The sequence below is a fragment of the Micromonospora sp. NPDC023869 genome (assembly GCF_055559695.1).
Genome location: NZ_JBVHKD010000010.1, coordinates 56,945 through 172,287 on the forward strand (window position 1 = coordinate 56,945; position 115,343 = coordinate 172,287).

Below are 115,343 nucleotides of genomic sequence, written 5' to 3' on the forward strand. Positions count from 1 at the left end.
ACCTGGCCTGGATCGACCGGGACGGCGCGGGCGCGTTGCTGGTCGCCACCGACACCGGCCTGTACGAGGTGTCGCTGCTGCCCGGTGCGGTGCCGTTGCAGATCCTGGTCGACCCGGCCGACGCCGACCGGGGCTTCTACGCGGTGCGGGCGTTCGTCTCCGAGCGCGGCGTACCCGGGGTGGCGGTGGCCGCGCAGGCCGGGTTCGGGGTCTATCTGTCCGGCAACGCGGGACGACCCGGCAGCTTCTCCCACGTCGGGTTGGCCAATGTCGACAACCGGCTGCTCGCGGTGCAGTACGACGGCCCGGCCACGCTGCTGTGGAGCGGCGCCGGGGAGCCGGATCCGAAGCGGCCCGGGCAGGGCTGCTTCCGGGCCCGACTGTTCGAGTCCGACGTGAAGTGGCAGGCGATGCAGTCCGGCTGGATCGGCGGCACCTGCCGGGACCTGACCTTCAGCGGCACCCAGGCGCTGGCCGCCACGCAGAGCGGCGGGGTGTTGCGGCTGGACACGGTCGCGGCGCAGCCGCAGTGGTCGTCGGTGTCGGTCAACTGCGGGCTGCCGCTGCGCGACCGCACCCGGTTCGTGCCGGTGGACGCGATCGCCGCCACCGCCGGGACGGACCGGCTGGTGCTCGCCGGTGGGGAACGCGGCGTGCACCGCAGCGGCGACGCGGTCGACTGGTCGGCCAGCGCCAACCAGGCCACCGCCGACGTGGTCACCGTCCCGGACACCTGGCTGCTCTGCTCCGGCGAGCACGACATCGAGGTGGTGCGGCAGGATGCGTCGACCGGCCATTGAGCGGCTGCTGCCCGCCGCCTACCAGCGCGCCTGCGTGCCGGGCAGCGTGCTGTGGGCGCTGCTGGACGTGATGGAGGCGCTGCACGCGCCGGACGAGGCGGTGCTGGCCGACGTCGACGCGCTGTTCGCGCCGTACCGTGCGCCGGACGGCATGGTGGCGTACCTGGCCGGGTGGGTGGCGATGGACCACGTGGTCGCCGCGCCCCGGCGGGACGCCCCGCTGCCGTTGCCGTCCAGCCGGCTGCGTGACCTGGTGGCGCACGGTGCGGCGCTGGCGACCTGGCGGGGCACCCCGGACGGGCTGCGGACCGCCCTGGAACTGGCCACCGGGGTCACCGGTTTCGTCCTCGACGAGCCGACCGACCGGCCGTTCCACCTGGTCGTCCGGGTGCCGCCGACCGCCGCCGACCAGCTCGCCCTGGTCAGCCGGATCGTGGCGGCGGAGAAGCCGGCCGCCGTGACCGCCGAGGTCACCGTCGTGGCGGACGCGCCGGCGGTCGGCCGGGCCAGTGTGCCGTCCCCCTCCCCCGTTCCCACCCCGCCCGATCCCGCTCCGAAGGAGCCGTCATGACCACCGAATGGACCGTCGTCGCCGCAGCCGAGCAGTTCACCCTGGACGTCCGGAACGCCGGGGAGCTGACCTTCACCGTCTCCAATCCGGGACTCGCGCCGGACACGGTGGTGTTCGACGTGGCGCCCGGCGAGGGAACGCAACGTTCCTGGTTCACCGTCACCGAACCGCAGCGGGTGGTGCCCGGGCAGGGCTCGGTGTCGTTCCTAGTGCGGCTGGCCGTGCCGGCGGGGACGCCGCCGCGTCGCTACGACATGACCGGTTTCGCGTACTCGGCGAACACCGCGCCGGAGGAGAGTTCCCGATCCAGCGGCCGGGTCACCTACGAGGTGCGGGCCGTGGCGCCGCCGAAGCGTACGCCCTGGCCGTGGATCGCCGCTGCGGCGGCGTTGGTGCTGGTGGTCTCGGCGGTGGTGGTGTTCCTGGTGGCGCGCGACGACGACCCGCCGCCGCAGGCCCGGGTGGTGACCGTCGAGGCGGAGACGCTGGTGACCGGCGCCCGGGTCGAGTCGCCGACCGGCGCCGCGCCGACGGTGGCGGTGCAGCCGAACTGCTGCGAGGTGACCTGGTCGCAGGACAACCAGCTCTTCTTCCTGGGGCGGGCGATCAGCGACCGGGTGACCGTGACGGTGGAGCTGCCGGCCCAGGCCGTCTGGCAGTTCTCCACGGTGCGGACCACCGCTCCCGACTACGCCAACACGGTGTTCCTGATCGACGGCCGGCAGGTCGGTGACCCTTTCATCGGCTTCTCCCCCACGGTGCGGGTCACCGACTGGGTCGACGTGGCGCAGGTGCCGCTGGCGGCGGGCCCGCACCAGATCACCCTGGTGGTGATCGGCAGGACGCAGAGCACCGACCGCTACTTCGCCGGAGTCGACGCGATCCGCTTCACCGAACTCCCCCCCACCCCCTAACCCCACCCCCACCCCCTAACCCTGACCCTGACCCTGACCCTGGTTGATCAAGAGGTTTGCGTCGGCTCAGCGCCTCTTTTCGACGCAAACCTCTTGATCAACGCGGCGAGACGACGTGCGACGAGAGCGAGGTGCAGTGGTGACGGGACGGCAGAAGGTGCTGGTGGGGGCGCTCGGGGTGCTGCTGGTGGTGTTGTTCGTGGTGGCGGTCGGGGTGGGGGGTGGGGGGCGGGGGGACCTGGCGGCGCGCAGTTCGTTGGTCGACCTGCTGGGGCGGGTTGGCGGCGGGACGTCGGCGGTGGACCCGGGCACCGTCGACGCCGACTGTACCGAGGCCCCGGGTCGACTGGTCGTCACCGGTGACTGCGAGCTGCGGGTGGCCGACCCGGGCGGGTTGCGCACGCTGATCCTGCGCAGCCCGGAGGCGTTCACCGTCGAGGCACCGGCCCCGGGGGACGCCGACTTCACCGTCGAGGACGACGTCGTCCCGGCCGACGACGGCACCGGCGCGGTGACCCGGATCGCCGTGGACCGGGCCACCACGGTACGGGTGAGCTGCTCCGGCGGCTGCCCGGTCACGATCGCGCGGGACTGAGGCGGGGAGGCCGGGATGGGTGCGCTGCGCAAGCCGTTCCTGCTGCTGGCGATGCTGGCGCTGGTGCTGGCGGTGGGCGTCGAGTTGGGTGCCGGGCTGCTGCTGGGTGGCGGTGACGCCGGTGCGGCGCTGGCCGAGAGCGCCGGTGATCTCGGGGTCGAGGTCGGTGACGTGAGCGGGGTCGGCGAGCCGTCCGGCCGGGGCACCGGCTATCTGGCGCTCGTCGACGCGGTGGCGCTCTGGACCACCGGGCTGTTCTGCCTGGGGCTGGTGCTGCCCGAACGGATCCACGGCCGGGTGCAGGGCGTCGCCACGCTGGTCTTCTCGATCATCCTGGTCATCGTGGCGTTCGTGGCGTTGATCGTCGCCTTCGTCGAGTTGATGATCATGGTGTCGTTGTTCCTGGCGCCGCCGTTCGGCACGCTGGCGTACCTGGCGTTGTGGGGGTTCTTCCCGGTCGGCGACGCGGCCGTGCTGCTCGGCCTGGCGCTGCTGCTCAAGCTCGCCTGGGCCGGGCTGCTGGTGCTGGCCCAGCCGAAGTTCCTCCAGAACAAGGGCCTGGTCCTGCTGATCCTGACCAGCCTGCTCTGCACCGTGCTGCTGGAGTTCCTGCACAATCTGGTGCCGGTGATCCTGGTGAGCATCCTCGACGACCTGGGCGCGCTGCTCTTCGCGATCATCGCGATCGTCTGGGCGCTGGTGCTGCTGATCGGCGCGATCCCGGCGATCGTCAAGGCGCTGCGGGCCACCGCCGCGCTGCGCGCCGAGCCCGATCCCGACCGCTAGTGCGGTGTTCACCGGGCCGCGCCGGGTCCAGACGACGACCGGCGGCGTTCCTGGACACGGCCTAGGTGCGCGGGGCGGATATGGTGGTGCCGTGATCGGGCTCGGCATGATCTGGTACCTCGTCGGCGTACTCGCCGACGCCGGTGCCTCCAGCATGCTGTCCGGCACGGCCGCGGCGACCGGTGTGCTGCTGACCGTCGTGCTCGCCGCCGCGAACCTGGTCCATCGGGTGGTCACCGCCCCGGACCTGCGGATCACCCGACGGCTGCTGCGGGAACGGGCCGGGCGTACCGGCGTGCCCCGACACCGCGATCCGGACGCCGCCGGCCGGGCCCGCCCCAGGGCACCGACCGCGACCCTCGCGGTCGCCTGAGCACTCACTCTCGCTCGTTCCACCTGCCGCTCCTCGGCGACCGCTGCTGACTCGTCCCACCCGTCGTCAGTCGTGTCGCGTTCCGAGGGGTACCCACATGTCTAATTCGTCCGCTTTCCGCCACCGGTGCGCCATCGGAGCCCTCCGGTGAGCGCCCTGTTCAGCCCACTGATGGCCGTCGTCTACGGCACCATCTCGGCCATCCTGCTGTTCTGGCACGGCGCCTGGCAGATGCTCTTCGGCGACGCCGCCGCGCTGGGCACCGACTGGGCCTGGGTGCTGGGCATCGTCTTCCTGGTGCTGACCGTCCGGGGTGTGCTGTTCCCGGTCTTCGTCAAGCAGATCAAGTCGCAGCGCGCCATGCAGGCGCTCCAGCCGCGTATCAAGGAGATCCAGGAGAAGCACAAGAACGACCGGGAGACCATGCAGAAGGAGCTGCTGGATCTCTATCGCACGGAGAAGGCCAATCCGCTGATGGGCTTCCTGCCGATGCTGGTGCAGATCCCGGTCTTCCTGGGCCTGTTCCACGTGCTGCGGCATCTCAAGCCGACCATGCCGGAGCACATGAAGACGCTGTACGGCTGGACGGTCACCCAGTTCGACAGCGCCTCGTCGGCGACGTTGTTCGGCGCGCCGATCGCCGCCAGCTTCCGGTCCGGCACGCAGGAGTTGTCGTTGCTCGGCACGGACGGCACGACCGTCCGGATCGTCGCCGCGATCCTGATCGTCACGATGATCGCCACGACCTACCTGAGCAGCCGGCAGATGATCCTGCGAACCGGATGGGCCGAGGACCCGCAGCAGCGGATGGTGCAGCGGCTGATGCTCTACGGCATCCCGTTCTCGCTGCTCGTCTCGGGTCTGATCTTCCCGATCGGCGTGATCATCTACTGGGTGACCACGAACCTGTTCTCCCTCGCCCAGCAGACCTGGGTCCTCCGGAAGTACCCGCCACCGGCCACCGGCACGCCGAAGGCGGGGGCCACGGCCACCCCGACCCGCGCCACACCCCCGGCCCGATCGCTCGCACCCCGGCCGGGCGCGAAGCCGACCACCGCCCGCCGGGGCGCGTCGCGCGGCCGATAGACGCCGAGATCCCGGTACGCCCCCTTGCCGGGCGGCGTACCGGGATCACCGGTGACAGACGTCAGCGCACGTCGGTGGTGGTCCAACGCGGCGAGGCGTTGGTCACCACGGCGGTGTCGCCGACCAGGGCGGTACGCGCCTCGGCGTCCCGGCGCACACTGCTGCCCACCCACACGTCCACGTCGCCGGGCTCCACCACGCGGGTGAGACTGCGGTCGGAGAAGGCCAGGCGGGTGGTGGGCACCGTCAACTCGACCGTGACCGACTGGCCCGGCTCCAGGTGCACCCGGCGATAGCCGAGCAACTGGGCCACCGGCCGGGTCACCGAGCCGACCAGGTCTCGACCGTAGAGCTGGACCACCTCGTCGCCGGCCACCGCACCGGTGTTGGTGAGCCGGACGGTCACCGGCAGCGCCCCGTCGGTCGGCACCGTGGCGGGCACGGTCAGGTCGGCGTACTCGAAGGTGGTGTAGGACAGGCCGTGACCGAACGGAGCCACCGGGATCGCCGGCAGGTTGGTCACCTCGCTGCCCTCGCCGAGAGTGGGGTGCAGGTACGAGAACGGCTGCGCCCCGGCCGAACCGGGCAGGCTGACCGGCAGCCGCCCCGACGGGTTGACCCGGCCGGAGAGTACCCCGGCGATCGCGCCCGCCCCCTCCTCACCGGGGAAGAACGCCTGCACCACGGCCGCGCAGCGGTCCACCGCCCAACCGAGCACGTACGGCCGACCGGTGAGCAGCACCAGCACCACCGGCGTACCGGTCGCCAGCACCGCCTCGGCCAGCTCCCGCTGGACACCGGGCAGCTCCAGGTCCTCCCGGTCGCACCCCTCGCCGACGGTGCCGCGCCCGAACAGTCCCGCGTGGTCGCCGACGACCAGGATCGCCACGTCCGCCGCGGCGGCGGTGGCCACCGCCTCGTCGAAGCCGGACCGGTCCTCGGAGTCCACGTCGCAGCCCCGCGCCCAGCTCACCAGGTCGGCGCCGAACTCGGCACGGGCCGCCGCGAGGACCGTCGGCACCTCGATGCCGGTCTCCACGTCGGGGTGCTGGGCCAGCACGTGGTTGAGGAAGGAGTAGCAGCCGAACAGCGCACCCTCCCGGTCCGCGTTCGGCCCGACCACCGCCACCCGCCGCCCGGCCGGCAGCGGGAGTACGCCCTGGTTGGCGACGAGGACGACGGACTTCTCGGCGAGTCGGCGAGCGATGGACCGGTGCTCCGGCGAGTCCAGGTCGACCGGCTGCGGCTCGTCGTCGAAGGTGGCGTCGAGCAGCCCGAGCGCCTCCTTCTGGCGCAGGACCCGCAGCACCGCCCGGTCCACGATCGCCTCGTCGAGCCGGCCCGACCGCACCGACTCGGCCACCGTCAGGTAGGCGTCGCCGGTCGGCAGTTCGATGTCGACGCCGGCGGTCAGCGCCTGCACCGCCGCGTCGGCGTGGTCGGCCGCGACGTGGTGTAGCAGGTTGAGGAAGGCCACACCGAAGTAGTCGGCGACCACCGTCCCGTCGAAGCCCCACCGGTCCCGCAGGATTCCGGTCAGCATGGTCGGGTCGGCCGCCACCGGCACGCCGTCGATCTCCGCGTACGAGTGCATGACCGACCGCGCGTCGCCGTCCAGGATCGCCATCTCGAACGGCGGCAGCAGCACGTCGGCGAGTTCCCGGGGACCGGCGTGCACCGGGCCGAAGTTGCGCCCGGCGCGGGAGGCGGAGTAGCCGGCGAAGTGCTTGAGCGTGGCCAGCACGCCCTGCGCCTGGAGTCCCCGCACGTACGACGTGCCGAGCGTGCCGACGAGGTAGGGATCCTCGGCGATGCACTCGTCGACCCGCCCCCACCGGGGGTCACGGATCACGTCGAGCACCGGGGAGAGCCCCTGGTGGATGCCGAGTGCCCGCATGGACGCCCCGATCGCCTCGGCCATCTCGGTGACGAGTTCCGGATCGCAGGCGGCGCCCCACGCCAGCGGGGTGGGGTAGGTCGCCGCCTTCCACGCGGAGAGCCCGGTGAGGCACTCCTCGTGGACGATCGCCGGGATGCCGAGCCGGGTGCCGGTCACCAGGTCGGACTGGAACTTCCACAACCAGGACGCGCGGGCCTCGGCGTCGACCGGTCGGGTGCCGTACGCCCGGGTGAGGTGCCCGAGCCCGTGCCGGGAGAAGGTCTCCAGCTTGCCGACGTCGGCGAACTCGCCCTGCAACGGCGCGACCGTCTCGCCGTCCTCCTTCTCCCAGAAGCCGACGAGCTGGGCGACCTTCTCCTCGATGGTCATCCGCCCGAGCAGCTCACGGACCCGTGCCTCGCCGTCCGGCCGGTCGGACCGGTCGTGCCGGTCGTGGCCCGGACCCGGTTGTGCCGGGACCGGTGCGCCGACCACGCCGTGGACCTCAGTCATGCTGTGCTTTCCCCTTTGTGTTGTGCTGGCGCCGCGTCGGCTCTCGTCGGGCCGCGCCGCTCAGCCCTTGACCGCGCCCTGCAGGCCACCGACGATCTGCTTTTCGGCGAACGTGAAGAAGAGAAGTGCCGGCAGCATTGCCAGCGAGGTGAAGGCGAGGATGCCGGCCGTGTCCGAGGTGTACTGGCTGGAGAAGTTCTGCACGCCCAACGGCAGGGTGTGCAGGCTGGCGTCACCGAGGACGAGCAGCGGCAGGAGGAAGGCGTTCCAGCTCGCCACGAACGCGAGGATCCCGACGGTGACGAGGGCGGGACGCGACAGCGGGAGCATGATGCGCCAGAGGAACCCGAGCCGGCCGGTGCCGTCGATCGCGGCGGCGTCCTCCAGTTCGCGCGGAATCGCGGAGAGGAAGGGCCGCAGGATCACGATCGTCAGCGGTAGCGCGAAGGCGATTTGCGGGAGCATCACCGCGAAGTAGGAGTTGATCAGGTTCATGTCCCGCAGCATGAGGTAGAGCGGCAGGATCGCCGCGCCTGCCGGGAAGAGCAGGCCGAGCGTGAAGAAGGTGTAGAGCACCTCACGGCCGCGGAAGGTGTAGCGGGCCAGCACGAACGCGGCGCAGACCCCGAGCAGGACGACCCCGAGCGTGGTGCCCAGCGCGATCACGGCGCTGTTGAACGCCTGCGTCCAGAAGCCGCTCTGGGTCAGCACCCGGGCATAGTTGTCGAAGACCCACGGGTCGGGCAGACCGGCCGGGTTCGCGACGATCTGCGGGGTGGTGCGGAAGCCGCCGATGATGACGTACAGCACCGGGACGATCGACACCGCCGCGACCGCGAGGGCCAGTCCGTAGGTGAGGGGATTGCCCCACGACGCCGGGCGACGCCGGCGGGGCGGGGACAGGGTGGCGTTGGCGGTCACGTCAGTTCGCCCTTCCGGTCGTGGCACCCTGGATGTCACGGCGCAGCAGGAACCGCTGGAACAGCAGTGCCGCGACGAACGAGATGACGAAGAGGATCACCGCCACCGCGTTGCCGTACCCCCACAGCCGGGCGAAGAACCCGTTGTCCACCATGTAGGTGGCCATGGTGGCGGAGGCGCCGAGCGAGCGGACGGCGGGCACCGAGGTCACCCAGATCACGTCGAAGACCTGCAACGAGCCGATCATCGACAGGAACATCCAGATCCGGATGGTGGGGCCGAGCAGCGGCAGGGTGACGTGCCGTTGGATCTGCCACCAGCTCGCGCCGTCGATGGCGGCGGCCTCGTTCAGCTCCTGCGGCACGTTGGACAGGCCGGCGAGCAGCAGGATGATGGCGAAGCCGACGTACTTCCAGGTGAGCACGAACAGCAGCGTCCAGATGACGATGTCCAGGTCGGCCAGCCAGGCCTGCACCAGGCCGCCCAGCCCGATCGACTGGAGCAGCGCGTCCAGGCTGCCGTTCGGGGTCAGGATCAGCTTCCACATGATGCCGACGGTGACCTCGGCCAGCACGTACGGCACGAAGGCCAGCAGGCGGAACAGGGTGCGGCCCCGGAAGTGCCGGTTGAGCAGCAGGGCCACGCCGAGGGCGACCGGGCCCTGCAACAGCAGCGAGCCGAACACGATGATGGCGTTGTTGCGCAACGCGTCGAGGAAGATCGGGTCCTGGAACGCCATGACGTAGTTGTCGAACCCGATGTACTCGGTGGGTGGTCCGACTCCACGCCAGCGGAAGAGGCTGTAGTAGAGCGCGAAGCCCATCGGTACGAGGACGAACGTCACGTAGACGACGATCGCCGGGGTGGTGAGACCGATGATCTCGTACCACTTGCGTCGGGTCTCGGCGGCCCGGTCCTTCGAGGGGCGCCGGACGGGCCGGAGCCCCGCCGGCGGCGCGGAGGCACCGCCGGCAGGGTCCAGTGTGGTGGGGTTGGTGGCGGTCACTTGCGCGCGGCCGCCTTCATCGCCTCGACGACCTGCTCGGGAGTCCCGTTGCCGGCGAAGATGGCGACGATCGCGTCGTTCATCGCGTTACCGACGGTGCTGCCGAACGCGGTGTCCAGCCAGAGCTGCACGTAGGTCGCACCGGTGGTCGCCTCCAGGATGGAGCGCAGGGCCGGGTCCTGGACGCCGTCCTCGGCACCCTTGGCGACGGGCAGGCCGGTGCCGGTCTGCGCGTAGCCCTTCTGCACCTCGGGGCTGACGATGTACTTGAGGAACTCGACGCACTCGCCCGGGGCGTTCTTGGCGCAGGCGAAACCGTCGCCACCGCCGAGCGCCGCCTTCGGGTCACCGGCGGAACCGGAGATCGCCGGCACCGGGAACCACCCGATGAACTTGTCGAGCGCCTCCTTGTCGTTGGTCACCGTCTCCAGCGAGCCCTTGTTCCAGTCGCCCATCAGCTCCATGGCGGCCTTGCCGTTGGCGAGCAGACCGTTGGCGCTGGTCGGGTCGTTCTGACCCGGGGTGGCGATGAAGTTGTCCTGGAACGGCTTGGTGTCGATGAAGGCCTTGAGGTCCTGGCCGGCCTTCACGAAGCACGGGTCGTCGAAGACCGTCTCGGTGCTGGCCTTCTTCAGCGTGTCCACCGAGCAGGCGCGCAGGGCGAAGTTGTACCACCAGTGCGCGGCGGGCCACTTGTCACCGGCGCCCAGCGCGATCGGGATCACGTTGATCGCCTTGAGCTTGGTGACCGCGTCGTTGAGCTCCTCGAACGTGGTCGGCGGGGCGGCGATGCCGGCCCGCTGGAACATGTCCTTGTTGTACCAGACGCCCTCGATGCCCATCCGGTACGGCAGACCGTACTGCTTGCCGTCCACCTGCCAGATCTCGGCGGCGCTACCGATGTTGTCGACCTCGGACTTCGCCTGCTCGGTGATGTCCTTGAGGTAGTCGGCCTCGACCTGCTCGCGGATCTCGCCGCCGCCCCACGCCTGGAAGATGTCCGGCGGGTCGTTGCTCAGCAGCGCGGCGGGCAGCCGGGTGCGTTGGAGCTGGTTGGTCTCGATCCCCTCGATCTCGATCGTGACCGTCGGGTGCAGCGCGGTGAAGTCGGCGGCGACCTTCTCCCAGTAGGTCTTGCCGGGCCCGTCCTGGGAGGCGTTGTGCCACCAGGTCAGGGTCACCGGGTTCTTGAACAGCTCACTCTCCGGAGGAGCTTCGGACTCACCCCCGCCGCCACAACCGGCGGCAAGCAGTGCGGTGGTGATGGACAGCGCTATGGCGGTGGTTACGCGGCGCTTCAAAGCCATCGGTATCTCCTCGACGTATCAGTCGCGGTGCTCGGCCTGCCGGCGAGTTTTACAGCCGTGTAACTCAGTGTCAATCGGTGTCGATAACGTTTTCGACTCGCCGTTCGCGGCGCCCGTCGAGCCCTCTATCATCGTCGGCGTGGCGTTCCCGCAGCGTGTGAACATGTCGGACGTGGCCCGAGCGGCCGGCGTCTCGGTCGCGACCGTATCCAAGGTGGTGAATGGCCGATACGGCGTGGCGCAGGCGACCGTCGAGCGGGTTCAGCAGGTCATCCACCAACTCGGCTACGAGGCCAGCCTCGGCGCGCAGAGCCTGCGCAGCCACCGCACGAACGTGCTCGGCATCCTGGTGGCCGAGTTCGAACCTTTCTCCACCGAACTGCTCAAGGGCGCCTCGTCGGAGGTGACCGGCACCGGCTACCAGTTGCTGGCGTACTCCAGCGGTGACGTGGCCGGTGCCGCCGTCGGCTGGGAACGCCGCTCACTGGCCCGGCTCTCCGGGACGCTCATCGACGGTGCCGTGATCGTCACCCCCACGGTGGTGGAGACCAAGCAGGGCTTCCACGTGGTGGCCGTCGACCCGCACACCGGCCCGTCCGGCCTGCCCACCGTCGACTCCGACAACTTCGCCGGCGCCGTGCTCGCCACCAACTACCTACTCTCGCTCGGCCACCGCCGCATCGGGCACATCTCCGGCCGCGCCGACCTGGAGTCGTCCCGGCTGCGCGAGGCGGGCTTCCGGCAGGCCATGGCCGACGCCGGCGTGACCGTCGACGAACGACTCGTCCGGGTCGGCGGCTTCCGGATCGAGAGCGCCGCGGGCACCGCCGCCGAACTGCTCGCCCTCCCCGACCGGCCGACCGCGGTCTTCGCCGGTAACGACCTCTCCGCCATCTCGACCATCGACGTGGCACGGAGCATGGGCCTGTCGGTACCGGACGACGTCTCCGTGATCGGCTTCGACAACGTCCCGGAGTCGGCGCTGGTCAACCCGCCTCTGACCACCATCATGCAGCCGATCCAGCGGATGGGCGCCGAGGCGTTGCGGCTGCTCGTCGACCTGATCGCGGGGGTCGAGCGCGACATCCACATCCGGCTCCCCACCGAACTCGTGGTCCGCGCCTCCTGCCGCCCGTTCCCCGCCTGACACCGCCGAGCAGGCGGATTCGCCCGTCCTCGCACCATCTGACGACGGGTATCACCGGCGCGATTTCCGGCTCCTGAACTACGTCATCGCGCCGAAACGGTACGGACACCCACCGTGACCGGCGCACGCTCCTTCGATAGGAGAACGTGTCATGAGCAGTGCAGGAAGACGGGTACGCGGTGCCGTGGTGGTCGGAATCACCGCCGCGGTGCTGACCGGTCTGCTGGCCGTCACCGCCGCCGCGGCGGTACCGGTCGAGGCGGTCCCGACCGCCGCCGCAGCGGCTCGTACCGACGTCTACATCAAGGACACCGCCGCCGACGTCGGAGTCGAGCCGCACGCGCTGAACCCGCTCTGGGCCAGCCCCGACATCAAGGTCTGCCCCACCGCCGTCGAGTGCGCCGTCAGCCAGAACCCGATCGTCGGCGTCACCAACTACCTCTTCATCAAGCTGCGCAACCCCGGCCCGTACGGCTCGGGTGGCAGCAGCGGGGTGCTCCGCGTCTATCGGACCACGCCGGGGGGCGGCGCGGTCTGGCCGACCCACTGGACCCAGATCGGCGCGGCCAACGTGGTCTCCTTCGCCGGGGTCACCACGGTCACCATCCCGTGGACCGGTGTCCCCGGGCCGGGTCACTTCTGCCTGCTCGCCCGCTGGGTGTCCGCGACCGACCCGATGACCTTCGAGGGCCCGGACATCAGCACGAACACCCGGTACAACAACAACATCGCGTGGCGCAACGTCGACTCGGTCCGGCTCACCCCGGGCGGACCGTCGGTCGTGCGGCCCTTCGCCATCGGCAACTCGTTGACCGTCCCGTCCCGGAACGAGGTCGTCTTCGCGGCGGCCGAACCGCTCCAGGGGATCGGCGGGCGGGTCGTCGTCGACCTCGGCCCGGACCTGTTCGAGCGCTGGCGGGCCGGGGGCGCGGTCGGCACCGGCGTCCGGGCGGTCGGCCGGACCCAGGTGGAGATCGTCGAACCCACCAAGGCCAGCCTGGGCAACATCACGCTGAACCCCGGTGAGCGGGCGGAGTTCTCGCTGCTCTTCTCCGCTGCGGCGGACAGCCAGCGGGAGATCTCCTTCACCGTGACCCAGTTCGGCCCGGACAGCAGCGGGGCCCGGTCGACCGACCTCGGCGGTGTGCAGTACCTGATCAGCACCGGCAGGCAGGGCTAGCTCGCACCGCGTCGCGGGGGTCGTGGGTCGAGGGGGCCCACGACCCTCGTGACGTCAGCGCAGGCAGACCCAGTCGGTGGCCACCGCGTACTCGCCACTGTAGGCGCGAAGCTGCACCGGGCCGGCCGGCGGCACCCCGAGCGAGAAGAGACCCACCGCGTCGACCGTCGCCTCGTCGTAGATCCCGCTCACGGTCCGGGCGCTGACCCGGCCACGACCGGCCGGCGAGCACTGGCCGACGATGCCGGCGTCGCTCACCTCGATCTCCAGGACGATCCCGTCGCCCCGGAAGCACAGGCTCCGCGCCGATCCGGACGAGCGGGTGAGCCCGGCCGGCTCCGCCTCGAGCGCCGAGTCGAAGGTCAGCTCGGCCAGGGCCAGCCCGGTGTCCGTCGTCCGCTCGGCGAACGCCGCCCGCGCCGCCGCCAGATGGTCCTCCGGCACTCCCGTGGAGTCCCAGAGCGCGGCGACCAGTTCGGCCGTCAACCTGTCGTCATCGACCGGCGGCCACGGCTCCATCGCGTTCACCCCCCTGCCGTTCGGCGTCCGGGCACGGCCCGAGGTACGGCGCCAGCGCCTCGCAGCCCCGCAGCCTCCGCAGGCAGCGGGCCTGGGTCGGGCCGATGCTGCCGACCGGTACGCCCAACCGGTCGGAGACCTGCCGATAGCTCGGCGGCGGCTCGGCGATCAGCAGGGCGAGCAGTTCCTGGCACCGGGGCGGTAGCTGGGCGAAGCCCTCCCGCAGCGCCTGCCGCCGTTCCGCCCGCAGCAGGTCCTCGTCCGGCGGCGCGGCGTCCGCCCAGGTCCCGTGGTAGGCGTCGAGCGCACCGTCGGACGGGTCGACGGGTTGGGTCCGCCGGGAGAGGCGGGACATCCGGTAGCACTCCCGCCGGGTGGTGACGGCCAGCCAGGCCGCCAGCGCCTCCGGTTCGCGGACCTGCTTCAGGTGCTCCACCAGGCGCAGCCACACGGTCTGGTTGACATCCGCCGCGTCGGCGCCGCTCAGGTCGTGCGAGCGGATCACCGAGTACACCAGCGGGGTGTACCGGCGCACCAGCTCGGCCCAGGCCGACTCGTCCCCGTCGGCGGCGGCGGCGACCAGGACGCGTACGCTCCGATCGGCCACCGCGGCATCGCTCGCTGGCTCCGTTGCGCCGCTCACGAGACGAGCACGCCGTAGTCGGGGTGCCAGCGCGGCGACGCGAGCAGGGCCAGCCGGGCCGCGTCGGCGCTCAGGCCACCCGCGCTCATCAGGGCGGCGAGTCGGCCGGCGACATGTGCGGTGGCGAACGACGTTCCGGCCCAGGTGGCGTACCGCTGGAACAGCCGGGTCGGTCGTCCGGGCAACGGCAGCCTCCCCTCGACGTACGTGCTGTCCCGGCGGCCGAGGGCGCAGGCGTCGACCCATGGCCCCCGACCGCTGTAGTCCGTCGGCACCACCGCGCCTGCGGCACCCGTCTCGACGGCCCCGACCGCGAGCACGCGGTCCAGCGCGGCCGGCCAGACCGGACGGTCGACACCGGCGTTGCCCGCCGCCGCCACCACCGCCGTCTGCGGCATCGCCGCCAGCGCGTTGGCCAGCGGCACCGAGGGCCGGTCGTCGAGGGTGAAGCCGCCCAGGGAGAGGTTCACCACCGACACCTCGGCCGAGAGTCGGCTCAGGGCGGCCACCAGCATCGACTCGTCCCCGACCCCGGTGGGCGCCAGCGCCGTCTCGGGGTCGAGGCGTACGCCCGGGGCGGCCTGCCGCACCACCCCGGCGACGAACGTGCCGTGACCGCCCTGCGGGGCGAGCACGTCGGTGTGCACGTAGAGCGGGTCCTCGTCGTCGACCTCCGGCAGGTACGCGCCGCCGAGCCACTGCGGGTGTCGGCTGCCGGCCTGGCGGCAGATGCCGGTGTCGCAGATCCCGACCGTCACCCCCGCGCCCTCGGCGAGCCGGGCCGGGTCCGGCGGCGGCAGTGCGGCAAGTGTCCGGGGCGGCCCGCCCGGGTTGCCCATGATGTTGCCGAGGCCGAGCAGGACGTGGTGCGGTTGGACCACGGGCACCGGCGCTCCGGGCCACTGTCGGGGATCGCGCAGCTTCGTCACGAGCGTGGGGATGTCGGCCTCCGCGGCGAACACCAGCCGGGCGACACCGGCGAAGCCGACGCCGAACGTCACCGGGTTGCCGCTGGCCCTGAGCCAGGCGGCGACCCGCTGAGCGTCGGCGGGAGCGGTGAGCAGTTGCCGGGGCCGGTACAGCATCTCCCGGCCCGGTGCGGTGTACCGCCGCACGGTGCGGTCGGCGTCGAGCATCTCGGTGAACGCGAGCTGGTACGCCTTGTCGTCGGCGGCGGTGTCGTCGCCGAGTGCCGACGCCGGTCGCGCGGTGGCGGCCAGTGGCGCCGCCATCGTGGCCAGTGCGGACACCGCCAGGAGGTGCCGTCGGGACAGCCGGGTGCTGACGGGTGGTGCGACGGGACGGTCGGGCAGCAAGGGTCCTCCCCCAGACGACTCGGGAGGCGGCACGTCACTGGTGGTGGTGCGGCGGATTCCCGGTCTCCGGTCAATTCTTCCCGTCGATCGGCGCATGTCAATGCCAATCGCATACTCACCGTCACCTGTCGACCACCCGGCGGGACATCGACGATACTCAACGGGTGGTGAACTCTCCGCCGGTGCCCGACAGCACCACCGGCGGCGCCGATACCGCCCAGGCGGCACTCGACGCCGTCCAACGCCGCCCCAGTGACGCGATCATGATCGCCGAACGGGTGCTCGCCGCCGGATCCGACGGCGACGAGCGCTCGACCGCCGACCGCGCCATCGGTCTGGCGCTGCGCGAACTCAACGACCTGGCCGGCGCCCGGCGCCACCTCCGTCGGGCGGTGCGCAGCGCGGGCACGGCCCGGACCCGGGCGCTGGCCCGGATGAGTCTCGGGTACGTCCTGGCCAGTTCGGGGCACACCGCGGCGGCGCTGCGGGCCGTCACCGCCGCGCTGCCCGACCTGACCGGAGCCGACGCCGGTCGCGGCCGGATGCAACGGGGGGTGGTGCTGCACTACCGCGGCAGGTACGACGAGGCGGTGCGCGACTACGGCCTCGCCATCGACATCGCCCAACGCGAGGGCGACCTCCTGCTGGAGGCACGCGCCCGCAACAACCGGGGCCTGCTCAACGCCCACCGGGGCACCACCGGCGGCGCCGACGACCTCTCCCGGGCGGCGACCGCCTTCGACCGGCTCGGCCTGGACCTCGCGGCGGCCGACGCCCGCTGGAACAGCGGGATCGCGGCCGGGCGACGCGGCGACATCGCGGCGGCGCTGCGCTGTTTCGCCGCCGTCGGCGAGGAGTACCGACGCCTCGCCGTCCCCCGGCCGGCGCTGCTGCTGGACCGGTTCGAGTTGTTGCTGTCGGTGCCCCTGGTCGACGAGGCGGTGCAGGTCGCCGCCGTGGCGATCCAGGAACTGCGCCGCCGTGGCATGGCCTCCGACCTGGCCGAGGCGCTGCTCGCCCAGGCACGGGCCGCACTGCTCGCCGGTGACCTGGCCACCGCCGCCGAGGCTGCGGCCGCCGCCCGGACCCGGTTCCGGCGGCAGGGCCGCCGCACCTGGGCCGCGTTCGCCCGGCACGTCGAGCTACGCGCCGAGGCCCGCCGGGGCACCCGGACCCCGGCCCTGCTCACGGCGATGACGCGGACCGCCGATCAGCTCGACGGCACGGGGTGGGCCGACCCCGCGCTGGTCACCCGCATCGACGCCGGCCTACTGGCCAGCGCGGTGGGTCGCCCCGACCGTGCCCTGGCCCTGTTCACCGTCGCCGCCCGCGCGCGGACTCGGGGCACGGCCCCGCGACGCGCCCAGGGCTGGTACGCCCTGGCGCTGTCGCGTCGGCTGGGCGGTGACGAGGCGGGTGCGGCCCGCGCGCTCCGCCGTGGTCTGGGCGTGCTCGACCGGCACCGGACCTCGCTCGGCGCCACCGAACTGCGGGCCAGCAGCGGGGCGTACGGGCAGGAACTGGCGGCCGAGGGGTTGGACATCGCGATCCGGGCCGGCGCGCCGGCCCAGGTCCTCGCCTGGGCCGAGCGGTGGCGGGCCAACGCGCTGCGCATGCGGCCCGCCCTGCCGCACGACGATCCCGACCTGGTCGCGGCGCTGGCCGAACTGCGGCTCGTCAGCGGTCTCCTGGAGGACGCGGTCCTGGCCGCACGTCCGGTACGCGCCCTGCGCGGCCGGCAGATGCGACTCGAACAGCGCATCCGGGATCTGGCCCGGCGGGTGCCCGGCGCGGCCGGGGTGACCACCCCGCCCGGCGTACGCCGACTGGCCGACCGGCTCGGCTCCCGCGTCCTGGTCGAACTCGTGGCCCACGGCGACCGGCTCAAGGCGGTGCTGGTCCGCGACGGCCGGGCCAGCCTGCACGACCTCGGGCCGCTCGCCGAGGCGGCGAGGCTGGCCCGATGGCACCGGTTCGGGCTGCGCCGGCTGATCGTCGGCGGGGATCCGACCGCCGCACGGGTCGGGGCCGCCCACGCCGCGGCGGCCCTCGACAGACAGCTCTTCGATCCGTTGCGGCCCCGCCTCGGCGACCGGCCCCTGGTGATCGTCCCGGTCGGTGTCCTGCACTCGGTGGCCTGGGCCGGGTTGCCCACCTGCGCCGGACGCGCCGTCACGGTCGCCCCCTCGGCGACGGCCTGGCTCCAGGCGGACCGGCGGAGCACGTGGGCGGGCCCGCCCGTCCTGGCCAGTGGGCCGCGCCTGGCCGCCGGACGGGCCGAGGTCGAACGGCTCGCCGAGGTGTTGCCGGGCGCCCGGCCGCTCGTCGGGCCGGCCGCGACCGCCGGTGCGCTGACCGCCGCGCTGGACGGCGCCGGGATGGTGCACATCGCAGCCCACGGCACCTTCCGCGCCGACAATCCCCAGTTCTCCACACTGGAGCTGGCCGACGGGCCGCTGTTCGCCTACGAGTGGGAGCAGGTCGCCCGGCCACCCGGCTGCGTGGTGCTCTCCGCCTGCGAGTCGGGGCTGACTGACGTACGCCCCGGCGACGAGATCATGGGTTTCGCCGCGGTGCTGCTGGCCCTGGGTACCCGGTGCCTGATCGCCACCGTCCTGCCGGTGCCCGCGGAGCCCACCACCGCGTTGATGGTGGACCTGCACCGACGGATGTGGGCGGGCGCCCGCCCGGCCTCGGCTCTCGCCGACGCCCAGCAGGCGTTCGTCGCCACCGGCGACAGCACCGCCCGCGCCACCGCGGCCGCGTTCGTCTGCCTGGGCGCCGGCTGACCGGGTGCCCCTAGGGCGCAGCGCCGATCAGCGCGGCGGCGGTGGCGCGGTCCACCGTCCCGTCGGCGACGACGACCCGATAGCGGCCGTGCCGGCTGGTGCCGGCCGGGATCGTCGTGGGCTCCTCGAACGCGAACGCCACGCAGACCCCCGGGTACATGGTGGTCCGCACGAACCACCGGTCGCCCGGCCCGAGACCGCTGAACACCAGGGTGTACGCCGGCCCGCCCGGCGCCCGTGCCCGCATCGCCACCCACGGCTCGTCGCAGCCGTTGACCGTCTCCTCACCGTCCCGCTCGGCGGTGAACACCTCGGGTGGCCCGTCCGCCACGGCCCGCCAGAAGAAGCCGCCGTAGCCGGCCCCGCCGGGGCGGCCGTTGGTGGCCGGGCTACCGAGCGTCACGTGCCGGTCGGCGGGAGCGGTGAGGGTGCTGGTCACCTCCAGCAGCCAGGCACCGTCGCGGCCCGCTCCGGGCGTCGAGCCCGGGTGGTCAGACAGCGCCGAGGCGGTCAGGGTGCGCCGTTCGGTGAGCAGCACCGCGCCGGACGGATCGCACCAGTGCAGGCGGTGGTCGAGCCGGTCGGGTGAGCGGTCCTCCCATCCGGCGTGCGCGATCCGGCCGTGGTCGGCGCGCCAGGTGTAGCCGACGTCGCGGACGTAGGTGCGTCCGCCCCAGAGGTTGGTGCCGTCGACGTCCTGCACGGCCAGCGAGGCGCCGAGGTGCCAGACGTGGTCGGCCGGGAGCGCGTCGGTCACCGGCACGCCGGCCAGCGTGCGTACCGGGTGCAGGTAGGGCCGAGGTCCGTGCTCGGCGTCGAGGTCGGGCGCGAGCACGTACCGGGCGACCGGTGTGCCGGCGACCATCAGGTGCGGATCGCCGTCGGTGGCGGGCGTACCGGCGACCGGGTCGGCGGCGGTCACGACAGCTCCGCCTCGGCGACCGGCCGGCGGCGGGCCACGGCGTGCACCGCGGCCAGCACGTACCCGGCGAGGATCGGCACCGCGACCGGGGTGACCAGCACGCCGAGCAGCGCGGCGACCACGGTGGTGCCGGCCAGCGCGGCCCAGTGCGCAGGGTGGTCGAGGCAGGCCCGGGCGGCCCGGCTGGCGGCCGACCGCCAGCCGGTGCCGCCGGTGGAGCCCACCTCGACCACGACCGCGGCGGCGTAGCCGAGCAGGCCCGCCGCGACGACGGTGGTGACGCTCAACGCCAGCGCCCCGCCGGGCACCCGACCGGTGGCCAGCGCCACCAGGTCGGCGGCGAGCAGGCCGATGGCTACGAGCCCGAGCAGCGCCACCGGCAGGCCCGGCAGCAGTCCCCGGACGAACCGGGAGAACGTCTGCCGGGCCGTCGGCCAACTGCCGGTGGCCAGCCAGTCGTGCACGGCCGCGCTGGCGGTGCCGACCGCGGCCCCGGCGGTCACCACCGGCACCGAGGCGAGCACCGTCAGGATGCCGACCAGCGCCAGGTCGGCGGCGTCGCGGACGGTGTCCCGCCAGTCGCGGCGCGGCGGGCGCCGGTCGTGGCCGTCGTCAGCCCTTGAGTCCACTGGTGTTGATCCCCTCGACGAGCATCCGTTGGAAGGCCACGAAGAACACGAAGACCGGCAGCAGGGACAGCACCGACATGGCGAACATCGGTCCCACCGCGCTCTGGCTGGTGGAGTCGATGAACAGGGTCAGCGCCACCGGCACCGTGTAGTCGCTCAGGCTGGACAGGAAGACCAGTTGCCGGAAGAAGTCGTTCCAGGTCCAGATGAACGAGAAGATCGCGGTGGTGACCAGCGCGGGCCGGCTCAGCGGCAGGATGACGTACCGGAAGATGCCGTACGCGTTGGCGCCGTCGATCCGGGCGGCCTCGTCCAGTTCACGCGGGATGCTCCGCATGAACTGCACCATCAGGAAGACGAAGAACGCCTCGGTGGCCAGGAACTGCGGGATCAGCAGTGGGAGGTACGGCCAGTCGCCGCCGACCAGCCCGAGGCTGCGGAACAGGATGTACTGCGGCACGATCAGCACGTGCCCCGGCAGCAGCAGGGTGCCGATCATGACGGCGAACCACACCCCCCGCAGCCGGAACTTCAGCCGGGCGAAGGCGTACGCGGCCAGCAGGCAGCTCACCGCGTTGCCGACCACGGTCAGCAGGCTGACCATGGCGCTGTTGAAGAAGAACCGGCCGAAGCTGACGTCGAAGTTGCTCCACCCGTTGGTGTAGTTGCCCGGGGTGAACCTCTCCGGCAGCAGCCCGATGTTGTTGACGATCTCCTGCTGCGACTTGAACGACGTGCCGATCATCCAGATCAGCGGGTAGAGCACCACCGCGACGATGGCCAGCAGCACGATCAGTCGCAGCCAGGAGCGGCTGCGTGGGCGTTGCGGGCGGGTCGCCACGGGGGGCGCCACGGTGCTCGCCACCATCAGCGGTCCTCCCCGTCGGAGTAGTGCACCCAGAACCGGCCGGTGCTGAAGAAGACGACCGTGATCAGGGCGATGGCGATCAGGAACACCCAGGCCATCGCGGAGGCGTAGCCCATCTCGAGGTCGGTGAAGCCGGTGATGTAGAGGTTCAGCGTGTACATCAGGGTCGAGTCGACCGGCCCGCCGGTGCCGTTGCTGAGCACGAACGCGGCGGTGAAGCCCTGGAAACCGTTGATGGTCTCCAGCACCAGGTTGAAGAAGATCACCGGGGAGAGCATCGGCAGCGTCACGTTGACGAACTTCCGGAACTTGCCGGCGCCGTCCACCGACGCGGCCTCGTACAGCTCGGTCGGCACCTGCTTGAGCCCGGCCAGGAAGATCACCATCGGTGCGCCGAACTGCCAGATGGCCAGCACCATCAGGGTCTCCAGGGCCCAGTCCGGGTCGTTGACCCAGGGCTTGCCCTCGATGCCGAACAGCGCCAGGAAGGAGTTGAACGCCCCCTCCCGGTTGAACATGTTCACCCAGACGATGGCCAGCGCCACGCTGCCGCCGAGCAGCGACGGCAGGTAGAACAGACCCCGGAACAGCCCGACCCCGCGCCAAGCCCGGTTGAGCAGCAGCGCCACCCCGAGCGCCGCGGCCAGTTTCAGCGGTACGGCGATCAGGGCGAAGCTGAGCGTGACCCGGACCGAGTGCCACCATGACGGATCGCTGGTGAACATCCGTTCATAGTTGGCCAGCCCGACCCACTCCACCTCCGACCAGGGGGTGAGGATGTCGTAGTTGGTGAAGCTGAGGTAGAGCGACAACAGCATGGGCATCGCCGTGATGGCCATCAGACCGATGAGCCAGGGCGACAGGAAGACGTAACCGGCCAGACCTTCCGCGTGCCGGTTCCGTCCGGCCCGACGCCGGGTGGCGTCGGGCCGGACGGAACCGCTACCGCGGCGGGTCGGGTCGGGCGCCGTGGTCAGAGCCACGAACTGCTCCTCTCCGGGGTAGCGCGGCGGGTCAGGATGCGATCGCTGCCTTGCTGGCCTCGACGAACTGCGCCGCGGCCTCGGCGGGGGTGGCCCGCCCGTACTGGGCGTTCTCGGCGGCCTTGGTCAGTTCGGCGCGGAGTTTGCTGTGGCCCTTGATCGGCACCTGCGGCGCCTCACCGAACGTCTCGGCCAGCTTGTTCTCGACCTCGATGGACTGCTTCATCGCCGGGTCGGTGGTGTCGTCGCTGACCACCCGACGCAGGTCCATGTTGGAGGGCAGGCCCCGGTCGGTGCCGAGCAGCTTGACCACCTCCGGGTCGTTGGCCAGGAAGTTGATCACGTCCACCGCGACGTCGGCGTTCTTGCTGCCGCGGAAGACCGACCAGTACATCGAGGCGCGGGCCCACTGCGCGCTCGGGTCACCCGGGTACGCGACGACGCCCAGCTCGTCGGAGGTGTTCTTCTTCAGCTCCGGCATCTGGTTGACCCAGACCCAGGAGGTGCCCGACTTGCCGGTCACCACGAGCTGCTTGGTGATGTCGGTGGCGTTGCCCTCGTGGATGATGTCGGCGGTGGGCGTGGCGCCCCGGTCCCGCGCGCCCTTCCACAGCTCGAACCACTTGGTCACGTCCTCGGCCGTGAAGCCCAGTTCGGTGCCGGAGTAGAGGTCCTTGCCCTGCTGGCGCAGCCAGACCCAGAACGCCTTGTAGTCGGCGCTGGGGTCCTGGGTGCCGGGCACACCGGCCTTCTTGCTGACCTGCTCGGCCCAGGCGATGTGCTCCTCCCAGCTCATCCCGGTGGTCGGCTCGGGCAGCCCGTTCTTGGTCAGCAGCGTCTTGTTGTAGACCAGACCCTGGGTGTTCTCCCCGGCGGCCAGGCCGGCGAGCTTGCCGTCAACCTCGCCGTACTGGAGCAGGCTGGGCGGGAACTTGCTGGTGTCCAGGTCGCCGGAGTCCGCGTACTTCTTCAGGTCCAGGGTCGCGTTGCGGGCGGCGTACTCGGCGAGGAAGTTGTCATCGATCTGGAAGATGTCCGGTGGGTTGCCACCGGCGGTCAGCGTGGCCAGCTTGTCGAAGTAGCCCTGGTTGGCCTGCCAGACCTTCTCGAACGTGACGTCCGGGTTCTTCTTGGTGTAAAGGTCGAGGGCCTGGTTGGTGAGATCGGCCCGGGCCTCGCCGCCCCACCAGAAGATGGAGAGCTTGACCTTGCCGTCGGAGCCGGCGTCGTCACCGCCGCAGGCGGCGGCCGCGCCGACCAGCGGCAGGGCCACGACCGCGGCGAGCATGCCGCGCAGCAAGCGGCGGCGGAGCAGAGGGGTACGGTAGGTGCGCCCGTCGGACGCGTTCGCGGTGGGGTGCGTTGCGGGGTGCATGTGCGCTCACTCCTTGGCGTTAGGAGGCGACGACGTCACCGGCGGCCACGATCGGGTTGCCCGGGTCCGCACGGCGATGCGGGCCCGGGCCTACGGCAGCGGCGCCGGGACGTTCCCGGCCGGCGTATGGTCCCGGCGCGGTGGAGTCGCGGATGACCAACTCGGTCTGGAGCATTACCTGTGCGGTGGTACGACGGACGCCGACTGTCGCCCCGGCACCGCCGCCCCGCCCGGTGCGCGGGAGATCGGTGTCCTGTTGCAGCAACATGTCGACGGCCGTCCGGCCGGCGGCCGCGGTCGGCGTGGCCACCGTCGTCAGCTTGGGGCGGGTGAGTCGGCTCAGGCTGATGTCGTCGACCCCGACGACACTGACCTCCTGCGGCACCCCGACCCCGAGTGCGTCGAGCCCCTCCAGGAGCCCGATCGCGATCAGGTCGTTGTAGGCGAGCACGGCGGTGACGCCGGCCCGGCGGACCTGCTCCGCCTGGGCGAGGCCGCCGTGTTCGGTGGGCGGGTTGGGGCCGAGCACGGTCAGGTCCGCGCCGGCGGTCCGGGCCGCCGCGCTGGCGGCGCGTCGGATCTCCCGGCTGGTCCATGAGCCGCGCGGCCCCCCGAGCAGGGCGATCTGCCGGTGGCCCAGGCCGGCGAGATGCTCGATGGCGGTACGCGCGCCCTGCCCGACGTCCATCAGGACGCAGGGCAGCCCGGCCAGTTGGCGGTTGACCACGACCAGCGGCACCTCGCGGCTGAGCTGCTCGATCAGGCTGTTGCTCATCCGTGGGCTGCACAGCAGCACCCCGTCGACCTGCTTGGCCAGGGCGTGCACCAGTTCCTCCTCCGCGGCGGCGTCCTCGTTCGTGTCGGCGACGAAGACGTGGTAGTCGCGGTGACGGGCCTGGCTCTCCGCCGCCTTGATCAGCGGTGGGAAGAACGGGTTGGCGATGTCGGCGATGATCAGGCCGATGTTGTGCGTCCGGCCGGTGATGAGGGCCCGGGCGGCGCGGTTGGGCCGGTAGCCCAGGTCCTCGGCGCAGGCCAGCACCCGTACCCGGGTCTCCGGGTTGACCAGATGTGGTGCGGAGAAGGTGCGGGAGACGGTGGAGATGTGCACGCCGGAGGCCCGTGCGACGTCCCGGATGGTGACTGGCACTCAGGCCCCCTTCATCGATGTGTCGGCGGTCACGGTGCCGCCAATTAATGCAAACGGTTGCTCCACTGTCAACGGCGCATGATTACAGCTCTGTTTCGGCCGCGCTCCCGCCATGCGCTCTAAGCCCCACGAATGCGGTCAAAAGACGCCGATTCTCGGCCGCTCGTTGACTCTGACCGATCGATCGTGGTTACTTCACTGCAAAGGTTTGCACAAAGATCGAGGAGGATCGGTCTGTGTCACCGCAACCCGGCAAGCGCGCCCGGTACGCCGTGGTCGGCACCGGCGCCCGCGCCGAGATGTTCGTCCGGGCCCTGGTCCGCGACCACGCGGACACCGCCGAACTGGTCGCGTTCGCCGACGTCAACCAGGCCCGGATGGACGCCCACAACCGGTGGCTCGGCGAGCTGGGCCACGCTCGGCTGCCGACCTACCACGCCGACGACTTCGCCACCATGCTGGCCAAGGAACGGGTCGACGTGGTCCTGGTGACCTCGGTCGACGTCACCCACGACGAGTACGTGGTGGCCGCGCTGGACGCCGGCTGCGACGTGGTCACCGAGAAACCGATGACCACCGACGCGCCCCGCTGCCAACGCATCCTCGACGCGGTACGCCGCACCGGCCGGCGGGTGACGGTGGCGTTCAACTACCGCTACAACCCCTTGCACGAACAGATGCGGCGGATGCTCGCCGAGGGCGCGGTCGGCGAGATCGGCTCGGTGCACTTCGAGTGGCTGCTCGACGTGCGCCACGGCGCCGACTACTTCCGGCGCTGGCACCGCGACAAGGCCAGCTCCGGCGGGCTGATGGTGCACAAGGCCAGCCACCACTTCGACCTGGTCAACTGGTGGCTGGACGCCACTCCGGTGCAGGTGTACGCGGCCGGCCGGCTGTTCTTCTACGGCGACGACGGCCGCCGGCACGGCTACGCCCGCGACTACGACCGGGCGCACGCCGCCCCTGCCGCCGCCGACGACCCGTTCGCCCTGCGCCTGGCCGAGCACCCCCGGCTGCGCGAGCTGTACCTCGACGCCGAGGCCTCCGACGGCTACCACCGTGACCGCAACGTCTTCGCCCCCGGCGTGACCATCGAGGACGACATGGCGGTGCTGGCCACCTACTCCAGCGGCGCGACGATGACCTACCACCTCACCGCGTACGCGCCGTGGGAGGGCTACCGGGTGATGGTCAACGGCAGCCGGGGCCGGCTGGAGCTGGAGGTCACCGAGAGCGAGTTCGTCAGCCCGGCCGCCGCCGGTGCGCTCAAGGGCGCCGCCCTGCACGGCACCGAGGCCGCCGCCGAGGGCGGTCAGGCCACGTTGACCCTGCGCCCGTTCTGGTCCCCACCCCAGCGCATCGAGGTCGACGGGTACACCCGGCACGGCCACGGCGGGGCGGACGCCCGGATGACCCAGGTGCTCTTCGGCGGCGTACCCGATCCGTTGGACCGCGCGGCGAGCGCCCGCGACGGCGCGCTGGCCCTGCTCACCGGCCTGGCCGCCAACCGGTCCTTCGACACCGGTGCCCCCGTGCGGGTCGCCGACCTGCTCACCCTCGACTGACCTCGACCCCAGGAGCCGAATTCCGTGCCCACCTCGACCCGTCCCGACCTGCTGTTACCCGCCGAGCCCGGCCAACGCGCCCTGGCCCGGGAGCTGTACGCGCTGGTGGCGCGGCTGCCCGTCATCTCGCCGCACGGGCACGTCGACCCGGGGCTGCTCGCCGACGATGAGCCGTTCCCCGACCCGTCCCGGTTGCTCATCGTGCCCGACCACTACCTGACCCGGATGCTGTTCAGCCAGGGGGTGCTCCCGGCCGAACTGGGCGTGCCCACCCGCGACGGCAGCCCGGTGGAGACCGACGGGCGGCGGATCTGGCGGCGCTTCGCCGAGCACTGGCACCTGTTCCGGGGCACCCCGTCCCGGCTCTGGCTGGAGCAGACCCTCACCGAGGTCTTCGGCCTGGACGCCCGGCTGTCGCCGCAGACCGCCGACGAGGTGTACGACGCACTCGCCGCCCGCCTGGCCGAGCCGGACTTCCGGCCCCGGGCGCTGTTCGAGCGGTTCAACATCGAGGTGCTCGCCACCACCGAGTCGCCCCTGGACGACCTGAGCCGGCACGCCAAGCTCGCCGCCGACGGGTGGGGCGGCCCGGGCGGTCGGGTGGTCACCACCTTCCGGCCGGACAACGTGGTGGACCTGGAGTTCGAGGACTGGTCGGCCAACGTCGACCGGCTCGGCGAGATCACCGGTGAGGACACCGGCACGTACCAGGGTTACCTGGCCGCGCTGCGCGCCCGCCGGGAGGCGTTCATCGCCGCCGGTGCCACCTCGTCGGACCACGGGCACCTCACCGCCCGCACGCTGGACCTCGGCGCGGACGCGGCGGCGCTGTTCGACCGGGCCCGCCGGGGCCGGGCCGAGCCGGGCGACACCGAGGCGTTCCAGGCCCACATGCTGCTGGAGTTCGCCCGGATGTCGCTGGACGACGGGCTGGTCATGCAGTTGCACCCGGGGGCGGTGCGCAACCACAACCGGTGGCTGCACGCCCGGCACGGACGCGACGTGGGTGGCGACGTCCCACAGGCCACCGAGTTCGTGCACGCGCTCGCCCCGCTGCTGGACGCGTACGGCAACGACCCCCGGCTGCGGGTGGTGCTCTACACGCTGGACGAGGACACCTTCACCCGGGAACTGGCACCGCTGGCCGGCGGGTACGCCGCCCTGGTGCTCGGCGCGCCCTGGTGGTTCCTGGACTCCCCCGAGGTGCTGCGCCGGTTCCGCGAGACGGTCACCGAGACCGCCGGCTTCTACAACACCGCCGGGTTCGTCGACGACACCCGCGCGTTCTGTTCCATCCCGGTCCGCCACGACGTGGCCCGCCGCGTCGACGCCGGTTTCCTGGCCCGGCTGGTCGCCGAGCACCGACTGCCGATGGACGAGGCCGCCGAGACCATCGTCGACCTGGCGTACCGGCTGCCGAAGCAGGTCTTCAAGTTCGGGGAGAAGCAAGCATGACCACCATCACCGACGTCACCGTGCACGACGTGCGGTTCCCGACCGCCGCCAGCGGCGACGGCTCCGACGCGATCAACCGGGGCGACTACTCGGCCACCTACGTGGAGCTGCACACCGACGACGGTCCGACCGGCGCCGGGTTCACCTTCACCAACGGGCGCGGCAACGAGATCACCTGCGCCGCCGTGCAGGCCCTCGCCCACCACGTGCGGGGACGCACGATGGAGGAGATCACCGCCGAACCGGTGGCGTTCTGGCGCTCGCTCGTCGCCGACGTGCAGTTGCGCTGGCTCGGCCCGGAGAAGGGGGTCATCCACATGGCCACCGGCGCGCTGGTCAACGCGGTGTGGGACCTGCGCGCCAAGCTCGCCGGCAAGCCGATGTGGCGCTACCTGGCCGAGCTGTCCACCGAGGAGCTGGTGGCCAACGTCGACTTCCGGCACATCACCGACGCGCTCACCCCGGACGACGCCGCCGCCATCCTGGACAAGGGACGCGACGGGCTCGCCGACCGGCTGGCCCTGCTGGAGCGGGACGGCTTCCCCTCGTACACCACGTCGGTGGGCTGGCTGGGCTACCCCGACGACAAGGTCCGGGCGCTGACCCGCGACGCGTACGCGCAGGGGTGGCGGGCGATGAAGATGAAGGTCGGCGGCCCGCCCTCCGACGACCTGCGGCGGGCCCGGATCATCCGGGCCGAGATCGGCCCGGACGCGCTGCTGATGATGGACGCCAACCAGGTGTGGGACGTCGACGAGGCGATCACCAACATGACGGCGCTGGCCGAGGTCGACCCGTACTGGATCGAGGAGCCGACGCACGCCGACGACGTCCTGGGGCACGCCCGCATCGCCCGCGCGATGACCGAGCTGACCGGCGGCCGGTGCCGGGTCGCCACCGGCGAGGTGGCCGCCAACAAGGTCATCTTCAAGCAGTTGTTGCAGGCCGAGGCGATCGGCGTCATGCAGATCGACGCCTGCCGGGTGGCCGGGGTCAACGAGGTGCTCGCCGAGATCCTGCTCGCCGCGAAGTTCGGCGTACCGATCTGCCCGCACGCGGGCGGCGTCGGACTCTGCGAGTACGTCCAGCACCTGGCGATCTTCGACTACCTGCGGGTGGGCACCAGTCTGGAGGGGCGGATGGTGGAGTACGTGGACCACCTGCACGAACACTTCGTCGACCCGGTACGCACCCGCGACGGGCGGTACCTGCTGCCGACCGAACCGGGCTACAGCGCCACCATGCGTCCCGAGTCGATCGCCACCTTCCGCTTCCCGGACGGCCCGACGTGGCGGTGACCGTGGGCGCGTCCCGGCTGGACCTGGGCGCCCTGCGCCGGCTGCCGGCGCAGTCCCGTCCGCTGATCCGCCCGGGCACCGTGGCGGCCGGCGTGGTGCACCTCGGGCTCGGCGCGTTCCACCGCGCCCACCAGGCCGTCTACACCGAGCAGGCGCTCGCGGCGGCCGGCGGCGACTGGGGCATCGTCGGTGTCGCGCCGCGCAACGCCGACCTGGTGCGGACACTGACCGCGCAGGACAACCTGTTCAGCGTGAGCACGCTCTCCGCGGCCGACGAGCACACCCGGGTGATCGGGGCGCTGGCCGACGTCCGGCTGGCCGCCGCCGACCCGGGCGCGATCGTGGCGTTGCTGGCCGACCCGGCGATCCGGGTGGTGACGCTGACGGTGACCGAGAAGGCGTACCAACTGGACCCGGCGGCCGGGACGCTGCGCCCCGATCCCGAGTTGGTCGCCGACCTGACCAGCGACCGGCCACCGGCCACCGTGCCGGGGCTGCTGGTGCGCGGCCTGCTGGCCCGGGCCGCCTCCGACGCCGGACCGATCGCGCTGGTCAGCTGCGACAACCTGCCCGCCAACGGCCGCCGGCTGCGCGGCCTGGTCACCCAGGCCCTGGTGTACGCGGGCGCCGGGCAGACCGCGCTGGACTGGGTCCAGGACCAGGTCGGCTTCCCCGGCACCATGGTCGACCGGATCGTGCCGGCCAGCACCGCGCAGACCCTGGACGCGGCCCGCCGGGCGCTCGGTGTCGAGGACCTGGCGGCGGTGGCGGCCGAGCCGTACACCCAGTGGGTGATCGAGGACGACTTCCCCGGCGGGCGGCCCGCCTGGGACCGCGCCGGTGCGGTGCTCTGCGACGACGCCGGCCCGTGGGAGCGGCTGAAGCTGCGCGGGCTCAACGGCGTGCACTCGGCCGCCGCGTACCTCGGTGCGCTCGCCGGGTGCGAGACGATCGCCGACGCGCTCGCGCTGCCGCACCTGACGACGGTGCTGCGGCGGCTGATCGCCGAGGACGTGGCGGCCAGCTTCACCCCGCCCGACGGCGTCGACGTGGTCGAGTACGGCGAGCAGGTGCTGGCCCGCTTCGGCAACCCGGCCATCCGGCACCGCACCCTCCAGGTGGCGATGGACGGCTCGCAGAAGCTGCCGCAGCGGATCCTGCACACCATCGCCGACCTGCGCGCGTCCGGCCGCTCCGCCCGATGGGCGGCGTTGGTCGTGGCCGCCTGGATCCGGTTCGCCCAGGGCACCGCCGACGACGGTCGCGCGCTGCCGCTGGACGACCCGCTGGCGGAGCGCATCCGCACCGCCCTGGCCGCCGCGCCGCAGACCCCGGCCGGGGCCGTCGACGCGGTCCTCGCCCTCGACGAGGTCGTCCCGCCCGAGGTGGCCGCCGACGCGCAGGTCCGCGCCGACGTCACCGCCTGGCTGACCGACCTGCACCGCCACGGCGTCCCCGCCACCCTGGCCGGCGCCGCATGAGTGAAAGGAAGGGCACCTTCTTAACGCCTGCGGTAGAGCAGGGGTCCCCTGCTAACACCCCGGCACCCGCCGCGCCGACAGCCGCGACGCCCGACGTGCCGACAGCGGTGCCGACAGCCGTGCCGGCGGCCGTGCCACGCGTCGCGCTGATCGGGGCGAACGGGCACGGGCGCTGGCACCGGCGGGTGCTCGGCCCGCTGCACGAGGCCGGACGACTGCGGCTGGTCGCGCTGGTGGACACCCGGCCGCTGGAGGACGAGCCGGCCGCGCCGGTACCCCCCAACGCCCGGGTCTTCACCGACCACCGCGCCATGCTCTCCGCCGTCGGGCCGGACGTGGTGGTGATCTGCACTCCGCCGCACACCCACCTGCCGATCGCCCGGGACGCGCTGACCGCCGGGGCCGACCTGCTGCTGGAGAAGCCGCCGGTGCTCTGCACCGCCGAACACGAGGAGTTGGCCGGTGCGCTGGCCAGCACCGGCCGGGTGGCACAGGTCGGCTTCCAGGCGCTCGGGTCGGTCGCGCTGACCGCGCTGACCGACGCGGTGAGCGCCGGCCGAGTGGGTACGGTCACCGGCATCGCCACCGTCGCCGCCTGGCAGCGTCCGGACGCGTACTACGCCCGCTCCCCGTGGGCCGGTCGACGGACGCTGGACGGACGACCGGTGCTCGACGGCGCGCTGGCCAACCCGCTGGCGCACGCGGTGATGCAGTGCCTGGCGGTGGCCGAGGCGGTCACCGGCGGGCCGGTGGAGCCCGCCGCCGTCGAGGTCGAGCGCTACCGGGTCCGGCCGATCGAGGTCGACGACACCGCCGTGGTGCGGGTACGCCTGCGGCACGGCCCGCCGATCGTGGCCGCGGTGACGCTGGCCGGGGAGGACTTCGTCCCTGGCGAGGTGATCGTGACCGGGGACGCCGGACGGGCCGTGCTGGAATACCCGACCGACCGCCTGCTGCTGCCCGGTGAGGCGCAGGCACGCGAGGTGCCCGGGCGGCGGGGCCTGTTGGAGAACCTGCTCGACCACCGGGCCGATCCCCGGGTGCCGTTGATCGCGCCGCTGGCCCGGACCGCCCCGTTCACCGCGGTGCTGACCGCGCTCCAGGCGGCGCCCGAGCCGACGTTGCTCGGCGGCGGCTGGGTGGAGACGGTCGGTGACGGGCCGCAGCGGGTGCGAGTCATTCCCGGCGTCAACGACGTGCTGCGTCGGGCCGCCGAGAGCGGCGCATTGCCGACCGAGCTGGGTGTGCCGTGGGCGGTCGCTCCATGGCGGACCGATCCGACCGGAGCAAAATAGGAGGACACCGCAACGCCACTGCAACATCGCCGGTCCGATCAGGACCAAGCACTCTGCGATGACCAGCGGTTTCCCGACCGGGACAGGTCGGGACGATGTCGGCCGAAAGCATTTTCTGCAACAAAACTGCACATCATTAATATTGACCCCAATAAAAACACAACCGTAACCTTCGTCACATAGAGAAACAACGACGAGGGAACGGGACGAGCTGATGCGCAGAATTGCCGCCGGTGCGGCATTGATCATTCTCACCCTGACCGCCGCGCCCACCCCGGCGGCGGCACACCCCGGCCCGACGGGCGGCGCGGACACCCTGTCCGCACTGGCCCGGCAGATCGGCCGACAGGCGCTGCCGACGAACGACGGCTGGGCGGCGGCCGGGCCGGGCACCACCGGTGGCTCCACCGCCACCGCCGACCAGGTCCACGTGGTCGACAGTCGCCAGGACCTGGTCGCCGCGCTCGGCGGGAACAACGCCACCAACGCGACCAACACCACCCCGAAGATCATTTACGTCAAGGGCGAGATCGACGGGTTCGAGGACGTCGACGGACGGCTGCTCGACTGCACCGACCTGGCCGACCCCGGGTACTCGCTGGAGGCGTACCTGGCCGCGTACGACCCGGCGGTATGGGGTCGGGTCGCGCCGAGCGGGCCGGTGGAGGAGGCCCGGGTCCGGTCGGTGACCAACCAGACCCGGCAGACCCAGATCAACGTCGGCCCGAACACCACAATCGTCGGGCTGCGCGGGGCACGGCTCACCGGCCTCACCCTGATGATCGACCGGGCGCCCAACGTCATCGTCCGCAACATCACCTTCGACGACGCCCGGGACTGCTTCCCCGCCTGGTCCCCCACCGACGGCGAGACGGGCAACTGGAACTCCCAGTACGACCTGGTCTCGGTCCGCCGCAGCGAGAACGTCTGGATCGACCACAACACGTTCACCGACGGCGACAATCCCGACAGCGGCCAGCCGATCCACTTCGGACGGCCCTACCAGGTTCACGACGGCGCGTTGGACATCACCCACACGGCCAGCCTGGTCACCGCCTCCTGGAACCGGTTCGACGGGCGGGACAAGTTGATGCTGATCGGCTCGTCCAACACCGTCGGCCCGGACGTCGGCCGGCTCAACGTCACCCTGCACCACAACCTGTTCGACGAGGGTCTCCAGCGGCTGCCCCGGGTCCGCTTCGGGCAGGTCGACCTCTACAACAACCAGTACCGGCTGGCCGGCGACGGTTTCGAGTACGCCATCGGAGTCGGCGTGCAGTCCGCCGTGCACGCGGAGAACAACCACTTCACGCTCGGCGCCGGCATCACCGCCGCCGACCTGCTCTACGACTGGAGCGGCTCCGCGATCACCACCCGGGGCAACTGGGTGAAGGCGGCCGGCAAGCTACCCCGCCCGGTGGACCTGGTGGCCGCGTACAACGCCGCGCACGACCCGGACCTGTCGCCCGACGCCGGCTGGACGCCGACGCTGCGGCACGGTCCGGTCCTCCCGGCACCGCTGGTGCCCCTCGTCGTCGGCCCGCTCGCCGGTGCCGACCGCCTGCCGCTCTGACCGTCCCTCAGGCGACCCGGCGACCACACCCGGCTGTAGCAGTACCACCACCGATAGCACGGAAGGTAGGCAAGGAATGAGACGAACAGTCGCACTGCGACTCCTCGCGGGGCTGTCCGCGACGGCCGTGGGCGCCGCGGTCTGCGTGACCCTGGTGACCCCCCAGGCGTCGGCCGCCGTCGGCAGCGCCACCGGTTTCGCCACCCGCAACGGGGGCACCACCGGCGGCGCGGGCGGTCAGACGGTACGCGCCACCACCGGCACCCAGATCCACGCGGCCCTGTGCAACCGGGCCAGCAGCAGCACCCCGATCACCATCCAGGTGGAGGGGACCATCAACCACGGCAACACCACCAAGGTGTCCGGGTCGAGCTGCAACACCGCCGCCGACGTGATCGAGCTCAAGCAGATCAGCAACGTCACCATCCTCGGGGTGGGCAACGGTGCCGTCTTCGACCAGCTCGGCATCCACATCCGCGAGGCCCGCAACATCATCATCCAGAACGTGACGGTGCGGAACGTCAAGAAGTCCGGCTCGCCCACCTCCAACGGCGGTGACGCGATCGGCATGGAGAGCGGCGTCCGCAACGTCTGGGTCGACCACGTCACCCTGGAGGCCTCCGGCGGCGAGTCGGAGGGCTTCGACGGCCTCTTCGACATGAAGAACGACACCCAGTACGTGACGCTGTCGTACAGCATCCTGCGCAACTCGGGTCGTGGCGGCCTGATCGGCTCCAGCGAGAGCGACCGCTCGAACGGCTTCGTCACGTACCACAACAACCTGTACGAGAACATCGACTCGCGGGTGCCCCTGCTGCGCGGCGGGCAGGCCCACATCTACAACAACCACTACCTGCGGATCAACGAGTCCGGCATCAACTCGCGGGCCGGCGGCCAGGCCAAGGTGGAGAACAACTACTTCCAGAACGCCAAGGACGTGCTCGGCACGTTCTACACCAGCGAGGCCGGCTACTGGCAGGTCAGCGGCAACACCTTCGACAACGTCACCTGGTCGGCCCGGAGCGGCGACAACAACCCCGCCGGCCCCAACCCGACGTCCAACACCAGCGTCAGCATCCCCTACTCGTACCGGATGGATGCGGCGAGCTGCGTGCCGAACATCGTCCGGGACACGGCCGGCGCCAACAAGGGCATCCGGACGTCGAACGGCAACTGCACGCCGACGAACCCGACGACCGGACCGACGCCCGGACCGACCACCCCCACCCCGGGACCGACCAACAGCCCCACCCCCGGGCCGACGAATCCGCCGAGCGGCACCAACCTGAGCATCGGTGCCGGCTCCGACGGTTCCAGCAAGGCCAGCGGCACCAGCTACGGCGACGTCCGGGACGGCAACATGAGCACCGCCTGGTCGCCGTCGGGCGCGACGGGTTCCATCTCGATCAAGTGGGACTCCGCCAGGACGATCTCCCGGGTCAACATCCGTGAGGCGTCCGGCTCCGTGGGCAACATCCGGGGCTGGCGTCTGATCAACCACGGCAACGGGGCGGTACTCGCCTCCGGCACCACCGCCGGTGTGATCAGCTTCGCCTCGACCTCGCTCAGCAAGGTCACCTTCGAGATCACCAGTTCCAGCGGTACCCCGAGGGTCGCCGAGTTCGAGACGTACGCCTGACAACCGACCGCCACGTGGGCGGGAGCCGTCGACGGCTCCCGCCCACCGCCGTCTCCACCCGGTGCCCCCACGCAGCGGCCGGACTGGTGCACCGCCGGTCGTCCGCCGCCACCACTCCCCTCGTCGGCCCCCTTTGCTCTGCTTCACCCGACGCAACGGTTTCCGGGTGGAACCAGTGCGTGGGGTGAAGCAGAGCAAAGGGGGCCGAGTGGAATATCCAGGCCTACCCGCCGCGCCCGGCGAACCAGGCCGGGCCTACCCGCCGCGCCCGGCGAACCAGGCCGGGCCGACCCGCCAAGCCCGGCGAAGCAGGCCAGACCGACCAGTCAAGCCCGCAGATCGGGGCACACGGGCGGCCGGTCGGGACGGCGTACGGCAGAATCGGCGGGCGATGCGCGCGGCGACGATCCTCACCGCTCTCGCCGACCTGGCTCCGGCCGGCGCGGAGCGGGTGTTCGACGTGTCCGGGACCGGGCGTCCGCTGATCTGGTTGCCCGAGCCGCACCGGGGTCCGCGTACCGCCCGACTGGATCGGCTGGCGGCGCTGGACGCACTGCACCGCGACGAGCGGATCCTGCGGCTGGGGCTGGCGTTCCTGATCGGCGGCGTCGACGTCGCGGGGACGCGGCGTCGCGTCCGACTGCCGCTGCTGGCTCAACCGGTACGCCTGGAGCGCGGGCGGCGCGCCTACCGGGTGGTTCCCGCCGGTGACCTTGAGTTGACCTCGCTGATCGAGGATCGGGACCTCGCCGCCCGGCTGGAGGCCGCGCCGGGGCTGGCCGGCCCCGGCTGGCTGACCGCGCCCGGCACGGCTGCCTGGGTGACCACGGCGGCCCAGGCCGCCGGTCTGACGGTCGACCGGGTCGTGCCGAGGCCACCGCGCCGCGTCGACGAGACGACCCTGACCGGCGTGGCCTCGGCGGCGTTGTTCGTCACCCGGGACGTGTTCGCCGGTCGGCTGCGGGACACCCTGCTCAACTGGGCGGGCCGCCCCGGATTGGCCGAGACTGCCCTGACCCGGATCTACCTCGGCCCAGCCGGTACGCCGCCCAGCAGCAGCACAGGCACAGGCACAGGCAGCACCGGCACAGGCACCGGCGGAGGTGCGGAGGGGGACGACGTACTGTCGCCGCTGGCGCTGAACGAGGCGCAGCGGGACGTGGTCCGGCGGACCCGGACCGAGGCGGTGGTGGTGGTCTCCGGCGCGCCCGGCAACGGCAAGAGTCATGCTCTGGTCGCCGCCGCCCTCGACACCGTGGGCCGGGGCGGGTCGGTGCTGGTGGCGACGCAGTCCGCGCACGCCGCAGAGGTGCTCGGCGAACTGCTGCGGCGGCATCCCGGCCCGCCCCCGGTCCTCTTCGGCGACGCCGAGCGACGGGAGACCGTCGCCGCCGACCTCGCCGGTGGCATCGCGGTCGGAGTGGACGACGCCCAGTTGCGGGACGACGCCGCCGCCGTGGCCGCCGCCCGGTACCGGGTGAGCGCCGTCCGGTCCGGCATCAGCGCCGCGTTGGAGCAGGAACGGCTCGCCGCCACCCTGCCCGGCTGGCAGCCGCTGCTGCCGGCGCTGGGCCACGACGCTCCGGGGGTCTTCACGCCGGACGCCGACCTCGCCGCGATCCGGAGGGCCTTGGCCGACACGGGCCGGGCGGCTACCGGCTGGTGGTCCCGGCTGCGTCGGGCCCGGGCCGCCCGGCGGCTTCAACGGCTGACCGGCGCCGGTCCCGAGCTACCCGCGCAACGGCTGCGGGCGGCGGTGGAGGCCGCCGAGGCGGTACGGGCGGCGGCGCGACTGCCGGCGGTCGGCGGCACCGACCTGTCGGCCGCCTGGTCGGCGCTGGCCGAGGCGGACGCCGCGCTGGCCGAGGCGGTCGGCACCGCGCTGCGACACCAGGTCACCAGCGCGCGACGGTGGACCGGCGACGCCCGCCGGGCCGCCGGTGCCCTGGGCACCGCCCTGCGGGCCGGTCGCAACCGTCGCCGCGAGATGCTCGCCGGGCTGGACGCTGAGGCACTGGTCCGGGCCCTGCCGCTCTGGGTGGGCACGGTGGCCGACGTGGAGGACCTGCTGCCGCCGGTGTCCGGCATGTTCGATCTGATCGTGCTGGACGAGGCGGCGCACGTCGACCAGTTGCGGGCCGCCCCGGTGCTGGCCCGGGCCCGGCACGCCCTGGTCGCCGGTGACCCGCGCCAGTTACGGTTCGTCTCCTTCGTCTCCGACGAGGACGTGACCGCCACCCTGCACCGGCACGGGCTGGACCGCTTCGCCGACCGGCTCGACGTACGCCGATCAAGCGCCTTCGACCTGGCGGCCGGTGCCGCACCGGTCACCTGGCTCGGCGAGCACTACCGGTCCACGCCGCACCTGATCGGCTTCTCCGCACGGCGGTTCTATGGCGACCGACTCAAGCTGGTCACCCGGCACCCCCGCACCGAGCGCACCGACGCCATCGACGTGCTGACCACCACCGACGCCGCCGTGGTCGACGGCGTCAACCGGGCCGAGGTGGACGCCGTACTCGACCTGATCGGGAAGCTCGCCGCCCAGCCGCCCGGCGGCGGCATCGCGGTGATCAGCCCGTTCCGCGCACAGGCCGACGCGGTGGAGGCGGCGTTGCTCTCGGCGTACGACGTCGACGAGATCGAACGGCTCGGCCTGCGCTCCGGGACGGTGCACGCCTTCCAGGGCAGCGAGGCCGACGTGGTGATCGTCTCGCTGGGGCTGGTCGACGACGACCCGCCGGGCCGGCACCGCTTCCTGGCCGACCCGAACCTGTTCAACGTCATGGTCACCCGCGCCCGGCGGCACCTCACGGTGGTCACCTCGCTGCGCGCCCCCGACGGCATCGTCGCCGACTACCTCCGGTACGCCGCCCAGCCGCCGGTGTCCAGCGCTCCCGACGCACCCGCGTCCGAGCCGTGGGCCCACGCCGTCGCCGTCGAACTCGACCGGATCGGCGTGCCGGTACGCCCCGGCTACCCGGTCGGCCGCTGGCGGATCGACCTCTGCGTCGGCGCCGACGCGGACGCGGTCGCAGTGATCTGCGGCGTGCACCCGGACGGGGTGGCCGCCCACGTGGAGCGGCACCGCACCCTGGCCCGCGCCGGGTGGCGCCTGCACGACGTGTTCGCCAGCCGCTGGTCCGACGACCCGATCCGCGCCGCCCTCGACCTCACCGCCCGGATGGCGAAGGCGCGGTAGATCCTGATCGTGGCGTCAGAGCCGGGCAGGAATGGCAACTCGCTCGTGCCGGTGGATGAAGTCCCGGATCCGCAGGAGACACGTCACCTTTTTTCCTCGAAGATCGGCTGCAGGTGCTTCAGCAGCATCGCGGTATCCACATTGCGCGGCAGGTCGATCCGCATGTCGACACCACGGCCCTTGACCGTCAACACGACGGTCTGCCGGTCGTCGCGCAGCCGCCAGTTGCGGATCGCGACGACCAACGCGCCCAGTTGTGGCTGCACAGCGGCCAGGGTGGCGAGGTTGGCCATCACCGCGACCCCTTCGACGGCCAGCGTGAGGGCGTCCAGGCCACGAATTCCCTCGTACGGCAGGTCTATCTCGTGCAGCACGTCCGGCGGCAACTCCAGCTTGACGACGCTCATCGTTCTCCTTTGACCTGGGCTGCGATCTCTTCCTGGATCTGCCGGTCGAGTGGTTGCAGGCTCGTGGACGCCACCGCCCCGCAGAAGTAACCCTGGACGTGGTGGATGCCGACATCCCAGATCTGCTTCAGGGTGATCGGTGCCTTCTCGTCGTACCCCTCGACGACGACAGCTCGCGGATGGGGAGCATCGCCCTGGTCACGGGCGTAGCGGGCCACTTTCGCCACCAGTTCCAACTCCTCGACGGCCAGTGGGTGGTGCAGGACCGCCCGGTCGACCTTGATCTGGGTGAGCCGCAGCTCGGCCATCCGCGCCAGCGACGCGTGGCCCACACCGAAGTCGTCGACGGCGAAGTTGATGTGCAGATCCCGGGCCAGCGTGGTGAGACGACGGTGGAAGTACTCCAGCGGCTTCTGCGGCCAGTCCTCACCCGGCCCCGGCATGATCGGATCCTGCTCGGAGATCTCCAGGGTGAGGGTCTGCGGGTTGACGTCCGCCTCGACGAGTGCCCGGTTCACCTGATGCAGATACGAGTCCCGCAACAGCGAGCGGACCGCCACGTTCACCGACAGCGGTTTGATGCCCTGCCAGTTGGCGGCGACGGCGGCCTTGGCGTACGAGCGGATGGCCTTCGAGACGAGCAGTGCGTCACGCTCGATGATGAACCGGTCGCCCCACTGGTGCGCCATCTGCAGGACCGCCATCGGTGCTCCGGTGTCGCCCTCCTTACGGCGGGCCAGTGCCTCGAAGCTGTACACCCCCACCCCGGTGGGATGTCGGCTCAACTCCACCACCGGTTGGAAGACCATGGTCAGCGAGTCGACCAGCTTCTGGTAGCTGGTGAAGGCGTATTCGTACACCGGTGTCGGCATCCGGCCGAACGCGGCCCGCAGCGCCGTCATGACGATCATCTCGGACTCGACCGGCTTGTTGATCGGGTCGGAGTCCCAGACCGCCCGCAGGATCACCGCGAGCGGCTCGCCCATCTCCAGTTGCGCGGGGGCCGGGTCGACTACGGCGTAGGCGACCAGTCTGTCGTCCACGGCCTTGACGGGTACGCAGAGTATGCGCCGACGGGCCCCGTCGGCGACCACATGACCCGGCATCGAGGTGCGGTACTGCACGGCCTCGTCGGCGGCGAGTTCCAGCATCGGCCGGAGCATCTCGACATCGAACCTGGAGGTCTTGTCCACCACGCTGATGCCATCCCCGGCGAACTGCACCACCGCCACCGAGTCCGCGTCCACCGCGTACCGGATGAGTTCGACCTGCTGGGCATGGTGACTCGGCCGGTTCGCGCCACGGAACATCCGGCCGAGCAACTGCATGATGGAGTTCGCGTGGTCTTCCAGCGGGTTCTTGCAGGGCCGGATGACGCCGGGATTCGCCGGCGTGTTGAACGTCTGACGATCGTGCCGCGACACCGGCGGCTGAGTCAGCGGGATCGCCGGCCCGTAGGTCTTCACCCACTGGGCCGGCGGCGGGTCGATGCCCTGCTCGGACACGAACGCCGCCATCCGGGCGAACGACACCCGGCGAGCCTCGTCCGCCGCCTCGCCACGCAGTGCCCGCAGGACGTGGTGGGTCAACACGCCGTGCCCGTAGTCGGTGCTCTCCCGGGCCACCCCGCCCTTCGGGCACGCCAGCAGCGCACTGTGCCGGTCGACCTGGGTGCGGTAGGTCTCTATCGCCGCCGCATGTCGCCGGTCGGCGTCCGCATAGATGCCCGCCTGGCAGCAGTCCAACACCAGGAACGAGGTGCCGGCGAACGCCTCGAACACATCCCGCTTGAGGAACGACATCCGCAGGCCGTTGTCCGGCTCCCGGGGCAGCGCGTCCGGATCCAGATCCGCAGTGACCAGGTACGCGTCGAGTTGCTCGTTCCACTCCGGCACCAGCGCATGGCCGGCGAAGTAGACCAGCAGCACATCCGAGGGGCCCGACTCGAAGGCGATCCCGCGCAGATAGGCTTTGATGTCACGCCACCTGGCGTCCGCGCCGATGAACATCTTGACGTCACCGTCATGGAAGGTGCCGTAGTCCTGGTCGAGCAACACGGCCCGGAGATCCTGTGCGTCACTCTCGGCATACCGCAGCGCGGGCAGTTGCACGTCGTAGCCGCACTGGTTGACTCCGATCAGGACGGCCTGTCGCTTGCTCGGCGCCATCGCACACCCCCGGAGGCGATCGGTCACACGGTCACGGCACGAGTTCGCCTGCTTGCCGTGAGCAACCCTATCGGTTTCTCCACATCGGACCGCGCAAGGTCAGATTCCCGTCAACCAACCCCTGAGCCCGGAAACAGGCGTGACCGGGATGACGAGTCCGAGACCACGTCGCACCCTCTTACAGTCCCACGTCGGATTCCTTGGAGGGCCGCATAGTCGGCAGCGGCTGGCCCCCATTCTTGTAAACCACCCGGAACCCGAGGTGCTGCGCCAACGGCGCCCAGCGCGCCGAGCGTGCCAGCAGCTCGGCGCTGTTGACCTTGCCGCCGTTGACGAGCCGGTTGAGGATCACCGTCTCGAACGCCGCCGACTCGATCCAGTCGATGCTCTTGGTGAAGCCGCACACCATCGACGCTTGCGTCTCCTGCAGGTCCGACAAGAGCAGCTTCCGTTCGGCCACGCGACGACTCCACGTCCCGCTCACGGGACGGGGTACCCGTTAGGGCTGTCTCCGCCGCCGAGCCGCTACCTACGGCTCCCGCATCCAGAGCTTGGGGTCGTTGACGAAGACACCCTTACCCTGGTGCCGCCAGATCACCCGAAGTGCTTCCAGCCGCACGTAGACCTGCTTGACCGTTGACGGACTGACCTTGTACTTCGCCGCAAGCTGCGCAATCGAGGGCAGCCTGTCCCCCGGCGTGAGCCGGTTGGCTCTGATGTCGGCAACGATCTCGTCGGCGATCCGGATGTAGTCGGCGGTGATCGGCATGACCTTCCCCTTGCGTGGCACGCCAATTCGATCACGCAACGACACTCCACAACAACTCACCGTTTGACTCAGGTGACTGGGACAGCTAAGTTGAATCACGCCTCTCCCCTTGCGTGGCAACGAGGAGCAGAGGCATTCCCCCTGGTCGGGGCGGGTGCGCGTGCCCGTCCCGGCCCAGTGAGCTGCTCTGTCGTCGTACCGCCGAACGGGCTGCGGCGGCCGAGCGGGCGGGCCGTGCGGACGCCGGCCACGCACGGTCCGCCCTTCCACGCACCACCGCACCGACCCTCCGCGCTCCAGCCTTCCCCAAGGAAAGGACCGTCGTGGCCCAGGTGTATCGAGGTGGCCAGCCCTACGGGACCGGTCGCCCGACCCGACTGACCCCGCACGAGGTACGCAACCACACGTTCGCCCCGCGTCGCCGTGGGGTCGACCCCGATCAGGTACGCGAGTTCCAGGCCACGGTCGGCGACGAGCTGGCCGAGCTGCACCGGCAGGTCCGTACGCTCGCCCAGGAGAACGAGCGGCTCAAGCGGGCCCTGCGCGACTGGCAGTCGATGCACGCCCGGCACTGCCGACCACCGAACCAGGCCCGCTGGTGACCGCGCGCCCGGCCCCCGGCGACCTGCTTCGGATCGACGGTCGCGCGTCGGTGCAGTTCGCCGGAGGCCGGGCACTGACCCTGCGCGTCGTCTCGACCAGTGACCGACAGGCGTACGACGGTTGGATCTGGCTGACCGGGTACGTCATCGACCGGCGCGGCAACGCCACCGCCAAACGCGAGATCTACGTCCAACTCGCCGGTCTCCGCCCCGCCGGCAGCACTCTGCCGCAGTCGGTAAGGCTCGTTCGCCCTTCGGCGCGTCGCCGCAGGGCGGTGGTCGACCGTTGACGGATGAGCACGTGCGGTGCCGGGGATCAGCAAGGTCGACGGCTGGCCAGGATGGCGAGGGTCTCCCGGCGTACGGTCTCCGGCTCACGCACGAGCCGACGATGGGCGAAGCGGACCACCAGGATGCCGAGCGCTGCCAGTTGGGCGTCGCGGCGCAGGTCGATCTCACGCTGTCGTGGGTCACCGTGGGTGGTGGCGCCGTCGAGTTCGATGTTGACGCGTTCCGGTTCGGCGTAGAGGTCGAGGTAGACGGTGCGCCGACCGAGCCGGACGCGCACCTGCCGCTGGAACGTCGGCATTCCCGGGCCGATGAAGACCCGCTCGTGTCCCCAGATCTCCAACGGACTGCGGCAGCCGTCGGCGAGCCTGGTCAGCAGTGTGCTGAGCCCTGCCCGGCCCGGCACCCGCGTCGTGTCATCGAGCGCGGCCCGCAACCGCTCGGGGGTGGTCAGTCGGTCGTTCACCGCCCTGATCATCGGCGTCCGACGTTCCGCCGGGGAGAGCATCGGCCAGGAGTCGACGAGGGCTCGCTCGATGGTGGTCACCGGCAGTCCCTGTCGTACCGCCACCGCCGGTGAGGTGAGGCTGAAGTGGCGTCGTCGGTGCACCCGGACTCCGGGCCAGCTTCGTAGGCCGCTGGGGGCCGGCGTGCTCACGTGTAGCAGGTCCCCGGGCAGTTGTGCACGCAACCCCCAGACGTCGAGGGCGGTGAGGTGACTGAGCGCGCCACGTTCGCGAATCCAGGCAGCGACCGCACGCCGGCCGAGGTCCGGGCCGATGTGGCTGAGCGGTGGGCTGGCCGCGCGATTGTTCCGTTCGTCAAGAAGGTGTGCTGCCGTGAACACCTCGGGCAGTACCCGCACCAGCTCACCGTTGGTGCACGCCCGTTGCAGGATCCACGGCGGCACGACCTGTTCGGCGACGGCCCGGGTCACCAGGCCGTGCCCGCGCTCCACCAGTTCCGCCAAGACCACGTCCACGCCCCTGACCGTGCCACCCAGCCCCCAGCTCGCGCAGCCACAGACCCCGGTACCTGTGGATGGACGGCCCGCTGTGGACAACCCCCACCCCCGGCCCTCCATCTGCTATGGCGGCCGGGGATGTGCCTCCCGGATCGTGGCAGTGTGGCTGCTCGACACGCCGCTGCGGGAACAGCCACACTGCCACGATAAGAGGGCAGCGGCGGCGCGCCGAGTGGTTCGGGGCGCACCGGCCGTCCCCCTACCGGTGGGGGCGATCGGTTATAAGAGACGGATGGAACTGCCACCGTATCTGGCCACCATGCCGATGCACGCGATCACCGAGATGCACGGCGAGGCCGGTCTGCGGGAGCGGTTCCGGCTGGAGATCAAGGTCTTCGACGAGAAGGGTCAGCAGCGCCTCGACGAGGCGTTGGCACTGGCCTCAAGGCTGCACCGGGACGACCGACGATCCCGCGAGCCGTACGTCAACCACCTGCTGCGGGTGGCCATCCGGATGGTGCACTACTACGAGGTACGCGACGTCGACGTGATCGTCGCCGGCCTGCTCCACGACGCGGTCGAGGACCACCCGGCCGAGCTGGCCGGGTGCGAAGAAGCGAGCGGAGCCGACGAACTGAGCGTGTCCGACCAGACCGGGGCGGCGCTGGAGGTGCTCGCGGAGCGGTTCGGGTCCCGGGTGGCGCGGCTGGTGGCGGCGGTGACGAATCCGCCGTGGGATCCGGGGCGGGACCGCAACGAGCAGTACCACGAGCACGTCGCCGCCAGCCTGGAGCGGGAGCCGTGGGCGCGGGTCGTCAAGATCTCCGACTTCACGGACAACGGGGTCGGCGTGATCCACTCGGTCGGGCCGAAGGTCGAGTCGTTGGCGCGGAAGTACCGGCCTCTCGTGCCGGTCTACCGCGATCTCGTCACCCGCACGGACACTCCGCTCTCCCCTGCCGTGCGGCGGCACATCCTCGACCAGCTCGACCTGGCCGAGGAGCGCTTCAGCGCCATCCTCGACCAACCCGCCCATCCCGCCTGACCAGTCCACCCGACCCACCGGCCTGATCGGCCCACCCGACCTGATCGGTCCCATCCGACTGGCCCACCCGACCTGACCGGTCTCACCCCACAGACCGGGCGACCAGAGCCGGTCAGGTGGCGCCGTCGGCCAGGTTTCGGGCCTCGGCGGCCTGGATCTCGGCGGCGCGGCGTTGGTACTCGGCGATCAGCGCCAACTCCTCGGTGCGGTACTCGGCGTTCAGTTGGCCGAGTCGGGTCATCATGCCGATGAACAGGCGGCCGATCCGGGCGATGCCCTCCTCGGTGGCGACGATGGCGACCTTGCGGCCGTCGCGGGGGTGGGGTTCGCGGGTGACGAAGCCCTTGCTCTCCAGCCGGTCGAGCACGTCGCTGATCGAGTTCTTGGCCAGGCCGGTCTGCTCGGCCAACTCGCTCACCGACGGGTGACCGTGCCGCTGGACGAGTTCGAGGACCTTCTCCTCGGTCGGGCCGAGGCCGACCCGCCGGGACAGGTTCGTGTGGAACAGCACCATCGCCGTGCTGAGCAGGCGGCCGGAGTCGGCCAACGCGCCCAGCGCCTCGGTTCGGGCCGGTTCCTCCTGCGTTGACCCGCTCATGGCACCATGCTAACTTCCAATCGTTCGTTCGGTCGAACGAAACATTTTACGGGGGCTTGATCATGAGGATTCTCGTCGTCGGCGGGGGGATCGCCGGTGCGACACTTGCCGTCGCGCTGCGGCAGGCCGGGTTCGACCCACTGGTGGCGGAGGCTCGCCACAGCCGGGCGGCGCTGGGCGGCGCTTTCCTGACGCTGGCGCCCAACGGGGTGAACGCGCTGCGGGCGATCGGGCTCGGCGACGTGCCCAGCGCCGCCGAGGGCTTCGAGGTGTCGGGGCTGGACATGCACAACGCCCGGGGCCGGCGTATCGCGGAGCTGGCCGGGGAGCACGACCTCGACCGGTACGGTGCGCGGGGGGTCGTGCTCCGGCGGGCCCGGCTGCACGCCGAACTCACCCGGCGCGCCCAGGCGGCCGGCGCTCGCTACCGTTTCGGCGCGCGCCTGGTCGACCTGCGCCACCACGCGGCCGGGGTCACCGCCGTCTTCGCCGACGACGAGACCGTCGAGGTCGACGCGGTGATCGGCGCCGACGGGATCTGGTCCACGGTACGGCGGCTCACCTGGCCCGACGCGCCCCGACCGAGATACACCGGCATCGTCGACTGCGGCGGCTGGACGACGGTGGACCTGCCCGACACCAGCCGCCAGCAGATGTACTTCGGTCACCGGGCGTTCTTCGGCTACGTGGTGCGGGACTCGCTCGCCTACTGGTTCACCAACGTGCCCCGGCGCGACGAGCCGGAGCGCACCGAGTTCGACAACCTCGACCACCAGGACTGGATGACGAGGATCCGGGAGCTGCACGCCGATGATCCGGCACCGATCCGGGCTGTGCTCGGCGCGGCGAACCGCTCGCTCGGCGCCTGGCCGCTGTACGACCTGCCCGACCTGCCGGCCTGGCACACGAGCACCGTCTGTCTCGTCGGCGACGCCGCGCACGCGGTCAGCCCGTCCACCGGCCAGGGGGCGAGCCTGGCCATCGAGGACGCGGTGGTGCTGGCCCGCCACCTGGGCACCGGGCGTCGGCCGGAGACCGCCTTCGCCGGCTTCGTGGCCGAGCGCAAGAGCCGCGCCGAGAAGATCGTGCGGTTCGGCCGCCAGATCGGCGACCGCAAGGCCAGCTCCGCCGCCGGCAATCTCTTCCGCGACCTCACCCTGGGCTTCTTCCTCCGGATGGGCGCCAAAGCCGCCCGCGAGCAGTACGCCTATCGCGTCCCGCAGCGGCCGGAGTCCCCGTACGGTCCGGGGGCGACGCGTGCCTGAGCCCTCGACCCGCATCAGGGTGTTCAACCGGATCGTGCGGGTGCTGCTCGTCGTCGGGGTCGTCGGGCACGCCACCCTGGCCTGCCTGCAACCCTTCCTGGCCGGTTGGAGCCTGGACGGGGACGGCACGGCGCTGCTGCTGCACGGCGCGAACGGCGGCGTCATCGTCTCGTTGTCGATGGCGTTGATCCCGCTAGGTGTGCTGTGGTGGCGGCCCGGCGGCGGCACCCTCTGGGCACCGGTGCTGGCGCTGCTGCTCTTCGCCGCCGAGACCTTCCAGCTCGGCATGGGGTACGCCGACATCCTGGTGATCCACGTGCCGCTCGGTGTCGGCATCCTCCTCGGTTCGCTGCTGCTCTGCGGCATCACCCTGTTCCGACGCCCGCGCGCCCCCGGACGCACCGCCTCCGACCGCCCCACCACCTCCGACCGCCCCGCCGCCAGCGGCCACGCGGATGCCCGCGCCGTCGAGTTTCCGCTCGCCGCCACCCGGCCCGCAGACGTCGCGGCAGACCGAAAGGCATGGTCGTGAGCCGCCCCTCCCCCGGCGTGAGCCGCCGGGCACTGTTGCGGCTCGGCGCACTCGGGGCCGGTGCGGGCGCGATCGCCTCGGTCACCGGCTGCGACATCTTCGCGCCACGGGGGCCGATCGACACCTCGGGCACGGTGGACTTCCGCAACCCGCTGCGCATTCCCGAGCTCGCCCGGTCGACCCGCCAGGACGGGGTCACCGTCTTCGACCTCACCGCCCAGTCCGGGCGTACCGCCCTGATGCCCGGTGGCGACGCGGAGACCTGGGGGATCAACGGGCCGCTGCTCGGTCCCACGCTGCGGGCCCGGCGCGGCGAGACGGTGCGGATCGATCTCACCAACCGGCTCAACGAGGCGACCACGCTGCACTGGCACGGTATGCACCTGCCCGCCGCCGCGGACGGTGGACCGCACCAGATGGTGCCGCCCGGTGGTGTCTGGTCACCGTCGTGGCGGGTCGACCAGCCGGCCGCGACGCTCTGGTACCACCCGCATCCGCACGGGAAGACCGAGCGGCACGTCTACCGGGGCATGGGCGGGTTGTTCATCGTGGACGACGACGAGGAGTCCGCGCTCGACCTGCCCCGCGAGTACGGCGTCGACGACATCCCGGTCATCGTCCAGGACAAGACCTTCGACGCGAAGGGTCGCCTCCTGGAGACGTCCCGGCGCGACAACGGCATGGTCGGCGACACGATCCTGGTCAACGGTACGGTCGGGCCGGTGCTCGACGTCACCGCCGAGCGCACCCGGTTGCGGCTGCTCAACGCCTCGACCGCGCGCAGCTACTCGCTCGGGTTCGCCGACGGTCGCGGCTTCGCCGTGATCGCCAGCGACGGCGGACTGCTCCGCGCGCCCGTCGAGATGACGCGTGTGCTGCTCACTCCGGGTGAACGGGTGGAGGTCGTCGTCACGATGGCGGCGGGTGAGACGACGACGCTGCGGTCGTACCCACAGCAGCTCGGTCTGGCGGCGGGCCGGGAGCGCAGCGTCGGCGCGGCCGACACGTTGGACGTCCTGCTGCTGCGGGCGGCGACCCGGCTGACGCCGGCGGGGGCGCTGCCGACGCAGTTGGCGCGCATCGACGCGCTGGATCCGTCCTCGGCTGCCGCGACGAGGCGGTTCGAGCTGCGCAACAACCTGATCAACCGCCAGGCGATGGACATGAACCGGATCGACACCGTGGTCACGGTGGACACCACCGAGGTCTGGGAGGTCTGGAACGGCCACCACCAGCCGCACAACTTCCACGTGCACGACGTGCAGTTCCAGGTGCTCAGCGTGGACGGTCGGGATCCCGCGCCGGAACTCGCCGGATGGAAGGACACCATCTATCTCCCGCCGGAGGTGCGGTTCCGGCTGATCATGCGGTTCACCGAGTACGCGGACCCGACCGTGCCGTACATGTACCACTGTCACCTGTTGTGGCACGAGGACCAGGGAATGATGGGGCAGTTCGTGGTCGTCGAGCCCGGTCAGGCACCGGGCGCGCTCCACCACGACCACGGAGGCTGACCCGGCCGCGTCACCGCGACCCGGCCGGGCGGTCGACGGGGGGTCGGGTCGCGGTGGACGGGAGGTCCCGGTCGCCCAGGCGGCCCTGCAACAGGGTGGCCTGGGCGACCGAACCGCCGCCCACACCGAGGCCGTTCCGGGCCGCGTCGTAGAAGTGGTCGCGGGCCTCGTTGGCCTGGTGCAGCAGCGCCGCCAGGTCGTCGGTGGGCCTGCCCTGGGCGACGCGCTCGATCGCCCAGACCGCGTCGCGCCACGCCCGTGCCGCGGTCACCGTCGGGCCGTCGCCGAGCAGCAGCACGTTCTCCCAGGCCAGGGTGTGGCGGAAGTCGGCCTCGACGAGGTTGGCCAGCTCCCGCTCGCGGTCCACCGGCACCCCTCGCCATCCGGGCAACAGCCGGCCGGAGGTGGCGTGCACCTCCTTGAGCGCGCGGGCGAACTCGGCGTACGCGTCGAGCCGCCGTTCGTCCCAGCGCACCGTCTGGGTACGCCGCCAGCGCGACCGGTCGGCCAGCGAGGTGGCGACGATCGTGCCGACGGTGCCGATCAACACACCGAGCAGGGCAGGCAGTTGCGCCATCAGGCTTCCCACCACCCGAAGACTGTCACCTGCGGGCAAGGTGGAGGGGCATGGGATTCCCGCCCGAGGCGGTATGTTCACCTTCGACAGTGGACGGACCCTGGATACGATGATCCAATCGAGCACAGGTCCGTCACCCGATCCCGTCGACAGGAGCTAGGCATGGCCAGCCCGGATCCCGAACTCGCCGCGAAGCTCCAGCCCGAGGTGCCGCACGCCGCCCGGATCTGGAACTACTGGATGGGCGGAAAGGACAACTTCCAGTCCGACCGCGCCGCCGGTGACGCCGTGGCGGAGGTCTACCCCGAGATCGTGGTGATGGCCCAGCAGTCGCGCAAGTTCCTCATCCAGGCGGTGCGCTACCTGGCCGCCGAGGCGGGCGTCCGACAGTTCCTCGACATCGGCACCGGCCTGCCCACGATGCAGAACACCCACGAGGTCGCCCAGTCCATCGCGCCCGACTCGCGCATCGTCTACGTCGACAACGACCCGATGGTGCTGGTCCACGCCCGCGCGCTGCTGTCCAGCACCACCTCCGAGGGCGTCACCACGTACGTGCCCGCCGACTACCACGACCCCGAGAAGATCCTCGCCGAGGCCGCCAAAACGCTCGACTTCGACCAGCCCGTCGCGGTGATGTACATGGGCGTGATGGGCTACGAGCCGAACCTCGACGTGGTACGCGCCATCGTCGGCCGGACCATGGAGGCCACCGCCTCCGGCAGCCACCTCGTGCTCTGGGACGGCACCGACACCAGTCCCGAGGTCGTCTCCGGCGCGGAACGGTTGGCCCAGAGCGGCGGTGTGCCGTACATCCTGCGCAGCCCCGAGCAGCTCGGCACCTGCTTCGAGGGGCTGACACTGGTCGAGCCGGGCCTGGTGCCGATCCCGCTGTGGCGCCCGGCGGACCCGGACGCGGTGGCGATCGACGCGTACGGTGCGGTGGGCCGCAAGCCCTGAACCTCGCCGGTCGCCATGGCTCGGCGGACCGTCGGGTCACCCTGGCGGGCCGCCAGGGTGACCTTCCGGGCCTCCGGGATGGCCCAGCGGCAACCGGTGCACGGACCGGTCAGGAATCGAGAAGCGCAGGTCAGCGCCTCGCCCATAGCCTGATTTCCGGTCGCGCACCCACCGGCAGAGTGCCGGTGCGGCGGCGCGGTCCGGAGGGAGGCTCCGGTGAGGGGCAACGCATGGATCCGTCAGGTGCACCGGTGGACGTCGATCGTCTTCACGGTGGCCGTCGTCATCGTCACCGTCGTCGCCCTGCGGCAGCAGGAACCGGCCGAGTGGGTGTACTTCCTGCCCCTGCCACCGCTCTTCCTGCTGCTCGTCACCGGCCTGTACCTGTTCGCCCTGCCGTACGCCGCCAGACGTCGCGCCGCCCGCCCGAGCTGACCCGCACCGCCAGGCCACCGGCCAGCAGCGCCAGCGCGGCGACGTGCAACAGCCGGACGCCGGTCGGCGCGAGCAGGTCGGCACCGGGCAGCGCCGCCACGCACGCCGCACCGGCGACGGCGACCGCCCCGGCGACACCCCAGAACAGCGCCGGCCGGCGGGTCGGGACGGCACCGCCGTCCGCCTGCCGTCCGCCGCGCCGACCGATCCGAGCCACGAGTACGACCGCCAGCGCGCTGCCGACGACCGTGCTCGTCAGGTCCGACACGGTCCACCAGGCCACGCCGCTGACCCGGGACCAGTCGACACCGAACAGCACCCGCAGCCAGTCGTCGGTGTGCGTGAGCCAGTCCCAACCGAGGTGGCTCGCCGCGCCGAGCACCGCCGACCCGACCGTGATCCACAGGCGGTGCGGCAGCACCGGTCCCCGCAGCGCGTACCCCCGCCAGCCGAACCACCGGTTCCCGGGCAGGTGGACCGCGACGTCGGGACCGGCGAACCGGACCACCGCCGCGTACGCCACCGCCACGGGCAGGCACCACCAGAACAGGGCGGGCCAGGAGTGGGTGTCGGCGAAGGTGCGACCGTCCGCCCCGGCGGCCAGGTACGCGACGTCCGGGGCCACGGCACCGGTGCTCAGTGCCACCCCGTCGCACCACCGTGGCCGCCAGACCTTGAGCGCCAGCACCGGCGCGAGATGCGCGGGAAAGGTCAACGGCACCGCCGCAGCCTAGTCCTCCCGCCGCCCCGGCCAGCCCATCCCTGATCGTGGCAGTGTGGCTGTACGACACGCCGACGCGCCGACAGCTACACCGCCACGATGAAGCAGGCACCGCAACGGTCAGGCGACGGTGCAGGTGGCGCCGTTGAGCGTGAACGCACCGGGGCGGGCCGTGTTGCCGGTGTGGTTGGCCTGGAACCCGATGCTGACCGACGCGTTGGGGGCGATGGTGCCGTTGTAGGAGACGTTCCTCGCGGTCACCTGCCCGGAGGTCGGCGAGTAGCTGGCGTTCCAGCCCCCGGTGATGGTCTGCCCGGAGGGCAGCGTGAAGACCAGCGACCATCCGTTCACCGCCGAACTGCCAGTGTTGGTGATGGTGAGGTCCTCGGTCAGGCCGTTGTTCCAGGCGTTGATCGTGGCGGTGACCCGGCACGACGCACCACCCGGGGGCGGGGTGGTCGGCGGCGGGGTGGTCGGCGGGGTCGTGGTGGGCGGGGTGGTGGTCGGCGGCGGGGTGGTGCCGCCGAACTGGGTGAAGAAGCGCCAGGTCTCGCCCGGCAGCCAGGTCCGCGAGCCACTGTCACCGGGAGCGCCGTCCTGCGGTGCGGCGATGTGTCCCTCGTCGAACGCCGCCCAGACGACCGGGTAGCCGGCGGCGCATCCGGAGTACGTGGTGGTCCGGTGGGTCAGGCTGCCCTGGCTCGGCTCCGGCGGGTTCTGCGGGGTGCACCCGTTGTTGCCGACGAACCGGTCGCGCAGGGAGCGGCCACCGGCGATGCCGAGGACGTTGTCCCGGATGCCGTGCGCCCCGAAGTAGGCGATCCGGCCGGTGCCGCCGCTGCATCCGCTGATCTGGCCACCGGCGTACACGGCGACCGCGCGGAACACGTTCGGCCGGGCGCAGGCGACCGCGTAGCTCATCCCGCCGCCCCAGCTGAAGCCGAGGGCGAAGCGCTGGGTGGTCTCCACGCAGAGATCCGCCTCGATCACCCGGAGCATGTCGTCGACGAAGGTGATGTCCTCGCCGCCGGAGTTGCCCCATCCGTTGTTCAATCCCTGCGGCGCGACGAAGATGGTGCTGTTGTTCGACAGGGCCAGCAGTCCGTAGTAGGCCCAGGCGTCCCGCTGCACGGTCTGGCCGGTGGCGACGTCGGTGGCCGTCCCGCCGCGCCAGTGGAAACCGAAGACCAGCCGGTACGGGTTGCTGTTCTGGTAGTTGTCGGGCACCCGCAGGATGAAGCTGCGGCTCTTGCCGTTGCTCTGGATGGTGTGCGTACCGCTGCGCAGGGTCGGGGTCTTGCCGCACCCGGCGGTCGCGGCGAGCGTGCCGACCTCGGCTGCGGCGGCGGTGCGACCGAGGTTGCCGGTCACCGCCGTCGCGGCGGCGGCCACCAGGAGAAGGGCTGCGAGCAGCACAGGCCCGAAGAACGATCTACGCCTGGACATCGTGTTACTCCATTCCGCGTCGCGTGGACGCGCGGGCGGCGCGGGGCGCCGTGGTGGTGGGTACGGCCGGGATGCCCGTCGACCGGCCTGGTGCCCTGCGCTCGGCCGCGCCGATTCACGAGCGCGGCCGAGCGCTGGCGCGTGCCCCTCACTCCCGTAGGGACGGTAACCTGTGAGCGATAACATAGCAAGAAGTCGATGAGCTACCCCCGACGACGGAACGGCACCGGAGGCGGGAGACGATGGGGCGTGCTCGACGGGCTTGACGAGATCGAGTGGCGGCGCCTCGGCCACGCCTACGGCGCCGCCGACGATGTGCCCGGATATCTGCGGGACCTGACCTCACTCGACCCGGACGTCCGGATGGAGACGCTCGGCAGCCTCTATACCACCATCGTCCACCAGGGCAATCGCTTCCAGGCGAGCGCGTACGCGGTGCCGTTCCTGCTGGAACTGCTCGCCGATCCGGCCGTCCCGGAACGGGGGGACGTCGTCGGGCTGCTGGCCGCTCTGGCGATCGGCCAGGACGCCACGGCACTGCCGGACGGTGTCCCGGTGGCCGCGTTCCGTCGGGCCGCCGAGGGTGGGCGGGAACTGCTCGCCGCCAAGCCGCCGCCGTCGCGCGGAGGGAATGGGGCACCGAAGGAGTACGTCGAGTACACCTACCTCGAATCCCTCACCGAGGCCGACCGGGATCGACTGTGGGCGTACACGCATCTGGCGGTCTACGACGCGGTACGCGCCGGGGTGCCGCTGCTGCACCGGCTGCTCGACGAGGCCGATCCGGGGCTGCACGTGCCGGCGGCTTACGCGCTGGCCTGGTTTCCGGAGGAGGCCGCCGGCAGCCTGCCCGCGCTGGCCGGCGCGATGGCCGGGGCGGGTCCAGCCGGGAGGGCGTCCATGCTGGTGGCCGGCGGCCTGCTCGGTGCTGCGCCGGACATCGGGCTGCTCGACGACCCGGACCCGAGGGTGCGGTGGGCCGCCGCGGTCGGGCGGGCCCGGGTGCTCGGCGCGCGGGCCGACGAGGTGACCGCCGAGACGCTGCTCGCCTGGGCCGCCGACCCGCCCGACGGAGCGGCGCCGGACGACGGGTGGGTGCCGTTCCTCGACGGCGACCTGGCCGGCTACGCGGCGCTCGCGCTGCGGCATCTCGGCCCCGGGTACGCCGACCGCGCGTTCGACGCGCTGCTGCACCGGTTGCCCGGCGTGGACGGCGAGCGGGCGTTGACCGTGCTGGGCGAGGCGCTGCGGTCCGCGTTCCCGGACGGGCCGCTACCGGCCGGGACCCCGGCCACGGCGTTGACGTCCCAGCAGCGGCGTCTCGCCGAGACGCTGGCCCAGGCGACCGGCCCCTGGCTGCTCGACGGGGTGGAGTTCGGCAACGTCTCGATGCTGGTCGCCGAGCACGGACTGCCGCGCAGCCGCACGGCGCTGCGCGGGTACCTGGACTAGGGCCCGGCGTCTGTCACCCGCGACCTACCTCGGTACCAATCCGTAACATCCACAGACTTATATGTCGGCCCGCACCCCGCTAGCCTCCTGACATCGAAGATCATCCACGACGGATGGTCTGCTTCCAAGGAGGCTCCGTGTCACAAGCACGCCTACCTCGTCGGCGTCGTGTCGTGCTCGCCGCCGGCATCACCGCGACCGCCGTCGTCACCAGCCTGCTCGCGCTGCCGCAACCCGCGATGGCCGCGGGCGGACCGTACCGGGCCGCCGCCGTACCGGTCACCACTCCGCAGGCCGCCGGTGACGTCGCGGTGATCCCCGGCGCGTACGTCGTCACCATGAAGGCCGGCGCCGACGCCACCGTGCCGGCCCGCGCGCTCAAGGCCGCCCCCTCGGCCTACTTCAGCCGCGCGGTGAACGGCTTCGCGGCCCGCCTCACCGCCGCGCAGGTCGCCGAGCTGGCGCACAACGCCAACGTGGTGAGCATCGAGCGGGACGTGCTCCAGTACGACGTCGTCGACGCCACCCAGACCAACCCGCCGGCCTGGGGCATCGACCGGATCGATCAGACCACCCTGCCGCTGTCGCGCAGCTACACCTACAACTCGACCGGCACCGGCGTGCACGCGTACGTGATCGACAGCGGCATCCAGGCCAACCACCCCGACTTCGGCGGCCGCGCCCAGTTCGCCTACAACGCCATCGACACCAACAACACCGACTGCAACGGCCACGGCACGCACGTCGCCGGCACCATCGGCGGCACCAGCCACGGCGTCGCCAAGAACGTCCGGCTGTACGGTGTGAAGTGGCTCAACTGCTCCGGCGGCGGCACGCTGTCGGCCGCCATCGGTGCGGTGGACTGGGTCACCCGCAACGCCAACAAGCCCGCAGTCGCCAACGCCTCCTGGAACTACACCTACAGCGCCAGCCTGGCGACCGCGTTGACGAACATGATGAACAGCGGCGTGTTCCTGGCCGCCTCCGCCGGCAACACCGGCGGCAACTCGTGTGACCGGCTGCCGCGCAACCTCACCGCCGCGCTGGTGGTCGCCGCCACCACCAACACCGACGCGCGGGCCAGCTACTCCTCCGTCGGGTCCTGCGTGGACATCTATGCCCCCGGCTCGGGCATCCTCTCGACGTACCCCACCTCGACCACCGCCTCGCTCAACGGCACGTCGATGGCGACGCCGCACGCCGCCGGGGTGGCCGCCCTCTGGAAGGCGACCAACGGCGACGCGAGCCAGGCGACGGTGCACAACTGGATCGTGGCCAACGGCACCAGCGGTGTGGTGACCGGCAGCCTCTCCGGCACCCCGAACCTGCTGCTGAACAAGAAGAACCTGTAACCGGACACCGGGTGTCCCCGCCGCTCCCCCGGCAGGGACACCCGGCCTCTCCGCACCCGCGCGCTCGGACTCGACGGCCCGCCGCTGTCGGGCCGGGGCCACCGTCCGGCTAGCGGATCTCGGTCACGTGGGCACAGGCGAACGGCAGCGACACCGAGACAGCCCCACCCCGGCTCTCGTCGGCCAGGCCGGCGATCTCGACGCTGCCGGCGGGCCGGTCGGCCGTCCCGTCGCGTACCGTCACCTCGGCCCGGAACGAGTCACCGGCGACGAGTTGACTCAGCCCGGCCGGGCGGCGGCGTGGTTCGGCGTACACGGCCGACATGCTGGTCAGGTAGCGCCCGGAGTGGCGCAGCAGGACCAGGGTGAGCGCGGAGGTGTCGTCGTCCACCTGATACCGGTCGCCGGACCGGGTCAGCACGAACTGGCCCTGACCGCCCACCTTGGCCTCGGTGTCGAAATAGAGGCTCACGGTCAGCGTGCCGTCGGCCTTGGAGCGGTAGCACCGGGTCGTCGCCACCCAGCCCGGTGACGCCCCCGGCAGCCCCCGGCCCTCGATCCCGATCTCTGCCCGGGTCACCTCGGTCACGGTCGCCGTGCAGGCCGGATCGCCCTCCAGACCGGCGAAGACCAGCCGGTCGCCCCGACGCAGCAGGTCACCCGCGACCCCGCCGAAGCCGGCCAGCAGGGCCACCTCGGTGCCGCCCAGGTTGCCGAAGGTGAGCCGGTCGACCCGGTGCCACTGACCGGCCGCGAGCATCGCGGACAGGTCCCGGCACCGACGCCCGCTGGCCAGCGTGATCCGGGTGTCGGACGACTCGACCGGCACCACGTCGGCGGCGAGGTACAGCCCGGGGAAGGCGGCCGGTGGCGCGCCGTCGTCGGTCGCACCGACGCCACCACCCGGGCGGCCCTCGGGGGCGGTGTCCGGGGTGGACCCACCGCCGGTGCAGCCGGTCAGCGCCAGCACCACGGCCAGGCCGAGCGTCACCGCCCCGGTGCGCCACCGGTCACGTCTCGTCATGGAAGTACCTCACCTCGGGGCATCGCGGGTCGGTGGTCACCCGGACCACCGGCCAGGAGAGCCTGCTGAACGGGAACGAACTGCCGGCGAGCAGGATCTCGACGTCGCCGACCGGCCGGCCGACGCGGTAGTCCGCGAGTATCTCGGCCCGGGTGTTCAGGAACGGATAGAACCGCAGGACGCCGTCGAGGAACTGGTTGCCGCCCTCGCCCTTCATGATGAAGAAGGGCTCCGGGCCGCCCTGGTTGTTGGGCGTGACGCTGATCCTGTTGTCCTTGCCGGCGAAGCCCTTCGGGACGTGCACCCCGGTCGCCGCGCCGGCCATCTGCAACAGTTGGCCGCTCTGCGCGCCGCTGTAGCCGGCGGTGCCGGTGAACGGTCCGGCGAGCCCGGCGCAGCTGACCAGGTCGACGTAGACCTTGGGCAGCTTCGCGAGGATCAGGTTGACCTCGCCCGCGCCCTGGGCCAGCACGATGTCGGACCCGTGGTACGTGACCTCGATGGTGATCTGCTGTGCCGGCAGGCCCGCCTTGACCAGGACGTCCCGGAGCAGGTCGAAGTTCTTGCCCACGCCGAAGCCGACCGGGTTGCTGAGCAGTCCGTAGACGTCGCCGAGCTCGAACGGGAGGCTCTCCTTGTCCAGCGAGGCGATGTAGGTGGCCTGGCCGGTCAGCTTCTCGCCCTCGCCGCTCGGATCCTCGACCGGCGGCTTGAGTTCCAGCGTGGCTACGCCGTCGGCACCGGTCTTGACGCCCCGTTGTGACGTCACACTGTCCGCCGAGACCGCCTTCAGCAGTTGGGTGCCGCCCTTCTGGATGGTGCCGACCTGCGGCTGGATGCTGCTGAACCGGACGGTGAAGTCCTTCAGCGGTCCGCTCCTGGGCACCGAGACCCCGGCCAACGCGTAGCAGTCGATCTTTTCGAGCGCCGTCTCCAGGTCGAAGGTCGCGGTCGCGGTCAGCAGGACGTGTTCGGCCCGGCTGCCCGCCGTGTGCTTGAAGTGCGTGCTGGTCTTGTCGGCGCTCAGCGAGAGGCGGGCGCCCAGCAGCAACAGGATCGCGCTCGCCGCCGCCGCCGACTTGCCCCACACCTCGTCGGCCTTGCCCACCCGGTCCTGCGCCTCGTCGGAGAGATTCTTGATCAGGCTGTCCTTGAGGTAACCCTTGATCGAGTCGACGATCCCCTTGGCCACCGGGTCCTGCGGCGACCCGAACCGTCGGGTGAGCGCCTTGCACGGCCCGTCCGAGGCGTACGCGACCCCGCCGCCGACCAACCGGTCGAACGCGCCGGGCCGGGCCGCCGCCCGGGGCTGGGCATCGTCGACCACCTCGACCAGACGGCTGGTGGCGTGCCCGAGCAGCAGGACCGTCTGCAACGGGTCCAGGTACGCCGTGTCCGGATCGGCCCCGGCGAACAGCACCTGCTGCCGGTGCCCCGACAGGGCCCGTACGCCGGCTGCCGCGGTGACGAAGATCGGATGGTGGTCCGGTTCCCGGGCCCAGCCGGCGACGGCGGTGGTGACCTGAGCGAAGGTCATCTTCTTCCGGGTCAGCCCGACCGCGTCCAGCAGCTCGGCGAACTGGTCCACCGTGTACCGGTCCCCCGCCCGGGTGGCGGCGGCCAGCAGCGGCAGCAGCTCGGCGTAGACCGGTGCGTCGTGCAGCGCCACCTGGTCGGGCATCGCCACCACCGGCCCGCGTACCGACACGATCGGGTGGCCGGCGCGGCGCAGCAGTTCGGCGGTGGCCGCCGCCGACCGGGTCGGGTCCCCGGCGTGGATCTCGGTGACCAGACGTTCGGCCGCCTCCACCGGATCGGCCGGCAACGTGGCGGCGACCGCTTCGAGGGCGGGACGGTCGACCCCGCCCGACGGCGGTGGATCCTCCCGGTCGGCGGTGCAGGCGGAGGCGACGAGCGCCAGGCAGAGCAGCGCCACCACAGGTGGTCGCCACCGGTGGCGGGTGACGCCGCGTGGCGCGGGGACACCTCGTGCCCGGCAGGAGGTGCATGTCATCGGTGTGGGTCCTTTCCCGGCTGGGCGGTGGGCACCGGGCAGTGCCACCCCCGGCATCAGACCGGCCGGCCGATCCCGGTCACCAGGGACCGATGTCCCGGCCGGTCGGGAACCTCACGCACCGGTGGACCGCGACGCCCCATGCGGACCGGGTCGGCCCGGCGGCAGGCTGCGAGACGACGAACCGTCCGCCCGAGAAGGAGACCACCATGCGTCCCGCCACGTTGCCGGAGAACCCGCCGAGCGCTCCCCCGCCGGCACCCGTACGCCCGCCGCGCGCCTGGGCCCTGACCGGTGCCCTCGGCGGCCTGGTCGGCCTGGTCGGCATCTTCACCACCGCGAGCCTGACCGCCCCCGCCGAGCAGTACCGCGCCGACAACGCCGACTACGTCGCCGCCCTGGCCGACCGCGCCGGGTACGTCTGGGCGCACCAGGTGGTGACGGTGGTCGCCATCGTCTGCCTGGCGGTCTTCGCGGCCGGGCTGCGGCGCTACCTCGGGGCGCAGGAGCCGGCCGGCAGCCTGGTGCCCGCGCTCGCCGCCGGTGGGGTCGGTCTGGTGCTGGTCGGGCTGCTGATCGGCGGCGGCATCTCCACCGAGCTGTTCTTCTCGCTGAACGCGGCGACGGAGTACGACCCGGACGTGATCGCGCCGCAGCTCACCATCTACGCCACCATGGCCTGGCTCTGGGGCGGGATCGGGCTGACCGCCGCCGCGGTCGCGGTCGGCGGACTCCGGCACGGTTCGGTGAGTCGCTGGTTCGCGGTCTTCAGCGCGGTGGTCGCCGTGCTGATCGCGGCCACGCAGCTCGCGCCGGTGCAGTACATCTCGCTGGTGCCCGGCGGGATCTGGCTGGTCGTCGCCGGGGTGGCGTTGGCGTTGCGTCCGCGTCCGGGCGGGCGGCCCTGACCGTGCGGGGGTCATGGTGCGGCACCGGCGGGGCCACGCGCGGGCACCGGCCCACCGTGGCGACGACGGTGCCGGACCGGTCGCCCGATTCGCCGACCCGGACCCACGGTCTAGTCTCGGCGACGCCATGACCACCGAAGAGACCGCCGTCGCGCCGGTCGCGGTCGCCGACCGGAGGCGAGCCGTACGCGGACCGCGTCCCGCCTGGACGCGCCGCGCCGCGTGGTCGCTGTGCGGTGCGTCGCTGCAACTGGCCGCCGTCGCGGTGGGTCTGGCGGTGCTCAACGGCGGCTCGGTGGGCGACATGTCACACCTGCTGCTGGTGATCTCGTGCGCGGTCGTGGGCGCGGCGATCGCCGCCCACCGTCCGGACAATCCGATCGGTTGGCTGGCCCTGACCAGCGGATTCTGCTTCTCGCTCCAGGAGGCGTGCGGCCAGTACGCCGCGTACGGGCTGGTGGTGGCGCCCGGCCGGGTGCCGTTCGCCGAGGCGCTGGCCTGGCCGCAGAACTGGCTCTGGGTGCCCGGCAACGCGGCCATGGCGCTGATCCTGGTCTTCTTCCCCGACGGTCGACTGCTGTCGCCCCGGTGGCGGCCGGCGGTGTGGACGGTGGTGCTCCTCGGCGTCGTCGCCATGGTCGGCGGGGCACTGCGACCCGGCGCCAACGAACAGATCAGCCCGGTCAGCGTGGTCAACCCGCTCGGCGTGCCGGGCTGGCAGCCCGTCGCCGACCTGACCGCCGTCCTGGCCACCCTGGCCAGCGCGATCATCTATGTGGCCGCCGGCTGCACCATGGTGTGGCAGGCCCGCCGGGCCCGGGGCGTGCGCCGCCAACAGGTCAAGTGGCTCGGGTACGCGGTCGCGGTCGCGGTCGGTATGGTGGTCGCCCGACTCGTCGCCGGTCTGACCGACGCGCATCCGAACATCTGGCCGCACGGCAACCTGTTCTGGGACCTGGCCGGCGGCCTGAGCGGTGCGTTGATCATGGTGGCCGTCGGTATCGCCGTCCTGCGGCACCGGCTCATCGACATCGACCTGCTGATCAGCCGAACCGCCGTGTTCGTCGCCCTGTCGGTGGCGGTCGGCGGCGCGTACGTGCTGGTCGTCGGTCTGCTCGGGGCCGGCTTCGACGCCTCGGCGAGTCTGCCGGTCTCGTTCGTCGCGGCGGCCGTGGCCGCGCTGATCCTGGCGCCGCTGCGCGGCTGGCTGCAACGTCGCGTCAACCTGCTGGTGTACGGCGAACGCGACGACCCGTACGCGGTGCTGGCCCGGCTGGGACAGCGGCTGGACCAGACCCAGGACGCCGCCGCCGTACTCGCCACCAGCACCGCGACGGTCCGCGAGGCGCTGGAGCTGTCCTACGTGGAGATCGAGACGGTCGACGGACGGTCGTACCGGCTGGGTGTCCCGCCACCCGACCCGGTGCGGCTGCCGCTGGCCGCCAACGACACCGTCGGTCACCTGCTGCTCGGCCCCCGGATCGGGGAGACCACACTCGGCGCGTGGGAACTGCGCCTGCTGCGCGACCTGGCCCGGCACATCGGTGTCGCGGTGCAGGCGGTGGGCGCCCTGGACCGGGCCCAGTCGCTCGCCGCCGACCTGCAACGCTCCCGCGAGCAGTTGGTGCTCGCCCGCGAGGAGGAACGGCGGCGGCTGCGTCGCGACCTGCACGACGGCCTCGGGCCGACACTTGCCGGGTTGACCATGCGCGCCGAGGCGGCGCAGGAACTCGGCCCGGGTCCGCAGACCCAGCGGCTGCTGGAGGAGATCGTGGTGGACGCGCAGACCGCCGTCGCCGACGTCCGGCGGCTGGTCAACGGGCTGCGGCCACCGGCGCTGGACACCATGGACGTCATCGCGGCGTTGCGGTCGCACATCGCCGGCTGGCCGGACGACGGGCCCCGGGTGGTCTTCGACGCCCCGCCGGTGCTGCCGGAGCTCTCCGCGGCGGCCGAGGTGGCCGCCTACCGCATCGCGGTGGAGGCGCTGAACAACGCGCGCCGACACGCCCGGGCCACCCAGGTGCAGGTGCGGCTGCGGGTGTCCGGCGGGCGGCTGTGCCTTCAGGTCCACGACGACGGCCAGGGCCGCCGGCCCGACCGGCCGGACGGCGTGGGCATGCACTCGATGCGGGAGCGGGCCGAGGAACTCGGCGGCTCCTGCGTCGTCACCTCGACACCGGGCGCTGGCACGCTGGTGACCGCTACCCTGCTCACCGGCACGGAGGAGACCGATGGACCAGATCCGGACCCTGCTGGTTGACGACCACGCGCCGTTCCGGGCCGGGTTGCGCGCGCTGCTCGCCACCAGTCCCGACATCGAGGTGTGCGGCGAGGCGGCCAGCGGCGAGGAGGCGCTGACCGTACTCGCCCGGCTGCAACCCGACGTGGTGCTGCTCGACCTGACCATGCCGGGGATGGGCGGCATCGCGGCCACCGAGCGGATGGTCCGGATGAGCCCGCACGTCCGGGTGCTGATCCTGTCCATGGCCGACGACGACGATTCGGTCTTCGCCGCGCTGCGGGCCGGTGCCCGGGGGTACGTGCTCAAGGGCGCCCGCCGACTGGAGATCATCCGGTCGGTGCGGGTGGTGGCCGACGGCGAGGCGATCTTCGGCCCGGCCATCGCCACCCGCCTGATGGGCTACTTCGCCGGGCTGGACCGCGCCGAACCGGCGTTCCCCGAACTCACCTCGCGGGAACGGGAGATCCTGACGCTCATCGCCGCGCACCTGACCAACCCGCAGATCGCGACCCGGTTGGGCCTGAGTACGAAGACCGTTCGCAACCACGTCTCCAACATCTTCGCCAAGCTCCAGGTCGCCGACCGGGCCCAGGCCATCAGCGTGGCCCGTCGACAGGGCCTCTGAACCGGGGCGGTTCGATGCCGGGGCGGTCCGATGAGCCGGGGCGGCGCGCTGGTGTGGCGGTGCGCCGGGCGGGCGCGCTGGTGTGGCGGGTCAGCGGGGCGGTGCGCCGGGCGGGTGGGGCGGCAGGGCGGCGAGCCAGTGCTCCAGCGCCTGCGGGGTGTCGAACAGCAGCACCGGCGGCCCGGCGGGGTCGTGCTGCCAGGCACGCATCCGGGCGCGTTCACGGGCGTACCCGGTGAGGTGCCAGACCAGGACGGACTCCGAGGAGAGCACGCTGCCCAGCGACTCGCGGTTGCCGTTGCAGATCTCCTCCCCCGTGCGGAGCCGGTCCACGGTGCGGCGCAGCAGCCGCCGGAAGGAGAGCCCACGCGGGTAGTCCAGCCCGATCACCAGGTCGGCGCGGGCCAGCGGCACGTCCCGCCAGCCGTGGTAGGCCCCGTCGAGGATCCACCGCTCCCGGCGGCAGATCGCCTCGATCCGGCTGCGCTGCACCGCGACCGGCACCTCCACCCAGCCGGGTTCCCAGAGCAGGTCGTCGACCGGGTGCCAGGGCAGCCCGAGCCGGTGGGCCAACTGCTGCGCGAGGGTGGACTTGCCGGAGCCGTGCACCCCGTACACCAGGATGCGAGTCGGGCTGTTCATCGCGCGGCAGCCTACCGAGTGATCTTCACACGGTCGACCGGGCCCAGATCTCGGTACGGATCCGCCCCTGCGGCAGGGGCGCTTTGGCACCAGGATCCTGGTCGGCACGGGATCCGCCGGGCGGCCGGGTCGGGTGACCGGCCGCCCGGTCGGGATTCAGCGCCTGTTGGCGAGGTCGCCGCAGTCCGACTCGTCGGGCAACAGCGGCCGCAGGGTGACCCGCCACTGCTTGCCGTCGGAGGTCCACGGCGTCGCCATGTTGGCGCTCGCCGCCGCACCGAGCAGCGAGCGCACCTCGTCACCGGTGACCGTCACGCAGCCCAACCCGAGGTCCTTGCTGAGGGCCGTGCCGGGCAGAGCCGGCCCCGGCCAGGCCACGTCGGGCTGCTCACCGGCCTCGCTGTCGGCCACCCACGGCTCGGCGACGGCCGCGACGGCGGTCGGCGCGTACGCCGTAGTGTCGCCCAGGGTGTCGCCGAGCGGGCCCGACGGGTCGGTCAACGACTCGGCGAAGGCCCGCAGCTTGTCCCGGGCCGACTGCTGCTCGGCGCTCAGGCCGCTGTCGGCGCCGGTGGCCTCGCCGAGCGCGTAGACCTCGGACTCCTCCACGCCCTTGTCACCCAGGAGGGTGAACCGGGTCGAGGCGGCGTCCGCGACCGGCGGGGTCCCGAGATCGGAGACTCCCCCGACACCGGCCGCCCGGGCCTGCGCCACCAACTTCTCGACCTCGTCGGCACTGATCGTGCGGACCTGGAGGTTGGGCAGGGCCGGGCCGGGATACTGCAGCGTCGTCGGCCCCTCGGTGATCACCCGCCCGTCGCCGTAGACGCTGATCGCGGGCAGCCGGGTGGCCAGCATGGCCGGCGTGACGAACCCGCCGACGTAGTCCATCCGGAACACCACGGAGTCCGCCGAGTAGGAGCGCTCGGGAGAACCGGCGTCGTCCGCGCCGCCGGCCCCCTGCTGGCCGCAGGCCGCCGAGGTCAGCAACAGCAGGGGAAGGACCGCCAGCCGCCCGCTTCGATGAATCTTCATGCCGATCCGACGTATCCGGAGCCCGATCGGTTTCTTCCGCCGTCATCTTTCGCGCGCGTCGGGCTCGGATGTAAGGAGGGGACCCCTTTACCTCACCAGGCGTTAGTAGGGGTCCCCTCCTTACATCTCGTCCTCGGCTGTCAGCACATCAGGCTTGGGCCGGTTCGGCGGCGGTCGGCGACACCTCTGGCCGGGTGTGGCGCAGTCCTCGGGTGAGCAGCAGCGTCGTCGCCAGGGACAGGGCAGCCAGCACGGCCACCGCCCGGTGGGTCGGCATCACGTCGGCGACCGCGCCGGCCAGCGCCGCGCAGACCGCCTGCCCGGTCAGCATGCCGTTCTGTTGCAGGCCGAGCACCTGACCGCGCGCCTGTGGCGGGGAGTGTGCCAGCAGCCGCTCCTGCAACGGCAGCGAGGCCGCGAACCCGATCGAGGCGACCATGGCGGCCAGCACCGCCAGCGGCAGGCCCGGACGGACCAGGAAGACGAGGTACGGCAGCGGCAGCAGCAGCCGCAGTGGCAGCACCCAGCGCTGCCGCGTGGCCGGCCCGAGGAACCGGCCCACCAGCACGTCACCGGTGAGCATGCCGAGGGCGCCGGCGGCGAAGAGGAAACCGGCGCGGTCACCGGCGTACGGGAGGAACAGCGCCTCACAGCCGACGACCAGGCCGTTGGGCACCCACAGGTTGAGGTACAGCGAGCGGCGTCCCGGATCGGCCCACAGTTCCCGGTTGATCCGCATGGTCCGGGCCGTCGAGGTCGGCGCGTCCGCCCGGGCCGGTCGCTCCCGCAGCCCGAACCAGGTCACCGCCACCGCCACGGCCCGCAGCCCGGTGGCGACCAGGAAAACCTGGTACGGACTCAGCCAGATCAGCAGCACGCCACCCGCCCCGAAACCGGCGATCTGCATGACGCCGACGCTCACGTTCAGCGTGGACCGGCCGAGCACGTACGCGCCGGGCGGCAGGATGTCGTTGAGCAGCGCCCACCGAGCGCCGCCGGTGACCGACCCGACGTACGCGACCGTCAGGATCAGGGCGAACCTGGCCCACAACGGCAGCCCCGGCAGTGCCTGGAGGGCCGCGCCGGCGAGCGCGACGAGCGCGGCGATGGTCAACGCCCGGCGAGGCGGCAGGCTGTCCGCGGCGGAGAGCAGGGTCAGGCTGCCGAGCACGCTGGCCAGCGGCGCGCCGAACATGCTGAGCGCGGTGAGCAGGGCCGACCCGGTCGCGACGTAGGTGAGCGAGCCGAGCGCCAGCGCCGAGGTGGTGTGCGCGGCGATGCCGGCGCAGTTGGCCACGAAGAGGTTGCGGAACTCGTGGACGGCGAACAGCTCCGAGTAGGTTCTCACTCCGACGATCCTCGGCGCGGGTCGCCGCGCGCCCTACAGTTACGGCTGGAGACGAAACATGTCCGTCTGGCAGGTACCGGTGGATCTGTTGGCGCACAGCCGGTTCGTCATCTCGCCGATAACCGACACCGTCGCCGCGTTGCGGGCGTTACACAGCCCACGTCGACCGTGGCAGCATGCCTGGCGCCGCCCGCACCTCGACGCGTACCAGCGGATGCTGGCGGCCCGGCCGCTGCTGCCGGCGTTGCTGGCGGCGGCGTTCCAGCCGCGCTGGACCGCCGACTTCCTCACCCTGGCCCCTGCCACGGCCGCACCGACGTTCGCCGAGGAACTGACGGTCGTCGCTGCACGCGGCGACGACCGGATCCGGGCCGATCTGCGGGCGGCCCGGCCAGGGCCACTCGCCGAGCCGCTGCGCGGCGACGGGCTGACCGAGCACGTGGTGGCCCTGCTCGACTGGGTGTGGACGCAGACCGTGCGACCGGAGTGGCCGGCGCGGGAACGCCGCCTGCGGGCCGACGTGGTGGCCCGCACCGCCCGGCTCAGCACCCAGGGCTGGGCGGGCGTACTCGCCGACTTCAAGCCCGCCGTGCGGTGGCTCGGCGACGGCCATCTCCAGGTCAACGAGTATCCCGCACCGCCGCTGCCGCTCGATCGGGCCGAGCAGTTGGTGTTCGTCCCGGCGCACTGCGCGCGTGGCTGGGTGCTGTGGGACCCACCGACCCGCTTCGGCATGGTCTATCCGGCCAGCGGCATCCTCGCCGACGACACCCCACCGATGCCGGACGGGCTGGACCGGCTCATCGGTCCGCACCGCGCGGACATCCTCGTTCGGCTGGCGAACCCGCTGAGCACGTCGCACCTGGCGGCGGTCACCGGGCTGTCCCTGGGCGCGGTCGGTGACCATCTGCGGGTGCTCCGCGACGCCGGCATGGTGACCCGGCGCAGGTCGGGCCGGGAGGTGTTGTACTGGCACACCCCGCGCGGCGCCGCCCTGGCCGGGGTCGGCGCGGCGGCCGTACCGGTCATTCCACGGTGACGGTGTACGCCGCGGTGTGCACCTCGCCGTCGGCCTGGAAGTCGAAGAAGGCTCGGTACCGGCCGGGGCTGGGCGGGGTCAGCCAGAACGTCACCGCGCCGTCGACCAGTTCCTGCTCGGGGTGGACGTGCACGAGACCCAGGTCCCCCTCCCGGATCAGCACCAGGTGCCCGTACGCGCCCAGGTAGCGTTCGAGTCGGGCCGGCTCGGTGCCACCGGTGCGGGTGACCCGCAGTGCCAGTGGCGTGGTCACGCCCACTGTGGGCGTGCCCTCCAGCGCGACCGCGTACGGCCCGGTGGTCGTCTCGCGCTGCGGCGGCGGCAGCCCCGCCGGGGTGTACGCCCCGGGGACGTGGTGGTCGACGCCGAGCACCAACGGCAGTTGTCGACCGTCGGTGGTGGTGACGGAGAAGTCGGCGTAGACGCGGTGGTCGCCGGCCCTGTCCAGGGTCAGCGGGACGCTCCAGGTGCCGTCCGGCGCCATCGTCGGGTGCAGGTGCTGGTAGCCGCCGAGGTCGTTGCCGACCACGATCAGGTGCAGCGGCTTCTCGTGCACCACCGCGAACCGGGTGGCCGGCTGCCCGTCGGGGCCGAGGATCCGGAACCGGTAGTCGAGGACCTTGCCGGCCTGTTGCGTCCGCAGCACCGGCTGGAGGGTGTAGCCGCTCACGCTGACCTGGGTGCCGGTCGCCTGGCCGGTGCCGTCGCCGGGGTGCGTGTGCGGTCCGGTGCCCGACGGGTGCTGGTGTCCGTCGCCCGCCCCCGCTCCGGCGACCGGGGACCCGACGGTGGCCGCCTGCTGGCCGCCGGTGCTGGTCCGTGGCTCGCCGGTGTCGAGGCGGCCCAGCCCGAATCCGGCCAGCAGCGCCACCACCAGCCCACCGACCAGCAGCACCAGTCGGGTGTCACCACGCCGGTTCTCCGGGCCGGTGCGGGCCGGTGCCGAGCCGTCCGGTGGGTCGACGACCGGCGTTTCGCGCTCGGTGGTGGCGAGCGCACCGACCGGGACGCCCGCCGGGGACTCTCCACCGGCCGCCGACGTCGCGCTTCCGCGCGCCGAGGACTCCGCCACCACCGTCGAGGTCGTGGCTGCGGCGGTGGCGGCCTTCCGCCCTGACGCCGGCTTCTTCGCGGTGGTCGCCGGGACGGCGTTCGCGCCGGATCGACGTCCGGTGCCGGATCGGCGGGTGTCGCCCCGGGGCCGGGCGGGTCTGCGGTTGGGGCGGGACCGGCCGGCGGGGACACCGCTGGGGCGGCGACGCAGGACGAGCAGGGCCGCGACCGCCGCGCCGAGCGCCACCGCGCCGGTGAGCCAGGCGAGCCATCCTGCACCGCCCCCGCCCCCGCCGTCGCCGGAAGAGGAGGGGGGCGCGGTCATCGCCGGTGCGGGGGCCGCCTCGGGTGAGGCGGCGGGTGTCGCGCCGGAACCGGACGTCCCGTGCTGCTCGGCGGCGGCGAGCAGTGCCGGGGCGGGCTGGTCCGTGGGCGCCTGCCAGCCGGCGGGTGCCTTGGTGACCGGTCCGGTGTAGCGGAAGCTCATGGTGCCGCGTACGGTCTCGCCGTCGGAGGCCACGGAGAGGTAGCTGACCGAGTAGCGGCCGGTCGCGGGCAGGTGTGCGAGGGTCAGCACCGCGGGGAAGCCGGTGGCGTACTCGCGTGGCTCGAAGACGCCGTCCACCAGGAAGTACTCCCGGACCGGGCGGTCCAGCGGCGTGGGCGTCCCGTGCGTCCAGCCGTTGTCGACCCGGGCGCCGCCCGGCGCGGTGACGGTGAAGTACGCGTCGTCCCGGACCTGCTCGGTGAAGTACAGCTCCACCGTGGTCAGCGCGGTGTCGACGGTGGCGCCGTCCGCCGGTGTGGACGTCGCCAGGGTGCCGTGGGCGGCGGCCGGTGGAGTGGACGCGAGGAGGACGGCGGCCGAGGCGAGGACGAGCGCGAGGAGGCCCGAGACCACGCGTCGGGGTGCCGCTGGGAGTCGACGCATCAGGTCATCGTTGCGACGGCCGGGCTTCCATCAATAGCCCGTCATCTTTTTATTCAGATAGCAAAAGTTATGCCCTCCCCGACTCAACCTGTTGGCGTCGGCGACGAAACGGCACGGGTCAGTGTCGGTCGCACGGGTGGAAAAGCACCGCGTGCCACCGTTTCACCAGGTCCTGATGCCCGGTCAGGGGCGGGGTGAAGCAAAGCCGGTAGCAGGCGGTCCCGCCGCTGGGGGTGGGTATCGACACCAGCAGGCCGTAGCGGTCCAGCCGCAGCGGGCACGGCAGGCAGTCCGCGGGCAGGTCGACACCGGCGGCGACCAACTGCCGCCGCAGGAAGGGATAGAACTGCGTGCCGTGGTGGTCCACCAGGTCGACCAGGAGCGGTCGCTCCATCGCGGAGATCGGGTCGGGCGCGGCGGCCCGGTAGTCGGTGAGGCGTACCGGCAGGTCCCGGTCGCGGCCGGTGAGCGTGACGCGCTTGGGCACCACCTCCACGATGACCGTGTCCGTACCGACGTCGAGCAGGTCCGGGTCGGGCAGGGTGGCCGCCACCGCGTCGGCGGCGGCGCGGGCGGCGACCCCGGCCAGCGGGGCGGCCCGGCCGCCGACCCGCAACCGGCCCCAGGTCGGCGAGAACGGCAGCGGCGGTACGTCCACGACATCCACGAGCACCGAGCCGGTGATGCCGGCGAGCGGGTCGTCCCGGCGGCACAGCAGCAGGATGCGGCCGTCGGCGGCGGCACCGTGCCGCACGTCGGTCACGGTCGGCCCGCGGTACGCCACCACCGTGGCGAGCGTCGCGCTGCTGGCCAGCGTACGGGCGATCTCGGCGCTACTCGGTTGCATGGGCGGGCTCCGTTCGGGCGGGCGGCCGGGGTGCGGTCACGGGTGCGGGTGGACGCAGGTCGGGCAGCCGGGCTCGCCGCCGAGCAGGCCGGCCAGCCCCGCGCCGACGTCCTCCGGCCCGGTGAGCGGCGCGGCGAAGGCGAGTCGGACGTCGCGGTGACCCTCGGGCACCTCCAGGCGCAGCACGATCCCGTGCCGGTCCAGCCGCAGCGGGTGGATCCGGCCGGCACCGTCCCGCCGGTCGGCCGGCACCAGGGGGATCAGCCCACCGAGCACCTCGGAGTGCGCGGCGTACAGGTGGCGCAGCAGCTCGGCCTCGTACGGGGCGAGCGGGTCGGGATCGGCGGCGGCCAGGTCGTCCGGGTCCACGGTGGCGTCGCCGTCGGCGTCGACGAGGTCGGCGGTGGCGAGCGCGAGGTAGGCGGTCACGTCACCGCCGTCGAGGTCGTCCAGGGTGAGCCAGCCGGTGAGCGTGGCCCGGGCCCGGACCCGGTGGCGGGCCGGGAGCGGCGCCAGGTCGGTGATCTCGACCAGGGCCGGCACCTCGCCCGTGTCGAGCAGGTGTCGGGCCATCTCGGCGTGGGCGGGCAGCGCCACCCGGAGCAGCCCGTCGGCGTCGAGGGTGTGCCGTCCGATCAGGTCCGCGCGGTGGCGGGTGGTCCGCAGGCGCAGCGAGTCCGCAGCAGCGAGCAGCGTACGCAGTCGCTCGGCCGGTGTGGCGGTGGTCGCCGCCAGGGGTGCCTTGCTCAATGCCCCACCTCCCATTAGGTTAGCCTTACCTTACTAGAGAGGTGATGATGAATCAGTCCCGCCCGAAGATCAAGCGCTCCCGCCGCCTCGGCATCCCGCTCACCCCCAAGTGCGTGCGGTACTTCGAACGCCGGCCCTACCCACCCGGTGTGCACGGTCGGGCGCGGACCAAGGAGAGCGACTACAAGGTCCGGCTGCTCGAGAAGCAGCGCCTCAAGGCGCAGTACGACCTGCGGGAGAAGCAGCTCCGGTTGGCCTTCGAACGCGCCGTGGGCCGTCCGGGCAAGACCGGCGAGGAACTGGTGATCGACCTCGAGACGCGCCTGGACGCCCTGGTCCTGCGCGCCGGTCTCGCCCGCACCATCTACCAGGCACGCCAGGCCGTCACCCACGGTCACGTCAACGTCAACGGACGGCGGGTGGACCGCCCCTCGGCCCGGTTGCGCCCCGACGACGTGATCGCGGTCCGCGAGGGCAGCCGCGCCAAGACGCCGTTCGTGGTGGCCGCCGCCGGCGCGCACGCCCCCGAGCGGACCGCCCCCTATCTCGACGTCGACCTGGCCGGGTTGACCGCACGGCTGATCCGGTTGCCGCAGCGGGCCGAGGTGCCGGTGCGCTGCGACGAGCAACTGGTCGTCGAGTACTACTCCCGCTGACCGCAGCGGTCCGGCCGGCACCCCTCGTGGGCCCGGCCGGACCACCCGGCACCAGGGGTGGCCTGCGACGAGCTGGCACCGGTGCGCTAGACAGGTAGCCGTACCGACCCCCTCGGATGGCGGGAGCACATGTCACCATCCCTGTTCACCTGGCTCTCCGGCGGCGTGCTGCTGCTGGGCGCCGGAGTCCTCACCACCCTGCTGCCACGCCTGCGTACGCGCCGGCAGGACCGCCTGGTGGCCTGGTCGACCGCGCGGGCCGCGATCGACAGCGCCACGGTCAGCCGCGACGCGACGAGCGCCCGCGTACCCGAGGCGGACGGCCTGCTGACCCAGGCCGAGCTGCTCGCCGCCGACCACGGCGGCGTCACGGCCGCCCGCGCCGCGGCCGACCTCGCCCGCCGCGCCGACGAGCTGTGGCAGGCGCAGCGGTGACCGCGCCCCGGGGCATCCGACGCCTCGAACCGCTGCGCTGGGGGCTGCTCGCCGTCGCGGCGGTCGTGCTGGCGGTCTTCCTACTCGCCCAACAGCAGAGCATCGACGTCAGCTACGGCCAGTCCCCGGCGGTGTCGAGGCAGGTCGAGGAGGGCTCCGCCGGTGAGCTGAGCGACGCGACAGTGCCGTCCACCGAGGAGATGACCGCCCTGGTCGACGCCGACCCGGTGGTCCGCCTGCCGGGTGCCGTCGCCCGCTGGGACGAGCAGCGGGTGCGGGAGGCGATCGGCGACGAGGACACCCGCATCCTGGTCGCACCGCCCGGCCTGGACGAGGAGGAACGCAAGCGGGTACGGGACGTCAAGAGCGCCACCGTCCGGGTGATCGGCACCCAGGTCAGCGGCGGCATGTTCCAGGCCACCCCGGACACCCTGCCCGGTTGGCGGGCCCAGTTCGCCACCGGTGACGTCACCGGCCAGTTGGTCGCGCTGATCAGCGCGCTGCGCAAGGTGCCGCGACCGGCCGATCAGGACACGCTGCGCTGGCGTGACCCGAGCGGGGCGGAACTCGACACCGTCACCGCCGACCTGCGCGCCGACGGGCTGCACGTGGCGGAGGGCGCCACGCTGCGCCAGGTGCCGCAGGACGCGCCCACCGCCTTCCCCGACGGCGCCTGGTACGTCGCCCTGCCCGCCCAGCCGTACGGCGAGGCGCTCCCGGCGTACGGTCCGGCGCTGCACCGGATCTTCCCGGACCAGCCGCTGGTGGTGATGTACGGCAGTTGGATCGAGTACCACGGTCCGGGCGCGGCGGACTTCGCCGAGCTGGCCGCGACCAGCTTCTACGCCCACTTCGGCGACCGGCTCAGCCGCTACGACTACCCGCAGCAGAACGTGCTCGGCGTCTACCTGGGCCGGGTGACCGACATCCGGTACGCGGGCCTGTTCGACCGCCCATTGCCCTACCGCCCGCTGGACCCGCTACGGGTGGCGCTGCCCGCCCTGCCCTGGATCTTCGCGGCCTGCGTGGCGGGCTTCCTGGTGCTGTCGATCCGGTCGCTGCGCCGCTCCGGCACCCGCCCCGGTGACCCGCAACGCGGTGGTGTGCGGGCCCGGCTGGCCGGGCTCACCGCGCTCGCGGTCGAGGCGTCGCTGCTCACCGACGCGCGCAGCAACCCCGCGTTGACCCGGGGCATCGGCAGGCTCGAAGCGGCCCGGAAGGCGCTCGACGAGGGACTGCCGGACCGGCACGTCCGCAGGTTGCTCGACGACGCGACGGCGGAGTTGGAGGACACCGCCCGCCTGACCGGCATCCCCGGTTACCGCCCCGACCTCTATCTCCAGGGGAGGCTGTCGTGACCGGCACGCTGCGACGCGGCCTGGCCGCCCTGGTCGGCAGCACCTTCGGCTGGGCGGTGCTGGCCTGCCTGGTGCTGGCCGGGTGGGCGCTGTGGTCGGGCGGGATCCTGGACGGCCCGATCGCCCGCGAGGTCCGCGCCTCGTCGACGTACGTCGCGCCCGGGGTGGACCTGGACCGGCCCGCCGCCGAGCGGGTCATCGGCAACCGTCGGCTGGTGGTGCTGGTGATGGCGCCCGGCGACGACCTGCGGGACGCCTGCGACCAGACCCGGCAGGCCGCGAAGGGCACGCTGGTGCTGGCGATGAGCCGCGACGGCGACGACTGGGACACCTACGGCTGCTCGCGCATCCGCCAGCGCGACAGCAAGGACTTCGGCCGTGCGATGGTCGCGGAGACGGTCATCAGTCGGGGCGTGGACTCGTTCGTGGACCAGCCGGTGGAGGCGCTCAAGGTCGTCGTGGTCAACTACGACCTGCTGGTACGGGCCGGCACGGTCCCCGACGGGGCACGCACGATCAGCCCGTCGCTGCCCCGGTACCTGCTGGCGGGCGCGGCGGTCGGCGGCGTGGTCGCCGGTGCCGCGTCGCTCTGGATCGCCGGGCGGCGGGCCGGGCGGCTGGCGTCCCAGCGGCGACGCCGACGCGACGAGCAGGCCGACGAGCGCAGCGCGCTCAGTGCCGCGGCGGCCGGGCTGGCGCAGCAGATCGTCGACCTCGACCAGCGGTACGGCCAGCTCTCCGCCCGCAGCACCGGCCGGGGATACGCGCGGCTGGTCAGCGACTACACCCGGCTGCTCGGCGAGCTCTCCGACGCCGGTGCGGGCGACGTCACCGTGCGGCGGCTGCGGGAGCGGGTGGACGAGCTCGCCACGCGGGCGACCATGCTCGCGCGGGAGGCGGAGGCCCGGACCGGGAACGGTGCGGGATCCGACGACCGGTCCTCCACGGCCCAGCGGTCGGCGTCACGGCGTGGCGGTCGGCGGGGGCGTCGGCGCGACCGGCCCGGTTCCACCACCGGCTGACGGCGGGGCGTCGGGGGCGGGGGCGACCGTGCCCGTAGTGTGCCGGGAGCGGCCGTGCCCGACCACGGACAGCGCGACCACCCGCCGGGACCAGGGCCGCACCCGCAGGGTCACCACGTCGCCGTCACGGCAGCGGGTCGCCCACTCGCTGGGCAGTCCCCACGCGGTCGTGCGGTCGGCGGTGCCGTCGTCCACGGCCAGGTAGTGCAGCCAGGGTCGGGGCGGGCGGTTCTCGCCCTGGGCGGCGCTGCGCCACACCTCGATCCAGAGCACCTCGCCGGTGACGGTGCGTTCGGTGGCGAGGTCCACCAGGGTGCGGACCACGGTGTGCAGGCCGGCCAGCAGCACCAGGACCACCACCACGGTGACGCCGTTGCGCACCAGGTCGAAGATCCGTGCGGCCTGGTTCGCCGTGGACGGGGTGAGGGTGAACGTGGGACCGACGACGGTGAGCAGGTAACCGCCGACGGCGACGCCGATCGTGCCACCGGCAAGCAGGCGCGGCACCGACCGGCCGTAGCGGGGCAGCAGCCGGGGGTAGCGGACGCGTATCCGGTGCCACCTGCCGCCGTACGACGACCAGACCGACGTGCGGTCGCCCAGGCCGAGGTCGAGCACCGCACTGGCCAGGTGGGTGGCGCCGACGGCGGCCCCGTAACCCAGGTAGCGGTCCCAGATCGCCACCGCGGCCGGGGGCAGCTCGTCGAACTGCTCGTGCCCGCGCAGCCAGGCCCGGACCCCGAGCCACCGTGCCGCGGCTTGGCGGCCGAGCGCCGTGTCGCGTTCACCGGGCGACGCCCCGGCGAGTGTGGAGAGCAGGACGAAGACGGCGATCCCGGCGATGAACGGGTAGTTGCCCGACGTCGGATGCCAGCTCGCGTGGTGCAGCGCGGCCAGTCCGACCACCACGGCGGCGGCCAGCGCCGTGCCGACCAGCAGACCGGTCACGCGCGGGCCGAAGCGCCGCCGGGACAGGCCTGCGGCGCGGGCGTCGGCGATCACCTGCCCGCGCAGTCGCCTGTTCCACGCCCGGGCCCGGGCCTGGTCGCGGAAGGTCAGCGCGGTCAGTGGCAGGACGCCGTCCACCGCGAGCCCGCGCACCCGGTCCAGCACCAGTCGCTCGTACGGACGCAGCCCGGCCTCGTCGGGCGGGGACGCCGGCAGGTGCACCGTGCTCTCCATCGGGTCGGCACCGGGTTGGCGTACCTCGAAGAAGCCCCGGGCGGCCAGGTCGAGCAGGGTCGCCTCGGCCGCGTCCTCGGTCAGCGACCAGCGGTTGACCAGCAGGTTGACCACGGCGGGCGATTCCGCGCCGAGATCCGGGGTGGCCGGCGCGGGCGACACGGCGGCGGGCCGGGTGACCCACCGGACGACACCGTAGAGCAGGAGCCAGCCGACGATGGCGCCCAGGCCCATCGTCAGGTCGAGCAGGAGACGGGGGTCCATCACGAGCCGCCGCCCGGGAAGCGGACTCCGACGGCACCGCGCTCGCCCGTCCCGGCCTCGAAGTAGTCCCGCGTGCGGAAGCCAGCCGCACCGGCGATCAGGTTGGTGGGCACGGACTGCACGGTGGTGTTGTACGTCTGCACCGCGCTGTTGTAGAACTGCCGGGCGTAGGCGATCCGGTCCTCGGTGCGGGACAGTTCGGCCTGCAACGCCGCGAAGTTCTGGTCGGCGCGCAGGTCCGGGTACGCCTCGGCGAGCGCGAGCAGCCGACCGACCGCCTCGGTCAGCACGGTCTCGGCACCGGCCCGACCGGTGGGGCCGGGCGTGGTGGCGGCGGCCAGCGCACCGCTGCGGGCGGCGGACACCGCCGTCAACGCGTCGCGCTCGTGCGCCGCGTACCCCTTGACGGTCTCGACCAGATTCGGGATCAGGTCGTGCCGGCGGCTGAGCTGCACGTCGATCTGGGCCCAGGAGGCCTGCACCTGGTTGCGGCGGCGGACCAGACGGTTGTAGGCGATCATCGCCCACCCGAGCACGGCGGCCGTCAGCAGGCAGAGCAGCCCGCCGACGAGACTCGCCACGACGTCACTGCCCATGCCTGACCCTCCGGTGCCGCACCTGCGCGCCGCGACCTGCGGTGACCGGCGCGAACGGGCCGGACCCCGGTGTCGGCGGTCCGGCCGGTCCGATCATGGGGATCGGACCCGGAGGGCACAATCAGGCGAACGGCTTGGTGACCGGCCCGGACGCGTCGCCTGCGTCACAGCGGCCGGGTCGGTGAGCGGCAGCGTCGGGTCCCGGCTGGAGCCGGGACGGGTTCGGCGATGATGGTGCGGTGAACTTCCGCTCCGTCTACCAGCACGGGTTCGTCCGGGTCGCCGCCTGCACCGGGCGTACCCGTATCGCCGAGCCCACCGCCAACGCCGAGGCCGTCCTGCGGCAGGCCCGCCGGTGCGCCGCCGAGGGGGTGGCCGTGGCGGTCTTCCCGGAACTGGGCCTGTGCGGCTACTCGATCGAGGATCTCCTGCTCCAGGACGCGGTGCTGGACGAGGTGGAGACGGCGCTGGCGCACCTGGTGGCGGAGTCGGCGGAGCTGCTGCCGGTGCTCGTCGTCGGTGCCCCGCTGCGGCACCGGGGCCGGGTCTACAACTGCGCGGTGCTGGTCCACCGGGGGCGGGTGCTGGGCGTGGCGCCGAAGTCGTACGTCCCGAACTACCGGGAGTTCTACGAGGCCCGGCAGATCGGCGCGGGGGTCGACGAGCGCGGCGGGACGATCCGGCTCGGCGGCGTCGAGGTGCCGTTCGGGGTGGACCTGCTGTTCACCGCCGAGGACGTGCCCGGCCTGGTGCTCTACGCCGAGGTCTGCGAGGACCTGTGGGTGCCGGTGCCGCCGAGCGCCGAGGCGGCGTTGGCGGGCGCGACCGTCCTGGTCAACCTCTCCGGCAGCCCGATCACGGTGGGGCGGGCCGAGGACCGTCGGCTGCTGTGCCGGTCGGCGTCGGCCCGTTGCCTGGCCGCGTACGTCTACGCGGCGGCGGGCCTGGGCGAGTCCACCACGGACCTGTCCTGGGACGGCCAGACGATGATCTACGAGAACGGTGTCCTGCTCGCCGAGACCGACCGGTTCCCGGCCGACGAGCGGCATGCGGTGGCCGACGTCGACCTGGACCTGCTGCGGCAGGAACGGCTCCGGATGGGCACCTTCGACGACAACCGGCGGGCGCACGCCGAACGCACCGGCGGCTTCCGCGAGGTGCGGTTCCGGTTGGACCCGCCGACCCGGGACCTCGGGCTGCGGCGTCGGGTCGAGCGGTACCCGTTCGTGCCGTCCGACGCCGCGCGCCTGGCGCAGGACTGCTACGAGGCGTACCACATCCAGGTCGCCGGCCTGCACCAGCGGCTGGCGGCGACCGGCGACCCGAAGGTCGTCATCGGGGTCTCCGGCGGCCTGGACTCGACCCACGCGTTGATCGTCGCGGCGCGGGCGATGGACCGGGCGGGCCGCCCGCGCAGCGACATCCTCGGGTTCACCATGCCGGGCTTCGCGACCAGCGCGCACACCCGGGACAACGCGCACAAGCTGATGCGCTCGCTCGGGATCACCGCGGCCGAGCTGGACATCACCGCCACCGCGCGGCTGATGCTCCAGGAACTCGGCCATCCGTTCGGTGCCGGCGAGCCGGTCTACGACGTGACGTTCGAGAACGTGCAGGCCGGGCTGCGCACCGACTATCTGTTCCGGCTGGCCAACCAGCGCGGTGGCATCGTGCTCGGCACCGGTGACCTGTCCGAGTTGGCGCTGGGTTGGTGCACGTACGGCGTCGGCGACCAGATGAGCCACTACAACGTCAACGCCGGCCTGCCGAAGACCCTCATCCAGCACCTGATCCGGTGGGTGATCGGCAGCGGCCAGTTCGACGAGGAGGTGGCCGAGACGCTGCGCGCGGTGCTGGACACCGAGATCAGCCCGGAACTGGTGCCGGGCGCGGAGCTCCAGTCCACCGAGAGCACCATCGGCCCGTACGCGTTGCAGGACTTCACCCTCTTTCACGTGCTGCGCTACGGCTTCCGGCCGTCGAAGATCGCCTTCCTGGCCTGGCACGCGTGGCACGACCCGGCGGCGGGGAGTTGGCCACCCCACTTTCCCGAGCACAAGCGGGTCGGCTACGACCTGCCGGAGATCCGCCGCTGGCTGGAGGTCTTCTGCCGCCGGTTCTTCGGCTTCGCCCAGTTCAAGCGCTCCGCGATGCCGAACGGCCCGAAAGTCGTCGCCGGTGGTTCGCTGTCTCCGCGCGGTGACTGGCGGGCGCCGTCGGACAGTTCGGCGCAGGTGTGGCTGCGCGATCTCGCCCGCTGGGACGCGCACTGAGTGGACGGTGTGGACCCGGCCCGGACGATGGTTCGGACCGGCCGCCGGACGTAGGCTGCACTCACCGAGGGCTTCCGCTCCACCGCCGCCGGTGAGCGGCGGCGGGACGGCACGGGGCGGGGCGCGGGGTACGACGGCGGGTGGCGGTTCAGCGGAGGGAAAGTGCTGTGGCGATAGGGCGCGTGGTGCGGTTCGACGAGGTGAAGGGGTACGGCTTCATCGCCCCGGAGGAGGGCGGCGAGGACGTCTTCGTCCACGCCAACGACCTGATGGAGGGCAAGCAGGCCATCACACCGGGCACCCGGGTGGAGTTCCAGATCAAGGAGGGCGAGCGGGGCCTCAAGGGCTACGACGTCCGGGTCGTCGCGTCGGAGCGTCGTCCGGTCGCCGCCCCGGTCGCGACCGCCGGCACCGAGGAGTACGACGAGGACGCCACCTGTGACGTGCTCTCCGCCGCGGCGCTGCGCGCCGAGGTGACGGAGGCGTTCATCCAGGCCGCCCCGGATCTCACCGCGGGTCAGATCGTCCGGCTGCGGGACCAGGTGATCCGGATCGCCACCCGGCACGGGTGGACCGAAGGCTGAGGGTCAGCCGGCAGGCCCGCTGCCGACGTCCGGCGTACGGGTCGTGGGCGCGCCGCCGAACACCACCGTGCGCGGCAACTCGGGTCGGCCGCCCCGTGGCTGCCACTCGCGCGGGTAGCCCAGCGACACCTCCTGGAACGGCACCTCGTCGTGCCAGGTCGTCCGGGGGATGTGCAGGTGACCGTAGACCACCGCCGCCGCCCGGTAGCGGACGTGCCAGTCGGCAGTCAGCTCCGTCCCGCACCACTGGGCGAACTCCGGGTGGCGCAGCACGTCGGTCGGCTCGCGGACCAGCGGATAGTGGTTGACCAGGACGGTCGGCAGGCTCGGGTCGCAGGCGTCCAGCCGCTGCCGGGTGTACTCCACCCGCGCCCGGCACCACGCGTCGCGGCTCGGGTGCGGATCCGGGTGCAGCATGAACTCGTCGGTGCAGACGATCCCGGTGGCGTACGCCCGTGCCAGCGACTCCTCCTTGGTGGTGGTGCCGGGCGCTCGGAACGAGTAGTCGTAGCCGACGAACAGCGGGGCGACGACCACCGGCCCGCCGGCGCCCCGCCAGAGGGGGTACTCGTCCTCCGGGGTGTGCACGCCGAGCGTGCGGCACAGCTCGACGAGGTGGTGGTACCGCTGCTCGCCGCGCAGGTCCACCGGGTCGTGCCGGGGGGTCCACAGTTCGTGGTTGCCCGGTGCCCAGAGCACGGTGTGAAAGCGTTCGGTGAGTGTCCGCAGTGTCCACTCCACATCGGCGTACGCGTCGCCGACGTCCCCGGCGACAAGCAGCCAGTCCTGGTCGGAGCGCGGTCGCAGCTCCGCCGCGATCTGCCGGTTCTCGGCATAGCCCACGTGCAGGTCGCTGACCGCGAGAAGCGTGCCGGCACCCATGTCCTCGTCCACCCCCGGTCTGCGGCCCGTCGCCGCCCGCAACGGTAGTCGTCTCGGCGGTGGGCGCACAGCCCGTCAGCCGCCGGTGCCCTCCGCGGCGCCGTCGGGCGTGAGGGCGCCGTCGGCCTCCCCGGCGTCGAGGTGCACGTGCTGGTGGCCGTTGCCGGCGTCGATGTTGATCTGGTCGAGTTGGGTCGCGGCCACCGACCAGGTGGTGGCGGCGAGCGTGGCCTGCCGGGCGGCCAGCGCCAGGTGGTCGGGCCGCAGGGCGTCGGGGGCGGACACCGCCAGGGCCACCGCGTCGACCGCGACGGTGGCCTGGGCCACCGCGCTGCGCAGGCCGCCCCGGGCGACGTTGGTGGCCGTGGTGCCCGAGGGCGGGTCGGCGTACTGCTCGGTGAGTTGGCGCATGGTCTGCCGCCACTGGTCGAGCTGCGCCGCTTCGGGAGCCCGGCCGGACTCTCCGTTCTCCCGCACGGCGACCAGGATCGGGGCCATCTCCTGGCCGGTCCGGCGCGCCAGGTCGGTCAGTTCGACGATCTGGCGCGCGTCCCGTTCGACCTCCGCCGCGCGCATCTCGGCGATCCGCGAGTCGGTTTCGTTCGGCCGTCCCAGGGTGTACCCGACCAGCCCGCCCACCAGGGCCACCACCAGCACTGCCGTGACGGCACCGAGGATGGACCAGCCGGAGGTCCGGGCGGCCGAGGCCGGCGGGGTCGCCAGGTAGGAGGGCCTTCCGGTACGACGGGACATGGCCACCCCTCGGGATCGACGACGATTCGCTCGGAGCGTAGCCCGTATATCACAAGCCGTCGATACTTCTGTGCATTGTGGCGTGGACTTTCACTCGGCGGACACGAAAGCCTGCCGACGGCGTTCGGCGCGCCGCCGTAGTGTGACGGCGACCAGCAGGGCCGTACCCGCCATCAGCACGGCGCTGGCCACGGCGGCCAGGCGGAACCCGTGCACGAACGCCTCCCGCGCGGCGGCGAGGAGCCGCTCACCGACCTCGGCGGGCAGGCGGTCGCCAGCGGCCAGGGCGGCGGTGAGGTTGTCCCGCGCGGCGGTCGTCGCCTCCGGACCGGCCTCGGCGGGGACCGCCGTGGCCATGTCGTGCCGGTAGACCGCGGTGATCAGGCTGCCGAGCAGCGCGATGCCGAAGGCACCACCGAGTTGCGGCGCCGTGGCGGAGATCGCCGCCGCCGCGCCGGCCCGCTGCGGTGGTGCGGCTCCGACGACCATGTCGGTGGCGAGCGCCATCATCGGCCCCAGTCCGGCGGAGACGACGACCGCCCCGGTCACCAGGATCGCCAGTCCGCCGACCTCGACCTGGGTGAGCAGGCCGTAACCGACCGCGGCGAGCGCCAGACCGGTCGCGGTGACCGTGGCCGGGTCGACCCGGCGGGCGATCCGTGGGGCCAGCGTGGACCCGACGATCACGCCGACGGCCGAGGGCGCGGTCCACATGCCCGCCGCCAGCGGGGACAGGCCCTGCACCAGTTGCAGGTACTGCGCGATGGCGAGATTGGATCCCCAGAGGACGAAGATGCCGAGCGCCAGCGTGGCGGCGGCGACGGTGAGTCGGCGGTCGGCGAAGAGCCAGAGGTCCAGGAACGGGTCGGTGCGGCCGCGCTGCCGCCGGACGAACAGCACGGCGGCGGCCAGGCCCGCCACGACCGCCAGCAGCGACGTCGGGTGCACGCCGTCGGCGGCGATCCGCTTGAGCCCGTACACCACCGGCAGCACCGCACCGAGCGAGAGCAGCGCGCTGACCAGGTCCAACCGGCCGGTGGCGGCGCGCCGCTCGGGCAGCAGCGCCGGCCCCACCACCAGCAGCACCAGCATCACCGGTACGCCGAGCAGGAACACCGAGCCCCACCAGAACCGCTCCAGCAGCCACCCGCCGACCAGTGGCCCGACCGCCGTACCGCCGGAGACGCTGGCGATCACCACCCCGATGGCCACCGCCCGCTGTCGTGCGTCGACGAACATGATCGTCACCAGGGAGAGGATGGCCGGCATCAGCGTCGAGCCGGCGACCCCCATCAACGCCCGGGCGACGATCAGCAGTTCCACGGTGGGGGCGTACGCCGCGGCCACCGAGGCGACGCCGTAGCCGGCGGCGCCGAGCAGCAGCATGCGGCGTCGTCCGATGCGGTCACCCCACACGCCCATGGTGATGAGGGAGCCGGCGAGCAGGAAGGCGTAGACGTCGACGATCCACAGCAGCTCGGTGCTGCTGGCCGAGAGGTCCCGGCCGATCGTCGGTAACGCCAGGTGCGTCACGGTCAGTTCCAGCGAGGCGAGCAGGGCCGGCAGGGCGAGCACCGCGAGCCCGTACCACTCCCGCCGTCCCGCCACACGGCGCGGCGGCGCCACATCCATCGGGGTCGTCATGGAGCCGAGCTTCCGACCTCAACCGAACTTCAGGTCAAGCGGATTCGCGGCGTGCCCCGAGCCACGCCGCGAATCCGCCGGGTCGCTGACGACTATTCGCTGCGTAGCCCCTCGGCCCGGGTCAACCGCCACAGCAGTGGCAGGCTGGCGGCGGTGACCACGAGCACCAGCACCGCAGCGGTGCCGGACACTCCGGCAATGGCCGCCCAGTTGACGCCGACGGAGATCCCGGCGACCGACTGGAGCAGGGCCGCCACCGCGCTTCCGGTCACCACCGCCAGCAGCATGCCCAGCGTCACCGGGATCGCCACCTGGTAGAGCACGGATCCGGAGAGGCTGCGGCGGCGGGCACCGAATGCGCTGAGCACCGCCAACGGCCGCCGCCGCTCGCGCAACTGTTCGAGGATGTTGACCAGCATGCTCGCGCCGATGACCAGCAGCAGGACGACCGCGCCGATCTGGAGCGCCTGCTGGTAACCGGCCAGTACCGAGGAGGTGCGGCGTTCCTCGAACGTCTGCACGACCGCCGTCGGGTCCACCTGCGCGACGGTGTTGCGCAACCGCTCCACCGTGTCCCGGTCGGCCGGGTCGTACGCGACGAGCACGCTGCTCGGATTGACCGGCGGGACCTCCAACGCTCCCGGGGTGAGCAGGAAGTCCGCCACGACCAGCGTGGAGTACTGCCGCACCGTGGGGACCTCGGCCGGCACCGTCCAGCGGATCGGCGTGCCGTCGTCGTCGAAGGTGAGCGTGGTGCCCGCCTGCGTCGACGCGCCACCCGGGCCGGCGAAGCTGTCACCCTCGGCACAGGAGGGCAGCTCGGCGTACTGACGCAGGGCCGCGCAGTCGGCGATGTAGACCCGGTGGACCTGCGCCGCGTCCGGGGCGGTGCCCAGATCCGCCAGCCCGCTGGTGGCCCGGACCCCGACCGTGTCGGCCAGCGCCTCGGCCCAGGTCCGCGCGGGACCGTCGGGCGCGCCCTGCTCGTACACGTAGACGACGGCCTGGAAGTCGTCGTCGGGGCTCAGGTCGCTCGCACTGTACGTCTGCGCCGCGCCGAGCACTCCCTGCACGGCGATCACGCCGGCCACCGACACCGCGATGCCGGAGACGGCCCGGACGGCGGTGTCGCTGTCCAGTTGCAACCGGCGTACCGCGAGCTGCCACGCGACGCCGCCGCCACCCAGCCGCCGTACCGTCGCCTGCACCAACCATGGCAGCAGCAGCGCCACCCCGACCAGGAGCAGCGTCGCCCCGGCGGCGAGTTGCAGCTCCACCAGCAGGCCGCCGGCCTGCTCGGTGAAACCGCCGAGCAGCGGGTAGAGCAGAAGGAGTCCGACCAGTGACGGCAGCGGCCGCCACCAGAATCGACGATGACGCTCGCCGCCGCGCCGGACCACGCCGAGCGGCTCGATCACCACCCGCCGCAGCGCGGAGAGGGTGACCAGGACCGCGACGGTCGGCACCAGCACCACGACCAGCAGCGCCAGCACGGGTACCGGACGCATGTCGGCGGCGAAGAAGCTGAACCCGGGCGGCAGCAGGTCGCCGGCCACCCCACGGACGCCGAGGAATGCGAGCGCCCCGAGAGCCAACCCGAGCACCGCGCCGACCAGGCTCTCCCCCGCCGCCACCCGCCGGGTCATCGCGCTGTCCGCGCCGACCAGCCGGATCGCGGCGAGTTGGCGGTCCCGGGCCTCACTGCCGAACCGCACCGCCGTGGTCACGAAGATCATCACCGGCAGCAGCAGGACCACCAGGCCCAGCACGCCCAGCACCAGCAGCACCGGCGACACTCCCCCGGCCTCCTGCGGGCCGTCGCCGCCGTACGCGTCGATCCGCCGGGCGCCGAGGCTCTCCTCGTCCACCTGCTCCGAGTTGAGGTAGAAGAGTCGTTCGTCCGGACCGGCCAACCCGTCGGGGCCGATCGTGCCGACCACCCGGCCGCCCCACCGCTCCCGCAGCAACGCACCCTCGGGCGAGTCGAGCAGCTCGGCCAGGGCCGGCGAGACGACCATCTCCCCCGGGGCCAACCGGCGGTCGACACCGGGTGGCAGCGGCGGCCGCTCCCCCTCGGGCCGCACCAGCCAGCCGTTGACGTCGGCGCCCCGGTAACGGGACTCCACGTCCACGGTCAGCAGGGTGTCCGGACCGGGTGCGGACACCACCGGGCCCGGCAGGCGTGCCGCCTCCCGGTCGCCGCGCGCGGCGGCCAGCGTGGGCAGGGCGGCGGCGGTCAGCAGCAGCACCACCCCGAGGCCCACACCGACCGAGATCAGGGCCAGTCGGGCCCAGCCGGACCGACCGCCCGCCACGCTGAGCCGTACGCCCAGCGCCAGGTCGTCGAGCCAGCCCACCGCGCCGCGCCGCGTCCCGGCGCTCATCGGACGTGCGCCGGGGTACGGACCTTGCCGTCGCGCACCACGACCTCCCGGTCGGAGTACGCGGCCACCCGCACCTCGTGCGTGACGAGCACGACCGCGGCGCCGGTCTGCCGGGCCGCCTCGACGAAGAGCCGCATCACCCGCTCGCCGTTGAGCGAGTCGAGCGCGCCGGTCGGCTCGTCGGCGAAGATCACCCGAGGGCCGGTGATCAGCGCGCGGGCCACCGCCACCCGTTGGCCCTGGCCGCCGGAGACCTCGCCGGGGCGCTTGCCCGCCACGTCGTCGACCTCCAGCCGGGCCAGTGCGTCGCTCGCCCGACGTGCCGCCTCCCGCCGCCGTACGCCGGACAGCCGCAACGGCAGCGCGACGTTCTCCAGGCAGGTCAGCTCCGGGACGAGCTGCCCGAACTGGAACACGAACCCGAACTCGGTCCGGCGCAGCGCGCTGCGACGCTGGTCGGACAGGGCGACCAGGTCCTGCCCGGCGTAGCGGACCCGGCCGGAGTCCGGCGCGACGATTCCGGCCAGGCAGTGCAGCAGGGTGGACTTGCCGGAGCCGGAGGGGCCCATCAGGGCGAGCACCTCACCGGCGTGTACCCGCAGCGACGCGCCGTCCAGCGCCGGGGTGGCGCCGTACGTCTTGACCAGGTCCTCCGCCTCCAGCAGCGGGGTGTCCGTTGCGGCGTTCATCGCGTCTCCTCTCGCACCTGCGCGCGGAGCTGGTCCAGCCGTGCGGCGGTCAGCTCCAGCCAGCGCAGGTCGGCTTCCAGGTGGAACAGGGCGTGGTCACAGACGAGCTGGTCGGCCAGGTCACCGGCGAGCTTGCGCTGGGTCAGCTCCCGCATCTGCGCCAGGTGCGCGGCGCGCTGCACGTCGAGCAGGTCGACCGCGTCACGGTCGGTCAGCAGCGCCAGCACGACCTTGGTGTAGAGCTTGCTCTGGAGATAGACCTCGGGCTGCTCCGGTCGGGCCAGCCACTGCTCGACGTCGGTGACGCCGGCCTCGGTGATCGCGTACCGCTTGCGGTCCGGGCCCTCGCCGGGCTCGGACTGGACCTCGACGAGACCGTTCTTGAGCAGGCGCGCGAGCGTGGCGTAGACCTGCCCGTAGTGCAGCGACCGACCGCGACCGAACTGGTCGTCGTAGGAGCGCTTGAGGTCGTAACCGTGGCGCGGGCCCTGCTCCAGCAGACCCAGTAGGGCGTAACCGACAGACATGAACGCCACTATACACACGGGCTATACACGCAGTGTCTACGCCCGGAACGGCATGACCGCCGGCACGTCGCCGAGGTCGGCGGGCGGACCCGACAGACGCAGGAGTCATATATCGAAATCTTTGAACACCCGTCGGATGACCCGTCATGAGCTGGGCCGTAGCGTCGACGTGATCCACCTCGCACGGAGACGGACACGCACCGTCACCGGCCGCGAGCGTCACGCCCCCGTGACGGGCCGCCACGTCGGTAGTGGATCGGCGCTCCGTGCTGTCCTTTCCACCCCCGAAGGAGCAGAAGTGCCCCGAAACCCCCGCTCGTCACGCGCTCGCCGCAGCGGCGCGTTGCTGTTGTCCACCGCCCTCGTCGCCTCGTTGACCTCGGTCGCCGCGAAACCCGCCTCGGCGGCGCCGGAGGAACCCCTCAAGTCCAACGAGATCTTCCTGACCGGCCCGAACCAGGGCACCCCGGAGGACATCGCCGCCGCCTACCTGCGCGCCAACCCGGCCCGGCACGGCGTGACCGCCGCCGATCTCGGCGACCTGGCCGTGCTCTCCAGCTACACCAGCCGACACACCGGCGTCACCCACGTCAACCTCGCCCAACGCCACGAGAAGTTGGAGATCTTCGGGGCCACCGCGACGGTCAACGTCGCCCGCGACGGCAGCGTCATCTTCGTCGGCGACACCCTCGTGGCCGACCTGACCGGCGACGCCACCGCCCCCGACCTGGACGCCGTGGACGCCGTCGAGGCCGCGGCCGACGCCCTCGACCTGCCCACGCCCACGAACACCCGCGTCATGAGCCGCGCCGGCGGCCCGGCCCAGCGCACCGTCGTCAGCGGCAGCGGCGTCTCCGCCGAGCCCATCCCGGCCAAGCTCGGCTGGCAACCCACCGACAGCGGGCTCCGTCTCGCCTGGCAGCTCGTCATCGACGACGCCACCGACGCCCACCTCTGGAACGCCACCGTCGATGCGGAGAGCGGCGACCTGCTCGGCGCCGACGACTGGACCACCCACGAGCACACGGACGACCTCGCCGAGACCCTGCACCCGGTCTCCGGCCGGACGTTGCCGGCTCGGCGCTCCGCACCACTCGGCACGCCCGACCCCGTGCAGGACGGGTCGAGCTACCACGTCTACGGCTACCCGACGGAGAGCCCGAACGACGGCCCCCGCAGCGTGGTGACCAACCCGGCGGACGCGTTGGCCTCGCCGCACGGCTGGCACGACACCGACGGCGTGCCCGGCCCCGAGTTCACCACCACCCAGGGCAACAACGTCCACGCGTACCAGGACCAGGACAACAACAACGCGCCGGACTTCGGCAGCAGCCCGGACGGCGGTCCGAACCTGACCTTCAACTTCCCGCTCGACCTGAACGAGAACCCGCAGAGCTACCGGGACGCGGCCACCGCCAACCTGTTCTACTGGAACAACATCATCCACGACGTCTCGTACCGCTACGGCTTCGACGAGGCGTCCGGGAACTTCCAGGCGAACAACTACGGTCGCGGCGGTGTCGGCGGCGACTACGTCCGCGCCGAGGCCGCCGACGGCGGCGGCTCGAACAACGCCAACTTCTCCACCCCGGCGGTGGACGGCGTCGGCGTACCCCGGATGCAGATGTACCTGTGGCCGGGCAACCAGTTCGGCGCCCAGAACCAGGTCGTCGTCGACGGGGTCGGGTCGTTCGACGCCACCTGGTCGCGCTACAGCCCGGCACCGACCAGCGCCGGTCTGTCCGCCCGCCCGTTCGTGCACGGCGGCACCGGCTGCGCCGCCTCGTCGTACCCGGCCACGCTGCCCGACGGCGGCTGGGTCGCGGTGGTCGACGGCGGCACCACCGCCTGCACCTACCTGCTGCGCACCCAGATCGCCGAGTCGCTCGGCGCCGACGCGGTGGTGGTCGCGCACAACGCGGCCGGAGCCGCCCCGGTGCTCACCGGTGCCATGACGTCCGCGCCGGTCACCATCCCCGCGGTGGCGGTCACCCAGGCCGACGGCACCACCATCAAGGCCGCGATCGCCGAGGGCACCGTCACCGGGTCGGTCCGCAAGCACCCCAGCCACCCGGGTATGCGCGACGGCGACCTCGACGCCGGCATCATCATCCACGAGTACGGGCACGGCATCTCGCTGCGACTGACCGGCGGCCCGGGAATCAACTGCCTGACCGGCAACGAGCAGATGGGCGAGGGCTGGAGCGACTTCTTCGCGATCACCACGCTGCTGGACCCGGCCCTCGACACCGCCGACGGCTCGCGGGGCCTGGTGCCGTACGTGCTCTATCAGTCCGACCGCACCGGCAACGGGCTGCGCCCCCGGCCGTACTCGCGGAACATGGAGACGCAGCCGTTCACCTACGACAGCATCAAGACCGGCGGCTGGCTGAACGGCACCTCGCTGGCCGCGCCGCACGGCATCGGACACGGCTGGGCCGCCGTCCTCTGGGACGTCACCTGGGACCTCATCGACCGGCACGGTCTTAACCCGAACGTGTACGGCGACTGGAACACCGGCGGCAACAACCTCGCCATGCAGCTCGTCATGGACGGGTTGAAGATGCAGGGCTGCGGGCCGGGCTTCGTGGTCGGCCGCAACGCCATCATCGCCGCCGACGCGGCGCTGACCGGCGGCGACAACGCCTGCACCCTCTGGGCCTCGTTCGCCCGCCGGGGTCTCGGCTACAGCGCGGTGCAGGGCACCACCAACCGGGACGACAACACCGAGGCGTTCGACACGCACCCGTCCTGCCGGGGCGACTTCGTCGGCCGCACCGGGGCGCCCGGGCTGAACACGCTGCCCGCCGGGGACGCGGCACCGATGAAGTTCCAGCTCGCGAGCAACCGGGGGCTGGACATCCTGGCCAGCAACTCGCCGTACTCCCGCCTGGTCGACTGCGACACCCTGCGGACGGTCAACCCGGACGGTTCGATCACGCCGCGACCGGTCCCGGTGGCGGCCGTCAACCCCGGCAACTCCCGCATGTCGGCCAACGCCAGGGGCCAGTACCAGTACGTCTGGAAGACCGACCCCGCCTGGGCCGGCACCTGCCGTGAGTTCGTGCTGACCCTCGACAACGGATACCAGTACCGCACGTACTTCAGGTTCACCGGCTGATCCGGTAGCCACCACCGGGGGAGGGTTCCGCACCACGGGACCCTCCCCCGTCCATGCCCGCAGGTGTACCCAGGCGGTGAAGGGGTAGGAACCGCCGACCGACGACCCCGCGCTGCACGCGGAGTCCAGCGCAGGCCGGGGGGAACGGGATGAGCCGGGTCCGCAATCTGCGCGTCCGCCCCGACCTGCTCTATCTGGCCAGCGGCTGGAGCACCCTGGTCACCGACGTCCGGGGCCGGATCGTCGGCACCGGTCCGCAGGGGTTCTTCGCCCGCAACACCCGGGTGCTGCACACCGAGCGGATCACCGTCGACGGGCGGGAGCCGGTGCCGTTCAGCACGGCCACCGTCGGAGGGTACGCCCAACTGTCGTACGCCGAGCTGGGTGCCGGTGACGAGCTGCCCTCGCGGGCGGCGTACCTGACCATGGCCCGGTTCGTGGGGGCCGGGCTGCGGACCCGGCTGACCGTGCTCAGCTACGCGGACGTACCGCTGGAACTGCGGCTGCGGATCGAGCTGAGCGCCGACTTCGCGGACACCGGCGAGGCCGAGCGGGGTCGGCGGGTGCAGTCCGGCACGGTCGAGCGCCGGTGGGATCCGGCGGAGCGGGAGCTACGGCTGACGTACCGCTGCGACGGCCTGGACCGGGCGGTGGCGATCCGGGTCCGCACCGACCAGCCGATCCGGTACGCCGACGACGGCTTCGAGGTGGACCTGGCGCTGCCGACCCGCGAACGCCGACAGGTGGAGATCCTCGTCGAGCCCGTCTTCGACGGCGAACGTCTCGTCGCGCCACCGCCGAGCTTCACCGACTCCGGTGACCTGGCCGGCGCGGCACGTGGCCGGCTGGAACGCGAGTTCACCCGGTTGACCAGCACCAACTTCGACGTCACGGCAGCCTGGCGATGCGCGACGGAGGACCTGGCCGGGCTGCCTCTGGGCGAGCCGGCCGGCCCGACCGCACCCATCGCCGGTCTGCCGATCTATCAGGAGATCTTCGGGCGGGACACGATGACCGCCTCGTGGCAGGCGTTGCTCGCCGGTCCGACGATGCTGGCCGACAGTCTCCGGCTCAACGCCGCGCACCTCGGGCGGCGCATCGACGACTGGCGCGACGAGGAGCCCGGCAAGCCGCTGCACGAGGCGCGTCAGGGGCCGGTGTCCGCGCTCGGCCTCGATCCGCTGTCGCACTACCACGGCGACTGGTCCACCGCGCCGGACTTCCTCGTCTTCCTCGGCCAGTACTACGCCTGGACCGGGGACCTCGACACGGTCCGCGAGTTGCTGCCGGCGACGCGTCGCGCGCTGGACTGGCTCGACCGGTTCGGCGACGTGGACCACGACGGTTTCCTGGAGTACCACTGCCGCTCGCGGGCCGGTGTGAAGAACCAGGGCTGGAAGGACTCCGACGACGCGGTGGTCGACGAGCACGGCCGGCTGGTGCCGAACCCGATCGCGAGCAGCGAGTTGCAGGCCTACTGGTACGCCGCCCTGCGGCACGCGGCCGTGACGTTCACGGTGACCGGCCATCCCGCGACCGGCGTGGCCCTGCTGCGTCGGGCGAGGGCGCTGCGTCGCCGGTTCCACCGCGCCTTCTGGATGCCGGACCGGGGCTGCTACGCGATGGCCCTCGGCCCGGACGGGCAGCAGGTCCGCTCGGTCAACTCCAACGACGGGCACCTGCTCACCAGCGGGATCGTGCCGGCGCGGATCGCGCCCGTGGTGGCCGACCGGCTGCTCGCGCCGGACATGTTCAGCGGGTGGGGCATCCGGACGCTCTCCGCCACGCACCCGGCGTACAACCCGTTCAGCTACCACCGGGGCAGTGTCTGGCCGGTCGAGGCGGGCACCATCGGCCTCGGGCTCGCCCGGTACGGCTGTTGGGACCACCTGCACCGACTCGCCGAGGGGACGTTCGCGGCGTCGGCCCTCTTCGCCGAGCACCGCCTCCCCGAGGTGCTCAGCGGCCTGCCCCGCGACACCTTCCCGCACCCCGGGGTCTATCCGAACTCGTGTTCCCCGCAGGCGTGGTCGGCCAGCGCCATCGTCGCGCTGGTGCAGGCGTTGCTCGCGCTGCGCCCGGCCGCGCCGCTGCGGGCGATCCTCGTCGACCCGCACCTGCCGCCATGGCTGCCGGACCTCACGCTGGAGGGGGTACGGGTCGGCGGGCACACCTTCGACCTGACGGTGCGACGTCGACCGGGCGGGCGGACGTCGGTGCGTACCCGGGGTGACCGGATCGCCGTGCTGCGCCGCCCCACCCGTCAGGCGTCGGCCACCCGGCGGCACCGCCCCTGACGACCGTGCCGGTGGTGGTGCTCAGGAGAAGCGGTCCGGGTCACCGGCGCCGACCCGGACGATCTCCGGCTCGCCGTCCGAGAAGTCGATCACCGTGGTCGGCTCGGTGCCGCACTCCCCCGCGTCGACCACCGCGTCCACCGCGTGGTCGAGGCGTTCCTTGATCTCCCAGCCCTGGGTCATCGGCTCCTCGTCACCGGGCAGCAGCAGGGTGCTCGACAGCAACGGCTCGCCCCACTCGTCGAGCAGCGCACGGGTGACCGGATGCGCGGGGATGCGGACGCCCACGGTCTTCTTGCGCGGGTGCAGCAGCCGACGCGGGACCTCGCGGGTGGCCGGCAGGATGAAGGTGTAGCCGCCCGGGGTGGCCGCCTTCACCGCCCGGAACACCGCGTTGTCGAGCTGCACGAACTGGCCGAGCTGGGCGAAGTCCCGGCAGACCAGGGTGAAGTGGTGACCGCTGTCGAGCTGGCGGATCTCCCGGATCCGGTCCATGCCGTCCTTGTTGCCGAGCCGGCTGCCCAGCGCGAAGCAGGAGTCGGTCGGATAGGCGATCAGGCCGTCGCGCCGGACGATGTCGATCACCTGACCGATGAGGCGCGGCTGCGGGTTGTCCGGATGCACGTCGAAGTACCTGGCCATGGCCCGAAGCTTAGGCCGCCGGGAAGTGTCGCATTGGCGACAGTGGCGGCCTGCGGTCACGCGTCGACGCCCATCGTTGTCGGTATGGTCGGACGAGCCCACGACGGCGGCTACCGCGACACCTTCCGACACCCCGCGACACCCACACCCGTCCGGATCACCGTGCTCGTCTTCGGCGTACTGGCGCTGCTGTTCGCGCTGGCGACCGCCCACCGCGCGGTGGTCGACGGCGGTTCGCTCGGCGCCGCCGTCTTCTTCGCCGTGATGGCCGTGTCGTGCACGCTGGTCGCGGTCAGCCTGGCCGCCCGCCGCCAGTGGGCGCCCTATCCGGCGTACGCGCTGACCGGTCTGCTGGCCGCCGCCTCACTCGGCCTGTGGGGCGCGATCACCTGCGTCGGTGCGATCCTGCTGTTCTGGGTGCTGTGGGCGCTGAACACCCGGGTCTCGCGGGACTGGTTCGGTCGGCGCGGACGGCTGCGGTGAGCACGACGCACCGACCGGTGCCATCGGCGAGGGCGCGCCGCGTCACCGGACAGGCGGGTCGTCCCGCCCACGCCGGTCACGGCGGCCCTCCCCGAACGGGATCGGCGCGCCGCTAGTCGGTCGTCGAGGACTCCGTCTCCGGCTCCTCGTCCGCCTCGGTCGCCGCCGCCTTCTCGGCGTCGGTCTTCTCCGCGTCGGCCTTCGGCTTCTCCGCCTCGGCCGCCGGGTTCTTCCAGGAGAACTCGATCTCGATCGAGTACTCGTCCTTGCCCTCCTGCTCGATCTCCAGCTCGCAGTGCACCTGGTCGGCGACGGCGATGGTGCCGGCGGCGCCGTAGAAGACCTGCCCGCTCTCCACCTGGCTCGCCACCTGCCGCAGCCACGCGGCCAGGTCCGCCCGCGACACCGTCCGCTCGTCCTCGTAGATATCCATGCCGTCATGCTGGCATTGCGGTGTCGACCGATCACGCTCAGGGTTACCCGGTCGGCGGGGTCGCAGGTGGGGTCGCCGGACCGTGCGTCGGGCGGGGTTCAGGCGGCCGGACCGGCCGCCCGCGCGTCCGTCGCGGCGGCGATCTCCCGGCGGCGGACCGCCGCGATCATCGCCGTACCGGCCGCCATCACCACACCCGCCATCAGCAACGCCCAGGACCCGCCGACCCGCAGCGTCAGCAGCGCCGCGACCAGGGCGCCGAGGCCCATCGCGACGATCGCGGCGAGCCGCCGGGCCCATGCCGCGCCCACGCCACCGGCAGCCCGGCTGTCCGCCGAGAGGTTGACCATCGTCATCGTCACCACCACCGTGGAGAGGTCCCGGATGCCGATGTGGCGGACGGCCGCCGCCTGGGCACCGAGCACCAGCGCCAACAGCCCGGTGACGACCAGCAGCGCTATCCCGTCCGGCGAACCGGTGCCGAGCCAGAGCACGGCCAGCGCCAGCGTCGACGCGCTTCCGGCGACCAGGACGAGCAGACCGGAACGGGGCAGCTTCGCCGGGCCCGTCGCGCCCCGGGTCAGCCGGGCGGCGAGTACCGCGCCGAGCATGAAGGCCAGCAGCGCCACCAGGTTGTTGAGCACCGGCAGCCCGGAGACCCCGGCCAGGCCGAAGCCGATGAAGAGCACGTTGCCGGTCATGTTGCCGGTGAAGACCCGGTCCAGCGCGAGGAAACTGACGCCGTCGATCGCCCCGGTCGCCACGGTCAGCACCAGCAGCGGTACGTCGTAGGTCTTGGTCATGAGCCTCTTCCGCAGCTCGCCGGCACCGCCGTGTGGCGCGTCGAGAGCGGCCGTGAGCAGGGCGATCGTCCGGATCGGAGTCTACGCACCGCGCCCGGCCGCGTCCCGGCGCTGCCGCGTCACGGCCCGGCGGCGGCCTCCAGCAGGTCGTCGTAGTGCTGCAACCCGTGGTCCGGCGACACGTCCGCGATGGACCAGCTCTGGTAGCCGGTCTTCGTCCTGGGCAGCTCCACGGCGTTCGCCCCGTAGGTGAGGGCGAGTTCGAGCGTCTGGTTCCAGGTCGACGCCGGGCACGGGTCCTGGTTGGCGCAGACCAGGTCGGCGGTCGCCGTCTGGTAGCTGATCGGGCCGCCCTTGCCCGCGATGTACGCCCACATCGCGTAGTAGTTGTTCGGACGGTCCGGGTACATCGAGTTGTTGCCCAGCACGCACCGAGCGCCCAGCGAGGTGCGGCAGTAGTCGATCATCTGCCGGGTGTACGGCATGTCCACCGACCCGGTCCAGGTCACCTCGTTGATCCGCTGGTACGGGTTGAACGCCAGGTAGGAGCGGGTCTGCTCCCACACGTCGTGCGCGTCGATCTCGTCGCGGTGGCACTGGTCGTCGGCCGCCCCGGTGTAGCCGGCCGCCTCCAGGCCGGGCCGGTTCAGGCTGAGCTGCCCGGTCTGCCGGATGTACGGCTCGGCGAACTCGGTGGTGCAGCGGGCGATCACCACGTCCCGGATCCGGGGCTCGTCGTCGTAGCGGGCGGCCAGCCGGTCCTGGAGGTTCTGGTAGGCCGTCCCGTACTCGCTGGTCCAGAACGCACCGATCGTGCCGGTCAGGCTGCCGCTGGTGTACCACGGGATCGGGCTGGCACCGCCCAGCGTCTTCGCCCAGTCCGGCGCGTGGATGCCGCCGACCACCCGCAGCCGGGCGTGCATGCCGGCCGCGTTCGCGGCGGTCACCGCCTGGTCGATCGCCGTGGTGTCGAGCGCGCCGCCGTGGTCGGTGCCGGCCTGCTGCTGCGGTTGCAGGTCGCTCCAGTTGACCCGGATGACGAAACTGTCCACCACCGGGGCGTACGCGCCGGTGGCCGGCTCGGCCCGGTCGACCAGGCCGCTCAGCGGCGGCTTGAGGGTGACCGCCGTCGGGGTCGACGTCGAGCGCGCCTGGGCCGGTACGGCGACCGCCGTGGCCGCCATCACCGCGGTGACGAGTACCGCGAACCTTCTCACCCGGGAACCTCCTCGTGACAGGTGGAGCCCACATGTCCGGAGGGACCCGCCTCGGGCGGCACCGCCCGGACACCCGGACACGAAGCGCCAGGATAGGGCCCGAACCGCCGGCCGTCACCGGCCAAGATCGTCGGCGGAATCCGGTGCGGCGAGGTCCGGCCGCTGGTCACCGTGCCGCTGTGTGGCCCGACCCGATACGGTGTACCGACCGATCTTCACCTGGGGGTTTCGTTGAGCCGGTTCGAGCAGATGCGGCAACGACTGCGCCGGGCGTACGACGGGGGACGCGCGTCGGTGCGCGCGGCCCGGGACCGGGACCGCACCCGGCGGGCCGACCGCGCGGAGGAACTCGCTCGGCCCATCCCCGAACCCCGCTCCGGCAACGGCGACGGCGAGGACGCCCATCCCTCGACGATCAGCCGCGACGACGCCGGGGTGCCGCACTCGTTGCGGATCGCCGCCGCCTGGTCGTGGCGGATCATCGTCATCGGTATCGTCGGCTGGGCGATGCTGCGGTTCATGGGCACCATCCGCGTCGTGATCGTGCCGCTGCTGGTGGCGCTGCTGCTCTCCGCGCTGCTGGCACCCGCCGTCGGCTGGCTGCTGCGGGCCCGCTTCCCGCGGACGCTGGCCACCGCCGTGGTGCTGATCGGTGGACTGGCCGCCGTGGTCGGCACGCTGACGATGGTGGTCAACGAGTTCATCACCGGTCTGCCCGACCTCAGCCGCAACGCGGCCGACGGCATCGGGCAGATCCAGAACTGGCTGCGCGACGGGCCGCTGAACCTCTCCGACGGCACGTTGGACCAGTACATCCAGGCCGGACAGAACTGGATCAACGAGAACACCCAGGCGCTGACGACCGGCGCGCTCTCCACCGCCGGCACGGTGGTCGAGATATTCACCGGCGCGCTGCTGGTCCTCTTCGCCATGTTCTTCTTCCTCCGCGACGGGCAGCGCATCTGGCGGTTCATCGTCGGGATGTTCCCGGTCGCCGCCCGTTGGCGGCTCGACGACGCCGGCAGGGCCTCGTGGCAGACCCTGGTCGCCTACGTACGGGCCACCGTGCTGGTGGCGTTCATCGACGCGGTGGGCATCGGCATCGCGCTGGTGCTGTTCGACGTGCCGTTCGCCTTCGCCCTAGCCGCGCTGGTCTTCCTCGGCGCGTTCATCCCGATCGTCGGTGCCACGCTCTCCGGCGCGGTGGCGGTGCTGGTCGCGCTGGTGGACGGCGGCTGGGTCACCGCGCTGTGCATCCTCGGCGCGGTGATCGTGGTGCAGCAGGTCGAGGGGAACGTCCTCCAACCGTGGATCATGGGCAAGGCGGTGGCGCTGCACCCGCTGCCGGTGGTGCTGGCGGTCACCGCCGGTGTGGTGCTCGACGGCATCTTCGGCGCGCTCATCGCGGTACCGCTGATCGCCGTGCTCAACACCGCGGTCCGGCGGCTGGCCCGACGCCTCCCACCGGCCGAGCAACCGCCGGCCCCGGAAGCGGTCGTGGTCAAGGCCAGCGCACCCTGACCCTTCCGGTCCGGGAGGACTGTCTCGGGTGTGCGGTCCGTCGGCGGTGCCCGCCGGTGGGAGGCCCCCACCGGCGGACGCCACCGGGTCAGGAGTCGCTCGTCGGCCCGCCCTCGGCGGCCAGTTCGGCGCGGACCGAGGCGGCGGCCCGGACCAGCGCGGTCAGGGCGGGACGGACCTCGTGGTAGCCCCGGGTCTTGAGCCCGCAGTCCGGGTTGACCCAGAGCCGCTGCGGGTCGACGACCGCCGCCGCCCGGCGCAGCGCGGTCACCACCTCGGCCGCATCCGGCACCCGGGGCGAGTGGATGTCGTAGACACCCGGTCCGATCCCCCGGGTGTAGCCGACGGTGGCCAGGTCGTCGAGGATCTCCATCCGGGAACGGGACGCCTCGATGCTGGTCACGTCGGCGTCCAGGGCGTCGATGGCGGGCAGCACCTCACCGAACTCCGAGTAGCACAGGTGGGTGTGGATCGCCGTGGCGTCGGCGACGCCGCTGGTCGCCAGCCGGAAGGCGGCCACCGCCCAGTCCAGGTAGGCGGTGTGGTCCCGGCGGCGCGGTGGCAGCAGTTCCCGCAGCGCGGGCTCGTCGACCTGGATGATCCGGATGCCCGCCGTCTCCAGGTCCCGCGCCTCGTCGCGCAGGGCCAGCGCGACCTGTCGGGCGGTCTCCGCCAGCGGTTGGTCCACCCGCACGAACGACCAGGCCAGGATGGTCACCGGGCCGGTGAGCATGCCCTTGACCGGCCGGTCGGTGAGCGACTGGGCGTAGCGGGACCAGGTCACCGTGATCGGTACGCTCCGGGTCACGTCGCCGTACAGGATCGGCGGGCGTACGCACCGGGAGCCGTACGACTGGACCCAGCCGTGGGCGGTGGCGGCGAAGCCGTCGAGGTGTTCGGCGAAGTACTGCACCATGTCGTTGCGCTCCGGCTCGCCGTGCACCAGCACGTCCAGCCCGAGGCGTTCCTGTTCGGCCACCACCTCGGCGATCTCGGCCCGCATCCGCTCGGCGTAGCCGGCCGCGTCCAGGCGACCGGCCCGGTGCTCGGCCCGGGCCCGGCGCAGCGCGTCGGTCTGCGGGAACGACCCGATGGTGGTGGTCGCCAGCGCGGGCAGCCCGAGGCGTCGACGCTGGGCCTCGGCACGGTGCGGGTACGGGCCGCGTCGGGTGTGCTCGGGCCGCAGCGCCTCCAGGCGGGCGCGGGCCGCGTCGTCACGCCACTGCGCCGGCGGAGGCGGAGGCGCGGCGGGCAGCTCGCCCACCCCGTCGCGCAGCACCCGACCGAGCGCGACCACCTCGTCCACCTTCTGCCGGGCGAACGCCAACCGTTCGCGCAGCCGAGGGTCGAGGTCGGTCTCGGCGGCCAGGTCCACCGGCACGTGCAGCAGCGAGCAGGAGGTGGACACCGCGACGGTGTCGGCGAGCCCGGTGAGGGTGGCGCCGACGGCCGCGGCGGCCCGCAGGTCGGTCCGCCACACGTTGCGGCCGTCGACCAGCCCGGCGACCACGGTCCGGCCCGGCAGCGCGCCGTGGCCGGCGAGCCGGTCCAGGTCGCCGGGTCCGGCGACCAGGTCCAGACCGATCGCCTCGATCGGCGTGTCCAGCAGCGCGGGCAGCGCGTCGCCGAGTTCGCCGAAGTAGGCGGCGACGAACAGGCGGGGCCGGTGGGTCAGCGCGCCGAGGCGGGCGTAGACGGCACCGAGGTCGCGGATCTCTGCGTCGGACCGGTCGCCGACGTACGCCGGTTCGTCGAGCTGCACCCACGGCACCCCGGCGTCGGCGAGCGCGGACAGCAGGTCGGCGTAGACGTCGGCCAGGTCGTCCAGCCGGTCGAACGGGCGGAACCCGTCCGGCGCGTCGGCGGTGGGCTTGGACAGCAGCAGCAGGGTCGCCGGGCCGACCAGGACCGGACGCGTGGTGATGCCGAGCTCCCGGGCCCGCCCGTACTCGGCGAGCGGCTTGTCGGCCCGGGCGGCGAAGGCGGTGTCCGGGCCGATCTCAGGCACCAGGTAGTGGTAGTTGGTGTCGAACCACTTCGTCATCTCCAGCGGCGGCTCCTGCGCGGTGCCGCGTGCCATGGCGAAGTAGGTGTCCAGCTCACCGAGGCCCCGCCGGCGGAACCGGTCGGGTACGGCGTCGACCGTGACGGCCGCGTCGAGCACGTGGTCGTAGAGCGAGAACGTGTTGGACGGTACGGCGGACAGGCCGGCGTCGTGCAACGTGCGCCAGGTCTGTTCGCGTACCTGTGCGGCGGTGGCCCGCAGGGTCGGCTCGTCGACGCGGCCGGCCCAGTAGCCCTCGACCGCGGTCTTGAGTTCACGACGCGGGCCGATGCGCGGATAGCCGAGCACGGTGCTCGTGCCGAACGGAGTGGTCATGTCGCCAGGGTTCCCTTCCCTCGAGGTCCGGCGGTACGGCTCCGGGGAAGGCTGGGGAGGGCACGGCGCGACGACCGGCCTCGCCCTGGCCCTCCCGCGAGGCCGACGGCGGCGTGCGCGGCTGCGCACGCGGCACGGGCAGGTCTTCGGACTCGTGGGCGCGACCGGCTGGGCCGGTCTCCTACTGGCCGTCGCTTCCCGGACAGGTGTCCAGTGCGTGTGACGGCGGTCGTTCCCACTCACCGCTGCGGGGCAGTCCCGGATTCACACCGGGTTCCCTCTTACGACGCTCCGACCGGACGGCCGGGGCGAACCAGTACCGCTTCGGATCCTAGCGTCCGGATCGCGCCCGACGACCGTCGCGCCGGTGTGATGTCCGCGCCGCGACGCCGGGTCGAGCGGCGGGTGAACAACGACTCATCCGCCTTCCGCTGGCGTGATCTTGGTGTTAGTTTTTGCAAAGACTTGGCAAGAACAACGACTTTGCGTGGGAGTGCGGTGAGCGTCACCACCCTGCCGACGAGCCGGACGGACGTGCTCGGCGTGGCGGCGCAGCGCCGTCGGACCGGCCTCTGGCTGCTCGCGCTGACTATCGGCCTGCTCCTGACCGGGCTGGTCGCGGTCGGTGCCGGGGCGATCGGCATCCCCCCGCTCACGGTGGCCCGGATCATCGGGCACCAGCTCCTCGGGGTGCCCGGCGAGGTGACCTGGACCGGGCCGCAGCAGGCGATCGTCTGGCAGGTCCGGCTGCCCCGGGTCCTGCTCGGCATGCTGGTCGGCGCCGGGCTGGCGGTCTGCGGGGTGGCGTTGCAGGCCATGGTCCGCAACGTGCTCGCCGACCCGTACCTGCTCGGGATCAACTCCGGCGCCTCCAGCGGCGCGGCCGCCGCGATCCTGTTCGGCGCGGGCGCCGGCTTCGGCCAGTACGCGCTATCCACCAGCGCGTTCGTCGGCGCGCTCGGCGCGTCGCTGCTGGTCTTCCTGATCGCGCGCAGCGGCGGCCGGGTCACCTCCATCCGGCTGCTGCTGGCCGGCGTCGCCGTCGGGTACGCGCTGTACGCCACCACCAGCTTCCTGATCTTCGCCTCCGGTTCCGCCGAGGGCGCCCGGTCGGTGATGTTCTGGCTCCTCGGGTCGCTGGGCCTGGCCCGCTGGAACGCTCTGCTGCTGATCGCCGCGGTGGTGCTGATCGGCACCATCGGCTACCTGACCGTCGTCGGGCGGCGACTCGACGTCCTGGCCATCGGCGACGAGACCGCGCACACCCTGGGCGTCTCGCCGGACCGGTTCCGGCTCCGGCTGCTCGTGCTGGTCTCGCTCAGCGTCGGCATCCTGGTCTCCGCCGCCGGCAGCATCGGGTTCGTCGGCCTGGTCGTGCCACACCTGGCCCGACGCATCGTCGGCGCGCCGCACGTCCGCGTGGTGCCGGTGGCCGCGCTGCTCGGGGCGATCCTGCTGGTCTGGGCCGACGTGCTGGCCCGGGTGCTGCTGGCGCCGCAGGAGATTCCGATCGGCATCATCACCTCCCTGCTCGGCGCTCCCTTCCTGCTGGTCCTGATCCGCCGTCTGCACGCCTCCGGTGCCTGAAGAGCCCACCCGTCAAGGAGAAACGATGTTGAAGGCAACCCGCCTCGCCACCGCCGCCGCCTCCGCGTGCGTGCTGCTCGTCGCCGGGTGCGGCGGCACCGCCGACGGGCCGACCGAGGCCGGTCCCGGCTATCCGGTGACGGTGACCAACTGCGGCGTGGACGTCACCTTCGACGCCCCTCCGCAGCGGGTCGTGCTGCTCAAGAGCGCCGCCGTGCCCTACCTGCACGCGCTCGGCGTCCTGGACCGGGCCACCGCCCGCGCCGGGCAGTACCCGAAGGAGTACTACGACGCGGCCACCCAGGCCGAGCTGGATCGGATCCCGCTGCTGACCGACAAGACCGACACCAGCGGCCACCTCCAGATCTCCAAGGAGGTGGTGATCAGCCAGGAGCCCGACCTGGTCCTCGGCGAGGTCGACAACCTCTCCCGCGACACCCTGGAGGCGGTGGACATCCCGCTGCTGGAGGAGCCGGCGATGTGCCCGGACAGCACCGCCGTGCCGAGCTTCGACGACATCTACCGGCAGATGGAGACGTACGGTCGGGTGTTCGGCCGCCAGGCCGAGGCGACGACCGCGGTCACCGCGCTCAAGGACCGGATGACGAAGGTCCAGGCCGAGGCGGGCACCTCGTCCGGGCGTACCGCGGCGGTGCTCTACCCGACCGTCGGCGGCGGCACCACGTACGCGTACGGCACCGGGAGCATGGCCCACCCGCAGTTGGAGGCCGCCGGCTTCCGCAACGTCTTCGGCGACGTCAAGGATCGGGTCTTCGAGGTCACCGTCGAGGAACTGCTCGGCCGCAACCCGGACGTGCTGATCCTGCTCTACGGCGACGGCGACCCCCGGGCCGTCGAGCAGGGTCTCACCGGACTGCCGGGCGCGCAGCAGCTCAACGCGGTCCGCAACGGCCAGGTCATGACGCAGCTGTTCAACTTCACCGAGCCGCCGACGCCGCTGTCGATCGACGGCCTGGAGCGGATCGTGCAGCGGTTCCGGGAGCAGCCGTGATCGAGGCGACCGGCGTCACCTGGCGCTACGGCGCGAACCCGGTCATCGACGGGGTCAGCGTGACGGCCCGGCCGGGTCGGGTCCTCGGTCTGATCGGGCCCAACGGCAGCGGCAAGACCACGCTGCTGCGGTTGCTCTATGGTGCTCTGCGCAGTCGGACCGGTCAGGTCACGGTGGACGGCGACACGCTGTCCACCCTGCCCGCCCGGGAGGCCGCGCGGCGGCTGGCCGTGGTCGTGCAGGAGACCGGTGGGGAGACCGCCCTGACCGTGGCGGAGTTGGTGCTGCTCGGCCGGGGACCGCACCTGTCGACGTTCCAGCGGGCCGGTCGGGCCGACCACGAGATCGCCGCCGGCTGCCTGAGCCGGGTCGGTGCCACGCACCTGAGCGGGCGGGCGTTCGCCCAACTCTCCGGCGGGGAGCGGCAGCGGGTGCTGATCGCCCGCGCGCTCGCCCAGCAGGCCACCCACCTGCTGCTCGACGAGCCCACCAACCATCTCGACATCCGCTACCAGCACGAGATCCTGCACCTGGTCCGCACGCTGGACACCTGCTCGGTCGTCGTGCTGCACGATCTCAACCTGGCCGCCCGATACTGCGACGACCTGGTGCTGCTCGGCGCGGGCGGCGTCGCCGCCACCGGCACCGTCGACGAGGTCCTCGACCCCGCCGTCCTGGAACCCGTCTACGGCATCGGCATCCGACGCCTGGACCTCGACGGCGCCGTCCATCTGCTGTTCCACCCGATCCACCCGAGCATCGACGAGAGGACTGCGGCATGACCACGCAGGAACGCATCAACGCCTACTGGACCGGCCGCGCGCCCGCCTACGACGAGTACCAGCAGCGCCCCGACCGCTTCGCCGACGACCAACGGGCCTGGTCGCAGATCTGGTCGCAGGCCCTGCCGGCCGCGCCGCTGGACGTGCTCGACGTCGGCACCGGCACCGGTCAGGTGGCCATGGTCCTGGCCGGCCTCGGGCACCGCGTCACCGGCACCGACCTGTCCGAGGGCATGCTCGCCGAGGCCCGTCGGCACGCCGCCGCCGTCACCGACGGCCCGGTCATCCAGCTCGGCGACGCCGTCGCGCCGGACTTCCCGGCGGGCAGCTTCGACGCCGTCACCAGCCGGTACCTGATGTGGACCCTGCGCGAGCCGCAGACCGCAGTGGCCAACTGGATCCGTCTGCTGCGTCCCGGCGGCATCGTCGCGGTGGTGGACAGCACCTGGTTCCCGAACGGCCTCGACAACGCCTCGGAGAACTTCACCGGCCACTACGACAGCCAGGTGCAGGCCGAACTGCCGCTGGCCACCGCGACCTCCATCGACAAGACCGTGGCGGTGCTGGAGGAGGCGGGCCTCGCGGACGTCACGGCCGTTCCGCTGACGTCGATCTACGAGCTGGACCGCCGGTACGGCGTGGCGCCGAACCACGAGCACCAGATGCAGTACCTGGTCACCGGCCGGGCCTGAGACCGGCCGGGACCGCCTCCGTCACGTACGCAGCAGACTGTCACGCTCCGTGTAGCTCTCCGTGGACAGCGGGGAGCACCGGGGCATCTCGGCGTTCTGCTAATACGGATTAGCCTCTTGACATCGATCGGGTTCAGCCGCGAAGCTCCTTCCCAGCCCGCACGCTAATACGCATTAGCGGCAGTGGAAGGACTCTCCCGTGCCCCCTGCACCCCGACGCGTCACACAACGTGACATCGCACGGATGGCCGGCGTCAGCCAGGCGACCGTGTCGCTGGTGCTCAACAACCGCGCCGACGCGGAGGTGCGCATCGCCCCCGAGACCCGGGACCGGGTGCTGCGGGTGATCGCCGAGACCGGGTACGCCGCCGACCCGGTCGCCCGTCGGCTCGCCTCCCGGTTCAACCGGATCATCGGCGTCTTCACCTACGAGCCGGCGTTCCCCAGCCGCAGCCGGGACTTCTTCCACCCCTTCCTGCTCGGCATCGAGGAGTACGCCGAACGGGTCGGCTGCGACCTGCTGCTGTTCACCAGCGCACCGGTGGTCGACGGGCGTCGACGGATCTTCCACCGGGACAACCGGCTGCGCCTGGCCGACGGGTGCATCCTGCTCGGACGCGAGATCGACGCCGCCGAGCTGCTCCGGCTCAACCGCGACGGGTACCCGTACGTGGCGGTGGGCCGCCGGGACGACGCCGGAGGACCGGTCCCCTACGTCGGCACCGACTACGCCGCAGCGGTACGCCAACTCGTCGCGCTGGCCCTGACACACGGCCACCGGCGGCTGGCCTACCTGGGCGTGGACGCCACCGCCGAGTCCTCGGCCGACCGCCGGCGCGGGTTCGACGCCGCCGCACCGGACGCGGAGTCGGCCCGCCGCCTGACCGGCCCGACGCACGACGCCGAGGCCGTCCTGGACGACCTGGTCGCCGACGGCAGCACCGTCGTCTTCGTGGAGGACTTCGCCACCGCCGTGGCGCTGGAGTCGGCCGCCCGCCGACGCGGGCTACGCGTACCCGGTGACCTGTCGATCCTGACGCTCGGCGACCCGACGGTGCCGGTGCCCACCGACACCGCCTTCACCGGGTTCCACATCCCCCGCGAGGAGATGGGCCGGCAGTCGGTCGAGGTGCTGACCGCGGTCATCGACGGCAGCGCCGACGGCGTCCAGCAACGACTCCTGGCCTGCGAGTTCGTCGAGGGCGACACCCTCGGCGCCCCCGATCCGGCGGTCGACCGCCGATAGGCGGCCCGCGCGACTGGAAGGAAGCAAGTGGCACAGATGCGTGCGGACGTCCTCATCGTCGGCGGCGGGCTGGGCGGGGTCGCCGCCGCGCTCGCGGCGGCCCGGGCCGGCCGGTCGGTGATCCTGACCGAGGAGTTCGACTGGCTCGGCGGGCAGCTCACCAGCCAGGCCGTCCCGCCCGACGAGCACTCCTGGATCGAGCAGTTCGGTGCCACCGCCAGCTATCGGGCGCTGCGCACCGGCATCCGCGACTACTACCGACGGCACTACCCGCTCACCGAACGCTCCCGCTCCTGGACCGACCTCAACCCGGGCGCCGGCTGGGTTAGCCGGCTCTGCCACGAGCCCCGGGTGGCGGTCGCCGTGCTGGAGCAGATGCTCGCGCCGTACCGGGGCTCGGGCCGGTTGACCGTGCTCCAGCCGTACCGGCCGGTGGCGGCGGCCACCGACGGGGACCGGGTCACCGGCGTCACGCTGGCGCACCGGGACCGCGAGGACCGGATCGACGTCACCGCGCCGTACGTGCTGGACGCCACCGAGACCGGCGAGCTGCTGCCGCTGACCGGCACCGAGTACGTCACCGGTTTCGAGTCGCGGGAGCAGACCGGCGAGCCGAGCGCCCCGGCCGAGGCACAACCGATGAACATGCAGGCCGTGTCGGTCTGCTTCGCCATCGACCACGTCGACGGGGATCACACCATCGACCGGCCCGCCGGGTACGACTTCTGGCGCGACTACAAGCCCGACTTCTGGGGTGACCGGCTGCTGTCCTGGCGTTCGCCGAACCCGCGCACGCTGGAGATCCTGGAGCGCAGCTTCACCCCGAACCCGGACGACGAGCCGTGGCTGGTCAACGCCGACCAGCGCGTCAACCCCGGCGACGGCAACCTGTGGACGTTCCGTCGGATCGCCGCCCGGCGCAACTTCGTCGACGGCGCGTACGCCAGCGACATCACCCTGGTCAACTGGCCGATGATCGACTACTTCGAGGGCCCGGTCATCGACGTGCCCAACGCGTCGTGGCACCTGGCCAAGGCACGCGAGCTGTCGTACTCCCTCTTCTACTGGTTGCAGACCGAGGCACCGCGACCCGACGGCGGTACCGGCTTCCCCGGGCTGCGGTTGCGCGGCGACGTGACCGGCAACCCGGCCGGTCTGGCCCAGGCGCCCTACATCCGGGAGTCGCGCCGGATCCGGGCCGAGTACACCGTGGTGGAGCAGGACCTCTCCCTCGCGGTACGCGGCGCGCACGGCGCAGTGCGGTACCCCGACTCGATCGGCGTCGGGATGTACCGCATCGACCTGCACCCGTCGACCGGCGGCGACAACTACATCGACGTCGGGTCCTGCCCGTTCGAGATCCCACTCGGCGCGCTGATCCCGCAGCGGATGGAGAACCTGCTGCCGGCCGGCAAGAACATCGGCACCACGCACGTCACCAACGGCAGCTACCGGCTGCACCCGGTCGAGTGGAACGTCGGCGAGGTCGCCGGTCTGCTCGCCGACTTCTGTCTGGCGCGGGGCGAGTCCCCGCGCGCGGTCCGCGGCACCCCCCGGCTGCTGGCCGAGTTCACCGACCGCGTCACGGCCGCCGGCGTCGAATGCCGGTGGCCGGAGATCGCGGGCTACTGACCCCCCGGTGAGGAGAGACGATGAGATCAGGAAAGGGAATACGCGTTGTCGCCACGGCGCTGACCGGCGTTCTCGCCATGTCCGCCTGCGGCGGCGGTGAGACGCAGGACAGCGGCCCGGCCACCCTGCGGGTCACCGTCTGGTCGGCCAACGAGGCGCATCTGGCGCTGTTCAACGAGATCGCCGACGAGTACCGCCAGAACAATCCCGACGTCACGCAGATCACCTTCGATCCGCTGCCGTTCGACACGTACACCACGGCGCTGACCACCCAGATCGCCGGTGGCAACGCTCCCGACCTGGCCTGGGTGTTCGAGAACTCGGCGCCCGACTTCGTCGCCTCCGGCGCGCTGCTGCCACTCGACGAGACCCTCAAGAAGACCGACGGCTACCAGTACGACGACATCCTGCCGGCCACCCTCAAGCTCTGGCAGGACGACGGCAAGCTGTACGCGTACCCCTTCTCCACCTCGCCGTTCGGTGTCTTCGTCAACACCGACCTGCTCAAGCAGGCCGACCAGCGGACCCCGGCCGAGCTGATCGAGGCCGGTCAGTGGACCTGGGAGAACGCCTTCGGCGCGGCCGGTGCCACCCAGGCCGCGACCGGCAAGGCCGGGCTGGTGATCCGCGACTTCGACTACAAGGACTGGAGCAACCTGTCCACCATCTGGACCGGGTGGGGTGCTCGGGCCTGGAGCGAGGACGGCAGGACCTGCGGCTTCGCCGAACCCGAGATGGTCGAGGCGATGACGCGGCTGCACCGTGCCGTCTTCATCGACAAGGCGTTGCCCGGCCCGGGCACCACCGCGGACTTCTTCGCCGGTGACGCCGCCATGACCATCACCCAGATCTCACGCGCCTCGCTACTTGAGGACGACGGGTTCGCCTGGGACCTGGTCCCGCTGCCCGCCGGGCCGAAGGGGCCGTACGCGGTCGTCGGACAGGCCGGCATCGGGGTGCTCAAGCGCAGCCCGAACGCCGAGGCCGCCGCCGACTTCCTCGCCTTCCTCACCAACCCCACCAACTCCGCCAAGCTGGCCCAGTTCTTCCCGCCGCCGCGCCAGTCCCAGTTGACCGCCGACACGCTGGCCAAGACGAACCCGAAGCTCAAGCCCGAGCAGTTGCAGAAGGTCGTCATCGACGGGATCACCACCGGCGTGGTCAAGCCCAGTCACGCCGGGCAGGCCGAGATCAGCCAGCAGGTCCGCGCCGGTCTGGACCCGCTGTGGAAGGCCGACGCGGACGTCAAGGCCGTCCTGGACGGGGTCTGCGGCAAGATCCAGCCGTTGCTGGCGAAGTAAGGCGACCGATGACCCGTACGGACACCAGGGTGGACCCGGCCACAGCCGGGTCCGCCCCAGGCCGGGCCCGTCCGTTCTGGACCGGCCGCCGCCGCGACCACCTCACCGGCTACCTGTTCATCGCCCCGCAGTTGCTCGGCAGCGCCGTCTTCGTGATCCTGCCGCTGGTCCTCGTCGTCTGGTACAGCCTGCACGAGTGGAACGTGCTCGCCGGCACGTTCGACTTCGTCGGCACCGACAACTACGCGGCACTCGCCGACGACCCGAACCTGGGCTCGGTGCTGCGGGCCACCGGGCTCTTCTCCGTCGGCCTGGTGGTGTTCAACCTGGCCCTGGCCCTGCTGCTGGCCGTCCTGCTCAACCAGAAGCTGCGCGGCACGATCGTGTTCCGCACGCTGTTCTTCTCCCCCGTCGTGGTGTCGCTGGTCGCCTGGACGATCGTCTGGGGCTTCCTGTTGCAGGACAACGGCGGCGTCAACGGTCTGCTCGACACGATCGGCGTGGACGGACCGAACTGGCTGCGCGGCGAGGCCACCGCCATGTTCTCGGTCGTCGTCGTGCAGGTGTTCAAGAACGTCGGCCTGAACATGGTGCTGTTCCTGGCCGCCCTCCAGGGAGTACCCGCCGAGCTGTACGAGGCGGCCGAGGTGGACGGGGCCAGCCGGCTGCGTCAGTTCTGGCGGATCACCGTGCCGTTGATCAGCCCGACGATCCTGCTCACCTCGATCATCACGGTGGTCGGCTCGCTCCAGGTCTTCGCCCAGATCGCGGTGCTCACCCAGGGTGGTCCGGGCACCTCGACCACGGTGCTCGTCTACTACCTGTACCAGCAGGCGTTCCAGTTCCACCACTTCGGCTACGGCGCCACCCTGTCGATCGTGCTGTTCGGCATCGTCCTCGCGCTGACCGTGGCGCAGTGGCAGATGCGCAAGAGGTGGGTCTTCCATGAGTCGTGACCTGTCGCCCCGGACCAAGCTCGTGCTCTACGGGGCGCTGCTGGTGCTGGCCGTACCGTTCGTCTTCCCGACCTGGTGGATGGTCACCTCGTCGCTGAAGCCGGTGGCGGACATCTTCGCCTTCCCGCCGCAACTGTTGCCGGTCGATCCCCGACTGGACGCCTACCAGCGGGTGTTCGACCTGCAACCGTTCGGGCAGCAGTACCTCAACAGCCTCTACATCGCGCTGGTGGTCACCGTCGGCACGCTGGCGGTGGCGGCCCTGGCCGGGTACGCCTTCGCGCGGATCCGGTTCCGTGGCCAGAACGTGCTGTTCCTGGTCGTCCTCGCCGGGTTGCTCATCCCGAGCGAGGTGACGATCGTGCCGTTGTTCCAGATGTTCTTCCGGCTCGGGCTGATCGACACACACTGGCCACTGATCCTGGTACCGATCCTCGGCGCGCCGAGCGTGCTGGCGACGTTCATCATGCGGCAGTTCTTCCTCGCCCTGCCCGGGGAGTTGGAGGAGGCGGCTCGGGTCGACGGGTTGGGCCGGTTCGCCACCTTCTGGCGGATCGCGCTACCGCTGTCCCGGCCCGCGCTGGGCGCGGTCGCCATCTTCACCTTCCTGCACAGCTGGAACCTCTATCTGGAGCCGATCGTGTTCCTCTCCACGCCGGAGAAGTTCACCCTGCCCCAGGCACTGACCCAGTTCGTCGACGTGTACGGCGGTCCGATGTGGGACGTGCAGCTCGCCGCGGCGTCGATGACGGCGCTGCCGGTGCTGGTGGTCTTCGTGATCGCGCAGAAGCAGTTCGTCGAGGGCCTGGCGCACACCGGCCTCAAGGGCTGACAGAGAGCGTCGCCCGGTCCGGTCCTCGCACCGGACCGGGCGACGCGGTCCCTAGACCTCGCGGGCCACGCAGATGCGGGCGTTCAGCCGAGGTCCGGCCTCGTAGAGCATGTACGACACACCGCCGTCGGTGCCGAACGCCGGTGACGCCACCCGGCCGTTGTCCGAGGCGATCGGCCGGTGGAAGACACCCAGGTGCACCTCGCGGTCGAAGTTGTTGCCGACCTCGGTGAGGTACATGTTGCCGTTGTTGCCGTGGTACGCCAGGTACGCCGTGCCGTTGCGCTTGAGCAGGTGCGGCGCGGAGATGTCGGTGAGGCCGTCACCGGCGGGCGACACCAGCGGGTTCGGCGCGAACTGCCATCCGCTCCAACCGTTCGGTGACCAGCCCCAGAAGATCTTCCGGGTGCCGGGTCCGATCGTGTGGGCGCCCATGAAGACCATCACGTACCGGTTGCCCTTGCCGGCAACCGAGTGCTCGAAGACCCGCGCGTACGAGGTCTCGGTGGTGTTCGGCACCAGCCGGGTCGACAGGATCGGGGTCTCGTCGGTGAACCGGACGCCGTCGGTGGAGCGGGCCACCCGGGTGGTGAAGTTCTCGCCGTGGAAGTACAGATAGAACTGCCGCGTCGGGGCGTCCCAGACGACGTGCGGCGACGACACGTGGCTCACCGTCGTGGTCGGCAGCACCCGGTCGATGACCGGGTTGCCGGAGTACTCGGTGTAGGGACCTTCGAGACGGTTGGCGTAGGCGAGGCAGATGCCGCCCGGCGCGTCGTGCGGCGCGTAGTAGAGGTAGTAGCGGCCGAGGTAGTTGCTGACCTTGTCGTAGACGCCACGGACGCACGGGAAGATGAACTCGCGGGTCGGGTTGTAGCGCAACGACGCCGGCAGCGCGTCCCGGACGTACCGGTAGTTGGGGAAGCCGGCGGGGGCGGCGGCGGCCGGTGCGGACGTGACGGCGAGGCCGACGCCGGTGGTCGCGCTCGCGACTCCGGCCGCCGCCACACCGCGCAGCAGCGTGCGGCGGGTGAAGGGGCTCTCGGGGGTACGGGTCATCGTTCCCTCCGTTCAGGATGGACGACGGGGGCAGGGGACGGGACCGGGCGGGACGGGCCAGCGGACGCCGGTCACCCACGGCGAGCGGCCGATACGCTGCGATTACTCGCCCCGAACCGGTTCATTTGATCGATGAGTCTGCGCGTGTGGTTACCCGGCGGTCAAGACGCTAATACGAATTAGCACAGCGAGTCCGGGAGCGCCCGACGCATCGCCCCACCGTCACCGGCCGCCCGCTGGTCCCGCCGCCGGCCCCGGTCCCCCTCGACCCCTTTGCTCTGCTTCAACCCACGCAACGGCCCCCTTGCGGCATCCCGGCCGTGGCGTCCGCGTAAGCAGAGCAAAGGGGCCGAGGTAGGCCAGGTCGACTCCCGGCAGCCCACCGTGACCGCAGCATCGGAACTTTTGCACCGGTTTGCACCATTTAAGAGATAATTGATAGATCACGCGGTCTGTCGCGGGGCGGCCGACGAACGGTCGCCGCGCTGGCGCGAGCTGCGGACCAGAGACGAGAAAGCGCTGATCGACATGACGAACGACATCGCACCGGCGAGCATCCGGCGACGGCTCGCGACGTGGCAGAAGGCCACGATCGCCCTGGTCGCGCTGCTCGGCGTCGCCTGCGCCGGGCTGGTCACGCTCGGCGTCGGCCTCAAGCACCGGTACGAGAGCCGGGTGCAGCGGGAGGACATCCTCGGCCGGGGCACTGCTCCCCGCGACGACGAGCGGTGGGCCGAGGGACCGTTGAACCTCCTGCTGCTCGGCTCGGACTCCCGGGAGGGAGAGCCGGACCAGGGCCTCTACCCGGGCCAGCGGTCGGACACCATCATGCTGGTGCACCTGAACGCCGCGCGGGACGGTGCCACGGTGGTGTCGATCCCCCGGGACAGCTACGTCGACGTGCCGGCGCGGGAGGGAAGCTGGGCCGGGGGCAAGAACAAGATAAACGCGGCGCTGGCTTTCGGCGGGGCCTCCCTGGCGGCCGAGACCGTGCACCGGCTCACCGGCGTGACCATCGACGGCGTCCTGGTGGCCAACTTCGCCGCCGTCCGGCAGATCGTCGACGCGATCGGCGGCATCACGGTGTGTCTGCCGTACGAGGTGCTCTCCACCGACACCGGGACCCGGTGGTCGATCGGCTGCCACCAGCTCGACGGGCGCAACACCGACGACCTGATGCGGCAACGGCACCACGTGCCCGGCGGCGACTTCGGCCGGATCCAGAACCAGCAGTTCGTGGTACGGGCCATCGTGGAGAAGGTCACCTCGGAGAACCTGCTCACCGATCCGGCCCGACTGGACCGGGTGCTGACCACCACGGCGGAGTCGTTGACCGTGGACCAGGACCTCGACCTCACCGAGCTGGTGCTGGCGGTCCGGCGGATCTCGGCGTCGTCCCTGCGGTTCGTCACCGTCCCCGCCGCCGACACCGACCTGACCACACCGGCCGGCTCGTCGGTGCTGCTGGACGAGGAGCGGTCCGCCGCCCTGTTCGCGGCGGTACGCGAGGACCGGCTCGACGAGTGGTTCGCGAGCCGGTCCGCCACGTCAGTGCCGAACTGAGCGGTTCACCTCGTCCGCTGCCAGTACCGGCAGGTCCAGTCGACCTGGTGCAGTTCGTCGGTGATGCCGTGCTCGGCCCGGAAGTCGTCGACGGCCTGCTTGCAGCCGCGTACCGCGTGGTAGTCGTCCACGATGACGTATCCGCCGACGGAAAGCTTCGGATAGAGGCTGCGCAGCGCGACCATGGTCGAGTCGTACAGGTCGCCGTCGAGCCGGATGAGCGAAAGTCGATCGACCGGCGCGGTGGGCAGCGTGTCCTTGAACCATCCGGGCAGGAAGTGCACCCGGTCGTCGAGGAGCCCGTACCGGCGGAAGTTGTTCTTGACCTGGTCGAGTGAGACGGCGAGGAACGGCTGCGTCCAGAGCGCGTCCTCGACGTCCTCGGTGCGGTGCGCCTCCGGCTTGGGCAGGCCACGGAACGAGTCCGCCACCCAGACCGAGCGGCTCTGGTCGCCGTACGCCTGCAACATGCCGCGCATGAAGATGACCGCGCCGCCGCGCCACACGCCGGTCTCGATCAGGTCACCCGGTACGTCCTGTGCCAGCACGTCGCGCAGGCACCGCTCCAGGTTGTCGAGCCGACGCAGGCCGATCATCGTGTCCGCCTCCGGCGGCCAGTCCCGACCGTTGGCCCGCGCGTCGGCGTCGAACGGGAACTTCAGCACCAGTTCCAGGCCGCGCCGTTGCAGCAGGTGCTTGTACCGGGCGTACACCCGGCCGTGCAACGACCTCGCCCGGGGCTGGTACGGCATCCACGTCTCCTGGAAGACGTATCGGGTCAGCGCCTTCTTCAGCAGGTCGCAGTACATCGCCCGCGGGTCGCTGAGAGTGGACGGCAGGTGGGTGAGCGTCTCGCTCATCGGTTACTCCTTGATCGGTACTCGGTGCGGTTCAGTTGGACGGCCAACGGGGACCGTCGGGTGTGGCCTGTCGGTGGTGGTCGAGGTCGGGGACCGGCTCGCCACGGACGTACTGCGGGGCGACCGGTGCGTCCGCCGGGCGGCGCAACGGTGCCGGCTCGATCGGGGCCGCGGCGGACCGGTGGACCCGTCCGGACGTCTCCGCGCGCGGCGCCAACGGACGGCCCAGGGCCGACCCCACCGCCTCGCGTCCGCCCGCGACCAGCGGGGTGGACCAGGGCACCACGTCGTCGATCGGCGAGGGCGGCCCCGAGCGCCAGCGGGCCGTGACCTTGACGTCCTGGTGGGACTGCCGGGGCGGCGCGGGGGTGAGGTGGTCGACGCGCGGCGGTGCCGGGGTCAGGTGGTCGACGCGGGCGGGCGTCGGCCGCACGTCGGTGACCACCTCGACCGGTACGGTCTGGTCGCCGGTGGGCGACGCGCCGGGCCGGGCCGGCTCGGGCGGCGTCGACGGACCGGCGGGCGCCACCGGCGGCAGTTCCCGGGCCCGGTGCAGCCCGCCCACCTCGCGGACCCGGTGCGCGCCCGACGGCATCCGCCGCACAGGTCGCAGGCTCGTGCTGCCCGGCAGTGCCGGCGTCACCTCGTCGGCGCCGGGCTGGCCGACCCGGTCGATCGCCCCGACGGCGACGATGCCGGCCAGCGGCAGGTTCAGGCGCCGCACCAGCCGTGCCGCCCGGGTCGCCTCGGTCAGGTTCGTGAGGCCGGCCGCCACCACGAGCAGCACCCCGTCGACGTGGTCGGCCAGGGACGCGGTGTCGCACCCGGCCAGCACCGGCGGGGCGTGCACGATCACGCAGTCCTCGGTGTCGGCCAGCACGTCGAGTAGCTGACCGAGTTCCCGCGCGTGCACGGTGGTCAGGCTCTCCCGTGGCTCGGTCGGCAGCACGGTCAGCGTCGGCAGGTCGGGCATCGGCGTCGGTGTATGCTGCCCGGTCCGTACCTGCTGCCAGGTGAACGAGGCGTCCGGGAAGTGCCCGGCCAGGGCCGGGTCCCGGACCGCCGCGTCGATGACGGTCACCTTGCGCCGCTCGGCCGCCATGGCCAGCCCGAGCAGGGCGCTGACCAGCGTGGCACCGTCGTCGCCGTGCACGCTGGTGACCAGCAGGCGGCGTCGGGACGAGGTGGTGAGCACGGTGAGCGCCGAGACGGTGGACCGGGTGGCGCTCGCGATGTCCCGGCGGGCGAACAGCGCGGCGGCGTGGTGCCGGGCGAACCGCTTCGGCAGGTGTGGAAGAGCGCCGACGACCGGCAGGCCGAGGCGCGACTCCATCTGCGCGATGTCGCGCAGTCGGCGGTCGAAGCGGTCGCGCAGCACCGTCGCGCCCCAGCCGGCGAGCAGGCCGACGAGCGCGCCCAGGGCGCTGTTCAGCAGCGGCTTGGGGAACGCGGGTCCGGTCGGCACGCTCGCGGTGTCCACCACCCGTGTGGTGACCACCGTGTCACCGCCCAACTTGAGGCGTTCCAACTGCTCGCCCATGGCCTGACTGACGGCGTTCGCGATGGCGGCGGCCCGGCCGGCGGAGGCCGCGTCGGCCCGTACCGTGACGATCTGGAGGCCGGGTTCGAACGTGCCGTGCACGTTGCCGGCGACCGCCTCCTCGGGCAGACCCAGGCGGCCGGCGGCGGCGACGGCCACCTCCCGCGAGCCGATCAGCTTGGCGACGGTGGGTGCCAGGTTCTGGGCGAGCGCGAGGCTCATCTCCGCCGGGCGGTCGCCCTCGGGCGTGTCGGCCACCACCAGGACGGAGGCGTGCGCCTCGTAGCGGGCCGGCAGCAGCGGCGTCACCGCCTGGGCCGCCGCCAGCCCGGCGAGCAGACCGAGCAGCGGCAGGGCGATCCGCCGCCGGGTGGTGTCCAGCAGGTCGTTCAAGTCGACGGTACGCATCACGCGGCCACCTCTCGGTCCGCGTCGTCGCGGGCCTTCTGACCGGCTCGCGCCGGGACGGGTACGGACATTCGTTCCTCGTGCAGTTGTCGCCAGACCCGGTCCAGCCGGTCGGCGATCCGGTCCCAGGCGAACTCCCCGGTCGCTCGGCGCAGACCGGCCTCGGACAGCTCGCGGGCGGTCGCCGGGTCGTCGCGCAGCCGGCCGAGCCGGTCGGCGAGCGCGGAGACGTCCCCGGCGGGGAAGATGAGCCCGGCGTCGCCGACGACGTACGGGATCTCGCCGACGTCGCTGCCGACCACCGGGATGCCGCAGGCCATCGCCTCGACCAGCACCCGGCCGAACTGTTCGCGCAGCGGGATGCCGACCCACGGCAGCACGTTGCGCTGCACGATCTCCAGCGCGGGCAGCACCAGCACGCTCATCTGCGCCAGCAGGTCGGGCAGCTCCGTGTGGCCGGTCCAGCCGTACCGGCGGACCCGTCCGGGGCGGCGTCGCGCGGCCCGGTCGACGTCGTCGTCCAGGCTGCCCCCGCCGACCAGCACCACGTCGCAGTCGACGAGTTCGGCCGCGCGCAGCAGGTCCAACACACCCTTGTGCGCCTCGAACCGGCCCACGAACCCGACCGTGAAGGGCCGCCCGGTGTCCGGCTCGGGCCGGGGACGGAAGATCCTGATGTCCACGCCCAGGGGAACGGTCGTGGTCGCGCCCCGGTAACCCTTGACCCGCAGCACCTGCCGGGCCGCCGGGGTGATCGGCAGGATCGTGTCCACCCGGCGGTACGCGTACCGTTCCAGCAGCGGGAACGGCATCGGGAAGCGGATCACCACGTTCTGCGCGGCGTACAGGGTGGTCGGCGCCGTCGGCCAGTGCCGGCGGCACATCCGCAGGACCTGCCAGGTCGACAGGTACGCAGCCTCGCCGATGATGTGCACGACGTCCGGCGGCGGCGACACCGACGGTCCGCTCCGCCCCCCGAAGCGCACCATGACCGACGCCATGTGGCCGGTCCGCCCCTCCCCGAGCCGATGTGGCAGCAGGTGCGCCCGGAAACCGGGATGCCGCCGGCCCAGCCGCTCGAACTCCCGGCGGGTGGTCGCCGACACATCGGCCGCCAGCACGGTGAGCCGCAGGTCGGGGCGCTCGCAGAGCGAGTCGAACAGGTCGATCCAGTGCTCGGTGCGCGCCCCGACGATCGTGATGAGTACGTGCATCAGTGGTTTCCTCCGATGTGGAGACGGGTGACCGCGATCCGGCCCACCCGGGTCCAGGCGCGCATCCGCGCGACACCGGCCCGTGGTTGCAGGGACAGCCGTACGGTGGCCAGGGCCACTCCCAGCAGCGCCCGGAGCAGGACGACGGCCCGCACGGCCCGTCGGGACCGGGGTCGGTGACGGCTGAAGAACACCAGCATGCTGCGGTAGAGGTGGGGCCAGATCCAGGCCGGGTCGCTGCTGCTCGCCCCGCCGCTGTGGGTCGCGGCCACCGACGGCAGATAGAGCACCTCGGCACCCCGACGGCGGGCCTGGAGGCAGAGTTCCTCGTCCTCGTAGTACATGAAGTACGCCTCGTCGAGCCCGCCGACGGCGGTGAAGAGGCTGGTGCGTACGGCGAGGCACGCGCCCGAGACCCAGTCGACCGGGGTGGGTTCGGCGCCGCGCAGGCACGCCTCGTACGCCGCCCGGCGCTGCCGTCCGCCGAGCCGGCGGCGTACCGGTGCCGGCACCAGCGGCCCGCCGAACCGGCTGGCCACCACCGTGCCGAGCGTCTCGAACGGGTGGGCGCTGACCGCCACCCGGCCGGTGGCGTCACGCAGCCGTGGCCCGGCGATGCCGACGTCCGAGCGGCTGAGCACCGCACCGACCAGGGCCCGCGCGGTCTCCGGCGGCACCACGCAGTCCGGGTTGACCAGCAGCAGCACCTCGCTGCGCACACCTGCGGCGGCCCGGTTGACGGCGGCGGCGAAGCCCACGTTGCCCTGGCCGGACACGACCGTGACCTCGGGGAAGTCCGCGCGGACCAGCGCCACGGTGCGGTCGGTGGAGCCGTTGTCGACCAGCCGGACCGGCAGGCCGGCCTGCCGCAGCGCGGTGAGCGCGGCACCGATCTGCCCCGCCGAGTTGTACGTCACCACGATCGCCGTCGCCTCGCCCATTACGACACCGCCTGGGGGATCCGGGCGGGCGACGGCAGCCGTCCGGGATCTTGTTTCCGGCGCTCGCGCACGGTCAGCAACGCCAGCGCGGGCAGCAGCCCGAGTTCCCAGTGCCCGTCGGTGGGGGCGGCGAACACCGCCGCGCCGAGGAAGCCGCAGCACAGGGCCGCGAACGGCAGGGCCGCCCCGTCCCGCTCGACGAGTCCGCCCCGGATGCCGCGCAGCACCGGCCACAG

General features: G+C 72.2%; 101 protein-coding genes and 1 riboswitch (2 of these 102 running past the window's edge). Of the genes, 52 read left to right on the forward strand and 49 right to left on the reverse strand.

All coding sequences use genetic code 11. The features are described 5' to 3' along the window. The 7 genes from ACZ31C_RS24555 to yidC all read left to right on the forward strand — a co-directional run. On the forward strand, nt 1–800 hold the 3' portion of the coding sequence (locus tag ACZ31C_RS24555) for a putative baseplate assembly protein (protein ID WP_465797252.1). Its footprint begins 1,789 nt before the window's first position; 800 of the gene's 2,589 nt are visible here — the last part of the coding sequence; its start codon lies off the left edge, out of view; its stop codon occupies nt 798–800. Next, nucleotides 781–1,371 (forward strand): phage tail protein, encoded by a 591-nt coding sequence (locus tag ACZ31C_RS24560; protein ID WP_465797253.1) that lies wholly within the window; start codon nt 781–783, stop codon nt 1,369–1,371. Before ACZ31C_RS24555 ends, ACZ31C_RS24560 begins: the two co-directional genes overlap by 20 nt. After that, a complete protein-coding gene (locus ACZ31C_RS24565) occupies nt 1,368–2,285 on the forward strand; it encodes a hypothetical protein (RefSeq protein WP_465797254.1) in 918 nt (305 codons plus the stop codon). The genes ACZ31C_RS24560 and ACZ31C_RS24565 overlap by 4 nt, the downstream gene beginning before the upstream one ends. A 139-nt stretch (nt 2,286–2,424) precedes the next feature. Then, nucleotides 2,425–2,880, forward strand: a complete 456-nt coding sequence (locus tag ACZ31C_RS24570; protein WP_465797255.1) for a hypothetical protein — start codon at nt 2,425–2,427, stop codon at nt 2,878–2,880. Nucleotides 2,881–2,895: 15 nt separating this feature from the next. Continuing rightward, nucleotides 2,896–3,666, forward strand: coding sequence for a hypothetical protein (locus ACZ31C_RS24575; protein ID WP_465797256.1), 771 nt, complete (start codon nt 2,896–2,898; stop codon nt 3,664–3,666). A 91-nt stretch (nt 3,667–3,757) separates the two neighbouring features. Next, nucleotides 3,758–4,039 (forward strand): DUF6412 domain-containing protein, encoded by a 282-nt coding sequence (locus ACZ31C_RS24580; protein ID WP_465797257.1) that lies wholly within the window; start codon nt 3,758–3,760, stop codon nt 4,037–4,039. Nucleotides 4,040–4,210: 171 nt separating this feature from the next. Next, nucleotides 4,211–5,125, forward strand: coding sequence for a membrane protein insertase YidC (gene yidC, locus ACZ31C_RS24585; protein ID WP_465797383.1), 915 nt, complete (start codon nt 4,211–4,213; stop codon nt 5,123–5,125). 61 nt (nt 5,126–5,186) lie between these two features. Here the strand turns inward: yidC and ACZ31C_RS24590 are convergent, their stop codons facing one another. From ACZ31C_RS24590 to ACZ31C_RS24605, 4 genes are read right to left on the reverse strand one after another with little or no spacing between them, the layout of a single operon-like run. Further along, nucleotides 5,187–7,517: a beta-xylosidase/alpha-l-arabinosidase gene (locus ACZ31C_RS24590; RefSeq protein WP_465797258.1), complete on the reverse strand. Its 2,331-nt coding sequence runs from the start codon at nt 7,515–7,517 to the stop codon at nt 5,187–5,189. 60 nt (nt 7,518–7,577) lie between these two features. Next, nucleotides 7,578–8,438 (reverse strand): carbohydrate ABC transporter permease, encoded by an 861-nt coding sequence (locus ACZ31C_RS24595; protein WP_465797259.1) that lies wholly within the window; start codon nt 8,436–8,438, stop codon nt 7,578–7,580. 1 nt (nt 8,439) lies between these two features. After that, nucleotides 8,440–9,444, reverse strand: coding sequence for a carbohydrate ABC transporter permease (locus ACZ31C_RS24600; protein ID WP_131054784.1), 1,005 nt, complete (start codon nt 9,442–9,444; stop codon nt 8,440–8,442). Next, a complete protein-coding gene (locus ACZ31C_RS24605; protein WP_465797260.1) occupies nt 9,441–10,751 on the reverse strand; it encodes an extracellular solute-binding protein in 1,311 nt (436 codons plus the stop codon). The genes ACZ31C_RS24600 and ACZ31C_RS24605 overlap by 4 nt, the downstream gene beginning before the upstream one ends. 139 nt (nt 10,752–10,890) lie before the next feature. Between ACZ31C_RS24605 and ACZ31C_RS24610 the strand changes: the two genes are divergently transcribed. Next, entirely contained in the window at nt 10,891–11,898 is a 1,008-nt protein-coding gene (locus ACZ31C_RS24610; RefSeq protein WP_465797261.1) for a LacI family DNA-binding transcriptional regulator, read from the forward strand. A 151-nt stretch (nt 11,899–12,049) separates the two neighbouring features. Next, entirely contained in the window at nt 12,050–13,078 is a 1,029-nt protein-coding gene (locus tag ACZ31C_RS24615; RefSeq protein WP_465797262.1) for a hypothetical protein, read from the forward strand. A 54-nt stretch (nt 13,079–13,132) separates the two neighbouring features. Here the strand turns inward: ACZ31C_RS24615 and ACZ31C_RS24620 are convergent, their stop codons facing one another. Genes ACZ31C_RS24620 through ACZ31C_RS24630 form a run of 3 tightly spaced genes read right to left on the reverse strand, consistent with a single transcriptional unit; the run spans nt 13,133 to nt 15,556 of the window. Continuing rightward, nucleotides 13,133–13,597: a hypothetical protein gene (locus tag ACZ31C_RS24620; protein ID WP_465797263.1), complete on the reverse strand. Its 465-nt coding sequence runs from the start codon at nt 13,595–13,597 to the stop codon at nt 13,133–13,135. Continuing rightward, nucleotides 13,572–14,204: an RNA polymerase sigma factor gene (locus tag ACZ31C_RS24625; protein ID WP_465797264.1), complete on the reverse strand. Its 633-nt coding sequence runs from the start codon at nt 14,202–14,204 to the stop codon at nt 13,572–13,574. Before ACZ31C_RS24625 ends, ACZ31C_RS24620 begins: the two co-directional genes overlap by 26 nt. A gap of 32 nt (nt 14,205–14,236) precedes the next feature. Beyond that, nucleotides 14,237–15,556, reverse strand: a complete 1,320-nt coding sequence (locus ACZ31C_RS24630; protein WP_465797265.1) for a S8 family peptidase — start codon at nt 15,554–15,556, stop codon at nt 14,237–14,239. A 164-nt stretch (nt 15,557–15,720) separates the two neighbouring features. Between ACZ31C_RS24630 and ACZ31C_RS24635 the strand changes: the two genes are divergently transcribed. Then, entirely contained in the window at nt 15,721–18,345 is a 2,625-nt protein-coding gene (locus ACZ31C_RS24635) for a CHAT domain-containing protein (RefSeq protein ID WP_465797266.1), read from the forward strand. A gap of 10 nt (nt 18,346–18,355) precedes the next feature. On the opposite strand, the gene ACZ31C_RS24640 is transcribed toward ACZ31C_RS24635, so the two are convergent. From ACZ31C_RS24640 to ACZ31C_RS24665, 6 genes are read right to left on the reverse strand one after another with little or no spacing between them, the layout of a single operon-like run. Further along, nucleotides 18,356–19,267 carry a DUF6807 domain-containing protein gene (locus ACZ31C_RS24640; RefSeq protein WP_465797267.1) on the reverse strand — a complete coding sequence of 304 codons (912 nt, stop codon included), beginning with the start codon at nt 19,265–19,267 and terminating at the stop codon, nt 18,356–18,358. Then, nucleotides 19,264–19,896, reverse strand: a complete 633-nt coding sequence (locus ACZ31C_RS24645) for a hypothetical protein (RefSeq protein ID WP_465797268.1) — start codon at nt 19,894–19,896, stop codon at nt 19,264–19,266. Before ACZ31C_RS24645 ends, ACZ31C_RS24640 begins: the two co-directional genes overlap by 4 nt. Beyond that, the gene (locus tag ACZ31C_RS24650) at nt 19,880–20,764 is read right to left on the reverse strand and encodes a carbohydrate ABC transporter permease (RefSeq protein WP_465797269.1); all 885 of its coding nucleotides are present in this window, start codon (nt 20,762–20,764) and stop codon (nt 19,880–19,882) included. The genes ACZ31C_RS24645 and ACZ31C_RS24650 overlap by 17 nt, the downstream gene beginning before the upstream one ends. After that, entirely contained in the window at nt 20,764–21,747 is a 984-nt protein-coding gene (locus tag ACZ31C_RS24655) for a carbohydrate ABC transporter permease (protein WP_465797270.1), read from the reverse strand. Before ACZ31C_RS24655 ends, ACZ31C_RS24650 begins: the two co-directional genes overlap by 1 nt. A 31-nt stretch (nt 21,748–21,778) precedes the next feature. Beyond that, nucleotides 21,779–23,122: an ABC transporter substrate-binding protein gene (locus ACZ31C_RS24660; protein ID WP_465797271.1), complete on the reverse strand. Its 1,344-nt coding sequence runs from the start codon at nt 23,120–23,122 to the stop codon at nt 21,779–21,781. A 19-nt stretch (nt 23,123–23,141) separates the two neighbouring features. Next, the gene (locus ACZ31C_RS24665) at nt 23,142–24,272 is read right to left on the reverse strand and encodes a LacI family DNA-binding transcriptional regulator (RefSeq protein ID WP_396750149.1); all 1,131 of its coding nucleotides are present in this window, start codon (nt 24,270–24,272) and stop codon (nt 23,142–23,144) included. Nucleotides 24,273–24,508: 236 nt separating this feature from the next. Here ACZ31C_RS24665 and ACZ31C_RS24670 point away from each other — a divergent pair, with 236 nt between their 5' ends. The 8 genes from ACZ31C_RS24670 (at nt 24,509) to ACZ31C_RS24705 (ending at nt 37,780) form a co-directional block, all read left to right on the forward strand. Beyond that, a complete protein-coding gene (locus ACZ31C_RS24670; protein WP_465797272.1) occupies nt 24,509–25,837 on the forward strand; it encodes a Gfo/Idh/MocA family protein in 1,329 nt (442 codons plus the stop codon). A gap of 24 nt (nt 25,838–25,861) precedes the next feature. After that, on the forward strand, nt 25,862–27,292 hold the full coding sequence (uxaC, locus tag ACZ31C_RS24675; protein WP_465797273.1) for a glucuronate isomerase: 1,431 nt from the start codon (nt 25,862–25,864) through the stop codon (nt 27,290–27,292). Beyond that, nucleotides 27,289–28,590 carry an enolase C-terminal domain-like protein gene (locus tag ACZ31C_RS24680; protein ID WP_465797274.1) on the forward strand — a complete coding sequence of 434 codons (1,302 nt, stop codon included), beginning with the start codon at nt 27,289–27,291 and terminating at the stop codon, nt 28,588–28,590. The genes uxaC and ACZ31C_RS24680 overlap by 4 nt, the downstream gene beginning before the upstream one ends. Beyond that, a complete protein-coding gene (locus ACZ31C_RS24685) occupies nt 28,581–30,071 on the forward strand; it encodes a mannitol dehydrogenase family protein (protein ID WP_465797275.1) in 1,491 nt (496 codons plus the stop codon). Before ACZ31C_RS24680 ends, ACZ31C_RS24685 begins: the two co-directional genes overlap by 10 nt. A 107-nt stretch (nt 30,072–30,178) precedes the next feature. After that, nucleotides 30,179–31,366 carry a Gfo/Idh/MocA family protein gene (locus tag ACZ31C_RS24690; RefSeq protein ID WP_465797276.1) on the forward strand — a complete coding sequence of 396 codons (1,188 nt, stop codon included), beginning with the start codon at nt 30,179–30,181 and terminating at the stop codon, nt 31,364–31,366. A gap of 214 nt (nt 31,367–31,580) precedes the next feature. Further along, nucleotides 31,581–32,939: a pectate lyase family protein gene (locus tag ACZ31C_RS24695; RefSeq protein WP_465797277.1), complete on the forward strand. Its 1,359-nt coding sequence runs from the start codon at nt 31,581–31,583 to the stop codon at nt 32,937–32,939. A 76-nt stretch (nt 32,940–33,015) separates the two neighbouring features. Further along, nucleotides 33,016–34,578: a pectate lyase family protein gene (locus ACZ31C_RS24700; protein ID WP_465797278.1), complete on the forward strand. Its 1,563-nt coding sequence runs from the start codon at nt 33,016–33,018 to the stop codon at nt 34,576–34,578. Nucleotides 34,579–34,969: 391 nt separating this feature from the next. Then, nucleotides 34,970–37,780 carry an AAA domain-containing protein gene (locus tag ACZ31C_RS24705; protein ID WP_465797279.1) on the forward strand — a complete coding sequence of 937 codons (2,811 nt, stop codon included), beginning with the start codon at nt 34,970–34,972 and terminating at the stop codon, nt 37,778–37,780. A gap of 83 nt (nt 37,781–37,863) precedes the next feature. Here ACZ31C_RS24705 and ACZ31C_RS24710 read toward each other — a convergent pair whose 3' ends face one another. From ACZ31C_RS24710 to ACZ31C_RS24725, 4 genes are all read right to left on the reverse strand, one after another. Next, a complete protein-coding gene (locus tag ACZ31C_RS24710) occupies nt 37,864–38,187 on the reverse strand; it encodes a hypothetical protein (protein ID WP_465797280.1) in 324 nt (107 codons plus the stop codon). Continuing rightward, on the reverse strand, nt 38,184–40,355 hold the full coding sequence (locus tag ACZ31C_RS24715) for an EAL domain-containing protein (protein WP_465797281.1): 2,172 nt from the start codon (nt 40,353–40,355) through the stop codon (nt 38,184–38,186). Before ACZ31C_RS24715 ends, ACZ31C_RS24710 begins: the two co-directional genes overlap by 4 nt. 178 nt (nt 40,356–40,533) lie before the next feature. Next, the gene (locus ACZ31C_RS24720) at nt 40,534–40,815 is read right to left on the reverse strand and encodes a hypothetical protein (RefSeq protein WP_465797282.1); all 282 of its coding nucleotides are present in this window, start codon (nt 40,813–40,815) and stop codon (nt 40,534–40,536) included. 69 nt (nt 40,816–40,884) lie between these two features. Further along, the gene (locus ACZ31C_RS24725) at nt 40,885–41,124 is read right to left on the reverse strand and encodes a winged helix-turn-helix domain-containing protein (RefSeq protein WP_465797283.1); all 240 of its coding nucleotides are present in this window, start codon (nt 41,122–41,124) and stop codon (nt 40,885–40,887) included. 323 nt (nt 41,125–41,447) lie between these two features. On the opposite strand from ACZ31C_RS24725, the gene ACZ31C_RS24730 reads away from it, so the two are divergent. Further along, on the forward strand, nt 41,448–41,726 hold the full coding sequence (locus tag ACZ31C_RS24730; RefSeq protein ID WP_465797284.1) for a DivIVA domain-containing protein: 279 nt from the start codon (nt 41,448–41,450) through the stop codon (nt 41,724–41,726). Further along, nucleotides 41,723–42,016 (forward strand): hypothetical protein, encoded by a 294-nt coding sequence (locus ACZ31C_RS24735; protein ID WP_465797285.1) that lies wholly within the window; start codon nt 41,723–41,725, stop codon nt 42,014–42,016. The genes ACZ31C_RS24730 and ACZ31C_RS24735 overlap by 4 nt, the downstream gene beginning before the upstream one ends. 26 nt (nt 42,017–42,042) lie before the next feature. On the opposite strand, the gene ACZ31C_RS24740 is transcribed toward ACZ31C_RS24735, so the two are convergent. Beyond that, a complete protein-coding gene (locus ACZ31C_RS24740; protein WP_465797286.1) occupies nt 42,043–42,996 on the reverse strand; it encodes a DUF559 domain-containing protein in 954 nt (317 codons plus the stop codon). Nucleotides 42,997–43,270: 274 nt separating this feature from the next. Between ACZ31C_RS24740 and ACZ31C_RS24745 the strand changes: the two genes are divergently transcribed. Beyond that, complete coding sequence (locus tag ACZ31C_RS24745) at nt 43,271–44,023, forward strand: HD domain-containing protein (RefSeq protein WP_465797287.1); 753 nt, start codon at nt 43,271–43,273, stop codon at nt 44,021–44,023. A 112-nt stretch (nt 44,024–44,135) separates the two neighbouring features. Here ACZ31C_RS24745 and ACZ31C_RS24750 read toward each other — a convergent pair whose 3' ends face one another. Continuing rightward, complete coding sequence (locus ACZ31C_RS24750; RefSeq protein WP_465797288.1) at nt 44,136–44,621, reverse strand: MarR family transcriptional regulator; 486 nt, start codon at nt 44,619–44,621, stop codon at nt 44,136–44,138. A gap of 62 nt (nt 44,622–44,683) precedes the next feature. Between ACZ31C_RS24750 and ACZ31C_RS24755 the strand changes: the two genes are divergently transcribed. Genes ACZ31C_RS24755 through ACZ31C_RS24765 form a run of 3 tightly spaced genes read left to right on the forward strand, consistent with a single transcriptional unit; the run spans nt 44,684 to nt 47,932 of the window. Beyond that, nucleotides 44,684–45,886, forward strand: coding sequence for an FAD-dependent monooxygenase (locus ACZ31C_RS24755; protein WP_465797289.1), 1,203 nt, complete (start codon nt 44,684–44,686; stop codon nt 45,884–45,886). Further along, complete coding sequence (locus ACZ31C_RS24760; protein ID WP_465797290.1) at nt 45,879–46,418, forward strand: hypothetical protein; 540 nt, start codon at nt 45,879–45,881, stop codon at nt 46,416–46,418. The genes ACZ31C_RS24755 and ACZ31C_RS24760 overlap by 8 nt, the downstream gene beginning before the upstream one ends. Further along, nucleotides 46,415–47,932 carry a multicopper oxidase family protein gene (locus ACZ31C_RS24765; RefSeq protein WP_465797291.1) on the forward strand — a complete coding sequence of 506 codons (1,518 nt, stop codon included), beginning with the start codon at nt 46,415–46,417 and terminating at the stop codon, nt 47,930–47,932. Before ACZ31C_RS24760 ends, ACZ31C_RS24765 begins: the two co-directional genes overlap by 4 nt. Nucleotides 47,933–47,942: 10 nt before the next feature. Here the strand turns inward: ACZ31C_RS24765 and ACZ31C_RS24770 are convergent, their stop codons facing one another. Then, entirely contained in the window at nt 47,943–48,524 is a 582-nt protein-coding gene (locus ACZ31C_RS24770) for a hypothetical protein (protein WP_465797292.1), read from the reverse strand. A 147-nt stretch (nt 48,525–48,671) separates the two neighbouring features. Here ACZ31C_RS24770 and ACZ31C_RS24775 point away from each other — a divergent pair, with 147 nt between their 5' ends. Continuing rightward, nucleotides 48,672–49,469 carry an SAM-dependent methyltransferase gene (locus tag ACZ31C_RS24775; RefSeq protein ID WP_465797293.1) on the forward strand — a complete coding sequence of 266 codons (798 nt, stop codon included), beginning with the start codon at nt 48,672–48,674 and terminating at the stop codon, nt 49,467–49,469. A 216-nt stretch (nt 49,470–49,685) separates the two neighbouring features. Continuing rightward, nucleotides 49,686–49,904, forward strand: coding sequence for a hypothetical protein (locus ACZ31C_RS24780; protein WP_465797294.1), 219 nt, complete (start codon nt 49,686–49,688; stop codon nt 49,902–49,904). Here ACZ31C_RS24780 and ACZ31C_RS24785 read toward each other — a convergent pair. Then, nucleotides 49,840–50,625, reverse strand: a complete 786-nt coding sequence (locus ACZ31C_RS24785) for a DUF4184 family protein (protein ID WP_465797295.1) — start codon at nt 50,623–50,625, stop codon at nt 49,840–49,842. The genes ACZ31C_RS24780 and ACZ31C_RS24785 overlap by 65 nt on opposite strands. 120 nt (nt 50,626–50,745) lie before the next feature. Then, entirely contained in the window at nt 50,746–52,071 is a 1,326-nt protein-coding gene (locus tag ACZ31C_RS24790) for a CE1 family esterase (protein WP_465797296.1), read from the reverse strand. Between the two features lie 249 nt (nt 52,072–52,320). On the opposite strand from ACZ31C_RS24790, the gene ACZ31C_RS24795 reads away from it, so the two are divergent. Further along, entirely contained in the window at nt 52,321–53,523 is a 1,203-nt protein-coding gene (locus ACZ31C_RS24795) for a hypothetical protein (RefSeq protein WP_465797297.1), read from the forward strand. Between the two features lie 137 nt (nt 53,524–53,660). Continuing rightward, entirely contained in the window at nt 53,661–54,875 is a 1,215-nt protein-coding gene (locus ACZ31C_RS24800) for a S8 family peptidase (RefSeq protein WP_465797298.1), read from the forward strand. A 109-nt stretch (nt 54,876–54,984) separates the two neighbouring features. Here ACZ31C_RS24800 and ACZ31C_RS24805 read toward each other — a convergent pair whose 3' ends face one another. Together ACZ31C_RS24805 and ACZ31C_RS24810 are read right to left on the reverse strand one after the other, a co-directional pair. Next, nucleotides 54,985–55,899, reverse strand: coding sequence for a hypothetical protein (locus tag ACZ31C_RS24805; RefSeq protein WP_465797299.1), 915 nt, complete (start codon nt 55,897–55,899; stop codon nt 54,985–54,987). Continuing rightward, nucleotides 55,886–57,913, reverse strand: coding sequence for a serine/threonine-protein kinase (locus ACZ31C_RS24810; protein WP_465797300.1), 2,028 nt, complete (start codon nt 57,911–57,913; stop codon nt 55,886–55,888). Before ACZ31C_RS24810 ends, ACZ31C_RS24805 begins: the two co-directional genes overlap by 14 nt. A gap of 209 nt (nt 57,914–58,122) precedes the next feature. On the opposite strand from ACZ31C_RS24810, the gene ACZ31C_RS24815 reads away from it, so the two are divergent. The 3 genes from ACZ31C_RS24815 to ACZ31C_RS24825 all read left to right on the forward strand — a co-directional run bounded on the left by ACZ31C_RS24815 (nt 58,123) and on the right by ACZ31C_RS24825 (nt 61,691). Then, nucleotides 58,123–58,821: a hypothetical protein gene (locus tag ACZ31C_RS24815; protein WP_465797301.1), complete on the forward strand. Its 699-nt coding sequence runs from the start codon at nt 58,123–58,125 to the stop codon at nt 58,819–58,821. Between the two features lie 127 nt (nt 58,822–58,948). Next, on the forward strand, nt 58,949–61,084 hold the full coding sequence (locus ACZ31C_RS24820; protein WP_465797302.1) for a sensor histidine kinase: 2,136 nt from the start codon (nt 58,949–58,951) through the stop codon (nt 61,082–61,084). After that, nucleotides 61,056–61,691, forward strand: coding sequence for a response regulator (locus ACZ31C_RS24825; protein ID WP_465797303.1), 636 nt, complete (start codon nt 61,056–61,058; stop codon nt 61,689–61,691). Before ACZ31C_RS24820 ends, ACZ31C_RS24825 begins: the two co-directional genes overlap by 29 nt. A 90-nt stretch (nt 61,692–61,781) precedes the next feature. Here ACZ31C_RS24825 and ACZ31C_RS24830 read toward each other — a convergent pair whose 3' ends face one another. The 3 genes from ACZ31C_RS24830 to ACZ31C_RS24840 form a co-directional block, all read right to left on the reverse strand. After that, the gene (locus tag ACZ31C_RS24830; protein WP_465797304.1) at nt 61,782–62,333 is read right to left on the reverse strand and encodes an AAA family ATPase; all 552 of its coding nucleotides are present in this window, start codon (nt 62,331–62,333) and stop codon (nt 61,782–61,784) included. A 156-nt stretch (nt 62,334–62,489) separates the two neighbouring features. Then, complete coding sequence (locus ACZ31C_RS24835; RefSeq protein ID WP_465797305.1) at nt 62,490–63,368, reverse strand: hypothetical protein; 879 nt, start codon at nt 63,366–63,368, stop codon at nt 62,490–62,492. Nucleotides 63,369–63,516: 148 nt separating this feature from the next. Next, a complete protein-coding gene (locus ACZ31C_RS24840; RefSeq protein ID WP_465797306.1) occupies nt 63,517–64,716 on the reverse strand; it encodes an MFS transporter in 1,200 nt (399 codons plus the stop codon). Nucleotides 64,717–64,774: 58 nt separating this feature from the next. Between ACZ31C_RS24840 and ACZ31C_RS24845 the strand changes: the two genes are divergently transcribed. After that, entirely contained in the window at nt 64,775–65,755 is a 981-nt protein-coding gene (locus ACZ31C_RS24845) for an ArsR/SmtB family transcription factor (RefSeq protein WP_465797307.1), read from the forward strand. Here ACZ31C_RS24845 and ACZ31C_RS24850 read toward each other — a convergent pair. The 3 genes from ACZ31C_RS24850 to ACZ31C_RS24860 all read right to left on the reverse strand — a co-directional run bounded on the left by ACZ31C_RS24850 (nt 65,742) and on the right by ACZ31C_RS24860 (nt 69,336). After that, complete coding sequence (locus ACZ31C_RS24850; protein ID WP_465797308.1) at nt 65,742–67,739, reverse strand: copper resistance CopC family protein; 1,998 nt, start codon at nt 67,737–67,739, stop codon at nt 65,742–65,744. The genes ACZ31C_RS24845 and ACZ31C_RS24850 overlap by 14 nt on opposite strands. A 118-nt stretch (nt 67,740–67,857) precedes the next feature. Next, the gene (locus ACZ31C_RS24855) at nt 67,858–68,586 is read right to left on the reverse strand and encodes a DUF2470 domain-containing protein (RefSeq protein WP_465797309.1); all 729 of its coding nucleotides are present in this window, start codon (nt 68,584–68,586) and stop codon (nt 67,858–67,860) included. A gap of 36 nt (nt 68,587–68,622) precedes the next feature. Next, the gene (locus ACZ31C_RS24860; protein ID WP_465797310.1) at nt 68,623–69,336 is read right to left on the reverse strand and encodes a DUF2470 domain-containing protein; all 714 of its coding nucleotides are present in this window, start codon (nt 69,334–69,336) and stop codon (nt 68,623–68,625) included. Nucleotides 69,337–69,383: 47 nt separating this feature from the next. Between ACZ31C_RS24860 and rpsD the strand changes: the two genes are divergently transcribed. The 4 genes from rpsD (at nt 69,384) to ACZ31C_RS24880 (ending at nt 72,807) form a co-directional block, all read left to right on the forward strand. Further along, nucleotides 69,384–69,992, forward strand: a complete 609-nt coding sequence (gene rpsD, locus ACZ31C_RS24865; RefSeq protein ID WP_357216987.1) for a 30S ribosomal protein S4 — start codon at nt 69,384–69,386, stop codon at nt 69,990–69,992. Between the two features lie 129 nt (nt 69,993–70,121). Beyond that, a complete protein-coding gene (locus ACZ31C_RS24870; protein WP_465797311.1) occupies nt 70,122–70,427 on the forward strand; it encodes a DUF6403 family protein in 306 nt (101 codons plus the stop codon). Then, nucleotides 70,424–71,785 (forward strand): hypothetical protein, encoded by a 1,362-nt coding sequence (locus tag ACZ31C_RS24875; RefSeq protein WP_465797312.1) that lies wholly within the window; start codon nt 70,424–70,426, stop codon nt 71,783–71,785. Before ACZ31C_RS24870 ends, ACZ31C_RS24875 begins: the two co-directional genes overlap by 4 nt. After that, nucleotides 71,782–72,807, forward strand: a complete 1,026-nt coding sequence (locus tag ACZ31C_RS24880) for a hypothetical protein (protein WP_465797313.1) — start codon at nt 71,782–71,784, stop codon at nt 72,805–72,807. The genes ACZ31C_RS24875 and ACZ31C_RS24880 overlap by 4 nt, the downstream gene beginning before the upstream one ends. On the opposite strand, the gene ACZ31C_RS24885 is transcribed toward ACZ31C_RS24880, so the two are convergent. Both ACZ31C_RS24885 and ACZ31C_RS24890 read right to left on the reverse strand, forming a co-directional pair. Beyond that, nucleotides 72,748–74,253, reverse strand: a complete 1,506-nt coding sequence (locus ACZ31C_RS24885; RefSeq protein WP_465797314.1) for a DUF2207 family protein — start codon at nt 74,251–74,253, stop codon at nt 72,748–72,750. The genes ACZ31C_RS24880 and ACZ31C_RS24885 overlap by 60 nt on opposite strands. Beyond that, on the reverse strand, nt 74,253–74,849 hold the full coding sequence (locus ACZ31C_RS24890) for a LemA family protein (protein WP_465797315.1): 597 nt from the start codon (nt 74,847–74,849) through the stop codon (nt 74,253–74,255). The genes ACZ31C_RS24885 and ACZ31C_RS24890 overlap by 1 nt, the downstream gene beginning before the upstream one ends. Nucleotides 74,850–75,088: 239 nt before the next feature. Here ACZ31C_RS24890 and ACZ31C_RS24895 point away from each other — a divergent pair, with 239 nt between their 5' ends. Together ACZ31C_RS24895 and ACZ31C_RS24900 are read left to right on the forward strand one after the other, a co-directional pair. Further along, the gene (locus ACZ31C_RS24895; protein ID WP_465797316.1) at nt 75,089–77,122 is read left to right on the forward strand and encodes an NAD(+) synthase; all 2,034 of its coding nucleotides are present in this window, start codon (nt 75,089–75,091) and stop codon (nt 77,120–77,122) included. 167 nt (nt 77,123–77,289) lie between these two features. Beyond that, nucleotides 77,290–77,706 carry a cold-shock protein gene (locus ACZ31C_RS24900; protein WP_465797317.1) on the forward strand — a complete coding sequence of 139 codons (417 nt, stop codon included), beginning with the start codon at nt 77,290–77,292 and terminating at the stop codon, nt 77,704–77,706. A 3-nt stretch (nt 77,707–77,709) separates the two neighbouring features. Here ACZ31C_RS24900 and ACZ31C_RS24905 read toward each other — a convergent pair whose 3' ends face one another. From ACZ31C_RS24905 to ACZ31C_RS24930, 6 genes are all read right to left on the reverse strand, one after another. Further along, nucleotides 77,710–78,588, reverse strand: coding sequence for a metallophosphoesterase family protein (locus ACZ31C_RS24905; protein ID WP_465797384.1), 879 nt, complete (start codon nt 78,586–78,588; stop codon nt 77,710–77,712). 75 nt (nt 78,589–78,663) lie between these two features. Further along, complete coding sequence (locus ACZ31C_RS24910; protein WP_465797318.1) at nt 78,664–79,341, reverse strand: hypothetical protein; 678 nt, start codon at nt 79,339–79,341, stop codon at nt 78,664–78,666. A 90-nt stretch (nt 79,342–79,431) separates the two neighbouring features. After that, entirely contained in the window at nt 79,432–80,985 is a 1,554-nt protein-coding gene (locus ACZ31C_RS24915; protein ID WP_465797319.1) for an MFS transporter, read from the reverse strand. A 92-nt stretch (nt 80,986–81,077) separates the two neighbouring features. Continuing rightward, nucleotides 81,078–83,369 carry an FtsX-like permease family protein gene (locus tag ACZ31C_RS24920; protein ID WP_465797320.1) on the reverse strand — a complete coding sequence of 764 codons (2,292 nt, stop codon included), beginning with the start codon at nt 83,367–83,369 and terminating at the stop codon, nt 81,078–81,080. Further along, nucleotides 83,366–84,058 carry an ABC transporter ATP-binding protein gene (locus ACZ31C_RS24925; RefSeq protein WP_465797321.1) on the reverse strand — a complete coding sequence of 231 codons (693 nt, stop codon included), beginning with the start codon at nt 84,056–84,058 and terminating at the stop codon, nt 83,366–83,368. Before ACZ31C_RS24925 ends, ACZ31C_RS24920 begins: the two co-directional genes overlap by 4 nt. Continuing rightward, a complete protein-coding gene (locus ACZ31C_RS24930; RefSeq protein ID WP_465797322.1) occupies nt 84,055–84,585 on the reverse strand; it encodes a PadR family transcriptional regulator in 531 nt (176 codons plus the stop codon). Before ACZ31C_RS24930 ends, ACZ31C_RS24925 begins: the two co-directional genes overlap by 4 nt. A 298-nt stretch (nt 84,586–84,883) precedes the next feature. Between ACZ31C_RS24930 and ACZ31C_RS24935 the strand changes: the two genes are divergently transcribed. After that, nucleotides 84,884–87,706 carry a M36 family metallopeptidase gene (locus tag ACZ31C_RS24935; RefSeq protein WP_465797323.1) on the forward strand — a complete coding sequence of 941 codons (2,823 nt, stop codon included), beginning with the start codon at nt 84,884–84,886 and terminating at the stop codon, nt 87,704–87,706. Nucleotides 87,707–87,855: 149 nt separating this feature from the next. After that, the gene (locus ACZ31C_RS24940; protein ID WP_465797324.1) at nt 87,856–90,003 is read left to right on the forward strand and encodes an amylo-alpha-1,6-glucosidase; all 2,148 of its coding nucleotides are present in this window, start codon (nt 87,856–87,858) and stop codon (nt 90,001–90,003) included. A 21-nt stretch (nt 90,004–90,024) separates the two neighbouring features. On the opposite strand, the gene ACZ31C_RS24945 is transcribed toward ACZ31C_RS24940, so the two are convergent. Continuing rightward, a complete protein-coding gene (locus ACZ31C_RS24945) occupies nt 90,025–90,645 on the reverse strand; it encodes an L-threonylcarbamoyladenylate synthase (RefSeq protein ID WP_465797325.1) in 621 nt (206 codons plus the stop codon). A gap of 84 nt (nt 90,646–90,729) precedes the next feature. On the opposite strand from ACZ31C_RS24945, the gene ACZ31C_RS24950 reads away from it, so the two are divergent. After that, complete coding sequence (locus ACZ31C_RS24950) at nt 90,730–91,128, forward strand: hypothetical protein (RefSeq protein WP_465797326.1); 399 nt, start codon at nt 90,730–90,732, stop codon at nt 91,126–91,128. A 112-nt stretch (nt 91,129–91,240) separates the two neighbouring features. On the opposite strand, the gene ACZ31C_RS24955 is transcribed toward ACZ31C_RS24950, so the two are convergent. From ACZ31C_RS24955 to ACZ31C_RS24965, 3 genes are all read right to left on the reverse strand, one after another. Continuing rightward, nucleotides 91,241–91,561, reverse strand: a complete 321-nt coding sequence (locus ACZ31C_RS24955) for an amphi-Trp domain-containing protein (RefSeq protein ID WP_465797327.1) — start codon at nt 91,559–91,561, stop codon at nt 91,241–91,243. 98 nt (nt 91,562–91,659) lie between these two features. After that, on the reverse strand, nt 91,660–92,364 hold the full coding sequence (locus ACZ31C_RS24960; protein WP_465797328.1) for a YoaK family protein: 705 nt from the start codon (nt 92,362–92,364) through the stop codon (nt 91,660–91,662). Nucleotides 92,365–92,483: 119 nt separating this feature from the next. After that, nucleotides 92,484–93,581: a hypothetical protein gene (locus tag ACZ31C_RS24965; RefSeq protein ID WP_465797329.1), complete on the reverse strand. Its 1,098-nt coding sequence runs from the start codon at nt 93,579–93,581 to the stop codon at nt 92,484–92,486. A 249-nt stretch (nt 93,582–93,830) separates the two neighbouring features. Between ACZ31C_RS24965 and ACZ31C_RS24970 the strand changes: the two genes are divergently transcribed. Then, nucleotides 93,831–95,102 (forward strand): AI-2E family transporter, encoded by a 1,272-nt coding sequence (locus tag ACZ31C_RS24970; RefSeq protein WP_465797385.1) that lies wholly within the window; start codon nt 93,831–93,833, stop codon nt 95,100–95,102. Between the two features lie 88 nt (nt 95,103–95,190). Here ACZ31C_RS24970 and metE read toward each other — a convergent pair whose 3' ends face one another. Beyond that, nucleotides 95,191–97,482, reverse strand: a complete 2,292-nt coding sequence (gene metE / locus ACZ31C_RS24975; RefSeq protein WP_465797330.1) for a 5-methyltetrahydropteroyltriglutamate--homocysteine S-methyltransferase — start codon at nt 97,480–97,482, stop codon at nt 95,191–95,193. Nucleotides 97,483–97,602: 120 nt separating this feature from the next. After that, a riboswitch (cobalamin riboswitch) is annotated at nt 97,603–97,815 on the reverse strand. A gap of 165 nt (nt 97,816–97,980) precedes the next feature. Between metE and ACZ31C_RS24980 the strand changes: the two genes are divergently transcribed. From ACZ31C_RS24980 to ACZ31C_RS25020, 9 genes are all read left to right on the forward strand, one after another. Further along, a complete protein-coding gene (locus tag ACZ31C_RS24980; protein ID WP_465797331.1) occupies nt 97,981–99,069 on the forward strand; it encodes a FecCD family ABC transporter permease in 1,089 nt (362 codons plus the stop codon). 25 nt (nt 99,070–99,094) lie between these two features. Next, the gene (locus ACZ31C_RS24985) at nt 99,095–100,081 is read left to right on the forward strand and encodes an ABC transporter substrate-binding protein (RefSeq protein ID WP_465797332.1); all 987 of its coding nucleotides are present in this window, start codon (nt 99,095–99,097) and stop codon (nt 100,079–100,081) included. Then, the gene (locus ACZ31C_RS24990; protein WP_465797333.1) at nt 100,078–100,863 is read left to right on the forward strand and encodes an ABC transporter ATP-binding protein; all 786 of its coding nucleotides are present in this window, start codon (nt 100,078–100,080) and stop codon (nt 100,861–100,863) included. Before ACZ31C_RS24985 ends, ACZ31C_RS24990 begins: the two co-directional genes overlap by 4 nt. Then, nucleotides 100,860–101,555, forward strand: a complete 696-nt coding sequence (locus ACZ31C_RS24995; protein ID WP_350697137.1) for a class I SAM-dependent methyltransferase — start codon at nt 100,860–100,862, stop codon at nt 101,553–101,555. Before ACZ31C_RS24990 ends, ACZ31C_RS24995 begins: the two co-directional genes overlap by 4 nt. 199 nt (nt 101,556–101,754) lie before the next feature. Further along, on the forward strand, nt 101,755–102,801 hold the full coding sequence (locus ACZ31C_RS25000; RefSeq protein WP_465797334.1) for a LacI family DNA-binding transcriptional regulator: 1,047 nt from the start codon (nt 101,755–101,757) through the stop codon (nt 102,799–102,801). A 36-nt stretch (nt 102,802–102,837) separates the two neighbouring features. Beyond that, nucleotides 102,838–104,433: an FAD-dependent oxidoreductase gene (locus ACZ31C_RS25005; protein ID WP_465797386.1), complete on the forward strand. Its 1,596-nt coding sequence runs from the start codon at nt 102,838–102,840 to the stop codon at nt 104,431–104,433. Nucleotides 104,434–104,453: 20 nt separating this feature from the next. Continuing rightward, a complete protein-coding gene (locus ACZ31C_RS25010; protein WP_465797335.1) occupies nt 104,454–105,734 on the forward strand; it encodes an ABC transporter substrate-binding protein in 1,281 nt (426 codons plus the stop codon). Nucleotides 105,735–105,742: 8 nt separating this feature from the next. After that, complete coding sequence (locus ACZ31C_RS25015) at nt 105,743–106,690, forward strand: carbohydrate ABC transporter permease (protein WP_465797336.1); 948 nt, start codon at nt 105,743–105,745, stop codon at nt 106,688–106,690. Beyond that, nucleotides 106,680–107,522 carry a carbohydrate ABC transporter permease gene (locus ACZ31C_RS25020; RefSeq protein WP_465797337.1) on the forward strand — a complete coding sequence of 281 codons (843 nt, stop codon included), beginning with the start codon at nt 106,680–106,682 and terminating at the stop codon, nt 107,520–107,522. Before ACZ31C_RS25015 ends, ACZ31C_RS25020 begins: the two co-directional genes overlap by 11 nt. 51 nt (nt 107,523–107,573) lie before the next feature. Here the strand turns inward: ACZ31C_RS25020 and ACZ31C_RS25025 are convergent, their stop codons facing one another. Next, nucleotides 107,574–108,581, reverse strand: a complete 1,008-nt coding sequence (locus ACZ31C_RS25025) for a hypothetical protein (RefSeq protein ID WP_396749995.1) — start codon at nt 108,579–108,581, stop codon at nt 107,574–107,576. A gap of 528 nt (nt 108,582–109,109) precedes the next feature. Between ACZ31C_RS25025 and ACZ31C_RS25030 the strand changes: the two genes are divergently transcribed. Then, nucleotides 109,110–110,144 carry an LCP family protein gene (locus ACZ31C_RS25030; RefSeq protein ID WP_465797338.1) on the forward strand — a complete coding sequence of 345 codons (1,035 nt, stop codon included), beginning with the start codon at nt 109,110–109,112 and terminating at the stop codon, nt 110,142–110,144. A gap of 5 nt (nt 110,145–110,149) precedes the next feature. Here ACZ31C_RS25030 and ACZ31C_RS25035 read toward each other — a convergent pair whose 3' ends face one another. The 5 genes in view from ACZ31C_RS25035 to ACZ31C_RS25055 are tightly spaced (at most 31 nt apart) and all read right to left on the reverse strand, a layout consistent with a single transcriptional unit that may run on beyond the window. Beyond that, complete coding sequence (locus ACZ31C_RS25035) at nt 110,150–111,004, reverse strand: TylF/MycF family methyltransferase (RefSeq protein ID WP_465797339.1); 855 nt, start codon at nt 111,002–111,004, stop codon at nt 110,150–110,152. A gap of 31 nt (nt 111,005–111,035) precedes the next feature. Beyond that, nucleotides 111,036–112,952 (reverse strand): hypothetical protein, encoded by a 1,917-nt coding sequence (locus tag ACZ31C_RS25040; RefSeq protein WP_465797340.1) that lies wholly within the window; start codon nt 112,950–112,952, stop codon nt 111,036–111,038. Beyond that, nucleotides 112,952–114,166, reverse strand: coding sequence for a glycosyltransferase family 4 protein (locus tag ACZ31C_RS25045; protein ID WP_465797341.1), 1,215 nt, complete (start codon nt 114,164–114,166; stop codon nt 112,952–112,954). The genes ACZ31C_RS25040 and ACZ31C_RS25045 overlap by 1 nt, the downstream gene beginning before the upstream one ends. Continuing rightward, nucleotides 114,166–115,107: a glycosyltransferase family 2 protein gene (locus ACZ31C_RS25050; RefSeq protein ID WP_465797342.1), complete on the reverse strand. Its 942-nt coding sequence runs from the start codon at nt 115,105–115,107 to the stop codon at nt 114,166–114,168. Before ACZ31C_RS25050 ends, ACZ31C_RS25045 begins: the two co-directional genes overlap by 1 nt. Beyond that, nucleotides 115,107–115,343, reverse strand: the final stretch of a protein-coding gene (locus tag ACZ31C_RS25055) for an O-antigen ligase family protein (protein WP_465797343.1). The gene runs 1,065 nt beyond the window's last position; 237 of the gene's 1,302 nt are visible here — the last part of the coding sequence; the start codon falls outside the window, past its right edge; it ends in the stop codon at nt 115,107–115,109. Before ACZ31C_RS25055 ends, ACZ31C_RS25050 begins: the two co-directional genes overlap by 1 nt.

Bases quoted from the DNA above. Each gene is read 5' to 3' on its own strand.
- ACZ31C_RS24590 (WP_465797258.1), bottom strand. From the start codon at position 7,517: ATGACTGAGGTCCACGGCGTGGTCGGCGCACCGGTCCCGGCACAACCG.
- ACZ31C_RS25025 (WP_396749995.1), bottom strand. From the start codon at position 108,581: ATGACCCGTACCCCCGAGAGCCCCTTCACCCGCCGCACGCTGCTGCGC.
- ACZ31C_RS24970 (WP_465797385.1), top strand. From the start codon at position 93,831: ATGCGGCAACGACTGCGCCGGGCGTACGACGGGGGACGCGCGTCGGTG.
- ACZ31C_RS24915 (WP_465797319.1), bottom strand. From the start codon at position 80,985: ATGACGACCCCGATGGATGTGGCGCCGCCGCGCCGTGTGGCGGGACGG.
- ACZ31C_RS24615 (WP_465797262.1), top strand. From the start codon at position 12,050: ATGAGCAGTGCAGGAAGACGGGTACGCGGTGCCGTGGTGGTCGGAATC.
- ACZ31C_RS24750 (WP_465797288.1), bottom strand. From the start codon at position 44,621: ATGAGCGGGTCAACGCAGGAGGAACCGGCCCGAACCGAGGCGCTGGGC.
- ACZ31C_RS25030 (WP_465797338.1), top strand. From the start codon at position 109,110: ATGACGAACGACATCGCACCGGCGAGCATCCGGCGACGGCTCGCGACG.
- ACZ31C_RS25010 (WP_465797335.1), top strand. From the start codon at position 104,454: ATGAGATCAGGAAAGGGAATACGCGTTGTCGCCACGGCGCTGACCGGC.
- ACZ31C_RS25050 (WP_465797342.1), bottom strand. From the start codon at position 115,107: ATGGGCGAGGCGACGGCGATCGTGGTGACGTACAACTCGGCGGGGCAG.
- ACZ31C_RS24910 (WP_465797318.1), bottom strand. From the start codon at position 79,341: ATGTCCCGTCGTACCGGAAGGCCCTCCTACCTGGCGACCCCGCCGGCC.
- ACZ31C_RS24815 (WP_465797301.1), top strand. From the start codon at position 58,123: ATGCGTCCCGCCACGTTGCCGGAGAACCCGCCGAGCGCTCCCCCGCCG.
- ACZ31C_RS24850 (WP_465797308.1), bottom strand. From the start codon at position 67,739: ATGCGTCGACTCCCAGCGGCACCCCGACGCGTGGTCTCGGGCCTCCTC.
- ACZ31C_RS24775 (WP_465797293.1), top strand. From the start codon at position 48,672: ATGGCCAGCCCGGATCCCGAACTCGCCGCGAAGCTCCAGCCCGAGGTG.
- ACZ31C_RS24790 (WP_465797296.1), bottom strand. From the start codon at position 52,071: ATGTCCAGGCGTAGATCGTTCTTCGGGCCTGTGCTGCTCGCAGCCCTT.
- ACZ31C_RS24985 (WP_465797332.1), top strand. From the start codon at position 99,095: ATGTTGAAGGCAACCCGCCTCGCCACCGCCGCCGCCTCCGCGTGCGTG.
- ACZ31C_RS24715 (WP_465797281.1), bottom strand. From the start codon at position 40,355: ATGGCGCCGAGCAAGCGACAGGCCGTCCTGATCGGAGTCAACCAGTGC.
- ACZ31C_RS24905 (WP_465797384.1), bottom strand. From the start codon at position 78,588: ATGGGTGCCGGCACGCTTCTCGCGGTCAGCGACCTGCACGTGGGCTAT.
- ACZ31C_RS25005 (WP_465797386.1), top strand. From the start codon at position 102,838: ATGCGTGCGGACGTCCTCATCGTCGGCGGCGGGCTGGGCGGGGTCGCC.
- ACZ31C_RS24710 (WP_465797280.1), bottom strand. From the start codon at position 38,187: ATGAGCGTCGTCAAGCTGGAGTTGCCGCCGGACGTGCTGCACGAGATA.
- ACZ31C_RS24940 (WP_465797324.1), top strand. From the start codon at position 87,856: ATGAGCCGGGTCCGCAATCTGCGCGTCCGCCCCGACCTGCTCTATCTG.
- yidC (WP_465797383.1), top strand. From the start codon at position 4,211: ATGGCCGTCGTCTACGGCACCATCTCGGCCATCCTGCTGTTCTGGCAC.
- ACZ31C_RS25045 (WP_465797341.1), bottom strand. From the start codon at position 114,166: ATGCACGTACTCATCACGATCGTCGGGGCGCGCACCGAGCACTGGATC.
- ACZ31C_RS24560 (WP_465797253.1), top strand. From the start codon at position 781: ATGCGTCGACCGGCCATTGAGCGGCTGCTGCCCGCCGCCTACCAGCGC.
- metE (WP_465797330.1), bottom strand. From the start codon at position 97,482: ATGACCACTCCGTTCGGCACGAGCACCGTGCTCGGCTATCCGCGCATC.
- ACZ31C_RS25020 (WP_465797337.1), top strand. From the start codon at position 106,680: ATGAGTCGTGACCTGTCGCCCCGGACCAAGCTCGTGCTCTACGGGGCG.
- ACZ31C_RS25035 (WP_465797339.1), bottom strand. From the start codon at position 111,004: ATGAGCGAGACGCTCACCCACCTGCCGTCCACTCTCAGCGACCCGCGG.
- ACZ31C_RS24870 (WP_465797311.1), top strand. From the start codon at position 70,122: ATGTCACCATCCCTGTTCACCTGGCTCTCCGGCGGCGTGCTGCTGCTG.
- ACZ31C_RS24695 (WP_465797277.1), top strand. From the start codon at position 31,581: ATGCGCAGAATTGCCGCCGGTGCGGCATTGATCATTCTCACCCTGACC.
- ACZ31C_RS24680 (WP_465797274.1), top strand. From the start codon at position 27,289: ATGACCACCATCACCGACGTCACCGTGCACGACGTGCGGTTCCCGACC.
- ACZ31C_RS24620 (WP_465797263.1), bottom strand. From the start codon at position 13,597: ATGGAGCCGTGGCCGCCGGTCGATGACGACAGGTTGACGGCCGAACTG.
- ACZ31C_RS24705 (WP_465797279.1), top strand. From the start codon at position 34,970: ATGCGCGCGGCGACGATCCTCACCGCTCTCGCCGACCTGGCTCCGGCC.
- ACZ31C_RS24575 (WP_465797256.1), top strand. From the start codon at position 2,896: ATGGGTGCGCTGCGCAAGCCGTTCCTGCTGCTGGCGATGCTGGCGCTG.
- ACZ31C_RS24995 (WP_350697137.1), top strand. From the start codon at position 100,860: ATGACCACGCAGGAACGCATCAACGCCTACTGGACCGGCCGCGCGCCC.
- ACZ31C_RS24660 (WP_465797271.1), bottom strand. From the start codon at position 23,122: ATGCACCCCGCAACGCACCCCACCGCGAACGCGTCCGACGGGCGCACC.
- ACZ31C_RS25015 (WP_465797336.1), top strand. From the start codon at position 105,743: ATGACCCGTACGGACACCAGGGTGGACCCGGCCACAGCCGGGTCCGCC.
- ACZ31C_RS24725 (WP_465797283.1), bottom strand. From the start codon at position 41,124: ATGCCGATCACCGCCGACTACATCCGGATCGCCGACGAGATCGTTGCC.
- ACZ31C_RS24945 (WP_465797325.1), bottom strand. From the start codon at position 90,645: ATGGCCAGGTACTTCGACGTGCATCCGGACAACCCGCAGCCGCGCCTC.
- ACZ31C_RS24825 (WP_465797303.1), top strand. From the start codon at position 61,056: ATGGACCAGATCCGGACCCTGCTGGTTGACGACCACGCGCCGTTCCGG.
- ACZ31C_RS24885 (WP_465797314.1), bottom strand. From the start codon at position 74,253: ATGGACCCCCGTCTCCTGCTCGACCTGACGATGGGCCTGGGCGCCATC.
- ACZ31C_RS24925 (WP_465797321.1), bottom strand. From the start codon at position 84,058: ATGAACGCCGCAACGGACACCCCGCTGCTGGAGGCGGAGGACCTGGTC.
- ACZ31C_RS24845 (WP_465797307.1), top strand. From the start codon at position 64,775: ATGTCCGTCTGGCAGGTACCGGTGGATCTGTTGGCGCACAGCCGGTTC.
- ACZ31C_RS24830 (WP_465797304.1), bottom strand. From the start codon at position 62,333: ATGAACAGCCCGACTCGCATCCTGGTGTACGGGGTGCACGGCTCCGGC.
- ACZ31C_RS24960 (WP_465797328.1), bottom strand. From the start codon at position 92,364: ATGACCAAGACCTACGACGTACCGCTGCTGGTGCTGACCGTGGCGACC.
- ACZ31C_RS24930 (WP_465797322.1), bottom strand. From the start codon at position 84,585: ATGTCTGTCGGTTACGCCCTACTGGGTCTGCTGGAGCAGGGCCCGCGC.
- ACZ31C_RS24950 (WP_465797326.1), top strand. From the start codon at position 90,730: ATGGTCGGACGAGCCCACGACGGCGGCTACCGCGACACCTTCCGACAC.
- ACZ31C_RS24605 (WP_465797260.1), bottom strand. From the start codon at position 10,751: ATGGCTTTGAAGCGCCGCGTAACCACCGCCATAGCGCTGTCCATCACC.
- ACZ31C_RS24890 (WP_465797315.1), bottom strand. From the start codon at position 74,849: ATGGGCAGTGACGTCGTGGCGAGTCTCGTCGGCGGGCTGCTCTGCCTG.
- ACZ31C_RS24745 (WP_465797287.1), top strand. From the start codon at position 43,271: ATGGAACTGCCACCGTATCTGGCCACCATGCCGATGCACGCGATCACC.
- ACZ31C_RS24810 (WP_465797300.1), bottom strand. From the start codon at position 57,913: ATGACATGCACCTCCTGCCGGGCACGAGGTGTCCCCGCGCCACGCGGC.
- rpsD (WP_357216987.1), top strand. From the start codon at position 69,384: ATGAATCAGTCCCGCCCGAAGATCAAGCGCTCCCGCCGCCTCGGCATC.
- ACZ31C_RS24835 (WP_465797305.1), bottom strand. From the start codon at position 63,368: ATGAAGATTCATCGAAGCGGGCGGCTGGCGGTCCTTCCCCTGCTGTTG.
- ACZ31C_RS24820 (WP_465797302.1), top strand. From the start codon at position 58,949: ATGACCACCGAAGAGACCGCCGTCGCGCCGGTCGCGGTCGCCGACCGG.
- ACZ31C_RS24700 (WP_465797278.1), top strand. From the start codon at position 33,016: ATGAGACGAACAGTCGCACTGCGACTCCTCGCGGGGCTGTCCGCGACG.
- ACZ31C_RS24955 (WP_465797327.1), bottom strand. From the start codon at position 91,561: ATGGATATCTACGAGGACGAGCGGACGGTGTCGCGGGCGGACCTGGCC.
- ACZ31C_RS24755 (WP_465797289.1), top strand. From the start codon at position 44,684: ATGAGGATTCTCGTCGTCGGCGGGGGGATCGCCGGTGCGACACTTGCC.
- ACZ31C_RS24805 (WP_465797299.1), bottom strand. From the start codon at position 55,899: ATGACGAGACGTGACCGGTGGCGCACCGGGGCGGTGACGCTCGGCCTG.
- ACZ31C_RS24855 (WP_465797309.1), bottom strand. From the start codon at position 68,586: ATGCAACCGAGTAGCGCCGAGATCGCCCGTACGCTGGCCAGCAGCGCG.
- ACZ31C_RS25040 (WP_465797340.1), bottom strand. From the start codon at position 112,952: ATGCGTACCGTCGACTTGAACGACCTGCTGGACACCACCCGGCGGCGG.
- ACZ31C_RS24920 (WP_465797320.1), bottom strand. From the start codon at position 83,369: ATGAGCGCCGGGACGCGGCGCGGCGCGGTGGGCTGGCTCGACGACCTG.
- ACZ31C_RS24565 (WP_465797254.1), top strand. From the start codon at position 1,368: ATGACCACCGAATGGACCGTCGTCGCCGCAGCCGAGCAGTTCACCCTG.
- ACZ31C_RS24650 (WP_465797269.1), bottom strand. From the start codon at position 20,764: ATGGTGGCGAGCACCGTGGCGCCCCCCGTGGCGACCCGCCCGCAACGC.